The organism is Spirillospora sp. NPDC048824 (assembly GCF_043198455.1).
Lineage (GTDB): Bacteria > Actinomycetota > Actinomycetes > Streptosporangiales > Streptosporangiaceae > Spirillospora.
The window spans coordinates 227,583-338,813 of sequence record NZ_JBICUS010000008.1 but is presented as its reverse complement, the minus strand read 5'-3'; the positions used below and the strand labels follow the sequence as shown (position 1 = coordinate 338,813).

The 111,231-nt window shown below is 71.3% G+C and carries 112 protein-coding genes, 1 tRNA gene and 1 pseudogene (2 of these 114 running past the window's edge); 65 read left to right on the top strand and 49 right to left on the bottom strand.

The window, feature by feature from the left end:
- Nucleotides 1–1,166, top strand: partial view of an RNA polymerase sigma factor gene (locus tag ACGFIS_RS18895; RefSeq protein WP_392899418.1) — the 3' portion only. Its footprint begins 514 nt before the window's first position; only the last 1,166 of its 1,680 coding nucleotides appear in the window; its start codon lies beyond the left edge, outside the window; it ends in the stop codon at nt 1,164–1,166.
- 92 nt (nt 1,167–1,258) lie between these two features.
- Here the strand turns inward: ACGFIS_RS18895 and ACGFIS_RS18890 are convergent, their stop codons facing one another.
- The 4 genes from ACGFIS_RS18890 to ACGFIS_RS18875 form a co-directional block, all read right to left on the bottom strand.
- A complete protein-coding gene (locus tag ACGFIS_RS18890; RefSeq protein ID WP_392899415.1) occupies nt 1,259–2,038 on the bottom strand; it encodes a YaaA family protein in 780 nt (259 codons plus the stop codon).
- Nucleotides 2,039–2,275: 237 nt separating this feature from the next.
- Entirely contained in the window at nt 2,276–2,506 is a 231-nt protein-coding gene (locus ACGFIS_RS18885; RefSeq protein ID WP_392899412.1) for a hypothetical protein, read from the bottom strand.
- A gap of 119 nt (nt 2,507–2,625) precedes the next feature.
- On the bottom strand, nt 2,626–3,699 hold the full coding sequence (locus tag ACGFIS_RS18880) for an ABC transporter permease (RefSeq protein WP_392971902.1): 1,074 nt from the start codon (nt 3,697–3,699) through the stop codon (nt 2,626–2,628).
- Nucleotides 3,696–4,598, bottom strand: coding sequence for an ABC transporter ATP-binding protein (locus ACGFIS_RS18875; protein WP_392899406.1), 903 nt, complete (start codon nt 4,596–4,598; stop codon nt 3,696–3,698). Before ACGFIS_RS18875 ends, ACGFIS_RS18880 begins: the two co-directional genes overlap by 4 nt.
- Nucleotides 4,599–4,826: 228 nt before the next feature.
- Between ACGFIS_RS18875 and ACGFIS_RS18870 the strand changes: the two genes are divergently transcribed.
- From ACGFIS_RS18870 to ACGFIS_RS18860, 3 genes are all read left to right on the top strand, one after another.
- A complete protein-coding gene (locus tag ACGFIS_RS18870; protein ID WP_392971900.1) occupies nt 4,827–6,917 on the top strand; it encodes a type IIA DNA topoisomerase subunit B in 2,091 nt (696 codons plus the stop codon).
- A gap of 263 nt (nt 6,918–7,180) precedes the next feature.
- A complete protein-coding gene (locus ACGFIS_RS18865) occupies nt 7,181–8,308 on the top strand; it encodes a sensor histidine kinase (protein ID WP_392971898.1) in 1,128 nt (375 codons plus the stop codon).
- A gap of 16 nt (nt 8,309–8,324) precedes the next feature.
- Nucleotides 8,325–8,984, top strand: a complete 660-nt coding sequence (locus ACGFIS_RS18860; protein WP_392899398.1) for a response regulator — start codon at nt 8,325–8,327, stop codon at nt 8,982–8,984.
- A gap of 70 nt (nt 8,985–9,054) precedes the next feature.
- Here ACGFIS_RS18860 and ACGFIS_RS18855 read toward each other — a convergent pair whose 3' ends face one another.
- Nucleotides 9,055–9,621, bottom strand: coding sequence for a thioredoxin family protein (locus ACGFIS_RS18855; RefSeq protein WP_392899395.1), 567 nt, complete (start codon nt 9,619–9,621; stop codon nt 9,055–9,057).
- 53 nt (nt 9,622–9,674) lie between these two features.
- Between ACGFIS_RS18855 and ACGFIS_RS18850 the strand changes: the two genes are divergently transcribed.
- From ACGFIS_RS18850 to ACGFIS_RS18840, 3 genes are all read left to right on the top strand, one after another.
- Nucleotides 9,675–10,037, top strand: a complete 363-nt coding sequence (locus tag ACGFIS_RS18850) for a nuclear transport factor 2 family protein (protein WP_392971896.1) — start codon at nt 9,675–9,677, stop codon at nt 10,035–10,037.
- A 94-nt stretch (nt 10,038–10,131) separates the two neighbouring features.
- Nucleotides 10,132–11,103: an alpha/beta fold hydrolase gene (locus ACGFIS_RS18845; protein ID WP_392899389.1), complete on the top strand. Its 972-nt coding sequence runs from the start codon at nt 10,132–10,134 to the stop codon at nt 11,101–11,103.
- Complete coding sequence (locus tag ACGFIS_RS18840) at nt 11,094–11,957, top strand: SDR family NAD(P)-dependent oxidoreductase (protein ID WP_392971894.1); 864 nt, start codon at nt 11,094–11,096, stop codon at nt 11,955–11,957. The genes ACGFIS_RS18845 and ACGFIS_RS18840 overlap by 10 nt, the downstream gene beginning before the upstream one ends.
- Before the next feature lie 54 nt (nt 11,958–12,011).
- Here the strand turns inward: ACGFIS_RS18840 and ACGFIS_RS18835 are convergent, their stop codons facing one another.
- Nucleotides 12,012–12,905 carry a hypothetical protein gene (locus ACGFIS_RS18835; protein ID WP_392899384.1) on the bottom strand — a complete coding sequence of 298 codons (894 nt, stop codon included), beginning with the start codon at nt 12,903–12,905 and terminating at the stop codon, nt 12,012–12,014.
- A 175-nt stretch (nt 12,906–13,080) separates the two neighbouring features.
- Between ACGFIS_RS18835 and ACGFIS_RS18830 the strand changes: the two genes are divergently transcribed.
- Both ACGFIS_RS18830 and ACGFIS_RS18825 read left to right on the top strand, forming a co-directional pair.
- On the top strand, nt 13,081–13,632 hold the full coding sequence (locus ACGFIS_RS18830; protein WP_392899382.1) for a TetR/AcrR family transcriptional regulator: 552 nt from the start codon (nt 13,081–13,083) through the stop codon (nt 13,630–13,632).
- 67 nt (nt 13,633–13,699) lie between these two features.
- Nucleotides 13,700–14,164 (top strand): DUF6463 family protein, encoded by a 465-nt coding sequence (locus tag ACGFIS_RS18825; RefSeq protein ID WP_392971892.1) that lies wholly within the window; start codon nt 13,700–13,702, stop codon nt 14,162–14,164.
- Nucleotides 14,165–14,227: 63 nt separating this feature from the next.
- Here the strand turns inward: ACGFIS_RS18825 and ACGFIS_RS18820 are convergent, their stop codons facing one another.
- Nucleotides 14,228–14,794 (bottom strand): G5 domain-containing protein, encoded by a 567-nt coding sequence (locus ACGFIS_RS18820; RefSeq protein WP_392899376.1) that lies wholly within the window; start codon nt 14,792–14,794, stop codon nt 14,228–14,230.
- 143 nt (nt 14,795–14,937) lie between these two features.
- Entirely contained in the window at nt 14,938–17,424 is a 2,487-nt protein-coding gene (locus ACGFIS_RS18815; protein ID WP_392971891.1) for a DNA topoisomerase (ATP-hydrolyzing) subunit A, read from the bottom strand.
- 138 nt (nt 17,425–17,562) lie between these two features.
- Here ACGFIS_RS18815 and ACGFIS_RS18810 point away from each other — a divergent pair, with 138 nt between their 5' ends.
- The 5 genes from ACGFIS_RS18810 to ACGFIS_RS18790 all read left to right on the top strand — a co-directional run bounded on the left by ACGFIS_RS18810 (nt 17,563) and on the right by ACGFIS_RS18790 (nt 22,565).
- Complete coding sequence (locus tag ACGFIS_RS18810; RefSeq protein ID WP_392899370.1) at nt 17,563–18,726, top strand: lactate 2-monooxygenase; 1,164 nt, start codon at nt 17,563–17,565, stop codon at nt 18,724–18,726.
- A 35-nt stretch (nt 18,727–18,761) separates the two neighbouring features.
- The gene (locus tag ACGFIS_RS18805; protein ID WP_392899368.1) at nt 18,762–20,030 is read left to right on the top strand and encodes an alpha-amylase family glycosyl hydrolase; all 1,269 of its coding nucleotides are present in this window, start codon (nt 18,762–18,764) and stop codon (nt 20,028–20,030) included.
- A gap of 91 nt (nt 20,031–20,121) precedes the next feature.
- Nucleotides 20,122–20,781, top strand: coding sequence for an ATP-binding cassette domain-containing protein (locus ACGFIS_RS18800; protein ID WP_392899365.1), 660 nt, complete (start codon nt 20,122–20,124; stop codon nt 20,779–20,781).
- 39 nt (nt 20,782–20,820) lie between these two features.
- Complete coding sequence (locus ACGFIS_RS18795; RefSeq protein WP_392899363.1) at nt 20,821–21,963, top strand: sensor histidine kinase; 1,143 nt, start codon at nt 20,821–20,823, stop codon at nt 21,961–21,963.
- Nucleotides 21,960–22,565 carry a response regulator gene (locus tag ACGFIS_RS18790; RefSeq protein ID WP_392899359.1) on the top strand — a complete coding sequence of 202 codons (606 nt, stop codon included), beginning with the start codon at nt 21,960–21,962 and terminating at the stop codon, nt 22,563–22,565. The genes ACGFIS_RS18795 and ACGFIS_RS18790 overlap by 4 nt, the downstream gene beginning before the upstream one ends.
- Here ACGFIS_RS18790 and ACGFIS_RS18785 read toward each other — a convergent pair.
- The 4 genes and pseudogenes from ACGFIS_RS18785 to ACGFIS_RS18770 all read right to left on the bottom strand — a co-directional run bounded on the left by ACGFIS_RS18785 (nt 22,562) and on the right by ACGFIS_RS18770 (nt 24,888).
- Entirely contained in the window at nt 22,562–23,251 is a 690-nt protein-coding gene (locus tag ACGFIS_RS18785) for a class I SAM-dependent methyltransferase (protein ID WP_392899356.1), read from the bottom strand. The genes ACGFIS_RS18790 and ACGFIS_RS18785 overlap by 4 nt on opposite strands.
- A 145-nt stretch (nt 23,252–23,396) precedes the next feature.
- Nucleotides 23,397–23,609 (bottom strand): annotated as a pseudogene (locus ACGFIS_RS18780) (SDR family NAD(P)-dependent oxidoreductase); the annotation flags it as partial.
- Between the two features lie 85 nt (nt 23,610–23,694).
- Nucleotides 23,695–24,276, bottom strand: coding sequence for a TetR/AcrR family transcriptional regulator (locus ACGFIS_RS18775; protein ID WP_392899354.1), 582 nt, complete (start codon nt 24,274–24,276; stop codon nt 23,695–23,697).
- A gap of 33 nt (nt 24,277–24,309) precedes the next feature.
- Nucleotides 24,310–24,888, bottom strand: a complete 579-nt coding sequence (locus ACGFIS_RS18770) for a hypothetical protein (protein ID WP_392899351.1) — start codon at nt 24,886–24,888, stop codon at nt 24,310–24,312.
- 327 nt (nt 24,889–25,215) lie between these two features.
- Between ACGFIS_RS18770 and ACGFIS_RS18765 the strand changes: the two genes are divergently transcribed.
- The 8 genes from ACGFIS_RS18765 to ACGFIS_RS18730 all read left to right on the top strand — a co-directional run bounded on the left by ACGFIS_RS18765 (nt 25,216) and on the right by ACGFIS_RS18730 (nt 32,757).
- Nucleotides 25,216–26,145, top strand: coding sequence for an STM4015 family protein (locus ACGFIS_RS18765; protein ID WP_392899348.1), 930 nt, complete (start codon nt 25,216–25,218; stop codon nt 26,143–26,145).
- A gap of 72 nt (nt 26,146–26,217) precedes the next feature.
- Nucleotides 26,218–27,153 (top strand): STM4015 family protein, encoded by a 936-nt coding sequence (locus tag ACGFIS_RS18760; protein ID WP_392899345.1) that lies wholly within the window; start codon nt 26,218–26,220, stop codon nt 27,151–27,153.
- A 72-nt stretch (nt 27,154–27,225) separates the two neighbouring features.
- A complete protein-coding gene (locus ACGFIS_RS18755) occupies nt 27,226–28,155 on the top strand; it encodes an STM4015 family protein (protein WP_392899343.1) in 930 nt (309 codons plus the stop codon).
- 78 nt (nt 28,156–28,233) lie between these two features.
- On the top strand, nt 28,234–29,313 hold the full coding sequence (locus ACGFIS_RS18750) for an STM4014 family protein (protein ID WP_392899341.1): 1,080 nt from the start codon (nt 28,234–28,236) through the stop codon (nt 29,311–29,313).
- Nucleotides 29,310–30,101, top strand: coding sequence for an STM4013/SEN3800 family hydrolase (locus ACGFIS_RS18745; protein ID WP_392899605.1), 792 nt, complete (start codon nt 29,310–29,312; stop codon nt 30,099–30,101). The genes ACGFIS_RS18750 and ACGFIS_RS18745 overlap by 4 nt, the downstream gene beginning before the upstream one ends.
- Complete coding sequence (locus tag ACGFIS_RS18740) at nt 30,098–31,381, top strand: STM4012 family radical SAM protein (RefSeq protein WP_392899339.1); 1,284 nt, start codon at nt 30,098–30,100, stop codon at nt 31,379–31,381. The genes ACGFIS_RS18745 and ACGFIS_RS18740 overlap by 4 nt, the downstream gene beginning before the upstream one ends.
- On the top strand, nt 31,381–32,235 hold the full coding sequence (locus tag ACGFIS_RS18735; protein WP_392899337.1) for an STM4011 family radical SAM protein: 855 nt from the start codon (nt 31,381–31,383) through the stop codon (nt 32,233–32,235). Before ACGFIS_RS18740 ends, ACGFIS_RS18735 begins: the two co-directional genes overlap by 1 nt.
- Nucleotides 32,236–32,370: 135 nt before the next feature.
- Nucleotides 32,371–32,757, top strand: coding sequence for an ATP-binding protein (locus ACGFIS_RS18730; RefSeq protein WP_392899334.1), 387 nt, complete (start codon nt 32,371–32,373; stop codon nt 32,755–32,757).
- A gap of 91 nt (nt 32,758–32,848) precedes the next feature.
- Here the strand turns inward: ACGFIS_RS18730 and ACGFIS_RS18725 are convergent, their stop codons facing one another.
- The 3 genes from ACGFIS_RS18725 to ACGFIS_RS18715 all read right to left on the bottom strand — a co-directional run bounded on the left by ACGFIS_RS18725 (nt 32,849) and on the right by ACGFIS_RS18715 (nt 35,668).
- The gene (locus ACGFIS_RS18725) at nt 32,849–33,916 is read right to left on the bottom strand and encodes a DUF6745 domain-containing protein (RefSeq protein ID WP_392899332.1); all 1,068 of its coding nucleotides are present in this window, start codon (nt 33,914–33,916) and stop codon (nt 32,849–32,851) included.
- Between the two features lie 11 nt (nt 33,917–33,927).
- Nucleotides 33,928–34,254 (bottom strand): hypothetical protein, encoded by a 327-nt coding sequence (locus ACGFIS_RS18720; RefSeq protein WP_392899329.1) that lies wholly within the window; start codon nt 34,252–34,254, stop codon nt 33,928–33,930.
- An 82-nt stretch (nt 34,255–34,336) separates the two neighbouring features.
- Entirely contained in the window at nt 34,337–35,668 is a 1,332-nt protein-coding gene (locus ACGFIS_RS18715; RefSeq protein WP_392899602.1) for a threonine/serine exporter ThrE family protein, read from the bottom strand.
- A 238-nt stretch (nt 35,669–35,906) separates the two neighbouring features.
- Between ACGFIS_RS18715 and ACGFIS_RS18710 the strand changes: the two genes are divergently transcribed.
- Nucleotides 35,907–38,000: a RecQ family ATP-dependent DNA helicase gene (locus tag ACGFIS_RS18710; RefSeq protein WP_392899327.1), complete on the top strand. Its 2,094-nt coding sequence runs from the start codon at nt 35,907–35,909 to the stop codon at nt 37,998–38,000.
- Between the two features lie 389 nt (nt 38,001–38,389).
- Nucleotides 38,390–39,415, top strand: a complete 1,026-nt coding sequence (locus ACGFIS_RS18705) for a LysR family transcriptional regulator (RefSeq protein ID WP_392899324.1) — start codon at nt 38,390–38,392, stop codon at nt 39,413–39,415.
- Nucleotides 39,416–39,553: 138 nt separating this feature from the next.
- Here the strand turns inward: ACGFIS_RS18705 and ACGFIS_RS18700 are convergent, their stop codons facing one another.
- Nucleotides 39,554–40,477 (bottom strand): carbohydrate kinase family protein, encoded by a 924-nt coding sequence (locus ACGFIS_RS18700; protein WP_392899321.1) that lies wholly within the window; start codon nt 40,475–40,477, stop codon nt 39,554–39,556.
- A 168-nt stretch (nt 40,478–40,645) separates the two neighbouring features.
- Between ACGFIS_RS18700 and ACGFIS_RS18695 the strand changes: the two genes are divergently transcribed.
- Nucleotides 40,646–43,147 (top strand): GNAT family N-acetyltransferase, encoded by a 2,502-nt coding sequence (locus tag ACGFIS_RS18695; RefSeq protein WP_392899319.1) that lies wholly within the window; start codon nt 40,646–40,648, stop codon nt 43,145–43,147.
- A gap of 6 nt (nt 43,148–43,153) precedes the next feature.
- Here the strand turns inward: ACGFIS_RS18695 and ACGFIS_RS18690 are convergent, their stop codons facing one another.
- Nucleotides 43,154–43,483 carry a hypothetical protein gene (locus ACGFIS_RS18690; RefSeq protein WP_392899317.1) on the bottom strand — a complete coding sequence of 110 codons (330 nt, stop codon included), beginning with the start codon at nt 43,481–43,483 and terminating at the stop codon, nt 43,154–43,156.
- Nucleotides 43,484–43,627: 144 nt separating this feature from the next.
- On the opposite strand from ACGFIS_RS18690, the gene ACGFIS_RS18685 reads away from it, so the two are divergent.
- The 3 genes from ACGFIS_RS18685 (at nt 43,628) to ACGFIS_RS18675 (ending at nt 46,275) form a co-directional block, all read left to right on the top strand.
- Nucleotides 43,628–44,221 carry a DUF5998 family protein gene (locus ACGFIS_RS18685; RefSeq protein ID WP_392899314.1) on the top strand — a complete coding sequence of 198 codons (594 nt, stop codon included), beginning with the start codon at nt 43,628–43,630 and terminating at the stop codon, nt 44,219–44,221.
- 19 nt (nt 44,222–44,240) lie between these two features.
- Nucleotides 44,241–45,353, top strand: coding sequence for an alkaline phosphatase family protein (locus ACGFIS_RS18680; RefSeq protein WP_392899599.1), 1,113 nt, complete (start codon nt 44,241–44,243; stop codon nt 45,351–45,353).
- Nucleotides 45,354–45,444: 91 nt separating this feature from the next.
- Nucleotides 45,445–46,275 (top strand): sulfurtransferase, encoded by an 831-nt coding sequence (locus tag ACGFIS_RS18675; protein ID WP_392899311.1) that lies wholly within the window; start codon nt 45,445–45,447, stop codon nt 46,273–46,275.
- Between the two features lie 60 nt (nt 46,276–46,335).
- Here the strand turns inward: ACGFIS_RS18675 and ACGFIS_RS18670 are convergent, their stop codons facing one another.
- The 4 genes from ACGFIS_RS18670 to ACGFIS_RS18655 form a co-directional block, all read right to left on the bottom strand.
- Nucleotides 46,336–48,855, bottom strand: a complete 2,520-nt coding sequence (locus tag ACGFIS_RS18670) for a CHAT domain-containing protein (protein ID WP_392899309.1) — start codon at nt 48,853–48,855, stop codon at nt 46,336–46,338.
- Nucleotides 48,852–49,301, bottom strand: a complete 450-nt coding sequence (locus tag ACGFIS_RS18665; RefSeq protein WP_392899307.1) for a hypothetical protein — start codon at nt 49,299–49,301, stop codon at nt 48,852–48,854. The genes ACGFIS_RS18670 and ACGFIS_RS18665 overlap by 4 nt, the downstream gene beginning before the upstream one ends.
- Entirely contained in the window at nt 49,298–49,840 is a 543-nt protein-coding gene (locus ACGFIS_RS18660; protein ID WP_392971888.1) for an RNA polymerase sigma factor, read from the bottom strand. Before ACGFIS_RS18660 ends, ACGFIS_RS18665 begins: the two co-directional genes overlap by 4 nt.
- Nucleotides 49,841–49,910: 70 nt before the next feature.
- The gene (locus ACGFIS_RS18655; RefSeq protein ID WP_392971886.1) at nt 49,911–51,128 is read right to left on the bottom strand and encodes a S8 family serine peptidase; all 1,218 of its coding nucleotides are present in this window, start codon (nt 51,126–51,128) and stop codon (nt 49,911–49,913) included.
- A gap of 319 nt (nt 51,129–51,447) precedes the next feature.
- Here ACGFIS_RS18655 and ACGFIS_RS18650 point away from each other — a divergent pair, with 319 nt between their 5' ends.
- Nucleotides 51,448–51,942 carry a DUF3145 domain-containing protein gene (locus ACGFIS_RS18650; protein ID WP_392899301.1) on the top strand — a complete coding sequence of 165 codons (495 nt, stop codon included), beginning with the start codon at nt 51,448–51,450 and terminating at the stop codon, nt 51,940–51,942.
- A 288-nt stretch (nt 51,943–52,230) separates the two neighbouring features.
- On the opposite strand, the gene ACGFIS_RS18645 is transcribed toward ACGFIS_RS18650, so the two are convergent.
- The 8 genes from ACGFIS_RS18645 to ACGFIS_RS18610 all read right to left on the bottom strand — a co-directional run bounded on the left by ACGFIS_RS18645 (nt 52,231) and on the right by ACGFIS_RS18610 (nt 59,593).
- A complete protein-coding gene (locus ACGFIS_RS18645; protein ID WP_392899299.1) occupies nt 52,231–53,538 on the bottom strand; it encodes a beta-ketoacyl-[acyl-carrier-protein] synthase family protein in 1,308 nt (435 codons plus the stop codon).
- 89 nt (nt 53,539–53,627) lie between these two features.
- Nucleotides 53,628–53,891 (bottom strand): acyl carrier protein, encoded by a 264-nt coding sequence (locus ACGFIS_RS18640; protein ID WP_392899296.1) that lies wholly within the window; start codon nt 53,889–53,891, stop codon nt 53,628–53,630.
- Nucleotides 53,892–53,947: 56 nt separating this feature from the next.
- Nucleotides 53,948–54,913, bottom strand: a complete 966-nt coding sequence (locus ACGFIS_RS18635) for a beta-ketoacyl-ACP synthase III (protein ID WP_392899294.1) — start codon at nt 54,911–54,913, stop codon at nt 53,948–53,950.
- Nucleotides 54,910–55,839: an ACP S-malonyltransferase gene (locus ACGFIS_RS18630; RefSeq protein ID WP_392899292.1), complete on the bottom strand. Its 930-nt coding sequence runs from the start codon at nt 55,837–55,839 to the stop codon at nt 54,910–54,912. Before ACGFIS_RS18630 ends, ACGFIS_RS18635 begins: the two co-directional genes overlap by 4 nt.
- A 122-nt stretch (nt 55,840–55,961) precedes the next feature.
- On the bottom strand, nt 55,962–57,143 hold the full coding sequence (locus ACGFIS_RS18625) for a PucR family transcriptional regulator (protein ID WP_392899290.1): 1,182 nt from the start codon (nt 57,141–57,143) through the stop codon (nt 55,962–55,964).
- A gap of 55 nt (nt 57,144–57,198) precedes the next feature.
- The gene (locus ACGFIS_RS18620; protein ID WP_392899287.1) at nt 57,199–58,206 is read right to left on the bottom strand and encodes an alpha/beta hydrolase; all 1,008 of its coding nucleotides are present in this window, start codon (nt 58,204–58,206) and stop codon (nt 57,199–57,201) included.
- Between the two features lie 66 nt (nt 58,207–58,272).
- Nucleotides 58,273–58,830: an acyltransferase family protein gene (locus ACGFIS_RS18615; protein WP_392971884.1), complete on the bottom strand. Its 558-nt coding sequence runs from the start codon at nt 58,828–58,830 to the stop codon at nt 58,273–58,275.
- A gap of 169 nt (nt 58,831–58,999) precedes the next feature.
- Entirely contained in the window at nt 59,000–59,593 is a 594-nt protein-coding gene (locus ACGFIS_RS18610) for a LuxR C-terminal-related transcriptional regulator (RefSeq protein ID WP_392899283.1), read from the bottom strand.
- Nucleotides 59,594–59,721: 128 nt separating this feature from the next.
- On the opposite strand from ACGFIS_RS18610, the gene ACGFIS_RS18605 reads away from it, so the two are divergent.
- The 6 genes from ACGFIS_RS18605 (at nt 59,722) to ACGFIS_RS18580 (ending at nt 65,620) form a co-directional block, all read left to right on the top strand.
- A complete protein-coding gene (locus tag ACGFIS_RS18605; protein WP_392899280.1) occupies nt 59,722–60,750 on the top strand; it encodes a PHP domain-containing protein in 1,029 nt (342 codons plus the stop codon).
- A 285-nt stretch (nt 60,751–61,035) separates the two neighbouring features.
- Complete coding sequence (locus tag ACGFIS_RS18600) at nt 61,036–61,809, top strand: ABC transporter ATP-binding protein (protein WP_392899277.1); 774 nt, start codon at nt 61,036–61,038, stop codon at nt 61,807–61,809.
- Entirely contained in the window at nt 61,796–62,488 is a 693-nt protein-coding gene (locus ACGFIS_RS18595) for an ABC transporter ATP-binding protein (RefSeq protein ID WP_392899274.1), read from the top strand. The genes ACGFIS_RS18600 and ACGFIS_RS18595 overlap by 14 nt, the downstream gene beginning before the upstream one ends.
- Nucleotides 62,489–62,498: 10 nt before the next feature.
- Nucleotides 62,499–63,737, top strand: coding sequence for an ABC transporter substrate-binding protein (locus ACGFIS_RS18590; RefSeq protein ID WP_392899271.1), 1,239 nt, complete (start codon nt 62,499–62,501; stop codon nt 63,735–63,737).
- A gap of 13 nt (nt 63,738–63,750) precedes the next feature.
- The gene (locus ACGFIS_RS18585) at nt 63,751–64,614 is read left to right on the top strand and encodes a branched-chain amino acid ABC transporter permease (protein ID WP_392899268.1); all 864 of its coding nucleotides are present in this window, start codon (nt 63,751–63,753) and stop codon (nt 64,612–64,614) included.
- A 16-nt stretch (nt 64,615–64,630) separates the two neighbouring features.
- Nucleotides 64,631–65,620: a branched-chain amino acid ABC transporter permease gene (locus tag ACGFIS_RS18580; protein WP_392971882.1), complete on the top strand. Its 990-nt coding sequence runs from the start codon at nt 64,631–64,633 to the stop codon at nt 65,618–65,620.
- Nucleotides 65,621–65,681: 61 nt separating this feature from the next.
- Here ACGFIS_RS18580 and ACGFIS_RS18575 read toward each other — a convergent pair whose 3' ends face one another.
- Both ACGFIS_RS18575 and ACGFIS_RS18570 read right to left on the bottom strand, forming a co-directional pair.
- Complete coding sequence (locus tag ACGFIS_RS18575) at nt 65,682–67,565, bottom strand: helix-turn-helix domain-containing protein (protein WP_392899263.1); 1,884 nt, start codon at nt 67,563–67,565, stop codon at nt 65,682–65,684.
- An 11-nt stretch (nt 67,566–67,576) separates the two neighbouring features.
- A complete protein-coding gene (locus ACGFIS_RS18570) occupies nt 67,577–68,365 on the bottom strand; it encodes a 3-hydroxybutyrate dehydrogenase (RefSeq protein ID WP_392899261.1) in 789 nt (262 codons plus the stop codon).
- Between the two features lie 174 nt (nt 68,366–68,539).
- On the opposite strand from ACGFIS_RS18570, the gene ACGFIS_RS18565 reads away from it, so the two are divergent.
- The 3 genes from ACGFIS_RS18565 to ACGFIS_RS18555 all read left to right on the top strand — a co-directional run bounded on the left by ACGFIS_RS18565 (nt 68,540) and on the right by ACGFIS_RS18555 (nt 71,379).
- Nucleotides 68,540–69,490, top strand: coding sequence for an alpha/beta fold hydrolase (locus ACGFIS_RS18565; RefSeq protein WP_392899257.1), 951 nt, complete (start codon nt 68,540–68,542; stop codon nt 69,488–69,490).
- A 36-nt stretch (nt 69,491–69,526) separates the two neighbouring features.
- A complete protein-coding gene (locus tag ACGFIS_RS18560) occupies nt 69,527–70,234 on the top strand; it encodes a helix-turn-helix transcriptional regulator (RefSeq protein WP_392899255.1) in 708 nt (235 codons plus the stop codon).
- A 164-nt stretch (nt 70,235–70,398) separates the two neighbouring features.
- Complete coding sequence (locus ACGFIS_RS18555; RefSeq protein WP_392971880.1) at nt 70,399–71,379, top strand: aldo/keto reductase; 981 nt, start codon at nt 70,399–70,401, stop codon at nt 71,377–71,379.
- A 306-nt stretch (nt 71,380–71,685) separates the two neighbouring features.
- On the opposite strand, the gene ACGFIS_RS18550 is transcribed toward ACGFIS_RS18555, so the two are convergent.
- The 4 genes from ACGFIS_RS18550 to ACGFIS_RS18535 all read right to left on the bottom strand — a co-directional run bounded on the left by ACGFIS_RS18550 (nt 71,686) and on the right by ACGFIS_RS18535 (nt 74,140).
- Nucleotides 71,686–72,576 (bottom strand): hypothetical protein, encoded by an 891-nt coding sequence (locus ACGFIS_RS18550; RefSeq protein WP_392899249.1) that lies wholly within the window; start codon nt 72,574–72,576, stop codon nt 71,686–71,688.
- Nucleotides 72,577–72,909: 333 nt separating this feature from the next.
- Entirely contained in the window at nt 72,910–73,095 is a 186-nt protein-coding gene (locus ACGFIS_RS18545; RefSeq protein ID WP_392899246.1) for a DUF397 domain-containing protein, read from the bottom strand.
- Nucleotides 73,092–73,289, bottom strand: coding sequence for a DUF397 domain-containing protein (locus ACGFIS_RS18540; protein ID WP_392899244.1), 198 nt, complete (start codon nt 73,287–73,289; stop codon nt 73,092–73,094). The genes ACGFIS_RS18545 and ACGFIS_RS18540 overlap by 4 nt, the downstream gene beginning before the upstream one ends.
- Nucleotides 73,286–74,140: a helix-turn-helix domain-containing protein gene (locus tag ACGFIS_RS18535; protein ID WP_392899243.1), complete on the bottom strand. Its 855-nt coding sequence runs from the start codon at nt 74,138–74,140 to the stop codon at nt 73,286–73,288. The genes ACGFIS_RS18540 and ACGFIS_RS18535 overlap by 4 nt, the downstream gene beginning before the upstream one ends.
- Nucleotides 74,141–74,336: 196 nt before the next feature.
- Between ACGFIS_RS18535 and ACGFIS_RS18530 the strand changes: the two genes are divergently transcribed.
- A complete protein-coding gene (locus ACGFIS_RS18530; protein ID WP_392971878.1) occupies nt 74,337–74,831 on the top strand; it encodes an ATP-binding protein in 495 nt (164 codons plus the stop codon).
- Nucleotides 74,828–75,202, top strand: coding sequence for a VOC family protein (locus ACGFIS_RS18525; RefSeq protein WP_392899238.1), 375 nt, complete (start codon nt 74,828–74,830; stop codon nt 75,200–75,202). Before ACGFIS_RS18530 ends, ACGFIS_RS18525 begins: the two co-directional genes overlap by 4 nt.
- A gap of 91 nt (nt 75,203–75,293) precedes the next feature.
- Here ACGFIS_RS18525 and aceE read toward each other — a convergent pair whose 3' ends face one another.
- The gene (aceE, locus tag ACGFIS_RS18520) at nt 75,294–78,083 is read right to left on the bottom strand and encodes a pyruvate dehydrogenase (acetyl-transferring), homodimeric type (protein ID WP_392899235.1); all 2,790 of its coding nucleotides are present in this window, start codon (nt 78,081–78,083) and stop codon (nt 75,294–75,296) included.
- Nucleotides 78,084–78,299: 216 nt separating this feature from the next.
- Between aceE and ACGFIS_RS18515 the strand changes: the two genes are divergently transcribed.
- From ACGFIS_RS18515 to ACGFIS_RS18490, 6 genes are all read left to right on the top strand, one after another.
- Nucleotides 78,300–78,497: a DUF1918 domain-containing protein gene (locus tag ACGFIS_RS18515; RefSeq protein WP_392971876.1), complete on the top strand. Its 198-nt coding sequence runs from the start codon at nt 78,300–78,302 to the stop codon at nt 78,495–78,497.
- A 60-nt stretch (nt 78,498–78,557) separates the two neighbouring features.
- The gene (locus ACGFIS_RS18510; protein WP_392899229.1) at nt 78,558–78,965 is read left to right on the top strand and encodes a YjbQ family protein; all 408 of its coding nucleotides are present in this window, start codon (nt 78,558–78,560) and stop codon (nt 78,963–78,965) included.
- A 228-nt stretch (nt 78,966–79,193) separates the two neighbouring features.
- A complete protein-coding gene (locus ACGFIS_RS18505; RefSeq protein ID WP_131954932.1) occupies nt 79,194–79,622 on the top strand; it encodes a DUF3052 domain-containing protein in 429 nt (142 codons plus the stop codon).
- A gap of 112 nt (nt 79,623–79,734) precedes the next feature.
- Nucleotides 79,735–80,193 (top strand): peroxiredoxin, encoded by a 459-nt coding sequence (locus ACGFIS_RS18500; protein WP_392899226.1) that lies wholly within the window; start codon nt 79,735–79,737, stop codon nt 80,191–80,193.
- A gap of 61 nt (nt 80,194–80,254) precedes the next feature.
- Nucleotides 80,255–80,596: a hypothetical protein gene (locus ACGFIS_RS18495; RefSeq protein WP_392971874.1), complete on the top strand. Its 342-nt coding sequence runs from the start codon at nt 80,255–80,257 to the stop codon at nt 80,594–80,596.
- A 139-nt stretch (nt 80,597–80,735) separates the two neighbouring features.
- Entirely contained in the window at nt 80,736–81,794 is a 1,059-nt protein-coding gene (locus tag ACGFIS_RS18490; protein WP_392971872.1) for an ion channel, read from the top strand.
- A gap of 119 nt (nt 81,795–81,913) precedes the next feature.
- Here the strand turns inward: ACGFIS_RS18490 and ACGFIS_RS18485 are convergent, their stop codons facing one another.
- The gene (locus ACGFIS_RS18485) at nt 81,914–82,930 is read right to left on the bottom strand and encodes a phosphoribulokinase (protein ID WP_392971870.1); all 1,017 of its coding nucleotides are present in this window, start codon (nt 82,928–82,930) and stop codon (nt 81,914–81,916) included.
- 162 nt (nt 82,931–83,092) lie between these two features.
- On the opposite strand from ACGFIS_RS18485, the gene ACGFIS_RS18480 reads away from it, so the two are divergent.
- On the top strand, nt 83,093–83,749 hold the full coding sequence (locus tag ACGFIS_RS18480; protein WP_358458230.1) for a response regulator transcription factor: 657 nt from the start codon (nt 83,093–83,095) through the stop codon (nt 83,747–83,749).
- Nucleotides 83,746–84,909 (top strand): GAF domain-containing sensor histidine kinase, encoded by a 1,164-nt coding sequence (locus ACGFIS_RS18475; RefSeq protein ID WP_392899215.1) that lies wholly within the window; start codon nt 83,746–83,748, stop codon nt 84,907–84,909. The genes ACGFIS_RS18480 and ACGFIS_RS18475 overlap by 4 nt, the downstream gene beginning before the upstream one ends.
- On the opposite strand, the gene ACGFIS_RS18470 is transcribed toward ACGFIS_RS18475, so the two are convergent.
- Nucleotides 84,896–86,092, bottom strand: coding sequence for a saccharopine dehydrogenase family protein (locus tag ACGFIS_RS18470; RefSeq protein ID WP_392971868.1), 1,197 nt, complete (start codon nt 86,090–86,092; stop codon nt 84,896–84,898). The two genes, ACGFIS_RS18475 and ACGFIS_RS18470, sit on opposite strands and share 14 nt — an antisense overlap.
- A 157-nt stretch (nt 86,093–86,249) precedes the next feature.
- Here ACGFIS_RS18470 and ACGFIS_RS18465 point away from each other — a divergent pair, with 157 nt between their 5' ends.
- Nucleotides 86,250–86,426: a hypothetical protein gene (locus ACGFIS_RS18465; RefSeq protein WP_392899210.1), complete on the top strand. Its 177-nt coding sequence runs from the start codon at nt 86,250–86,252 to the stop codon at nt 86,424–86,426.
- Here the strand turns inward: ACGFIS_RS18465 and ACGFIS_RS18460 are convergent.
- The gene (locus tag ACGFIS_RS18460) at nt 86,383–87,309 is read right to left on the bottom strand and encodes a LysR family transcriptional regulator (RefSeq protein WP_392899207.1); all 927 of its coding nucleotides are present in this window, start codon (nt 87,307–87,309) and stop codon (nt 86,383–86,385) included. The two genes, ACGFIS_RS18465 and ACGFIS_RS18460, sit on opposite strands and share 44 nt — an antisense overlap.
- A gap of 209 nt (nt 87,310–87,518) precedes the next feature.
- Between ACGFIS_RS18460 and ACGFIS_RS18455 the strand changes: the two genes are divergently transcribed.
- The 7 genes from ACGFIS_RS18455 to ACGFIS_RS18425 all read left to right on the top strand — a co-directional run bounded on the left by ACGFIS_RS18455 (nt 87,519) and on the right by ACGFIS_RS18425 (nt 92,597).
- Nucleotides 87,519–88,961, top strand: coding sequence for a form I ribulose bisphosphate carboxylase large subunit (locus ACGFIS_RS18455; protein ID WP_392971866.1), 1,443 nt, complete (start codon nt 87,519–87,521; stop codon nt 88,959–88,961).
- Nucleotides 88,962–88,992: 31 nt separating this feature from the next.
- Nucleotides 88,993–89,421 (top strand): ribulose bisphosphate carboxylase small subunit, encoded by a 429-nt coding sequence (locus tag ACGFIS_RS18450; protein ID WP_392899202.1) that lies wholly within the window; start codon nt 88,993–88,995, stop codon nt 89,419–89,421.
- Nucleotides 89,418–90,368 (top strand): CbbX protein, encoded by a 951-nt coding sequence (cbbX, locus tag ACGFIS_RS18445; RefSeq protein ID WP_392899199.1) that lies wholly within the window; start codon nt 89,418–89,420, stop codon nt 90,366–90,368. Before ACGFIS_RS18450 ends, cbbX begins: the two co-directional genes overlap by 4 nt.
- A gap of 80 nt (nt 90,369–90,448) precedes the next feature.
- Complete coding sequence (locus tag ACGFIS_RS18440; RefSeq protein ID WP_392899197.1) at nt 90,449–91,357, top strand: PAC2 family protein; 909 nt, start codon at nt 90,449–90,451, stop codon at nt 91,355–91,357.
- A gap of 51 nt (nt 91,358–91,408) precedes the next feature.
- Entirely contained in the window at nt 91,409–91,828 is a 420-nt protein-coding gene (locus ACGFIS_RS18435) for a CBS domain-containing protein (RefSeq protein WP_392899194.1), read from the top strand.
- Nucleotides 91,825–92,460, top strand: a complete 636-nt coding sequence (locus ACGFIS_RS18430) for a dienelactone hydrolase family protein (protein WP_392899191.1) — start codon at nt 91,825–91,827, stop codon at nt 92,458–92,460. Before ACGFIS_RS18435 ends, ACGFIS_RS18430 begins: the two co-directional genes overlap by 4 nt.
- Complete coding sequence (locus ACGFIS_RS18425; protein WP_392899188.1) at nt 92,457–92,597, top strand: hypothetical protein; 141 nt, start codon at nt 92,457–92,459, stop codon at nt 92,595–92,597. The genes ACGFIS_RS18430 and ACGFIS_RS18425 overlap by 4 nt, the downstream gene beginning before the upstream one ends.
- Nucleotides 92,598–92,607: 10 nt before the next feature.
- On the opposite strand, the gene ACGFIS_RS18420 is transcribed toward ACGFIS_RS18425, so the two are convergent.
- From ACGFIS_RS18420 to ACGFIS_RS18410, 3 genes are all read right to left on the bottom strand, one after another.
- A complete protein-coding gene (locus ACGFIS_RS18420) occupies nt 92,608–92,763 on the bottom strand; it encodes a hypothetical protein (RefSeq protein WP_392899185.1) in 156 nt (51 codons plus the stop codon).
- A 198-nt stretch (nt 92,764–92,961) separates the two neighbouring features.
- Nucleotides 92,962–93,675, bottom strand: coding sequence for a GAF and ANTAR domain-containing protein (locus ACGFIS_RS18415; protein ID WP_392971864.1), 714 nt, complete (start codon nt 93,673–93,675; stop codon nt 92,962–92,964).
- Nucleotides 93,676–93,733: 58 nt separating this feature from the next.
- Nucleotides 93,734–94,207 (bottom strand): ANTAR domain-containing protein, encoded by a 474-nt coding sequence (locus ACGFIS_RS18410; protein WP_392971862.1) that lies wholly within the window; start codon nt 94,205–94,207, stop codon nt 93,734–93,736.
- Between the two features lie 19 nt (nt 94,208–94,226).
- Between ACGFIS_RS18410 and ACGFIS_RS18405 the strand changes: the two genes are divergently transcribed.
- The 3 genes from ACGFIS_RS18405 to ACGFIS_RS18395 all read left to right on the top strand — a co-directional run bounded on the left by ACGFIS_RS18405 (nt 94,227) and on the right by ACGFIS_RS18395 (nt 95,701).
- Entirely contained in the window at nt 94,227–94,580 is a 354-nt protein-coding gene (locus tag ACGFIS_RS18405) for a hypothetical protein (protein ID WP_392971860.1), read from the top strand.
- Nucleotides 94,571–94,645, top strand: a tRNA-Val gene (locus tag ACGFIS_RS18400). The genes ACGFIS_RS18405 and ACGFIS_RS18400 overlap by 10 nt, the downstream gene beginning before the upstream one ends.
- Before the next feature lie 237 nt (nt 94,646–94,882).
- Nucleotides 94,883–95,701: a DUF1963 domain-containing protein gene (locus tag ACGFIS_RS18395; RefSeq protein WP_392899178.1), complete on the top strand. Its 819-nt coding sequence runs from the start codon at nt 94,883–94,885 to the stop codon at nt 95,699–95,701.
- Between the two features lie 631 nt (nt 95,702–96,332).
- Here the strand turns inward: ACGFIS_RS18395 and ACGFIS_RS18390 are convergent.
- The gene (locus tag ACGFIS_RS18390) at nt 96,333–97,013 is read right to left on the bottom strand and encodes a DUF899 domain-containing protein (protein WP_392899175.1); all 681 of its coding nucleotides are present in this window, start codon (nt 97,011–97,013) and stop codon (nt 96,333–96,335) included.
- 168 nt (nt 97,014–97,181) lie between these two features.
- On the opposite strand from ACGFIS_RS18390, the gene ACGFIS_RS18385 reads away from it, so the two are divergent.
- On the top strand, nt 97,182–98,993 hold the full coding sequence (locus ACGFIS_RS18385; protein WP_392971858.1) for a hypothetical protein: 1,812 nt from the start codon (nt 97,182–97,184) through the stop codon (nt 98,991–98,993).
- Between the two features lie 37 nt (nt 98,994–99,030).
- On the opposite strand, the gene ACGFIS_RS18380 is transcribed toward ACGFIS_RS18385, so the two are convergent.
- The 5 genes from ACGFIS_RS18380 to ACGFIS_RS18360 all read right to left on the bottom strand — a co-directional run bounded on the left by ACGFIS_RS18380 (nt 99,031) and on the right by ACGFIS_RS18360 (nt 104,903).
- A complete protein-coding gene (locus ACGFIS_RS18380; RefSeq protein WP_392899170.1) occupies nt 99,031–99,318 on the bottom strand; it encodes a hypothetical protein in 288 nt (95 codons plus the stop codon).
- Between the two features lie 75 nt (nt 99,319–99,393).
- The gene (locus ACGFIS_RS18375) at nt 99,394–100,380 is read right to left on the bottom strand and encodes an ABC transporter ATP-binding protein (RefSeq protein ID WP_392899167.1); all 987 of its coding nucleotides are present in this window, start codon (nt 100,378–100,380) and stop codon (nt 99,394–99,396) included.
- Complete coding sequence (locus tag ACGFIS_RS18370; RefSeq protein WP_392971856.1) at nt 100,370–102,313, bottom strand: dipeptide/oligopeptide/nickel ABC transporter permease/ATP-binding protein; 1,944 nt, start codon at nt 102,311–102,313, stop codon at nt 100,370–100,372. The genes ACGFIS_RS18375 and ACGFIS_RS18370 overlap by 11 nt, the downstream gene beginning before the upstream one ends.
- Nucleotides 102,303–103,250: an ABC transporter permease gene (locus ACGFIS_RS18365; RefSeq protein ID WP_392899162.1), complete on the bottom strand. Its 948-nt coding sequence runs from the start codon at nt 103,248–103,250 to the stop codon at nt 102,303–102,305. The genes ACGFIS_RS18370 and ACGFIS_RS18365 overlap by 11 nt, the downstream gene beginning before the upstream one ends.
- A 6-nt stretch (nt 103,251–103,256) precedes the next feature.
- Nucleotides 103,257–104,903: an ABC transporter substrate-binding protein gene (locus tag ACGFIS_RS18360; protein ID WP_392971854.1), complete on the bottom strand. Its 1,647-nt coding sequence runs from the start codon at nt 104,901–104,903 to the stop codon at nt 103,257–103,259.
- Between the two features lie 166 nt (nt 104,904–105,069).
- Here ACGFIS_RS18360 and ACGFIS_RS18355 point away from each other — a divergent pair, with 166 nt between their 5' ends.
- The 3 genes from ACGFIS_RS18355 to ACGFIS_RS18345 all read left to right on the top strand — a co-directional run bounded on the left by ACGFIS_RS18355 (nt 105,070) and on the right by ACGFIS_RS18345 (nt 107,668).
- The gene (locus ACGFIS_RS18355) at nt 105,070–105,717 is read left to right on the top strand and encodes a TetR/AcrR family transcriptional regulator (protein ID WP_392899156.1); all 648 of its coding nucleotides are present in this window, start codon (nt 105,070–105,072) and stop codon (nt 105,715–105,717) included.
- 139 nt (nt 105,718–105,856) lie between these two features.
- Entirely contained in the window at nt 105,857–106,870 is a 1,014-nt protein-coding gene (gene glnII, locus ACGFIS_RS18350) for a glutamine synthetase (RefSeq protein ID WP_392899154.1), read from the top strand.
- A 168-nt stretch (nt 106,871–107,038) separates the two neighbouring features.
- Entirely contained in the window at nt 107,039–107,668 is a 630-nt protein-coding gene (locus tag ACGFIS_RS18345; RefSeq protein ID WP_392899151.1) for a hypothetical protein, read from the top strand.
- Here the strand turns inward: ACGFIS_RS18345 and ACGFIS_RS18340 are convergent.
- Nucleotides 107,649–108,497 (bottom strand): hypothetical protein, encoded by an 849-nt coding sequence (locus tag ACGFIS_RS18340; RefSeq protein ID WP_392899149.1) that lies wholly within the window; start codon nt 108,495–108,497, stop codon nt 107,649–107,651. The two genes, ACGFIS_RS18345 and ACGFIS_RS18340, sit on opposite strands and share 20 nt — an antisense overlap.
- A 450-nt stretch (nt 108,498–108,947) precedes the next feature.
- On the opposite strand from ACGFIS_RS18340, the gene ACGFIS_RS18335 reads away from it, so the two are divergent.
- Entirely contained in the window at nt 108,948–109,958 is a 1,011-nt protein-coding gene (locus ACGFIS_RS18335) for an alpha/beta hydrolase (RefSeq protein ID WP_392899146.1), read from the top strand.
- A 198-nt stretch (nt 109,959–110,156) separates the two neighbouring features.
- Nucleotides 110,157–111,231, top strand: the 5' end (the start) of a protein-coding gene (locus ACGFIS_RS18330) for an SDR family NAD(P)-dependent oxidoreductase (RefSeq protein WP_392971852.1). It continues 3,497 nt past the right edge of the window; only the first 1,075 of its 4,572 coding nucleotides appear in the window; it begins with the start codon at nt 110,157–110,159; the stop codon falls past the right edge of the window.

Genomic DNA, 111,231 nt, shown 5'->3' with positions numbered 1-111,231 from the left:
ACGACGAAGTGGACGTCGACCTCGAGGACCTGGCCGTCCTGGACGTCGAGCTTGAGGACGACACGGCCGTGGTGGCCGAGGTGGCGCCCGAGAGCGAGGACGACGAGACCCCGGCCGCACCCGCGCCCGCGCCCAAGGCGGTTCCCGCCGGCAAGCAGGCCGCGGAGGGCGCCGCGCCCGCCGCCGAGGAGGAGGGCTTCACCCTCGGCGACGACGACGAGGACGCGCCAGCGCAGCAGATCGCGGCTGCCGGAGCCACCGCCGACCCGGTCAAGGACTACCTCAAGCAGATCGGCAAGGTCCCCCTGCTCAACGCCGAGCAGGAGGTGGAGCTCGCCAAGCGCATCGAGGCGGGGCTCTTCGCCGAGGAGCGCCTCGCCGCCGACGGGCCCGCGATGTCCGAAGAGGACAACGAGGACTTCGAGTGGATCGCCGAGGACGGCCGCCGCGCGAAGAACCACCTACTGGAGGCGAACCTGCGGCTGGTCGTGTCGCTGGCCAAGCGCTACACCGGACGCGGGATGCTGTTCCTGGACCTGATCCAGGAGGGCAACCTCGGCCTGATCCGCGCTGTCGAGAAGTTCGACTACACCAAGGGCTACAAGTTCTCCACGTACGCCACCTGGTGGATCCGGCAGGCGATCACCCGCGCGATGGCCGACCAGGCCCGCACCATCCGTATCCCGGTGCACATGGTCGAGGTCATCAACAAGCTGGCGCGCGTGCAGCGGCAGATGCTCCAGGATCTGGGCCGCGAGCCCACTCCGGAGGAGCTTGCCAAGGAACTCGACATGACCCCGGAGAAGGTCGTCGAGGTCCAGAAGTACGGCCGTGAGCCGATCTCGCTGCACACCCCGCTCGGTGAGGACGGCGACAGCGAGTTCGGTGACCTCATCGAAGACTCCGAGGCCATCGTCCCGGCCGACGCGGTCAGCTTCACGCTTCTGCAGGAGCAGCTCCACTCCGTCCTGGACACGCTCAGCGAGCGCGAGGCGGGCGTGGTGTCGATGCGGTTCGGCCTCACCGACGGCCAGCCGAAGACCCTGGACGAGATCGGCAAGGTTTACGGGGTGACCCGTGAGCGCATCCGGCAGATCGAGTCCAAGACCATGTCGAAGCTGCGCCACCCGTCGCGGTCCCAGGTCCTGCGCGACTACCTCGACTGACCCGATAACCCGAACCATGAAGCAGGGCCCCGTCTCACCGGCGGGGCCCTGCTTCATGTGTCGGCCGTGCCGCCGTCCGGCCGTGCCGTCGTTCAGTCGCGGAGGATGACGTCGAGGTTCGGGCCGTTCAGTTCGGCGGTGTACCCGAGGTCGGCGACGGCCTTCAGGAGCTCGTCCGGGGTGCGCGGCGCGGCGTCCGCCCTGAGAAGGTCGTGCGCGATCCGCCCGCGGGTCGCCTTGGCCATGTGACTCACCACGGTCCGGTGTGTTTCACCCCTATGGCTGCGCCCCGCCGCCCCGGCGGTGGCGCCGCCGACGAGCCGTTCGCGGAACACCCGCACGGCCACGGCGGGCTGGGGCGCCTTCCAGACGGACGCGTACGGTCCGGACCGCATGTCGACGATCAGGTCGTCGTCCAGCCGGAGGGCGTCGCGCATCGCCGGCCGCCACAATGTCCCCAGACGGCCTCCAGGCGGTAGCGACACCGCCATGGCCAGCCGATAGGGCGGGACGCGGTCGGTGAGCCTCAGCGCGCCCCACAGGCCCGAGAAGACGATGATCTGCTCGGCCGCGGCCGCCGCGTCCAGGTTCGGGAGGTCCAGGTTGTCGTAGAGGACGCCGGTGTAGAGCCGCGCGACCGGCAGCGTGGGGGCGTCCCGCAACGCCCTGTTACGGGCCAGCGCCTCCTCGGCCTGCCCTGGCGGCAGCCCGAGGACGCTTGACGCGTCGCTCCGGCGGCACACCCGGCCCAGTCCCGCCAGAATGCGCTCGCGTACCGGATTGAGCCCCGGGAAGCTCAGGGAGGACAGGTCGAGGGGAGGCCCGTCCCCGTCGGCGGCCTTCTTCTCCGACGGCGGCAGCAGGATGTGCACGTTCCCCCTCGATGGCGCGGCCGATCCGGAAGCGGTGGCTCGGTGAAGAAAGTCACCGGCAGGTGAGCGCGGATCCGGAATGGTGATCCGCGTCACCTATGTGAACACTATAAGTGATCAGTCGATTACAGTATGAAGTTGTGTCCCCTTGGTTCTTTGAGAGCCGAAGGAGCGGAATGTGAACGGCGGCCACCGTCTCCGGTGACCGCCGTTCCAGGGCTCCTGCTATATGGAGGTTTACCGCTCCTCGGTTGGAGCGATCGCCGGGGTTTCAGTGAGCCGGTCGGTCTCGTCCTGAATGTCCGCCCCGTTAGAGCGGAGCGCCTCTGAGTACTTGCGCCCGTGGTGGGCGCAGAACAGAAGGTCGCCGCCGCCTACAAGGACAGCACGGACGTAGGCCTGGGCGCCGCAGCGGTCGCATCGGTCGGCGACGGTCAGCGGCTTGGTTGGGGCAAGGGCTCCAGTCACGGCACCTTCCTCATGCTCGGGGTCGGTACTTAGGACAACATCTAACCCGACGCTGGCGTTCCCAACCTGGTTCTTCGTACGCCGAGAGCGGAATGGCGCGATTGGTGACCCAGGTCACGTTAGCTGGACTCCCAGCGGAACAGGCGCAAGGCGATCAACGCGCCGCCCGCGGCGACGCCCACCAGGATGCCGATTTCGGCCAATGCGGAGGTCGGCCCGAGGCCGCGGCTCATCACGTCGAGCATGCCCTCGTTCAGGTATCGCAGCGGGAAGATGTACGACAGTGTCTGCATCCAGCCCGGTGTCTGTTCCAGCGGGAAGAACGAGCCGCCAAGGAACGCCATGGGCAGGACGATGAGCTGCGTCACCGCGTTGGCCGTCTCCTGGGACTTGGCCCACGCACCCACGATCATCCCGATCGACAGGAAGGCGAGGACGCCCGCGACCAGCAGCGGGATGGCCATCCACCAGGCGCCCTCGAGTTGAAGGCCGAATATCGGCAGCAGCGCGACCAGCACGAACAGCGCGAACTGCACGAGGGCGACGGCGACGCTGACCGCGACCCGCGCGGCGAACACGGTGGGGATCGGGGCAGGGGAGAGCTGGAGGCGGCGCAGGATGCCCTTGGTCCGCCATGTCACGAGCGTCTGGGAGGCCCCGAAGACTGCCGCCGAAGCCAGTGCCCAGCCCAGCAGGGCGGGCGTGAAGAACTGGATGGCCTTGAGCGAGTCGTCCTCCACCTGCTCGGTGGCGAGCGTGTAGGCGGGCGGCCTGCCGGTGGCCGCCTGGTTCGCCGACTGGATGATCGAGTCCATCAGCGCCCGCACCGTCCCCGACTTGACCTGGTCGGCCGCGGAGTAGTGGACGACCAGCTCACCGCCGCGCTGCTCCACGGCGCCGTGCACGTCGCCCTTCTCCACCTTGCGCAGGGCGCCGGCCCGGTCGGACGCCTCGGTGACCTTCATGACCTTGCCGAGTTCGTCACCGCCCTGCGCGACGGCCTGGTCCAGCACCGGCACCTTGCCGAGCGTCAGGACCTCGACCTTGGACGTCGTCTGATCGCTGAAGATCCCGCCGAAGATGACCAGGAACATCAGGGGGAACAGGACGGTGAAGAACAACGCGGTCCGGTCCCGCTGGAAGCCCAGGTACATGGCCCGGGACAGGCTCTTGAAACTCTGGTACGTGCTCACGCCCTGTACTCCCGTCCGGTGACGTCCAGGAAGACGTCCTCAAGGGTGGCGCCGCGGATCTGGACGCCGTCCAGCGCGTCCTTGGCCGCCATCGCCGCGACCACTGCCGACGGGTCGCGGGTGGAGATGGTCAGCGAGACGCCGTCGTCGGCGGCTTCGTCCGCACTCGGCAGCAGCCGCGCGTCCTCGACCGCGAGGATGCCGCTGGCCACGCTGATCCTCGCCGGGGCGTCCAGACCGCGCACCAGGGTGGCGGGCGGGCCCAGCCGGAGGATCTCGCCCGCGTCCATGATGGCGACGCGGTCGCAGAGGATTTCCGCCTCGTCCATGTAGTGCGTGGTCAGGACGATCGTGCGTCCTTCCGTGCTGATCTCGCGCAGGACGTCCCAGAGGTTGCGGCGCGCCTGCGGGTCCAGCGCGGCGGTCGGCTCGTCCAGGAACAGGAGCTCGGGACCGTGCACGAGCGCGCACGCGATGGACAGGCGCTGCGCCTGCCCGCCCGAGAGCTTCTCGACCCGGGTGTCGGCCTTGTCGTCCAGCCCGACCAGCTCCATCATCGCGTCGGCCTTCTTGGCGGGGACGCCGTAGAGCGAGCCGAACGTCCGCAGCTGCTCGCGGGTGGTCAGCCGCTCGAAGAACGACGACGCCTGCAACTGGACGCCGATCCGGGGCAGCAGGCGGGGGTTGCGAGGCCACGGCGCCATCCCGAGCACCGACACGTTCCCCTCGTCGGCCTCCCGCAGCCCCTCGATGATCTCCAGCGTCGTCGTCTTCCCGGCTCCGTTCGGGCCGAGGATCCCGAAGAACTCGCCCTGGTCGACCCCGAACGTCACCCCGTCCACGGCCTGGACGTCCCCGTAGCGTTTGCGTAGGCCCGTGACCTCGATCGTTTGCGGCATGCCGAGGACGATAGGCGGGGTGCGGAGCCCGGCACACCCACCCGAAGGTGGACGTTCAGGTCCAGAAGTCGGGGGCAGGGCGGCTCGGGGCCGGGGTAACCTGGCGAACCGTCCGGGTCCGCCGCGCAGACGTGCCGCAACGTCGGCGGCGGCGAGCCTGCCGGTGGACTGTCGGCGGCCGGGGGTACCCTGCTGCCGACCGTCCTACCCCCGAGGAGCACACGCACGTTGACCGCCGCGACCGCCGAAGCGACCACCGAAGACCAGCACGGCTACTCCGCCCGGCACCTTTCGGTGCTGGAGGGCCTGGAGGCCGTGCGCAAGCGACCCGGGATGTACGTCGGGTCGACCGACAGCCGTGGCCTCGCACACTGCCTGTGGGAGATCGTCGACAACTGCGTCGACGAGGCCCTCGCCGGCTACTGCACCCACATCAGCGTGCTGCTGCACGCCGACGGGTCCTTCGAGGTGGCCGACAACGGCCGCGGCATCCCGGTCGACCTGGAGCCCAAGACGGGCCTCGCCGGCGTCGAGCTGGTCATGACCCGGCTGCACGCGGGCGGCAAGTTCGGCGGGGTGTCCTACACGGCGTCCGGAGGCCTGCACGGTGTCGGCGCGTCCGTCGTCAACGCGCTGTCGGCCCGCCTGGACGTGGAGGTCGACCGCGACGGGCACACCCACGCGATCAGCTTCCGGCGCGGCCTGCCCGGCGAGTTCGCCGACGACGGCCGCCCGAACGCCCGGTTCAAGAAGAGGTCCGGCGTCCGGCAGGTCCGCAAGGTCGCCAAGAAGGTCACCGGCACCCGGGTCCGCTTCTGGCCCGACCTGCAGATCTTTTTGAAGGACGCCACGGTCGAGCAGTCCCTGGTCCTCGACCGGATGCGCCAGACCGCGTTCCTCATCCCCGGCCTCACCATCGACGTCCGCGACGAGCGCGGCGAGGAGATCGTCGACGAGACGTTCCGGTTCGACGGCGGCATCGGCGAGTTCTGCACCTACCTGGCCAAGGACGCCCCGCTCGTCGACGTGCTGCGGCTGCGCGGGCGCGGCCACTTCACCGAGACCGTCCCCGTCCTGGACGACCAGGGCCACCTGACGCCCACCGACGTGGAACGCGACCTCGAGGTCGACATCGCGCTGCGCTGGGGCAGCGGCTACGACACCATCACCAAGTCGTTCGTCAACGTGATCGCCACGCCGAAGGGCGGCACGCACGTGCGGGGGTTCGACCGCGCCGTGCTGAAGGTCGTCAACGAGCAGCTCCGCGCCACCAGGCTGCTGAAGAACGGCGACGAGGACATCCTCAAGGAGGACGTGCTGGAGGGCCTCACCGCGGTGGTGACGGTCCGGCTGCCCGAGCCCCAGTTCGAGGGCCAGACCAAGGAGGTCCTCGGCACCTCCGCGGCCACCCGCATCGTCTCCCAGGTCGTCATGCGCGAGCTGCGGGAGATCTTCGAGAATCCGCCGCGCGGCCAGAAGCAGCCGCTGAGGGCCGTCCTGGAGAAGGTCGTCGGCGCGGCCAAGACCCGCATCGCCGCCCGCACCCAGCGCGACAACCAGCGCCGCAAGAACGCCCTGGAGAACTCCGCCCTCCCGGCCAAGCTCGTCGACTGCCGCAACGCCGACGACCGCAGCGAGCTGTTCATCGTCGAGGGCGATTCGGCGCTCGGCACCGCCAAGCTGGCCCGCGACTCGGAGTTCCAGGCGCTGCTGCCGATCCGCGGCAAGATCCTGAACGTGCAGAAGGCGTCCGTCGCCGACATGCTGAAGAACGCCGAGTGCGCCGCGATCATCCAGGTGATCGGCGCCGGCTCGGGCCGCACCTTCGACATCGACGCGTCCCGCTACGGGCGCATCATCCTGATGGCGGACGCGGACGTCGACGGCTCCCACATCCGCACCCTGCTGCTGACCCTGCTGTACCGGTACATGCGTCCGATGCTGGAGGAGGGACGGGTCTACACGGCCGTCCCGCCGCTGCACCGCATCGAGCTGATCAAGCCGAAGAAGGGCCAGGACAAGTACGTCTACTGCTACAGCGACGGCGAGCTCACCCGCAAGCTGGTGGAGTTCGAGCGCAAGGGCCAGCGCTGGAAGGAGCCCGTCCAGCGCTACAAGGGCCTCGGTGAGATGGACGCCGATCAGCTCGCGGAGACCACCATGGACCCGCGCTACCGCATGCTGCGCCGCATCCGCATCGAGGACGCCGACGAGGCCGCCAAGGTCTTCGATCTGCTGATGGGCAGCGACGTGGCCCCGCGCCGCGCCTTCATCACGGCCGGCGCCTCCGAGTTGGACGCCGAACGCATCGACGTGTGACCCCCGGGTGGACGCGGCGCGTCCACCCGGGGGTGGAGAACGGATGTCCAGCCTGACGCCGATGGGCGCGAGGCCACCGGCGTCGTAGCGTTGGTGACCATGGACATGCCGGACATCCCGCCACCCGCCGCCGTCATGGTGGGCGCCACGTGTGCGGCGGCCGCTCGCCGGTCCCTTTGCGGTGCGGCGCCGGTCGCCGGGAGCTTGGTCGCCGGGTCGCGGGCGAGGAGCCCGCACGGTCCCGCAGCGGTTGGCGTCCTACCGTGAAGTGCGGGGCGCCGCTCGCGGAGCGGCTCGTCCGCGCCCTCGTCGTCGGTCTCCTGGTGGCGTGGGCGCTCACGGCCTACGTCCGGGACATGTCGGACGCCGGGCCGGCGCCGCACGGGGCCGGCCTGGGCATCCTTCTGCTCAACCTGGTCATGTTCGGGACGCTGGGGAGCGGCCTGTGGGTCGGGCGGCACCGGGAGTCCCCGTGGTGGCGGCTGGGGATCGTCCTGCTGCTGGGGTCGATGATGGCGGCGGTGACGCTGTACGCGGTCACGCCGCACGCCGACCGGGGGTTCATCTTCTGCCTGGCCGCCCTCTGGGCGCTCATGGTTCGGCTTCCCCTGCCCTGGGGGATTTCGCTGAGCACGCTCGTCATCGCCGCGGTCGGTGGGCTGGGGGAGGCCCTGCGGGACGGCGCCGATCTCGGGCTGATGTCCGCGTTCGCGGGTCTCACCCTGGGCGGTATCGCCAGCCGGCAGAACCAGGTCGCGCAGGAGGCGACCCGCCGCGCGGAGGCCGCCAACGCGGTCCTCGCCGAACGGTCGCACATCGCCCGGGAGATCCACGACATCCTGGCCCATTCGCTGTCGGCGCAGATCGTCCATCTGGAGGGTGCGAGGCTGCTGCTGTCCCGGGACGGCGACCGTGTGCAGGCCCTGGACCGAGTGGAGCGCGCGCGGAGCCTCGCCCGCTCGGGCTTGGAAGAGACCAGGCGGGCGCTGGCCACGCTGCGCGGCGAGACCCCAGAGCCCAAGGAGGTCATCGCTGACCTTGCCGAGGAGTTCTACGCGAGTACCGGCCGCCCCTGCGATGTTCGCGTGACGGGTGTACCGCGCGAACTGTCACCTCAGGCTGGGCTCGCCGTCGTCCGCACGGCGCAGGAGGCGCTGACGAACGTCCGCAAACACGCTCCAGGCGCGCGCGCAAGAGTGACCTTGCGCTACCTCCGCGACGAGGTCGAACTCGAGGTGACCGACAGCGGCGGCACGGAGCCCCTCGTGCTACCGGACGGCGGCGGGTACGGCCTGGTGGGGATGCGGGAGCGCGCCGAGCTGATCGATGGGATCCTCATGACGGGGCCGGAAGGCGGGGGATTCCGTGTGTCCCTCACAGTGCCGCTGTGACGGAAGACGGGACGCGGTGAGCGAGAAGACGAGAATCCTGGTCGTCGACGACCAGACCGTGGTGCGCGAGGGGCTGGTGCTCCTGCTCGAACTGCTGCCCGGCCTCGACGTCGCCGGGTCGTGCGGCGACGGCGAACAGGCCGTGGAGATGGTCGCGGAACTGAGCCCGGACGTGGTCCTGATGGACCTGCGTATGCCGCGCGTGGACGGCGTGGAGGCGACACGCCGGATCAAACAGGCCCACCCGGAGGTCGAGATCGTCGTCCTCACCACCTACGCCGACGACGAGTCGATCTTCGCCGCGCTGCGCGCCGGTGCGCGCGGCTACCTCACCAAGGACGCCGGCGCCTACGAGATCGCCCGCGCCGTCGACGCCGTCCGCGGGGGAGCGGCCCAGCTCGACCCGGCCGTCCAGCGCCGCCTGGTCGAGGCGGTCGCGACGGACGAGCGTCCCCGCCGTCCCGCGCCCGGCGCCCTGCCCGACGGCCTCACCCGCCGCGAGGCCGAGGTGCTCGCCCTGATCGCGCAGGGACGCTCCAACACCGAGATCGCCGGTGACCTGTTCATCTCGGAGGCGACGGTCAAGACGCACATCAACAACCTGTTCGCGAAGGCGAACCTCCGTGACCGCGCCCAGGCCGTCACCTATGCCTTCAGACACGGCCTGGCCGGCTGACCGCCGGGCGGAACGACTCCGGCGTAACTCAGCCGGTGTTGTTCAAGCGGTGTGATTACGGGCCACGTAATTACACCGGCTCGTTTCCGGGCTTCCATTTGATGCCGCAGCCGAGACTCGGTGTGTGCGGCTCGGGGACGTCCTCGCCCGCGAGCACCAGATCCAGCGCCGCCCTCAACGAGCTTCCATCGGACGGCACGTCGTTCCTGGGGCGAGCCCCGTCGAACTCGCCCCGGTACGCGAGCTTGCGCTGCCCGTCGTACAGGAAGAAGTCCGGGGTGCAGGCGGCCTTGAACGCGCGTGCCGTCTCCTGGGACTCGTCCACCAGATACGGAAACCCGAACCCGGCGCGCTCGGCCTGCTCACGCAGATGGTCGGCCCCGTCGTCCGGATAGTTCGAGGTGTCGTTGCCGCACACGGCGACGGTGGCGAGCCCCCTGTCCGCGTACTCCGAGGTGAGGGCGCCGATGGCGTCCTCGATGCGCCGGACGTACGGGCAGTGGTTGGACAGGAATACCACCAGCAGCGCGGACGCCCCGGCGAAGTCCCCGTCCGACACGTTCTCCCCGTCGATGGACGGAAGCCGGAACGCGGGAACCGGTGAACCGAGCGGAACCATGAACGATGCGATCGCCATGGGTCCATCATCACGCATCACCAGACCAAGCGATCGCTTGCTAGTCTTCGGCCATGCCGACCCAGGATCATATGAAGCAGGCTCTTCAAACCTACGTCGACGCCTTCAACGCCGGCGACGCGCAGGCCATCGTGGCCCTCTACGCCGCCGACGCCGTCGTCGAAGACCCGGTCGGCAACCCGCCGATCACCGGCCATGCCGCGATCGGGGAGTTCTACACGAACGCCATCGCCGGTGGAGCGAAGCTCTCCCTGGACGCACCCATCCGCGGCTCCCACGGCGACCGGGCCGCCATGGCCTTCACCGTCGACATCCCCGGCATGAAGATCCGCGCCATCGACGTGATGACCTTCGACTCCGATGGCAAGATCACCCGCATGGACGCCCACTGGGGCCCGGACGACATAGAGACGTGAACTCCCGCTGAGCGAGACGGCGTGCTGTCGGCCGCCGTGCGAGGCCCTGCAAAGTCGTGATGACGGCCGACTCCCGAACCGAAGGGACCGCAGCGTGGCCAACTGGAGTCATCGGTACGCGAGGATCAACGGTCTCGACGCTCACTATGTGGAGGAGGGGCAGGGGCCACTCGTCGTCCTCCTCCATGGATTCCCGCACACCTGGTTCAGCTGGCGCCACCAGATCGGCCCGATCGCCGGCGCCGGCTTCCGTGTGGTCGCCCCCGACATGCGCGGCATGGGCCAGACCACCGGCCCGAGCGATCACCGCGAGTACGACGTGGACCGGATCGTGGCCGATCTCATCGGTCTGCTGGACCACCTCGGGGAGGAAAAGGCGATCTTCAGCGGCCTGGACTTCGGTCTCTTCTCGGCCTACGACCTCGCCCATCACCAGCCGGATCGCGTCGCGGCGATCATCGCCCTGGAGAACCCGTTCTTCACGCCGAGCAGGGAATCCCCACTGACACTGGCCGCCAGGCAGGCCGCGAAGCACTTCAACCACATCCACTACTTCAACGAGCCCGGCGTCGCCGACCGCGACCTCGCCGCGGCACCCCGCGAGTTTCTGCGCAAGCTGTTCTACGCGCTCTCCAGCGACTACCACTATCTCGACGTCTGGAAGCGGCCCCCGGGCACCTCCTATATCGATGCCCTGCCAGAGACGCCTCCTCTCCCGTGGACGTGGCTGACCGAAGCGGAACTGGAGCTCTATGTGGCCGACTACAGCCGCAGCGGTTTCACCGGCGGCCTGAACTGGTACCGGGCCATGGATCTCTCCTGGGAGTACCGCAAGTCGTACGGAGACGAGAAGAACCCCGTGCCGTACTTCTTCATCGGAAGCGAGCAGGACACCGACCTGGAGGGCTGGCACGGTGCCGATCCGCTGACCAAACTGGCGAGGCACCACGCCGACGTACGTGAAGTGCGGATGATCAAAAACGCCGGTCACATGATGCAGATGGAAAAGCCCGGCGAAACCACCAGGACGATGCTGGAATTCCTCCAGGAGACCAAATGGGCCTGACCGAAGACCGGGTGGCGGTGGTCACCGGCGCCAGCCGCGGCGCGGGAAAGGGGATCGCGTTGGCCCTGGGCGAGGCCGGCACCACGGTGTACGTCACCGGCCGCACGCGCTCGTCCGGCGAGCACGACCTCCCCGGCACGGTTTTCGACACGGCCGAAGAGATCAACAAGCGCGGCGGAACCGGAATCCCGGTGATATGCGACCACTCCCGGGACGACCAGGTGGAAGCGCTGTTTCAGCAGGTCGGACGCGAGCACGGCGCCCTGGACATCCTCGTGAACAACGCATTCACGATTCACCCTGACCTCTCCCGGAAGGGCCCTTTCTGGGAGAAGTCTCTCGCACTCCAGGACATGTTCGACGTAGGAATGCGCTCGGCCTACGTGGCCGGCTACTACGCGGCGCCCCTGCTCATCAAGAACAATGCGGGCCTGGTCGTCAACACCTCGTCCTTCGGTGGCCGCTGCTACATGCACGGCCCCGCCTACGGCGCCGGCAAGGCCGCCGTGGACAAGATGGCCCACGACATGGCCGTGGATTTCAAGCCCTACAACGTGGCGGTCCTCTCGCTGTGGATGGGCCTTCTGAAGACCGAACGGACCAAGGCCCTGTTCGAAGGCGCCCCCGACCGCTACAAGTCCTTCGCCGCCAACGCGGAGTCCCCGGAGTTCACCGGCCGCCTGATCGACGCCCTCGCCCGCGACCCGAAACTGATGGAACGAAGCGGCCAGGTTCTCATCGGAGCGGAACTCGGCGAGGAACTGAACGTCCTGGACATCGACGGCACCCGCCCCCAATCCCACCGCGGGGCACTGGGCGCCCCACCCACCTTCAACGAGGCCATCGTTCAATAACCGTTGTAACGCATACGGCTGTTACCGGCGCGGGGTCTCAGGGGCGGGCGGGCCTTAGGCGCTGGTCTGTTCAAGGGAAGCCGGCGGTCCGTCCAAGACGTGGACGTCGTTCTTCCTGCGGATTTCGGCGATGACATCGGACGTGCTGTCGCCGTGCACCACGAGGTGATCGGCGGGGAGTGCCGGATGACGCACCAGATGGATGGCAGTGCTCTCGTCTCTGCTCGTCGTGATCTGCTCGTACCAGTCGGACCGGGTGTCTCCCGCGACCGCGAAGAACCATTTGAACCGCTGCATCACGCTGTGAAAGAGGGCGTCGCCGTCGCCGCTCACCCGCAGCCAGGTCGTCGCTCGGGGAATCGCACGGCCCGGCACTCCGGGGCGCGCCGTGACCCAGCCCTCTTCGCCGTCCACCTCCTCGGCGGGACGCAGGACCGCCGGGATCTCCTGCTCTTTCTCCGCCATCAGGATCGGGGGCTCCCGCAACTCGTTCCAGACCCGGATGGCATACGACGCCCAGTCGGCAATGGCCTCGTCCTCATGCTCGGCGGCGCCGTTGATCAAGTCGACCGTCTCGCTGTCGAGCGAACCTCCGCCGCCGGCCATGGCGAGAGCGAGGAGGACTCCGGGGTTCGACTCCAAACCGTTGCTTTCAAGTTGGGCACGGAGCATCTGCTCGCTCCACCCCCCCAGGTGGTCACCGACGACCTGCCGGATCTTGACCGCCTCGTCGACCGACCCGATGTGCATCACCACGGCCTTGACGGGAGCGTCGAGCGCCTCCGCCTCGATCAGCAGGTTGCCGGACTCGTCCTTGTACGCGGTGGCCAGCAACTCGACCCCGAAGCCTCCGCTGCCGTGGTAGGTGAACCTGTGGCCCGTCTCCTCGGCGAGCAGGTCCAGCAGATCGTCCTCGACCTCCGCGTCCGGCCGAACCACCAGCGCCATACGAACCACCCGGGCCCCCAATCATGATCAACTAGCGTACGGACACTTTAGAGCAGGCTTCGTGCAGCGTGTGCGAAACGTGCCGTTACGCCGTGAGGCCATCCCGGGCCATGGACGGTTACCACGCCCTCCTCTGCTAGGCTCCATACCAAACCTTTTGGTATGGAGGTGGGGCATGAGCGACACGGCCGCCGGAGCGTGGCTGGAGGAGGGCTTGGCACTGCTGGCCGAGCAGGGCGCGCCGGCGGTGACGCTGGACCGGATGTGCGAGCGGATGGGGATGTCCAAGGGCGCCTTCTACCATCACTTCGGATCGATGCCGAAGTTCCGGACGCGGCTGCTGGCCCACTACGAGGAGCGGCACACCACGGCGATCATCGACGTGGTGGAAAGCGGCGAGGACCAGTCGGCACGGGGGAAACTCGACCGCCTCGCGGCGGAGGCCACCGGCGACGACGATCCGCAGCTGGAGATCGCGATCCGGGCCTGGGCGAAGCAGGACCCGGAGGCGGCGGTCATGCAGGAGCGGGTGGACGCCACCCGCATCCGATATCTGCGGGACCTGTGCGGCGAGGCCGGTTACGCGGCACCGGACCGGATGGCCACGCTGCTCTACCTGGTGGTGATCGGAGGCGCGCACCTGATGCCACCGGTGCCCGGCGAGGAGATGCGCGACATCTACGAGCTGCTGTTCCGGCCATTGGACGAAGGAAGGCCCGCATCGTGAAAACCAATGAAATCGCTCACCCCGTGGGCGTACAGGCCCTTACGCGGGCCGGAGAAGGGGGAACGTCATGACGGCCTCTGCGCCCCGGGATGTCACCGGCGTGGGCCGGTGGGTCCCGCGTCTCATACTCATCGTCGCCGTCCTGCACCTGATATTCGGCGTGGTCGTCGATGGTTCGCTCTGGCGCGGCATGGTGTCGGACGGTGTATGGAACTCGGCCACCGGCGACAAACCACGCATGTCCGCCGAATGGTTCATGGTCAGTGGTATCGCCTTCTTCGGTCTGGGGCTGCTGACAAGGAAGGCCGTGCTCGTCACGGGACGAATTCCGGTGGAGACCGGCTGGATCCTGCTGGCGCTCGGAATACCGATCACCGTGCTGGAACCCGTCGGAGGCGCCCCCGCCCTGATCGGCATCGGCGTCCTGGCCCTCATCGCGTCGCGCCACGACATTGACGCGCCACCCGCCGGCCACGCTTCCGCCCGGTCGGAGGCTGCGGCCACGTCGTCGAGCGCCGCCGCCTCGGACTAGATGTCGCAGGTCGGTGCCGGGCGCCGTCGCGGCGCGTCCCCGTGGTGCCGGCCCTGGGGCCGCTCAGGTGTCGCAGGCGGTGCCGTCACCGTCTCTGTCCAGGTCGTAGATGTCCGAGCCGACCACGCGCACGGGTCCCCGGACATAGCCCGGGCCGTCGCCGCTTCCGCCCGCACAGTCGACGTCGCTGGTGATGGGCACGCAGGCGCCGCTGTAGTTCGGGTCGCACCGCCTGGCCTGTTCGGTGCCGATCGCGATGATCCGGGTGACCGGCTTCTTCGTGACCGCCTCGCGCAGCAGCCTCTTGTCCGTCTCCTCGCCATCGGTGGAGGTCACCTCGTAGGTGAGGGTCCTGACGCCTGGGACGCCGCGCCTCTTCACCTTGGTCCTGCCCTTGGCGAGGGTCGGGTCGTTCACCCTTCTCGTCTTGTACGGGATCTTGCGGGTCTCCGTGACGGTGCGCGTGGCGACCGACGGGGTGGGTTCGGCCGTGGCGCTCGCGGTGGAAGGCGCCGCGCTCGCCACCGCGTTCGTCGGGGACGCCGCGGTGGGCGACCCGGTCTCCGCATTGCAGGCGCCGAGTGCGAGCAATGTGCTTATCGCCGCAATGGCCGATATGAGGTGCCGCATGGTTTCCCCCTATGTAGGAAAAAATCATCTGGCGGTCATCCGGCCGGGACAATCGTGGGAAATACGGTACAAGGCGATTTGGCCGACGTCGGTCGGAAGTGGTGAGCGGGTCCCGGGACGCGGGTGCGGCCCGGGACCTTTGATCATTCCTCGGTGGTGTTCTCCTCCGGAGGAGGCTCGCCCAAGGGGCCGCTGATGGAGACGATGGGCTTGTCGAGTTTCTCGCCGGAGCCGTCTCGGCGGCCCATGGCGACGTTGAGCATGGCCGGTTTTCCGTTGGCGGCCGAGGCGCGCAGGGGTGTCGGGGCCGCCCAGGCTTGGAGGAGGACGTCCTCGCCCTTGAGGAATCGGTGGGCGCGGACGCCGCCCGTTGCGCGGCCCTTGGACGGGAAGTCGGCGAAGTCGGCGAGTTTGATCGCGCCGGTCTGGGTGCCGGGCAGGGCCGAGGACGAGCCCGACACCGTGATCACGCGGGCCTCGCGGGCCGGGTCGATGGCGCCGAACCACAGGGCGCGGGCGTCGGGGGCGAGTTTGATGCCCGCCATCCCGCCGGCGGCGCGGCCCTGGGGGCGGACGATGGAGGCGGCGAAGTGCAGGAGTTGCGCGTCGGTGGTGATGAAGACGACGTGCTGGTCTTCGGAGAGCAGCTGGACGGCCCCGATGACGCGGTCGTCGTCCTTGAGGGTGATGACCTCGAACTCGTCGCGGTTGGCCGGGAAGTCGGGGACCACCCGTTTGACCACGCCGTGGGCCGTGCCCAGGGCGAGCCCGCCGCCCTCTTCGGAGACGGCGGCTATGGCCACGACTGTTTCGTCCGGTTCGAGGTCGACGTACTCGGTGACCGGGGCGCCGCCCGCCAGGGACGGGGGCGTGGACGTGGGGGGCAGCGTCGGCAGGTCGATGACCTCGATGCGGATCATCCGGCCCAGTGACGTCACCGCCCCGACCTGGCCCCGGGCCGAGGCGGGGACGACCGAGGTCAGCACGTCGTGATTCGCGCGGGGGCCGCTGTCGGGCAGCGGAGACGCGTCGTGGGTGCGGGCCATGAGGCCGGTCGACGAGAGCAGCACCGTGCAGGGGTCGTCGGCCACTTCGAGGGGGACGGCCGCGGCGGCGGTGTGGCCGGAGGATTCCAGGAGGATCGTCCGGCGCGGCGTGGAGAACTCCTTGGCGACCTCGCCGAGTTCCTTGGAGACGACGCCGCGGAGCTTCTTCTCCGACTCGAGGATCGCGGTCAGCCTGGCGATCTCCTTGGCGAGCTGCTCCTTCTCCTTCTCCAGCTCCAGCCGGTCGTAGCGGGTGAGGCGGCGGAGCGGGGTGTCCAGGATGTACTGCGCCTGGATCTCGGAGAGCTCGAAGATCTGCATGAGGCGCTGCTTGGCCTGGGCGGCGTCGTCGCTCTGCCGGATGACCTGGATGACCTCGTCGATGTTGAGCAGGGCGACGAGGAGGCCGTCCACGAGGTGCAGGCGGTCCTCGCGCTTCTTGCGGCGGTGCATCGAGCGGCGGCGGACGACGTCGATGCGGTGGTCGACGTAGACCTGCAGCATGTCGCGGAGGCCGAGGGTGCGGGGCTGGCCGTCGACGAGGGCGACGTTGTTGATGCCGAACGTCTCCTCCATCGGGGTGAGCCGGTAGAGGTCGGCCAGGACGGCTTCGGGGTGGAAGCCGTTCTTGATCTCGATGACCAGGCGGAGGCCGACGTTGCGGTCGGTGAGGTCCTTCAGGTCGGAGATTCCCTGGATCTTCTTGGCGTTGACCAGTTCCTTGATCTTGGCTTTGACGCGCTCCGGGCCGACGGCGTAGGGGAGTTCGCTGACGACGATGCCCTTGCGGCGGGGCGTGACGTTCTCGATGGACGTGGTGGCGCGGGTGCGGAACGTGCCCCGGCCCCGCTCGTAGGCGTCGCGGATGCCGTCCAGGCCGACGATCTTGCCGCCGGTGGGCAGGTCGGGCCCGGGGACGAAGCGCATCAGGTCGTCGAGGGACGCGTCGGGGTTGTCGATCAGGTGCCGGGCCGCGGCGATGACCTCGCCGAGGTTGTGCGGCGCCATGTTCGTCGCCATCCCGACCGCGATCCCGGACGCGCCGTTGACCAGCAGGTTCGGGAACGCGGCGGGCAGGACCTCCGGCTCGGTCTCCTGCCCGTCGTAGTTGGGGCGGAAGTCGACCGTGTCCTCGTCGATGGAGGCGACCATGAGCATCGCCGCGCGGGACAGCCGGGCCTCGGTGTACCGCATGGCGGCGGGCAGGTCGTCGCCGCCGAGCGAGCCGAAGTTGCCGTGCCCGTCGACGAGCGGCATCCGCATCGCCCACGACTGCGCCATCCGCACCATCGCGTCGTAGATGGCGCTGTCGCCGTGCGGGTGCAGCTTGCCCATGACCTCGCCGACGACGCGGGCGCATTTGACGTGCCCGCGGTCGGGGCGGAGCCCCATCTCGTTCATCGAGTACAGGATCCGGCGCTGGACGGGCTTCATCCCGTCGCGCGCGTCGGGAAGCGCCCGCTGGTAGATGACCGAGTAGGCGTACTCAAGGAAGCTGCCGCGCATCTCCTCGGAGACATCGACGTCGACGATGTTCTCTTCGAAGTCCGGCGGTGGAGGGGCTGGGGATCCGCGTCGTGCCATGCCCCACATTGTGGCCGGTCCCAAGGACAGCTTGTGCCCGCCCCACCGGGTACGGCGTCCGACTTGGCGGATCGATGTCTTTCCGTCACCTCCGCGGACCTGGCAGAGTGGCTTCCATCCCGCAGGCGGAGGTTTCCTTTGAGCGCGCTGGCCGATCATCAGAACTCGATCTATCTGCAGGGGCTCGGCGACGTTCTGCCCGCGCTGCCCACGGACCTGACGAAGCTGGAGGGTCTCGCCGAGCGGTCGCTGTCGGCGCAGGCGTTCGGGTATGTGGCGGGGTCGGCGGGCAGCGAGTCGACCGCGCGGGCGAACCGGGCGGCGTTCGAGCGGTGGCGGATCGTGCCGAGGATGCTCAGGGACGTGGCCGACCGCGACCTGTCGGTGGACGTTCTGGGCACCGCGATGCCGTCCCCGGTCCTGCTCGCGCCCATCGGCGTCCAGTCGATCTTCCATCCGGACGGTGAGCTGGCCGTCGCGCGGGCGGCGGCTGCCGAGGGCCTGCCGATGGTGCTGAGTACGGCGTCGTCGTACACCATCGAGGACGTGGCGGAGGCGAACGGCGACGGGCCCCGCTGGTATCAGCTGTACTGGCCGAAGGACCGGGAACTGGCCGTCAGTTTCCTGGAGCGGGCCAAGGCGGTGGGTTACACGGCCCTCGTCGTCACCCTGGACACGTTCACGCTGGCGTGGCGTCCACGTGACCTCGACCAGGCGTACCTGCCGTTCCTGCGCGGTATCGGGGTCGCGAACTATTTCAGTGACCCGGTCTTCCAGAAGGCGGTCGGCGGGCCCGTCACCGACGCCAACCGTGACATGGCGATCCTCCACTGGGTCGCGAACTTCGGTAACCCCCGCCTCACCTGGGACGACCTGATCTTCCTGCGGGACCACTGGGACGGGCCCATCGCGCTCAAGGGCATCCAGCACCCCGACGACGCCCGCCAGGCCGTGGACGCGGGCATGGACGGCGTCATCGTCTCCAACCATGGCGGGCGCCAGGTGGACGGGGCCATCGCCTCGCTGGACGCGCTGCCCGGTGTGGTCGACGCCGTCCGCGACCAGGCGGCCGTGCTCTTCGACAGCGGGATCCGCACGGGAGCGGACGTCGCCAAGGCTCTCGCGCTCGGCGCCAAGGCGGTGCTGGTCGCGCGCCCGTACGCGTACGGGCTGGCGCTGGGCGGCCAGGCGGGCGTCCAGCACGTCCTTCGCTGCCTCCAGGCCGAACTGGAACTGACCATGGCCCTCGCGGGCGTCACCCGGCCGGGCGAGCTGAATCCGGAGACGCTCGTGCGCGCGTGACCGTAGCCGCGCGCATTCCGGGTAGGGGAAGGCGCATGCGCTGGCCCGATCACGCCATCTGGTGGCATGCCTATCCCCTCGGATTCGTCGGGGCGGTACCGGACGGGACGTTCCCGAAGCCTCGGCTGGGGCGGCTCAACGGCTGGCTCGACCATGTCGTCGGGCTCGGCTGCAACGGGCTCGCGCTCGGTCCGGTGTTCGCGTCCGAGACCCATGGCTACGACACCGTCGACCACTACCGCGTCGATCCCAGGCTCGGCGGCGAGGACGACCTGCAACGGCTCATCGACGAGGCGTCGCAGAAGGGGGTCCGTGTCCTGCTCGATGGCGTCTTCAACCATGTCGGACGGAGCTTCGCGCCGTTCGCCGATGTCGAAGCCAAGGGCGATGAGTCCCCGTACAGGAAGTGGTTCCACCCTGAACTGCACACGTTCGAGGGGCACGACCGTCTCGTCACGCTGAACCATGCCGAACCGGAGGTCGCCGACTACGTCACCGACGTCATGACCCACTGGCTGGAGCGGGGGATAGACGGCTGGCGTCTCGACGCCGCCTACGCCGTCCCGCCGGAGTTCTGGCGGACGGTCATCGACCGCGTCCGCGCGCGCTTCCCCGAGGCCTGGTTCGTCGGCGAGGTCATCCACGGCGACTACGCGGCCCTGGTGGAACAGAGCGGATTCGACTCGGTCACCCAGTACGAGCTCTGGAAGGCGATCTGGAGCGCCCTGAACGATCACAACTTCTTCGAACTGGCCCACGCCCTCGGCCGGCACGACGAGATGCTCGACACGTTCACGCCGCAGACGTTCCTGGGCAACCACGACGTGACACGGATAGCGACCCGCCTGGACGACGAGCGGCAGACCGCCCATGCGCTCGTCGTCCTGCTGACGATCGGCGGCGTCCCGTCCATCTACGCCGGGGACGAGTTCGGCTTCCACGGCGTCAAGGAAGAACGGGAGGGAGGCGACGACGCCATACGGCCCGCCTTCCCGGAAAGCCCCGACGAGACGCCCGGCCATGGCGAGGGTCACCACAGGCTCCATCAAGAGCTGATCGGCCTTAGACGACGCCATCCATGGCTTGTCCACGCCCACACCACCGTGGACACCTTGACCAATACGGCACTCTCCTACACAGTGGGCCACGGCACAGAGCGGCTCGCGGTCGTCCTGAACCTGGACGACGAGCCCGCCAAGGTGGATCTGCCCGACGCCGACTGGACGTGCGTGGCAGGTGAGGCGGCCTTCTCAGAGAAGGGCGTCACCGTCCCCCCGGCCGGATGGGCCATCGCCGAACCATGACATCTGTCATGGGTCACCCCTGCGATCCTCACGGTCGTTTCCTGATGCCTGTGACTGCACGTCCGCGCCGGGCGCGGCGAGCATGGACATCATGAAGGCACCTGTGATCGAGGTACGCGACCTGGACCTGAACGAGGCCGTGCGGAACGTCTCGTTCACCGTTGCCGAAGGGGAGGTCTACGCGCTGCTCGGGCGCTACGGGTCGGGCAAGACGACACTGCTGGAGATCCTCGCCGGCCTGCGGCGTCCGACCGGCGGGTCGGTCCGCCTCCGCGGCGCCGACCCCTACACCGACCGCGGCACCGCGCGGGCGGGGGCCGTCTGGCGCGACGGCGGCCTGTTCCCCGGCCTGACCGTCGCCGAGATCGTCGACACGTGGCGGCGCTGGACGCTCGACCCGCTCACCCGCGCCGAGGCCCTGCGCCTCGCCCGTCTCACCGACGTCGCCGACGTCCCGTTCGAGCGGCTGACGGCGGGACGGCGGCGCATGCTCGACCTGGCGCTGGCCCTCGTCGGACGGTCGGACGTGCTCTTCCTCGACGAGCCCACCGCCGGGCTCGGCGAGGCCGACGCCCGCGAGACGTGGTCCGTCCTGCTGATGCTGGCCGCCCACGGGGTCAGCGTGGTGCTCACGACCCGCGACCCGGGCGAGGCGTGCCGGGCCGACCGCGTCGGGGTCCTGGACGACGGCCGCCTCCAGATTCAAGACGACGGCACGGGCCGCGCCGCCGCCCGCCTCCGCGCCGCCTGACCGCCGCGCGCCCCCTTGACGGCCGCATACGCTGGGCGCGTGCAGCCCAGCATCCCGCGTCCCACCGTCATCGCCGCGATCCTCGTGGGAATGACGATGATGACGCTGTCGGGGCTCCTGCTGCCCGCACTCTGGTACGAGGTGTTCAACCGGCAGGACGCCGGGCGGCTGATCCTCGCCGCCACCGGTGTCGCCGCCGCGTTCGCCCTGTACGCCCGGCTCCTGTGGCAGAACCTGATGCGCCGCACCGCGCCCGGCCACCGGTTCGGGCTCGCGGCGATCACGCTGATCTGCTGGGCGATGCCGCCGCTGTTCGGCATCGGCCAGGGCTGGGGCAACGCGCTCCTGGTCCCGGCCGGGCTGATCGCCGTGGTCCTGCCCGTGCGCGAGGCGATCACGGCGACGGCGGCGGCGACCGTCCTGACCCCCGTCTACGGCGTGGTTCTCGGGCTGCCCGCGCTGACCGTCCTGTACGAGGTGGCGGCCATACCGCTCGCCGCGTTCTCCGGATACGTCACGGTTTGGCTGTTTCACATCGTCCAGGAACTCCGGGAGGCACGCGCCGAGCTGGCCCGGTCCGCGGTGGGGGAGGAGCGGCTCCGGTTCGCCCGCGACCTGCACGACGTCCTCGGCCACAGCCTCCAGGCGGTCGCGCTGCGCGCCGAGGTCGCCGAACGCTTCCTGGAACGCGACGACGGGCGGGTCCGCAAGGAGCTGACCGAGATCCAGACGATGGCGCGGGACGCGGTCCGGGACGTGCGCGAGGTCGTCCGGGGGTACCGTGCCACGTCCCTGCGCACCGAACTGGACGGAATGTCGGCCGTGCTGCGCGCCGCTGGGCTCCGCTGCGAGCGCCCCGAGGTGTCGCCGGAGCTGCCCGCCCACGTCCACGAGCCGCTCGGCTGGGTCGCCCGGGAGGCCGCCACCAACGTGCTGCGGCACTCCAGCGCCACCTGGTGCGAGATCACCGTCCGGGCGGACGCCGGCCACGTCCACGTGGAGATCGTCAACGACGGCGCCGCCCGCCGCGCCGCCGGGGACGCCGGCAGCGGCCTCGCGGGCCTCGCCGAGCGGATCGCCGCGGCGGGCGGCGAGTTCGCGGCGGGCCCGGTCGGAGACGGGACGTTCCGGGTGGCGGCCGCCGTCCCGGCGGAACCCGCCCCGGCGGAGGGAGAGGCATGATCCGCGTGCTGCTGGCCGACGACCACCTGCTGATCAGGGAGGCGCTCGTCCTGCTGCTGGAGACCGAGGACGGCATCGAGGTCGCCGCCGACGTCGGCCGCGGCGACGAGGCCGTCGACCGCGCGCTCGCCCTCAAGCCGGACGTGGCCGTCCTCGACATCGACATGCCCGGGCTGGACGGTCTCGCCGCCGCCGAACGGCTCTCCCGCGACCTGCCCGGCTGCCGCCTGGTGATCGTGACCGCGCACGGCCGTCCCGGCAACCTGCGCCGCGCGATGGCCGCCGGCGTCCGCGGCTTCCTCGGCAAGGACGCGCCCGGCGCGCAGCTCGCCCAGGTCATCCGGCAGGTCGCCGCCGGGGCCCGGTACATCGACCCGCAGCTCGCCGCCGACGCCCTCGCCGCCGAGGACTGCCCCCTCACCCCGCGCGAACTCGACACGCTGCGCGCCGCCGCCGACGGCGCCCCGGTCTCCCGCATCGCCCGCGGCCTGGGCCTGTCGGAGGGGACCGTACGCAACTACCTGTCGTCCGCCGTCACCAAACTCGGCGCCGACAACCGCCACGCCGCCGCACAGGCCGCCCGCGACCGCGGCTGGCTCTAGCGGCGGGCGAGGACCAGGCTGCCGCGCTTCGTGACGGGCAGAGGCGTGCGGAGTCTGCCGGCGGCCTCGGCGGCCTCGGTGCGGGGCATGCGGCGGGCGATCAGGTAGTCGCGGACGGCGCCGCGGTCGGGAAGTGTGATCAGCGGCGCGTCCCAGCGCTCCACCTCGACCTCGCCGAAGACCTCGCAGACGCGGGCGGGGGCCTCCTCGGCGTCGAACGGGGTGGATTCGGGCCGCCAGACGGGCGCCAGTTCCGGGCTGTCGTCCCGGCAGATCGCCGAGGCGAGCAGCAGGCCGCCGGGGACCAGTACGCGGCGGGCCTCGCGGAGCGCGAGCCGGGGATCGTCCAGGTGGTAGAGCATGTTCACGGACACGGCGGCGTCGAACGTCCCGTCCCGGAACGGCAGCCGCGTCGCGTCGGCCCGCACCCGCGGCCCCGGATGGGCGTGCAGAAGCGTGGCGGACGCGTCCAGGCCCACCAGCCGGAACGGCGGCGGGTGGGGGAGGGCGTCGCTGAGGGCGCCCTCCCCGCAGCCGATGTCCAGGACGCGGGACGCCCCGTCGCCCAGCAGCTTCGAGGCGACGTGGTCGTGCAGGCTCCGCGCCCCGATCAGATACCGCCGGGTGACCCGGCCGGCGAGGCGGAAGCGCTCCGGGTCGGAGTCGTAGTCGGGCGTGAGGGCCATGGACTGAGTGTGCCCGGGGGACCGGCCCGGAAAGCGTCGTCAGGCGGTGGCGGCGCCGTCGATGACGAGGTCGTGGCGCGACCATGCCGAGGACACCGGCGTTGTTGACCGCGATGTCCAGGCCGCCGTGGCGCGCCACCATGGTCTCGACCATCTGGGCCGCGGACGAGGCGTCGGTCACGTCGGCGACGACCTGGTCGGCTCTGCCGGAGCCGATCTCCTTGACGGCGTCGGCCAGCGCGGTCACGTCGCGTCCGGCGAGGACGACCGTGGCGCCTTCGCGTGCGAAGGCGTGCGCGGTGGCGCGGCCGATGCCGCCCGCGCCGCCGGTGATGAGGGCGACCCTGCCGTCGAACATCATGAGTGTCTCCCTTGTATTTGGATCGATCGTTCTTGAATTGGGGCCGTAAAGAGCCCCGCCCGGCGGGCGGGGCGAGGAACGGTCAGTCGAAGAGGGTCAGGGCCTGGCGCGTGGCGTCCCCGAGCCGGCCGTCGTCGGCGGGTCCGCGGCCCAGGACCCGCATGCCCTGGAAGAGGACGAGCAGGAGACGCGCCAGTCCCCGCGGGTCCCTGTCCCGGGGCAGCTCGCCCTGGGCTTGGGCGCGGGTCAGCGCCGAGGTGAGGGACGCCTCCAGAAAGCCCCAGCTCGCCTCCACCAGGCGGGCCGCCTCGGTGTCCCCGGGGGCGAGTTCGACCGCGGTGTTGACCACCATGCAGCCGCGCCGCGGCCGGTCGTGCGCCGCCTCCGCCGCATAGCGCTCGATCAGCGCCCGCACCGCCGGCAGGACGGGACCGGGCTGCGACAGCGCCTCGGCGATCTTCGGGTCGGTGGTCCGGAGATAGCGGTCGAGGGCCTTGATGTACAGCTCGTGCTTGCCGCCGAACGTCGCGTAGATGCTGGCGCGGGCGACGCCGAGATGCGCCACGAGGTCGGCCATGGAGGTCGCCTCGTACCCCCGCTCCCAGAACAGCTCGAGCGCACGCTGCAGGGCGGCGTCCGGGTCGAACTCCTTCGTCCGTGCCATGGACAGGACGTTAGACCGTTCCAGAACGAACGGTCAAATATCGGCGCGCTGGGCCCGTGCCGGGACGGCCGGGCGGTCGAGGTCCAGGGCGTCCAGCACCGAACCGTCCGCGGCGAGGGCCTCGATGACCGGTCCCCGCCGGGCGCCCCACACCACGGCGACATGCCCGTGCGCGGGGACGTCCAGGATCCGCTTGCCGACCCGCACCCGGGTGACCTCCGCCGACGCCCGGAGCCGGGCCTCGTTCACCCACTTGGCGCCCCAGGGCAGCAGCCGGTTGGAGTTGCGGACCGTCCGTCCCGAGCCGTACTTCAGCAGGTGGCGGCCCATCTCTCCGGACGAGCGCCGGGCGAGGGGCTCGTCGGGGGCCGAGCCGCCGGCGCCGCCCAGCTCACGCCACTCGCCGTCGCGGCGATGGAACGTCCAGCCTTCGATGAACGCGGCGGCGGTGTCGTCCCACTGGTGCAGGAACGTGACGACGGCGACGTCGCCGTCCATGTCGAGCCCCAGCGGAAGGAAGTCCCGTCCCGCCTCGAAGGCGGCGGGAGCGGGGACGGGCATGCCGTCCTGGAGGAGCCGCAGGCACTCCTCGTGCACCTCGTGGTCGTTCATGTTCGGGGACCTCTGATCATGCAGGCAGGGCAAGGGGCCCCCGCGAGAGGGCCCCGAGTTCGATTCACTCTAGAGGTCCGGCTCGTCTGGTTTCACCCATCTGAGGCAGTCCCGTCGATGCTTTGCCACGTGTCCGTCACCTGGCCGTTATACGCGTCCGCGGCCAGGTCAGCGCATGGCGGCGCGGGTGTGCGCGACATCACCTTCGGTGACCGGCGGCCGTGGCGGGCCGGGGCCCGGCGGCGTCCCGCGCCGATCGCGAAACGCCCGCGTTCTGTCCTCCGCACCTGATAGGAATCTTCCCCAACAGACCCACGAAGGGGACCTATGGGCGTTTATGAGCATCTTGACGAGTACTTCGGCCTGCCGGTGTTCCGGTTCAACGAGGAGACGGAACCGGACGACGAACTCCCGCCCGCCGCCGGGTCGGCCTGGTACGTCGCGACGTCCTTCGACGAGGAGCCGTTCGGCGACGTGTTCGCGCGGTTCGTCGAGGCGGTGGACACCGCCGAGATCACGGCGCTGATCATCGGCTACTGGGGCGCCTCCTACGACACGGAAGCCGCCGACCCGGTGAAGCTGCTGTCGGAGGCCGCCGCGTCCTTCCCGAAGCTGCGGGCGCTGTTCCTCGGCGACATCACCGGCGAGGAGTCGGAGATCTCCTGGATCGAGCACTCCGACATCTCGCCGCTGTTCGCCGCCTTCCCCGGCCTGGAGCGCTTCGAGATCCGCGGTGCGGGGGGCCTCGTCCTCGCACCGATCAAGAGCGAGACCCTCACGGTGCTGCGGTTCGAGTCGGGCGGGCTGCCGGCGGGCGTCGTCCAGGCCGTGGGCGCGAGCGAGCTGCCGAATCTGAGGCATCTCGACCTGTGGCTCGGGGTGGAGAACTACGGCGGTGACGCGACGGTCGCCGACCTGGGGCCGATCTTGTCCGGAGAGCGGCTGCCCGTACTGCGTCATCTCGGCCTGGAGGACTCCGAGACCCAGGACGAGATCGCGGCGGCGGTGGCGGGCGCGCCGGTCGTGGCGCGGCTGGAGTCGCTGAGCCTGGCCATGGGCACCCTCACCGACCGCGGTGCGGAGGCGCTGCTGTCAGGCCAGCCGCTCACCCACCTGCGCAAGCTCGACCTGCACCACCACTACCTCTCCGACGCGATGATGGAGCGGGTGAGGACGACGCTCTCCGGCGTCGAGGTCGACCTGAACGAACAGGAAGAGCCGGACGGCGACTGGTTCTACGCGTCGGTGACGGAATGACGAGGGGAGTGCGGACGCCGGCCCTCCCGCCCCTGACGGGGCATGGCACGACCGAGTCCGCGACGAGGACCCATGGACATCTATCAGCATCTTGAGGAGTCCGCCGGCCGGCATCTTGAGGGGTACGCCGGGTTGCCGGTGTTCCGGTTCAACGATGGGACGGGGCCGGACGACGAACTCCCGCCCGCCGCCGGGACCGCCTGGTACGTCGGGGCGCCCGACGGCCGGGATTCGTTCGGCGACGTCTTCGCGCGGTTCCTGGAGGCGGTCGACACCACCGAGATCACAGCGTTGATCATCGGCTACTGGGACGACGCCGACCCGGTCGAGGCGCTGACGGAGGCCGCCGCGTCCTTCCCGAAGCTGCGGGCGCTGTTCCTCGGAGACATCGTCTACGAGGAACTGATGATCTCCGTGATCGACCATTCGGATATCTCGCCGCTGTTCACCGCGTTCCCCGGCCTGGAGCGGTTCGAGGTCCGCGGTGCGGCGGATCTGGAGCTGGCCCCGATCAGGAGCGAGCGCCTGAAGGTGCTGCGGTTCGAGTCGGGCGGGCTGCCCGCCCGGATCGTCCAGGCCGTGGCGGCGAGCGAGCTGCCGAACCTGACGCACCTCGACCTGTGGCTCGGGAGCGAATGGTACGGCGGCGACGCGACCGTGGCCGACCTCGCTCCGCTGCTCGGTGGCGAGCGGCTGCCCGCGCTGCGTCATCTCGGCCTGGAGGACTCCGAGACCCAGGACGAGATCGCGGCGGCGGTCGCGGGCGCGCCGGTCGTGGCGCGGCTGGAGTCGCTGAGCCTGGCCATGGGCACCCTCACCGACCGCGGTGCGGAGGCGCTGCTGTCCGGTCAGCCGCTCACCCACCTGCGCAAGCTCGACCTGCACCACCATTTCCTGTCCGACGCGATGGTCGAGCGGGTCAAGGCGGCTCATCCCGGCGTCGAGGTCGACCTGAGCGAACAGGACGAACCCAACCCCGAGTGGCTCTTCGCGGCGGTGACGGAGTGAGGCCGGGAACCCGGGCGGTCCGCCGTGCGTCTCTGGCAGGACATCTCGCCGACGATCTTGTGAAAGGGACCCATGGGCGTCCGACAGCATCTTGAGGAATATGCCGGCCTGCCGGTGTTCAGGTTCAACCACGAGACGGGGCCGGACGACGAGCTCCCGCCCGCGGCCGAGGTCGCCTGGCACGTCGGGACCGAATTCGACGAGGAGCCGTTCAGCGACGTCTTCGCGCGGTTCGTCCGGGCGGTCGACACCACCGGGATCACGGCGCTGATCATCGGCCACTGGGGCGGTGAGTACGACACGCACACCTCCGACCCGGTCGCGCTGCTGGTGGAGGCCGCCGGGTCCCTCCCGAGCGTGCGGTCGCTGTTCGTCGGCGACGTCACCTGGGAGGAGGCGGAGATCTCCTGGATCGAGCACTCCGACATCTCGCCCCTGCTGGCCGCGTTTCCCGACCTGGAGCGCCTGGGGGTACGCGGAGCACAGGGTCTCGCGCTCGATCCGATCAAAAGCGAGACCCTGAAGGTACTGCGGGTCGAGTCGGGCGGGCTGCCCGCGCGGGTCGTCCAGGCCGTGGGGGCGAGCGAGCTGCCGAACCTTGAGCGACTGGATCTGTGGCTCGGTGTGGAGGACTACGGCGGCGATACGACGGTGGCCGACCTCGGGCCGATCCTGTCCGGGGAGCGGCTGCCCGCGCTGCGTCACCTGGGCCTGGAGGACTCCGAGATTCAGGACGAGGTCGCCGCGGCGGTGGCGGGCGCGCCGGTCGTGGCGCGGCTGGAGTCGCTGAGCCTGGCCATGGGCACCCTCACCGACCAGGGTGCGGAGGCGCTGCTGTCCGGTCAGCCGCTCACGCACCTGCGCAATCTGGACCTGCATCACCACTTCCTGTCCGGCGCGATGATGGAGCGTGTGAGAGCGGCACTTCCCGGCGTCGAAATCGACCTGGGCGAGCAGGGAGAGCCGGGAGGCGACGAGTTCCGCCCCGCGGTGACGGAATGACACACGAGGCGGAGCGTTCTGCCGTCCGTCCCGAACGCCGCCACAGGGCCGGGCGCGCGGCATGAACGCAGGGCCGCAATGACGTTCGTCGTGGTGGGGACACCCGGTGACCGGCGTCCCGAGCTGTTCGCGGCGGCGTGCCGGTCGTGCGGGCTGCCCGAGCCGCGTCTGGTGCCCTGGACGGACGTACTGCGCGGCGCCGAGATCGTCCTTGAGCCGGGGGAACTTCTCCGGATCGACTCGCCGGGCGAGGACCGTGAGGCGGACGCGCTGCTGCGCGGCCCCGGCCACCCCGCCCGCGTGGGCGGCGGCGCACGCTGGCACCGGACGTTCACGGCGGCGCTGCGACGTCTGGCGGCCGCGGCCTCGGCCTCCGGGGCGCGGCTCCTCGGCGACACCGAGGAGATCGGGATCATGTTCGACAAGCGGCTCTCGCATGCGCGGATGCTGGCGGCGGGCGTCCCCGTCCCGCCCGCTCTGCCGGATGTCGATGGCTATACGGTGCTTCGTGCGCGGATGGACGAGGCGAGGGAGCGGCGGGTGTTCGTCAAACCGGCGCACGGCTCGTCCGGGGCCGGGGTCGTCGCGCTGCAGACCGCCCCCGGCCGGGTGCGGGCCGTCACGTCGGCGGCGAGGACGCCGGACGGCCTGCTCAACTCGCTGCGCGTCCGCGCGTACGAGACCGAGGACGAGGTCGCGGCGCTCATCGACGCGCTCGCGCCCGGCGGCCTGCACGTGGAGCGGTGGCTGCCGAAGGCCATGGCCGGAGGGCGGGCGTTCGACCTGCGCGTCGTCGTCATCGGCGGTGAACCCACGCACGCGGTCGTCCGGACGAGCCGCCATCCCATGACCAACCTGCATCTGGGCGGTGTCAGGGGAGACCTGGGCACGGTGCAGCGGGCGCTTGGCGAGGACGGCTGGAAACGGGCGCTGGACGTGTGCGCGCGGGCCGCCGCCTGTTTCCCGGGCAGCCTGATGGTCGGCGTCGACCTGCTCATCGGCATGGGGCTGAAGCGGTTCGCGGTCGCCGAGGTGAACGCGTTCGGTGATCTGCTGCCGCGTGTCACCGGCCTGCCCGGCGGCTCCGCCGAAGGCGCCGACACCTATACCGCCCAGGTCAGGGCCGTCCTAGCGGGGAGCGGTGCGTGCGCGACATGAACGCGGTCGTCGGCAGCCACGACCTGCTGCTGGTGACGCTCGACACGCTCCGCTACGACGTGGCCGCTGAACTGGCCGCGGCTGGGGAGACGCCCACCCTCGCCGGGCTGCTTCCAGATGGCCGGTGGGAGCGCCGCCACACGCCGGGGAGCTTCACCTACGCCGCGCACGCCGCGATGCTGGCGGGCTTCCTGCCGACGCCCGCGTCGCCTGGGCCGCATCCACGGCTCTTCGCCGGCGCGTTCCCGGGCAGCGAGACGACCACCCGCGGGACGTGGACGTTCGACGCCCCCGACCTTCCCTCGGGGCTCGCCGCCGACGGGTACCACACGGTCTGCGTGGGCGGTGTCGGGTTCTTCAACAAGCTGACGCCCCTCGGATCCGCGCTCCCGTCGCTGTTCGCCGAGAGTCACTGGGAGCGCGAGTTCGGAGTGACCGACGCGGAGTCGCTGCCCAACCAGATCGACCGCGTCGCCGAGATCGTGGCACGCCTGCCCGCCGACCGGCGCCTGTTCCTGCTGGTGAACGTCGCGTCCTTGCACCAGCCCAACTGGTTCTACCTGGACGGCGCGACGCCCTCGGACGGAGACACGCGCGCCAGCCATGCCGCAGCGCTCCGGCATGTCGACGCACACATCGGCCGGCTGTTCGACCTGATGCGCCGTCCCTGCTTCGTCATCGTCTGCTCCGACCACGGGACGGCGTACGGAGAGGAGGGCCACACCGGGCACCGCATCGGCCACGAAGTCGTGTGGACCGTTCCGTATGGGGAGTTCGTTCTGTCATGACGCCCTACCAGGGGTACGTGTACGCCTATCCGCACAAGACCGCCTACCGGCCGCTGGACCCGCCACCGCTCCTGCGCGACGTATGGGCGGGGGAGGCGATCGACACGCTCTTCCTCTACCTCCACGTGCCGTTCTGTGAGATGCGGTGCGGCTTCTGCAATCTGTTCACCCGCACTGGCGCCCCCGAAGAGTTGACCGGCGCCTACCTGGACGCACTCGACCGGCAGGCCACCGCCGTCCTGGACGCGCTCGGCAGTGATGCCTCGTTCGCCACGTCGGCGTTCGGCGGCGGCACACCGACCTACCTCACCGCGCCTGAACTGGAACGGCTCTGCGCCATCGCGGGACGGTTCCCAGGATTCGGCGCGACTCCCCTGGGCGTGGAGACCTCCCCGGCGACGGCCACCACCGACCGCCTCACCGTCCTCGCCGAACACGGAACGACCCGGATCTCCATCGGCGTGCAGAGTTTCCTGGACGACGAGGCACGCGCGGCCGTCCGCCCCCAGAAACGCGCCGAAGTCGAGGCGGCGCTGGACCGTATCCGTGCGGTGGGCTTCCCGACCCTCAACATCGACCTCATCTACGGCATTGACGGCCAGACACCCGTGACATGGGTGCACTCCCTGAACGCCGCGCTTGCCTGGAACCCCGAGGAGATCTACCTCTACCCCCTCTACGTCCGTCCGCTGACCGGCCTCGGACGCCGTGCGCAAGACTGGGACGACCAGCGCCTCACCCTCTACCGGATCGGCCGGGACCATCTCCTGTCCCAAGGCTATGAGCAGGTGTCGATGCGGATGTTCCGCCTTCCCGGCGACACGGCCAACGGCACCGAGTACTGCTGCCAGACCGACGGCATGGTGGGCCTGGGCTGCGGTGCCCGCTCCTACACGTCCCGCCTCCATTACTCGTTCGAGTACGCGGTCGGGGCGAGCCAGGTGCGATCCATCATCGACGACTATGTGCGCGAGGACGACTTCACGACAGCGCGTGTGGGCCTCGAACTGGACGACGATGAACGCCGCCGACGGCACCTCGTCCAATCGCTCCTGCAGGCGTCCGGCCTCGACCGGACCGACTACCGCGCGCGCTTCGGCACCGATCCGCTGGACGACTTCCCCGCCGACCTCAAGTCGTTCGACGACCGCGGATGGCTGGACACGTCCGGCGGCGCCCTGCGGCTGACTCCGGAAGGGCTCGCCTACTCCGACGCCATCGGCCCCGCCCTGTTCTCACCTCGCGTCCAGGCGCGGATGGCCTCCTACGAGGCGCGGTGATGGAGCACCTAACGATCCTCTACCGGGGGCCGCTCGCCAGTTGCGACTACGACTGCCCGTACTGCCCGTTCGCCAAGCGCCGCGACACACCGGAACAACTCCGCGCCGACCGGGCCGCGCTGGAACGCTTCACGGAATGGGTCTCCCGCCAGGACCATCGTGTCTCCGTCCTGTTCACGCCGTGGGGCGAGGGGCTCGTCCGGTCCTGGTACCGGCGCGCCCTCACCGACCTGAGCCACCTCCCGCACGTCGACCGCGTCGCGATCCAGACCAACCTGAGCCACCGCGTGTCGTGGACGTCCGGCGCCGACCTGTCCCGCCTGGCGCTGTGGGCGACCTACCACCCCGGCCAGGTGCCCTACGAGCGCTTCCTCGGCAAATGCCGCGACCTGGCGGCGCGCGGGGTGCGGTTCAGCGTCGGGATCGTCGGGCAGCCCGAACACCTCGACGCCGCCCGGCGCCTCCGCGCCGACCTGCCCGCCGGGACGTACCTGTGGGTCAACGCCGCCGAGGGACGCGTCTACGACGACGCCGAGGCCGCCTCCTGGACCGGCATCGACCCCCTGTTCCCGGTCAGCCGGCACCCGCATCCCAGCCGCGGCCTCGCGTGCCGCACGGGCGAGACCGTCGTGTCCGTCGACGGTGACGGCACGGTGCGCCGCTGCCATTTCGTCCCGGCGGTGCTGGGCAACCTCTACGACGGCTCGTTCAGGGACGCCCTCGCGCCGCGCCCGTGCCCCCTCGGCACGTGCGACTGCCACATCGGCTATGTCCACCTTGAGCCACTCGGCCTCTACGGCACGTTCGCGGGAGGCGTCCTCGAACGCATTCCGGCCCTGCTCGGCCGTGAGTGATCCGGCGGCGGCGATCGGGGAAGGAAACCGGCGGTGACCCCGACGCGAACCGGAAACGGCATTGAGTCCAGATTCCGTGCACGACCGTCTCAGAGAGCGCATGCTTGCGTTAGCCGGTGAATTTTAGGCGGTTTCGTGGACCATCGACAGCGACCCCACTTCGTCCTCGCGCTCGAACCGGTCGACGCGGCCGTGCGCGCGGCGCGCGACTCCGTGCGCGCGGCCCTGGAGGGGTGGGACCGCCAGGACGTCAACGGCGACCTGGAACTCATCACCAGCGAACTCGTCACCAACGCGATCCGCCACGCGAACACCGTCACGCTCGTCATCTACCTGCCCGACGACAAGACCGCCATGGTCGAGGTGTGGGACGACAACCCGGACGGGCCGACGGTGCCCATCGTGGACTTCCAGGCCGAAGGCGGCCGTGGCCTCATGCTCGTCGGCGCGCTGTCACGGTCCTGGGGGTGGCGCTCCACCTCCGACGGAAAGGTCACCTGGGCGCAGACGGCGGCCCCCTGAAGGCGAGAGGGGGGCGGGCGTCCCTTGGCGACTGGGGAAGTGCGACCAGGGGACACCCGCCGGGCCGGGACGAACCCGGCCGTCCGCAGGCTCAGGTCTGCTTCTCGGGGTGGTAGTCGGCCTCGTCCACACCGAACGTCCAGGCGACGCCCGCGCGCGCTGTGCGGGTGGTCGGCGGGACGCGCAGATAGTAGGTGCGGTGCGTGCCGTCCGGTTCGGGTGTCGAGTTGACCACCTCCACCATGACGAACGGTTCGTCGCCGGGCAGGTCGATCGACCACAGGACACCGGTCTCGTCCTGATGCAGGGGACGCGCGCCGGTCTCGGCCAGATAGCGGTCGTAACCGAAGATCTCCAGCATCACCCGGCGCAGCTCGGCGTTGTCTTCCGAGGTGATGCGGGCGGGCGTCAGGTCGGTCAGCGATTCGATGAAATCGGGCGGGATCGGCATGCCGCGCCAGGCGTGCAGTGCGAACCCGTCCGGGTAGGCGAGGGCCGGGCCGTCGCCCCGGTGCAGCCGCCCCGGCTCGTCACGATGCAGGTCGCAGGGGCGTTCCGTCAGGATCACCAGCCGCTCGTACGGCCACCACCAGCCGGCGGAACGGGCGACCTCCGCGAGGCCGGCGAGCGGGCCGTCGAGCCGCCCGAGCGTCTCGAACAGCGCCAGCCACGGCGCGTCATGCTGGCCGAGGACCGCGTCGAGCGTCGCGCCCCGCAGCACGGACGAGGCCGCCTCCGCCCGCGGTGACGCCTCGGGCCCGTCCAGTGCCAGGTCACCGATGGCGCCGCGCACGCGCGCGACGAGTGCCTGCACCTGGTTCCACAGCAGGCCGCCCGTTTCGGCCCACACCCGCGGCCACTGCTCCGGCCCCTGTTCGGAGCAGGCCGCGGTGCGTTCCGCCTCCCATGGACGCGTCCGCACCTCTTTCAGGACGCTCGCGCCCGCGTCGCCGCGCCTGTTCAGGACGGCCGCCGTGACGGCTCCGCGCGCGGGGGAGGGCATCCACAGGTACCGCTCGGGGGCGTCCAGCCCGGCGGCCGCGTAGGCGGCGGCGACGCCCGCCTCCGCCCGGTCGCGGTCGGCGGGCCCGGTGCCGAACGCCACCGACTGCCAGTCGGCGACCACGAAGTGCGATTCGCGCATTGTCCCGGTGAGCATCGCGACCTCCCTCAGTCGGCCACGACGCGGACGGCGCCGGGCACGTACTCGCGCTGGCGGACCACCCGGTACCAGCCCTTGGGCAGTGAGATCGCCGCGTGCTCCTCATGGACCAGCCGCCCGCCGGCCGGCAGGTGAAGGTGATCGGGAGTGAGCGGATCGGGGACGCGCAGCAGTGACCCGGGCGCGGCCAGCGCGTGCGCGTGCCCCGTGGCCTCGCCGAGGGCGAGGACCATGCGCCCCCGGCCGTCCCGCGGGGCGGGCGGCAGGTTCCGCACGGACTGCGGAACCGCCTCCTCCGGCACGGGCAGGATCAGGATGTCTCCCTGTCGGTACATACGGCGAACGTAACGTCCGCCACCGACAAAACGAGCACCGACAAAACGAGCACCGAGCACCGGCCCACGGCGATGGTGCGCGCTAGAAGCCGCGGGTGCGGCGGGCCGCGGGGCGGGCCCAGCGTCCGGACGCGCTCAACCCGACATGCTGGAACGCCCGGATGAATTCACCGCCGAGGTTGACGCCGGCGCCCAGGGCGAGGGCCACCGACACGGCGCCGATGAGGCTGAGCACCCCTGTCTCCGGTGACCCGGTGTTGAGTTCCACCATGCCCCGGTAGAGCGCCGTGCCCGGCAGAAGGGGGCCGATGGCCGGGACCACGTAGGGCATGACGGGATTACCGTGCCGGCGGGCGAGCCAGTTGGCCGCCACACCGACGACGGTGGCCGATACGGCCGCCGCCAGGACGGGCGGAAAACCCCATCCCCGCGTCAGGACGTAGAGCACCCAGATCAGCGCGCCGCCCAGGGCCGCGGCGAGCAGTACGTCCCGCGGAACGGCGAGGGACACCGCGAACGTGAGCGAGATCGCGGCGGCGGCGACGACCGCGACCGGCTCCAGCGTCGCCGGGGCGGTGGGCAGGTGGCTGACGTCGATCGGCGCGCCCAGGCTGACCGCGACGTAGACGACCGCGCCGAGCCCCGCGACGAGCGCCGCGACGATGAAGAAGACCTCCAGGACCCGGGCCCCGGCGCTGACCAGGTCGCCGGTGATGCCGTCCTGGATGCTGGCGACCAGGGGGCGTCCCGGCAGCAGGGCCAGGATCGCGCCCGTGACGATCGCGGCGGCCTGGCCGGGCTCGCCCACCGTCACCACGAGTATCGCGGCGGCCCCGGCGCCGATCGCGGCGGCGACCGCCAGCTGGAAGAACTCCGCGATTCCGCGGCGCGCCAGGACGGCGCCGGTCCGCTCGCCGAGGAGGGTGGCGGCGAACGCGGTGGTCGCCACGAGCGGTCCACCGCCGGCCAGCACACTGCCGGAGGCGCTGATGAGCCCCAGTGACGCGACCAGGAGCCAGGCGGGGTACGGGGCGCGGCCCCGCTTTATCTCCGCGAGCCTCATGTGGGCCTCGTCCAGCTCCAGCATGCCGATGGACGCGTCCTGGACGAGCTGGTGCAGCGCGGTGAGCCGCCAGTAGGCGGGGGTACGGCGCCGGATGGCCCGCGTCCCCGTCATGGGCGGTGCGCCCTTCCCCGGATGGGCCGACACCAGAATGCTGGTAAGCGTGACCTGGACCTCGCAGCGGGGGAGCTCGTAGGCGACGGCCAGCCCGAGCATCGCCTCGTTCACCCGCTCGGTCGTCTCGCCGCTGGCCAGCAGAAGCTCACCGACGCGCAGGACGAGGTCGATCGCCCGCGGGTCGACGGCCTCGCTGGGCTCCTCCTCGGGCGGTTCCGGCGGAACCCCGTCCATCAGGACCTGCCACGTCCGCCTCAGGCGGTGCGCCGCGTTCGACTCCCGCAGCCGTTCGGCCGCAACCGGCCCCAGCACGCGCTCCGCCGCGCCCATCCCCCGCTCGTGCCCCCTCGCAGTCGAACCGATCTTGGTAGGCAGGCTACCCGCGCCCCCCATGTCCCCAACCGCCGCGGCCCGCCATCCACAGAACACGATTCTGGTGCGTTGCCTTCCGAACCGCTGGTACCAAGGACGCATGAGCACTTCAGACGGACTGCGGGACGAGGCCGAGCGCTGCCTGCGCTCCCTCGCGGGCGACCACGCACGGCTCCGCGACGACCAGTGGACGGCGATCCGCGCCCTCGTCGTCGAGCGGCGCCGCGCCCTGGTCGTCCAGCGCACGGGCTGGGGCAAGTCCGCCGTCTACTTCGTGGCCACCCGGCTGCTCCGCGAGCGCGGCGCGGGCCCCACCGTGATCGTCTCGCCGCTGCTGGCGCTGATGCGCAACCAGATCGAGGCCGCCGGCCGCGCGGGCATCAACGCCCGCACGATCAACTCGTCCAACACCGGCGACTGGGAGCGGATCTTCGACGAGGTCGAGGAGGGCGCGGTCGACGTCCTCCTGGTCAGCCCGGAGCGGCTCAACAACCCCGACTTCCGCGACCTCGTCCTGCCCAAGCTCGCCGCCGGGGCCGGGCTCGTCGTCGTCGACGAGGCGCACTGCATCTCCGACTGGGGCCACGACTTCCGCCCCGACTACCGGCGGCTGCGCACCCTGCTCGCCGAACTGCCGCCCGGCATCCCGGTGCTCGCCACCACCGCGACCGCCAACGCCCGCGTCACCCAGGACGTCGCCGAGCAGCTCGCCGGCGACGATGCCCTCGTCCTGCGCGGCGCCCTCGAACGCGAGTCGCTGCACCTGGCCGTCGTCGCGCTCCCCACCGCCGAGCAGCGCATCGCCTGGCTGGCCGAGCACCTCACCGACCTCCCCGGCTCGGGGATCATCTACACGCTCACCGTCGCCGCCGCCCATGAGATCACCGGCCACCTGCGCGACCGCGGCCACGAGGTCGCCGCCTATTCGGGCCAGACCGAGCAGGCCGAGCGCCTCCAGGCCGAGCAGGACCTGCAGGACAACAAGCTCAAGGCCCTCGTCGCCACCAGCGCCCTCGGCATGGGCTTCGACAAACCCGACCTCGGTTTCATCGTCCACGTGGGGGCGCCGCAGTCCCCGGTGGCCTACTACCAGCAGATCGGCCGCGCGGGCCGCGGAGTCGACCGCGCCGAGGTGATCCTCCTGCCCGGCCGGGAGGACCGCGACATCTGGGCCTACTTCGCCGGCCTCGCGTTCCCACCGGAGCCCGTCGTCCGCGACACCCTCGACGTCCTGGAGACCGCCGGCCGCCCCCTGTCCACCGGCGCCCTGGAACCACTGGTCGACCTCAACCGAGCCCGCCTCGAAATGATGCTCAAGGTCCTCGACGTGGACGGCGCCGCCCGCCGCGTCAAGGGAGGCTGGACGGCCACCGGCCTGCCCTGGGCCTACGACCGCGAACGCTACGAACGCGTCACCGCGGAACGCCGCCGCGAACAACAGGCGATGCTCGACTACATCGCGACCCCGGCCTGCCGGGAGGAGTATCTGCGCCGCCAGCTGGACGACCCCGCCGCCGCCCCCTGCGGCCGCTGCGACAACTGCACGGGCCGTCACTGGCCGGCCGACGTCGGCCAGGAGAGCACGACCCGGGCCCGCGAGCGCCTCCACCGCCCAGGCGTCGACATAGCGCCCCGCCGCATGTGGCCCACCGGCGTCAAGGACGACCTGGGCGTCTCCGGCCGCATCAAGCCCGGCCTCCAGGCCGAGACGGGCCGCGCCCTGGGCCGTCTCACCGACATCGGCTGGGGCAACCGCCTGCGCGAGCTGTTCTCCGCCGACGACTCCGACGTTCCCGCCGACCTGGTCGACGCCGTCGTCAAGGTCCTCGCCGCCTGGGACTGGCCCGCCCGCCCCACCGGCGTCGTCACGATCGGCTCCCGCTCCCGCCCGCGCCTGGTCGGCACCTTCGGCCACCGCATAGCCGAGATCGGCCGCCTGTCCTACCTGGGCGAACTCGCCCCCGTCGGCGAGCCGGTCCCGCGCCGCCACAACAGCGCCCAGCGACTCCGCTCCGTCTGGCACACCCTGGCCGTCCCCGCAGGCCTGGCGGAGGCCCTCCCCGAGAACCCGGGCCCCATCCTCCTGGTCGACGACCGGGTCGAGACCGGCTGGACGATGACCGTGGCCACCCGCCTGCTGAAGGAGTCCGGCGCCGGCCGCATCCTCCCCCTGACCCTCGCCACCCCCAACTAGGTCGACCGGTGACGACCGTCCGGCGCCCGCGCGCCCCCGTGGGCGCGGGCGGGACGATCGGGCCGGCCCGTGCGCGCGGCCCCGCGCACGGGCCGGCGTCCGGCCCCGGCGCCGCGGCGGAGAAGTGCCGCGGCGAACGGGAGTCGGGTCGCCGGGCGGCGGCCCCGGCGGCCGGCACCGCCGGGGCACGCCCGGGAGCGCCGCCGTCCTTGCTGGACGGAGTGACGGCGGCGGGGGAGTGGCTCGCACGAGGAAGTGTTCTAGAGGTTAGAAAACTCTGTCCAGTTGTTTGGAAGTACATCTTGAGATAAGTTCAGCGGGAAATGTCATCATTTACCGCTCAACTAACCAATCGGCCATTTGATGGACAGGTAGTAATGTCGCTCCCCGTGTCGCCGACCTTTGACGCGCTCCTGGAATGCCCGTCCGGGCTGTTGGACATGACGTTCGACCAACTGCGGACGCTTCTGGTGGTGCACGAGACGGGGTCCGCGCTGCGGGCCGCCCGCGTCCTGGGTCGTGAGCAGTCCAGCGTCCAGAAGCAGCTCGACACACTGAACCGCAACAGCCAGACACTCTGCGGCGAGGTCCTGACGGTCCGCCAGGGCCGCGGCAAGGACTTCCTGTTCACCCCGACCGGCGAGACCACGGTCGAACTGGCGTGCGAGACGTTCGGGAAATGGCTGGAGTCCATTCATTGGAGCCGGCGCCGCCTCGGCAGGATGCTCACCGTCGGCACCACCGAGTTCACCCTTCCGATCGTCTCCCGGGCCTGGAACCGCGTATCGGAGGAGTTCCGGCAGCGCGAGGTGGAGTTCAAGGTCGCCCACGTCCGCACCAAGGACCTGTGGTCGCGCCTGGAGACCCGCCAGGTGGACCTCATCTGCGGCAGCATCGTCAGCACCCCGGAGGGCGACCTGCGTTTCAAGGAGTACGAGGTCATCGAGTACGCCCGGGGCCAGGCCCTGCTGCTCACCAACCTGCCGGTGTCCGAGCTGCCGGACACGCCGGTGGAGACGAGCCGCCTCGCCGGCATCCCGCTGGTGGTCCCGCCCGCCGGCCTCGTCGCCGATCTGCTCGCCACCTGGTACGGGGCGAACTTCCGCGACCGCCTCACCGTGGTCGCCGACATCGACGACGTGCACTACGGCCTCTCCCTGCTGCGCTCCGGCTTCGTCCGCGGCTGCATGATCGTCACCGGTTCGATCGGGCGCGGCATGGCGGCCCAGGACGAACCGGACACCGTCCCGCTTCGCGCCATCGGCCTCCACGACGACCTGGAGCCGAAGGCGGAGCTCATGACCGGCGCCTTCGTCCGCCGCGCGGACTTGGAACGCTACGACGCCGGCCACCCCCTCAACCGCCTGTGGGCGGCCGTGCGGGAGGACGTCCGGACCTATACCCCGGTCGCCTGACCCTGGCCGGGCAGCAACGCGGTTCGCCGTGGCGGTCGCCGATGAAGCGGGAAGCCGCGGAAATGCCGTCCCGGACGGGCCGACGCAGGACGAGTCGGCGCAGGACGGGGCCCCGGCCTCTTCAGGCCGGGGAGCGGGTCAATTGATCTGGTTGTCGACGACATCGAGGGTCGGACGGGCGCCCAGGTTCTTCATGGCCTGCGCGCCGAGGCGGCAGCCGGCGGTGAGGGCGTCGGCGGGCTGCTTCCCGTCCAGCCACGGGGGCAGGAAGCCCGCGACGAACGCGTCGCCGGCGCCGGTGCCGTCGGCGATCTTCTCGACGGGTTCGGCGGCCACGGTGATGGGTTCGGGGCGGCCGTTGGTGTACCAGAGGGCGCCGTCGGCGCCGGTCTTGATGACGACCTGCGGGTACCAGGCGGTGAGGACCTTGGCGGCCTGCTCGGGCGTGTCGCGGCCGGTGAGGATCTCGGCCTCTTTGGCGTTGACGACGAGGAGGCGGGCGCCCTGCGTCCATTCGAGGAAGGGCTCGGCGCCCATCCGCTTGAGGGGGGAGGACGAGCCGCCGTCCACCGAGACCGACATCTGCGCCTTGCGGGCGAGCTCCAGAGCGTGGATGGCGGCCTTCCGGGAGCCCTCGTTGATCAGGGCGTAGCCGGACAGGTGCAGGTGGGTGCCCTGGGAGAACAGGTCCCTGCAGCGCTCGATGTCCTCGGGGAGGAGCGCCGCGTTGGCGCCCGGGTCGGACAGCATCGTCCGGTCGCCTTTGTGGGTGACCATCACCACACAGGTGCCGGTGGGACGGTCGCCGTCCATCACGAGGCGGGCGTCGACGCCGTACCCCATGAGTTCCATGTCTCGGTTCCGGCCCGCGATATCGGAGCCGCGGCGGCCGACGAAGGCGACGTCGATCCCCTCCACGGCGAGCCAGGCGGCCACGTTGGCGCCGGAGCCGCCTCCGTGGATCGACACGGCGGCCGGCGTGTCGCTCCCCTTGGCCAAGGGGTAGGCGGCACGCGCCACGGTGTCTGTCATTAGATCGCCGACCACGACCACGCGCGTCATGGAGTCATCACCTCGATCAACACGGCCCGCGCGAGCGGCAATTCAGGGCGTGTGGACGACCGTAACAGCTCTTGAGCCCCGAATAGGTCTCGAACGCGCAGCGAAAGTGGGGAAGCAGAATTTTTCCTGGCGCGGGCGCCCGCGGGTCCGTGCCTTACCCTCGGGTACGTGACCGAGCGTTACCCGGATCAGTGGGAGGCCGACGTCGTCCTCAGCGACGGCGGGACGGCCCATCTGCGTCCTATACGGCCCGGTGACGGCGGGTTGCTGCGCGAGTTCCATGCGCGGCTGTCCCCGGAGTCGATCTACTACCGGTTCTTCTCGCCGCGCCCGCACCTGTCGGACCGTGATGTCGCGCACTTCACGACCGTCGATCACGACCGGCGGGTCGCGCTGATCGCCACGATCGGGGAGGTGATGGTGGCGGTCGTCCGCTACGACCTGCTGAGCGACCGGCAGGAGACGGCGGAGGTCGCGTTCCTCGTGGAGGACGCGCATCAGGGGCGCGGTCTCGGGCCGGTGCTGCTGGAGCACATCGCGGCGGCGGCGCGGGAGCGGGGCGTGCGCCGGTTCGTGGCGAGCGTCCTGCCCGACAACCGGCGGATGACCCGGGTGTTCCGCGAGGCGGGGTACCGGGCGGAGCAGCGGTTCGAGGAGGGCGTGATCGAGCTCGTCCTGGACCTGGAGCCGACCGACACGTCGATGGAGGTCATGACGGCCCGCGAGCACCGGGCGGAGTCGCGGTCGATCCAGCGGCTGCTGTTCCCGCGTTCGGTGGCGGTGATCGGGGCGAGCCGGGCCGAGCACAGCGTCGGGCAGACCGTGCTGCGCAACCTGCTGGCCGGGGACTTCAGCGGGCCGGTCTACCCGGTGCATCCGACGGCGGTGGCCGTGGCGGGGGTGCGGGCGTACGCGTCCGTCCTGGAGATTCCCGACGATGTCGATCTCGCGGTCGTCGCGGTGCGGGCGGACGCCGTCCACGAGGTCGTGGAGCAGTGCGCGAGCAAGGGCGTCCGGGGTCTGATCGTCGTGTCGTCGGGTTTCGGTGAGATCGGCGATGAAGGACGTGCCCGGCAGGAGGAACTGGTGCGGCTCGCGCGCGCCTACGGGATGCGCGTCGTCGGGCCCAACTGCCTCGGCATAGCCAACACGGACACGGACGTCCGGCTGAACGCGACGCTGGCGCCGACGATGCCGGGACGGGGGCCGGTGGGCTTCTTCTCCCAGTCCGGTGCGCTCGGCATCGCGATCCTGCAGCGGACGGCCGAGCGCGGCCTCGGCCTGTCCACGTTCGTCTCCGCCGGGAACCGGGCGGACGTGTCGGGCAACGACCTCCTGCAGTACTGGGAGGAGGACCCGGCGACCAAGGCCGTCCTGCTGTACCTGGAGTCACTGGGCAACCCCCGCAAGTTCGCGCGGCTCGCGCGCAGGCTCGGCCGCCGCAAGCCGATCGTGGCCGTCAAGAGCGGCCGCAGCACGCAGGGCGTCCCGATCGGGCATGCGGCACGCGCGCTGACCCTGCCCGACCACGCGGTCAGTGCGCTGTTCGAGCAGGCCGGCGTGATCCGGGTGGAGGACCTGTCGGAGCTGTTCGACGTGGCGCAGGTACTGGCCTACCAGCCGCTCCCGGCCGGCGACCGCGTCGCGATCATCGACAACTCCAACTCGCTGGGGCTGCTGGCGCAGGACGAGGCGGTGGCGCTCGGCCTGGACGTCAGGCCCCGCATCGACCTCGGGCCGCGCGCGGACGCCGACGACTACGAGGCGGCGCTCGCCTCGGCGCTGGCGGACGACACCGTCGACGCGGTGGTGGCGCTGTTCACGCCCCCGACGATCGGGGGCTACGACGTGCGCGTCCCCGAGAAGATCCTCCGGCTGGCCGCCGGGAGCGCGAAGCCGATCGTGGCGACCTATCTGGGCACCGAGGGCATGCCCGCCGACCTGCGCGTCACCGGGCCGGACGGGATGGCCGCGGAGGGCTCGGTGCCGTCCTACACCTCACCGGAGGACGCCGTCAGGGCGCTGGCGTACGTCATCCGGTACGCGCAGTGGCGGCAGCGCCCCGCCGGGCACACCGCGGAGCTGGACGGTGTGGACCGCGACCGCGCGCGGGAACTGGTCGCGGAGTGGCTCAACGCCGGCGACGACGCCGGCGACGACGGCGAGGAGGGCGCAGGCGGCCCCGGTGGCTCCGGCGGCCCGGTGGAGGCCACGCCGAAACAGGCGGCTGAGCTGCTGTCCTGCTACGGCATCGAGATCGCCGGGGGCGGGGACGCCGACGGGGTGCCGACCTGCATCGTGATCAGGGAGGACCATTCGTTCGGCGCGCTGGTGTCGTTCGGCATCGCCGACGAGACCGCCGCCCTGCTGGACGACCGCGCCTACCGGCTGTCGCCCCTCGCGGACGTGGAAGCGGCGGAGATGATCCGCGCCATCCGGACGGCTCCGCTGCTGCTCGGCCACCGCGGCGCGGAGCGGGTGAACCTGAAGGCCCTGGAGGGACTGCTGCTGCGCGCGTCCCGCCTCGGCTACGACCTTCCCGAGGTGGCGCGCCTGGAACTCGACCCGGTCGTCGCGGACGCCTCCGGTGTCACGGTGCGCCGGGTGGCACTGACCTTGGAGCGTCCGCTGGGGCCGCGTCCCGAACTGGGGCCGCGCCGGCTGTCCTGACGTCCGTCAGGTAGGCGGGCCCGGCGGGTTCGGCGGGCCGGGCCCCGGCGTCGGCGGGATGGGATCGGGCTCCGGGCCCGGCGGGACCGGGTCGGGGTCGGGTGCGGGAGGGCTCGGCTCGGGCGCGGGGCCCGGCGGTGTGGGCTCCGGCGGCGGGCCCGGCGGGACGGGTTCGGGCGACGGCCCCGGCGGGACGGGCCCCGGCGGCTGCGGCGCGGGTTTCGGGGACGGTCCGGGCGGCGGCTCGGTGGGCGGCACCAGCGGTTCGGGGGCGGGCGCCGGATCCGGGGTGGGCGGCGGGACCGGCTGCGGAGTCGGAAGCGGCTTCTCGTCCATGCTCGTCCCGTACCCGCATGCCGGTCCCGTACCCCGCGGCCGGTTCCGTGCCCGGCGGCCGGTTCCGTGGCCGCGGCCGGCTGAATGACCGTGCGCCGGGACCGTCATGTGCACGTCCGGCCCTGAACAGGGCAGGATGGGGCCATGAGGGAAACCCGAGCGACGGTGAGCGGTCTGCGCACGGCGATCGACCGCAGCGGTTACTACCCGGCCCTGGTCGCGGACGCGGTCGAGTCGGCCGTTGGAAACGAGCCCGTCGTCGCCTATGTGGTCCACCATGAGGCGACGTTCGACCCGGCGATGGAGGTGCGGCGCCATGTGACCGTGCTCGTCCTGTCGGCGAGCCGGCTGCTGGTGTGCCACACCGACGAGCACCCGCCGGGTGAGGGCATGGCCCGTCCGCACGCGTCCACGACCACCGAGGCAGTCAAGCTGGAACGCGTCCAGTCGGTCGCGGTGACACGCGTCGTCCCGGACCCGGCGTCGTACGTGCCGGGCGTGCCGCCGACGGAGGTCGTGCTCACCATCGGCTGGGGCGCCATCGCCCACATCGATCTCGAACCCGCGACGTGCGGCGACGAGAACTGCGAGGCCGACCACGGCTACACGGGCAGCGTCACGTCCGACGACCTCTCGCTGCGGGTCAGCGAGGCCGCCGACGGCGCCGACGCCGTCGGCCATGTGCTGGCGTTCGCCGAGGAGCTGTCGGCGGCGGTGTCCGAGACGCCGGCCCGGTGACCGGGTGACGGCTCCGAGCATGGAGCCGCCCGTTCCCCGGTACGGGGCGGGCGCGCTCGCCGATCTCCCGTTGTCGGTGCTGGCATCGCTCGGTGTCCCGGACGCGGCGAACGTCCTGGATCTGCCCGCGCTGCCGCGCGCGTGCGTCCTGCTGGTCGACGGCCTCGGCTGGGAGCAGCTCAAGGCCCATCCGGACGAGGCCCCGTTCCTGAACGCGATGGAAGGCGGCCCGATCACGGCCGGGTTCCCGGCGACGACGGTCACCAGCCTGGCTTCCCTGGGGACGGGCGCCCCGCCGGGCGCGCACGGGCTGCTCGGTCTGCAGATGGCGGTCCCGGCCACCGGCAGGCTGCTCAACTGCCTGCTGTGGAAGGACGACGACGCCGATCCGGAGACGTTCCAGCCCGTCCCGACCGTGTACGAGCGGGCGGCGGCGGACGGCGTCGAGACCGGGTACGTCTCGCTGCGGCAGTACCGCGGGTCCGGTCTGAGCCGTGCCACCACCCGAGGCGCCCGTTATCTGAGCGCCGAGAGCCTCGGCCAGCTCGTCGGGCGGATCGAGCTGGCGCTGCGCCGCGGCGACCGCTCGTATGTCACCGCCTACCACGCCGACCTGGACGCGACAGGCCACCGTTTCGGTGTCGCCTCCCACGACTGGCGGCATCAACTCCGGTTCGTGGACGTCCTCGTCCAGCAGATCGCGGCCGTCCTGCCTCCCGGGTCGGCGCTTTACGTGACGGCCGACCACGGCATGGTCGACCCCACCGAACGCGTCGACGTCGATACCGTTCCCGAGTTGCACGAGGGCGTGGCCCTTCTGGGCGGGGACGCACGCGCCCGGTACGTCTACAGCGAGCCGGGCGCCCACGGGGACGTGCTCGCCGCATGGACGGCCCTGCTCGGCGACCGGGCATGGGTGCTCCCGCGCGAGGCGGCCGTGGAGGGCGGCTGGTTCGGCCCGCTCGGCCCGGGGATGCTGGAACGCATCGGCGACGTGGTCGCGGTCCCGCACGCCGATCTGGCGATCGTGGCGTCCGAGCGGGAACCGTGGCTGAACCGGATGGTCGGCATGCACGGCTCGCTCGTCCCCGCGGAGCAGCTCGTGCCGCTGCTGAGCACGACCCGGTCCTGACATCCTGCGATATGGCACGAGCCAGGGGAGATGTGAGATGAACCCGGATTCGCCCCTCCCTAATCCGGGTGCCGACGGTCAAACTGGCGATGTGCACCCTCTCATCGAAGTGCCCGCGTTGGACCGGCTGCTCCGGCGGCAGACGCCCGTGGTCCTGCTGGACGTCCGATGGCATCTGGCGGGGCCCCCGGGGATCGAGTCCTATCGCAAGGGGCACCTGCCCGGCGCCGTCTTCGTCGACCTCGACCGCGACGTGGCCGGGCCGCCGGGGCCCGGTGGCCGCCATCCCCTCCCCGAACCCGTCGCCTTCGAGTCGGCCATGCGCCGCGCCGGCGTCTCGGAGGACAGCCGCGTCGTGGTCTATGACGACGCTGACTCCATGGCCGCCGCGCGGGTGTGGTGGTCCCTGCGGTACTTCGGCCATGAGCGGGTCCGGGTCCTGGACGGCGGTTACCACGCCTGGACGGAGGCGGGCCGGCCGGTGAGCACGGTCGAACCCGACGTGAAGCCGGGCGACTTCATCGCCGACCCGGGCCGGCTGCCCGTCCTGGACGCCGAGGGCGCCGCCGAACTGGCCACGGCCGGGGTTCTCCTCGACGCCCGCGCCGCCGAGCGGTACCGCGGCGAACAGGAGCCGGTCGACCCCGTCGCCGGGCACATCCCGGGCGCCCGCAACGCCCCCACGTCCGGAAACGTCGGCGTGGACGGCCGGTTCCTGCCGCCCGACCTGCTGCGCGAGCGCTTCGCCGAGCTCGGCGCCACGGACGCCCTCGACGTCGGCGCGTACTGCGGCTCCGGGGTGACGGCCGCGCATGAGATCCTCGCGCTCAACCTCGCCGGCATCCCCGCCGCCCTCTACGTGGGCTCCTGGTCCGACTGGGTGACGGATCCGTCCAACCCGGTCGCCACCGGCGACGGCTGACCGGGTCGCCACCGGCGACGGCTGCTCGGGCGGCCGCCGCCGGTGGCGGCCTCGCGGTCGTCAGCCGGCGCCCAGGCACAGGAACCCGGCCACTCCCGGGGGGCGCGGGATCGCCGCGAGGGCGTGCGCCGGGGCGTGGCCGGCGGCCACGGCGGTGTGGAAGGCGGACATGAACTCCGGGGTCGCCGCGTCGCGGACCGGTGCGACGCTGGCGATGACCGTGGCGGTGCCCAGGGCGAGGAGGGCGCCCGCCATGCCGAGCACGGCGTCGCCTTCGCCGGCGCGGCCGATGTCGCACGCCGACAGGACGAGCATGCCCGGCGGGGCGGTCAGCTCGTCCAGGTCGTGGACGATCAGCGGCCCGTCGGCGAGACGCAGCCGTGAGAACAGGGGGTTGCCCTCACGGAACTCACCGTGGGCGGCTAAGTGGGCGATGAGGGCGCCGTCGAGGGCGTCCCGGACCGGTTCCGCGCGGGCGTCCGAGCCGTCCAGGACGATCGCTCGCGGGTGGATGCGTCGCAGGGCGGCGACCTCATGTTCGGCGTGGTGGAGGTCGGGGCCTGCGGCGAGGACGACGTGCCCGTCCCCGCGGCCGGGTTCGCAGGCGCGGAGCCAGGCGCCGGCGGACGGGACGACCGTGAAGGGGCGTCCGGCCAGCGACGGGAGCACGGCCCAGGGGAGGCTGTGCAGCGCGCCGGTCGGGGCGATGACGAGTTCCCGGTCGCCGATGTCGTGTCCCGGCGGGCCGAGCAGTTGCCGGTCGAGCCGCGCGGCGGCGCTGGTGAGGGCGGAGAGCTCCTCCGGGGAGTCGCCGGCGGCGAGGCGGCGGACGGCGAAGCGGATCAGGCCGGTCTCCCGGACGGCGTCGGCGCACGTCCCGAGGTGATGGCGGCTGACCTGGCCGCCGGCGACGGTCACCGCGTGCAGTTCGGAACCGATCGAGATCATCTCGACGAGGGCGCGGTCGCCGAGCGCGGCGGCGATCTCGCCGATGCCGGGGGAGTGCGGCGGGGACGCACCCGACGGGCGGCGCCGCGTCCGTGCGCGCACCACCGCCTCCAGGTCCGCCACGTCGTCCGGCGGGACCGGCGGGACGTCTCCCCGGGCCATGCCCGCGGTGTGCTCGACGCTGAGGGCGCGCAGCGCGGTCAGCGCCGCGGCCCGCTCGGGGTCCCGGGGAGGGCGGACCCGGGCCGGGCGCGCGATCGCCCGCCGCCGTTCCTCGACGGCGAGCAGTTCCGGCGCCGAGCACGCCAGGCCGAGGCCGAGTTCGGACAGTTCGGTGGCGAATCCCATCGCGCGGGCCCGCAGGTCCAGCGCACCGAGCGCCTCCGCGTGGTCTTCGGTCACCTGGAGCCCGGCCCTGACCGCCTCTACCGCGCCCCCATGGTCGGCGCGTGCGGCGCGTTCGAGGGCGACGGCGTGCCAGGCGGCGATCTGGGCGGACGCGGAGCCGCGCGATCGCCCGACCGGTGACAGCAGGTGCCCGGCGGGTCTGCCCAGCGCCAGCGCCACGCGCGCGGCGACGATACGGGCCTCGTCGGCGGCATCGGACCATCCGCCGCCTTCCAGCCGCGCGGCCGTGGCCTCCGCCGAACGGAGCAGGACGGCCGAGCGTTCACCGGACGCCCACCGTGCCCTGAGCAACACGTGCTCGGCCAGCAGCATCCACCCCGTCCGTTCCTGTTCGGCGAACATGGCGCGCGCTCGTTCGGCCGCGTCCGTGCACCGCTCGGGACTCCCGTCGGCCAGTTCGGCGTGGGCGAGAAGGAGGAACCCGTCCGCGATGTCGCACCCGTAGCCGTTCACCGTGGCGGCGTCCAGGGCCGCCACGAGGACGGGACGCGCCTCGCCTGGCAGTCCCGCCATGATGAGGGTCTCCGCCTGATCGAACCGGCATTGCGCCAAGCGTTCACCGGTCAAGTGGGGTTCGGCCTCGGCGAAGAGCCCGAGCGCGCGCGGGACGTCCCCACGCCGCGACACCACGAAAGCGAGATTGCCCTTGGACATCGCCGCCTGGTGACGCAGCCCGGCGGCCTCACCGACGGCGACCGCCTCCGCCAGAGCCGTCTCCGCGCCGTCGAAATCGCCACGGAACGCCAGTGCGAGCCCAAGGTTGGTGAGCAGGCCGTTGAGCACGGCCGGATCGTGTCCCTCCCTTAGGCGGGGCAGGGCTCGGGTGGCGACTTCGCGTGCCTCGTCCAGCCGCCCTGCCCTCGCCAGAGCGCACGCCTTGTTGGCGGCCAGACGGTCTGCGTCCGGGCCCTGCAGGACGATCTCCGCCCCATGCGCGTGAACGAGGGCTTCAGAGACGTCACCGCGTGCCGTGAGCAGGCCGACGAGATTCATCCGCACCTGCGCCGCCGAGTACGCGTCGTCGGCGCCGCCGGCCGCCTCCAGGGCACGGTGAAGGAAGGCGAGGCCCTCGTCCAGCCGCCCCAGCTCCTTGGCGGCCAGGCCGGCGATGCGCAGCGCGAGCACCCCGCCGCCCCGGTCGAGCAGGGCCATCGCCCGCGCGAAGGCGGTCTCCGGGTCCATCGCCGCCAGCAGGAGGAGTTCGCGCTCACCCGCCCCCGTCACAGGCGGATCCAGCTCGTGACGATCGTCGTGCCGTCGTCCAGCCGGAACACGAGGCTCACCAGGCCCGCCGGCACGCGCGGCACGCAGAACAGCCCGGCGGACTCGGCGCGCGTGCTGATCCCGTCCGGCGGCAGGTCCCGGTGCCGCACCTGGACGAGGCCGGACGACGACGGAACGAGCCGCCCGTTGATCTCGCGGTCCCGGCCGTTCTCCGACACCTCGATCTCCACCGTCGACCCGGGGCACGTGAAGGTCAGCACCCTGCCCGTCCCGCCGCGGACCCCGGCCGCGGTCCGCGCGGCCCGGTCCTGCGCCGGCTCCGCCAGCGTCGCGGACGGCGTCCGCCACGCGATCGACGCGCGCGCCGCGGCCAGGACGCTCTCCGGCACGGGATCCATGACCTCGAACGCGTGGCGGACGCCCGCCATCAGCTCATCGTCGTTCACCGGACGAGCCTCCGCAGCGCGTTCAGGCACCGCGCCCTGGTCGGGGCGACGCTGCCGACGGGAATCCCGAGCGCGGCGGCCAGCTCGGCGTGGCTCGACGCGAGCGCGAACAGCCGCAGCAGCGTCCGGCAGCGCCGCGGAAGCGACTCCAGGGCCGCACCGACCCGGCCCAGGCGCTCGCGGCCCAGCACGATCCGGTCGGGGCCCGGCTCCGGCGCCGGCGGCTCCGGTGCCCGCGGCGCAGGCACGACCGGCAGGTCGCGTCCCCGCCGGCGCACCAGGCGCAGGCTCTCGTTCCGCGCGGTCGTCGCCAGCCAGCAACCCGTCGCGGACGGATCGCGCAGCCCGTCGATCCGCTCCACCAGCCGCAGCCACGTCGTCTGCACCACGTCACCGGAATCGGCGTCGTTCAGCCCGTGCGAGCGCGCGATCGACCACAGCAGCCCGCTGTGCCGCTCGACCAGGCGGGCCCACGCGGCACCGTCGCCGTCGCGTGCCCGGACCACCAGCTCATCCGTGCCATCGTCCCAATGGGCCACCGAAGTCTCCTCCCGAGGCCCCCCGCGAAGGTTAACCCTATGGCATGTACAGGTGACTCTGTGTTGGAAATTAACGCTTTGCGGTCGCGTCGTTCCCGGAGTCGACGACGACGCCGAGGCCCGGGAGGGCGGGGTGCGCCACCGGGTCGAGGACGCGGTCCGCCGCGTCGACCGCGTCGAGGCCCTCCGCCGCCGCGAGCCCCGCGATCCGGCCCGCCACCACCGGCGCCGCGAACGACGTCCCGCTCCACGTCGCGAAGCCGTCGAAGCGGTCGGGGTCGACGCCGTCCACGGGCGGACGCGTCCCGTCGAACCGCACGAACGCGCTGGCCACGTCCACGCCCTCCGCGCAGGCGTCCACCCACCAGCCGTGGTTGGAGAACCAGGCCCGGTCACCGCCGTCCAGCGCCGCGACACCGATCACCGGCTTCATCGCGGCGGGCCAGAACGGACGGTCCCCGGCCGCGTTCCCCGCGCACGCCACGACGACCGTCCGGCGGCCGAGCGCGGCGATCGCGCGCGCCAGCACCGGCGAGGGCCGGTCGTCGAAGGTATGGCACCCGAGCGAGATGTTCACGACGTCGGCCCGCCCCCACTCCGCCAGCCACTCCAGCGCCCGGATCACGTCCAGTTCGTCGCCGACCCCGTCGCCGCCGATGACGCGCCGGGCCCGCAGCCGGGCGGTGGGCGCGTGCCTCAGCACCACGCCCGCGACGAACGTGCCGTGCCCGGCCTGCGCGTCCAGGTCGAAGTCCAGGTCGGCGTCCAGGACCTCCCGGACCTCGTCGCGCTGCTCCCGGTACCACTCGGCGTCCTCGTACCACGGATGCGGCGACAGGCCGGTGTCCAGGATCGCGACGGTCACGTTCCGGCGCGCCGTGGCGGCCTCCGGCGCGGGCACCGGCGAGGCGGGGCGCGGCAGGTCCGCGGGCCCGCTCCACCACATCGGCTGCCCGTGGACGAGATGGTTCGGCGACACGCTCAGCCGGCGCCGCCGCCCGCCAGCCGCCGGCCCGTCCGAGCCGAGCGCGTCCGCGCTCAACCGGGCGGAGAGTTCGCACACGTCGACCTTCGCCGCCGGGCGCAGCCGCAGCCGCGTGACGGCGCGCTCGTCGTGACGCGAGTCGCACCAGCGCCGCACCAGGGTCTCGGCGGCGCCGGCGTCACGTCCGGCGACCAGGATCTCGTTCCGGCGGATCAGCGCCGGACGTCCCGGTACCGGCTCCACCACCACCGCGTCGGGATGCCGCGCCAGCACCCGCTCCAGCCGCGCCTGCTGATCGAACATCGGCCCTCGCTCTCGCCCTCGGTGTGTGCACCCATAGTGCCGGAACACAAACGTTGGGTGATGGAGGGTGGACGGGGATCGGCGGCCGGACGCGGCCTCACCGCGTTGTGCGCTTCTGCCTCGCGGGGGCCTGCCACCGGTTAACCTTGTCGGTCAGCGCCCGTGAATGTTGCGCATCCTGCGGTCAAGCGTTCAACAAACGCCGAACTCACGGTGGTGCGACACGTGCCGATGATGCACAATGAGGGACGCGGACGCCGACTTGGGACGTACGAGGCCGTAGGGGAAGACGAGCCTCGGTACAGATCCAGGAGGTCCGGTGACCGCACGTGGCGTCTTCTACGTCCACTCCGCGCCGCCTGCGCTGAGCCCTCACATCGAGTGGGCCGCCGCAGGTGTTCTCGGTGTGCCCGTTTCCCTTGAATGGGCGGATCAGGCGGCCGCGCCGGGAACGCTGCGCGCCGAGCTGCATTGGGAGGGCAGCCCCGGCACCGCCGCGGGCATCACCTCGGCGCTGCGAAATTGGAAGCTGGTGCGCTTCGAGGCCACCGAGGACCCCACCCCCGGCAGCGACGGCGTCCGCTTCAGCTTCACCCCGTCCCTGGGGGTGTTCACCGGCACCATCGGGGCCAGCGGCGACATCATGATCCCCGAGGACCGGCTCCGCTCCGTCATGGCCAACGCCGCCGTCGGCAAGATCACACTGGAGAACGAGCTGGAGCGTCTGCTCGGCACGCCGTGGGACAACGAACTGGAGCCCTTCCGCCGGGCCGGGGACGGCGCACCCGTCCGCTGGCTTCACGCGGCGGTTTAGTTCGCAGTGCCCTTGGCGTCAAGCGCTGCAGCGCTTGACGCCAAGGGCGCCGCGGCCCTACGTCGGCGGGCAATGCGGTGCGATCGCCGTCTCTCCCATGCGCCTCAGCCCACACCGCAACCCCGCGACAACCTGAGCAGTCGCGAACGCGTCCGAAGGCAGGTTTCGAGCGAAGCGAGAAACCTGATCGCGCAGCGAGCCTCTAGGCGAGCCGGAGCGATGCAGCGATCGCACCGCGGTTCCCGCCGAAGGAAGGCGCTCTAGCGCCTGACGCCAAGGGAACTGCAATCAGACACAGCGTTCGAAGGCGACGGAGACGTTGTGGCCGCCGAAACCGAACGAGTTGTTGAGCGCCGCGGCGGGGCCGCCCGGGATCTTGCGGGGCTCGTCGCGCACGATGTCCAGGTCGACGCCGTCGTCGACGTCCTCCAGGTTGGCGACGAACGGGATGAGCCCCTCCTTCAGCGCGAGGACCGTGAACAGCGACTCCAGCGCGCCGGCGCCGCCGAGCAGATGCCCGGTCATCGACTTGGTGGCGGTGACGGCGACCTGGGAGGCGGCCTCCTCGCCGAGCCCCGCCTTGATGGAGGCGAGCTCCGCGACGTCGCCGGCGGGGGTCGAGGTGGCGTGCGCGTTGATGTGCACGATGTCGGCGGCGTCCAGGCCGGCGTCCTTGAGGGCGCGCTGCATCGCCTTGGCCTGCCCGGAACCGCTCGGGTCGGGCAGCACGATGTCGTAGGCGTCGCCGGAGTAGCCGCAGCCGGCCGCGAAGCCGTTGATCTGCGCGCCGCGGGCGCGGGCGTGCTCCTCCGACTCCAGGATCAGCACGGCGGCGCCCTCGCCGAGCACGAACCCGTCGCGGTTCTTGTCGTAGGGACGGGACGCGCGCTCAGGCTCTTCGTTGCGGGTGGACATCGCCCGCATCGCGCCGAACGAGGCCATCTGCAGCGGGTGGATGCAGGACTCGGTGCCGCCGCAGATCACCACGTCGGCGCGGCCCGCGCGGATCATGTCGATCGCGTAGCCGACCGCCTCGCCGCTGGACGCGCAGGCGCTGACCAGGGCGTGCGAGCCGGCCATCGCGCCGAACTCGATGCCGACGTGCCCGGACGCGCCGTTCGGCATCAGCATCGGGACGGTGAAGGGCGAGACCCGCGACCAGCCCTTCTCCCGGTAGACGTCGTAGCTGTTGAGCGCGGTGTGCAGGCCACCGATGCCGCTGGAGAACACGACGCCGAGACGCTCACCGTCCACGGCGAAGCCGCCTTCGACGCCGGACTGCTCCTCCGGCTTCTTGGTCTTGCGGGAGGTGGGCGGGGCGAATCCCGCGTCGGTCCACGCCTCGCGGGCGGCGATCAGCGCGATCGACTGGTTGCGGTCGAGCCGGCGCAGCGCCTGCTTGGGCATGACCTCGGACGGGTCGACCTTCAGCGTCGCGGCGAACCGGACGGGCAGGTCCTCGACGCCCTCCCAGTCCAGTGTGCGGACCCCGGACTCGCCGGCGAGCAGGGCGGACCAGGTCGACGGCACGTCTCCGCCGAGTGGGGTCGTTGCACCGAGACCCGTCACGACGACTCTGGTCTGGCTCTTGCTCATAGCAGGTGCTCCTTGCGGACGGTGGGGAGAGGGCCGGGCGCGCCGCCGTACCGGTCCGGACCGGTACGGCGGCGCGCCGTCCCCGCGTTCTAGCTCTTGGACGCGGTCTGGAGGTTCTGAACGAAGTTGATGACGTCCTTGACCGTCTTCAGGTTGCGCAGCTCGTCGTCGGGGATCTCGACGCCGAACTGGTCCTGCGCGGCCACGGCGATCTCCACCATCGACAGCGAGTCGATGTCGAGGTCGTCGATGAAGTTCTTGTCCGGGGTCACCTCGGACTTGTCGATGCCGACGATGTCGTCGATGATCTCGGCGAGGCCGTCCAGGATCTGCTGTTCGGTGGCGACTGCCATGGTTCCGCGTTCTCCTTCGGTGGGTTGGTCCAGAGCCTGCGAGCAGGCGTGACGGCCTACGGGATCTGGATGACTTGGGCAGCGTAGGACAGTCCGGCACCGAACCCGACCAGCAGGGCGGGGGCTCCGGACGGCACGTCGCCGCGTTCGATCATGCGGGAGAGGGCCAGCGGGATGGAGGCCCCCGAGGTGTTGCCGGACTGGACGATGTCGTCGGCCACGACGGCGTTGGTGGCCTTCACCTTGCGGGCGATCGCCTCGATGATCCGCAGGTTGGCCTGGTGCGGGACGACGGCGGCGAGGTCCGCCGGCTTGATCCCGGCGCGTTCGCAGGCCTCGGCCGCGACCGGGGCGATGGCGGTGGTCGCCCAGCGGAACACCGCCTGCCCCTCCTGCCGGATGAACGAGCGCCGGTCCTCGATGATGATCTTGTCGTACTTGTCGCCGGCGCTGCCCCACACGACCGGGCCGATGCCGGGGGAGTCACTGCCGGACACGACCGCCGCGCCCGCCCCGTCCGCGAAGATGATGCAGGTGGAGCGGTCGGTCCAGTCGATCCACTGGGACATCTTCTCCGAGCCGATGACGAGCACGTTGCGCGCGCTGCCCGCCTGGACCGCGGCGCTCGCGGTGGCGAGGGCGTAGCAGAAGCCGGCGCAGGCGGCGTTGATGTCGAACGCGCCGGGCGCGTCGATGCCGAGGCGGTGTGCGACCTGCGGGGCGTGGCCGGGCATCGGCGACTCCGCCGAGCATGTGGCCAGGATCACGAGGTCGATGTCGGACGGGGCCAGGCCGCTGCCCGCCAGGGCCTTGCCGCCCGCGTGCACGCCCAGCTCGACGATGCCCTCGTCGTCGCCGGCGATGCGGCGTTCGGCGATGCCGACGCGGCTGCGGATCCACTCGTCGTCGGTGTCGACGGTCTGCGCGATCTCGTCATTGGTGACGATCCGGGCGGGCCGGTAGTCGCCGAAGGCCAGGATGCGGGCGCCGGGCGTCGCCGCGGGGATGCTCAGTGCGCTCATGCCGCGTCCGCCTTGATCAGCTCGCGGGCCTTGTCCAGGTCCTCGGGGGTCTTGAGGGCGACCCGCTCGACTCCGCTCAGTTCGCGGCGGGCGAGCCCGGTCAGCGTCCCGGCGGGCGGCAGTTCGATGATCGCGGTGACGCCGATCTCCCGCATGGTGTCCATGCAGGCGTCCCAGCGGACGGGGGCGCTGACCTGCTCGACGAGCCGCTCCACGAAGCCGGCCCCGGACTCGACGACGGCGCCGTCGCGGTTCTGCAGCAGCCGCGTCCGCGGGTCGGCGACGGGTGCGCCGGGCGCGAGGCGGCGGAGCGTGTCGACGGCGGGCGCCATGTGCTCGGTGTGGAACGCCCCGGCGACCGACAGCGCGCGCAGCCGCGCCTTGGCGGGCGGCTCGTTCGCGAACTCGGCGAGCTTCTCCATCGTCCCGGCGGCGACGATCTGCCCGGCGCCGTTGACGTTGGCGGGGGTGAGGCCGTGCTTGTCGATGGAGGCGAGGACCTCGTCGGTGTCGCCGCCGAGCACGGCGGTCATCCCCGTCTCGGTGACGGCGGCGGCCTCGGCCATCGCCCGTCCCCGCTCCCGGACGAGGACCAGCGCGGCCTCGGGGCTCAGCACCCCGGCGATCGCGGCGGCGGCCAGTTCCCCGACGCTGTGCCCGGCGACGGCGTCCGGCCCCCGGTCTTCGCGGGCGCCGTCCTCGTAGAGGACCTCGTAGGCGGCGAGCGCGGCGGCGACCAGCAGCGGCTGCGCCACGGCGGTGTCACGGATCTCCTCGGCGTCGGCCTCCGTTCCGTACCGGACCAGGTCGAGCCCGGTGACGGCCGACCACCAGGCGAGACGGTCGGCGACTCCGGGTATCTCTAGCCATGGCTGCAGAAAGCCGGGGGTTTGGGCGCCCTGGCCGGGCGATGCGAGGAGAATCACAGCCTCCAGCCTGCCGCCAACGCCCCTCCGACCACGATGCGGATCACCACGAACTTTGGTCGAGGCCCTTTGTACGACACCTACAAGCTGGGGTCTTTTTGGGGCGAACCCCGCAGCCGGGTTCAGCCGTGGGCGGAGCGGGCTTGGAAGCGGCCCAGGACCAGGGCCATGCGGAGGGTGAAGGCGTTGCGGCCGTCGGTGGGGGCCAGGCCGGTCAGTTCGCTGACGCGGCGGAGGCGGTAGCGGACCGTGTTGGGGTGGACGAACAGCAGGCGCGCGGTGGCCTCGAGCGACGAGCCCTGTTCGAGGTAGGTGGTGAGGGTGTCGAGGAGCGGGGCGCCCGCGGCGAGCATCGGGTTATAGACGTTGTCCACCAGGTGGCGGCGCGCATCGTCGTCGCCGTCCAGGGCGCGTTCGGGCAGCAGTTCCGTCGCCGGGACGGGACGGGGCGCGTCCGGCCAGCCGGCGGCGGCGCGGAGCCCGGCCACGGCGGCCTGCGCGGAGCGGGTGGAGTCGTAGAGGTCGGCGACCTGCGGGCCGACGACGACCGGGCCCGGACCGCACTTGGCGGCGATGGGACGCGCCGCCTCCAAGGGGTCGGTGTCGCCGCCGACGATGACGATGACCCGGCGCCCTTGGACGCCGGCCAGCACGTCGGCGCGCGCGCGGCGTGCCGCCAGCTGCATCTGGTCGATGGTGACCTCGGGCTCCTCGTCCTCCGGCGTGAACCCGGCGATGACGGTGACGGGCTTGGACGTCCAGCCGAGGGCCGCGGCCCAGGAGTGCATGCCGTCGTCGACCTCGCCGCGCAGCACCGCGTTGACGACCAGGGCCTCCAGCCGCGCGTCCCAGGCGGCGCGCGTCTCGGCGGCGCGCGCGTACACCTGGGCGGCGCCGAAGGCCACGTCGCGTGTGTAGCGCAGGATGGCCTCGCGCAGCTGGGCCTCCCCGCCGGGGGCGGCCAGCTCGCCGAGCCGGGTCTCCACCACGTCGATGATGACGCGGATCATGTCGATCGTGTGATGGAGCTTGATGGCGCGGAGCAGCTCGCGCGGCGCGGTGCCGAACACCTCGCCCGCGATGGCCGGACGGGTCTGCTCGTTGTTCTTGAACCACTCGACGAACGCCGCGATGCCCGCCTGGGCGACGAGGCCGATCCAGGAGCGCTGGTCGGCGGGCATGCGCCGGAACCAGGGAAGATGCTCCTCCATGCTGCTCAAGGCCGCGGTGCCGAACGTCCCCATCGCCTTCTCCAGGCGCTGGGTGGTCTGCTCCCGGATCTCGGCCTCGCTCGCGGTGTCCACAACCCCAGAGTGCCACCACCCCGGAGGTGACCCGTCCCAAAGTAAGTAACCGGTGTCATCCCGGAGTGACATCGGAGGCCTCCCCGAGCGCGATGCCGGTGAGATTCCGCAGCGACGTCGTACCCGGTTCGAGGTAGTCGCTGTGGCCGCCGGTTCCGGCGTCGAAGACCCGGGCGCCGAACGAGGACGAGACCGGGTCGGGGCCGAGGCCGAGGCCGAGGATGCGGACGTGCGGGACGTCCTCCATCCAGTCGGACGCCCCCCGCCCGGCCCAGATCCGCGCGGCGCCGCTCAGTCTCGCGGCCGACCACGCCGTCGTGCCGGGGCTGCCGTAGAGGGCGATGTCGGTGACCTGCCGCCAGGCGGGTCCGCCTGGACCGTCCAGTGCCGCGCGGCCGCAGACCACCGAGCCGTAGCTGTGGCAGAGCAGGCCGACGCCGGCGGACGGGTTGACCTTGTGCACGCCCTTCAGGAAGCGCCGCAGCCGCTCGGCTCCTTCGTCGGCGCGGTCGCCGGTGATGACGTCGCTGCTGAACGTTTCCGGGGCCGCGTATCCGAGCCACGCCACGACCGCCAGCTCCGGACGCGGTGACTCGGCGAGGGCCTGCGCGTAGACGGCGCGTGCCCCTCCGCCGGGGGTCGACCACGGTTTGTCGCCGCGCTCGTCGAACGCCGTCAGTGTGGTGTCGGCGCCGGGGACGAGGACCGCGACCCGCCGTGCCCTGGTGAGGTCGCCGATGACCTCGACGGCCCGTCCGCCGCCGCGCGGGTCGAAGCGCAGGAAGCGGCGTCCCGGCCGGAGGAACGCGCCGAGGGCCCGCATGCGGTCGGCGTCGCCTATCTCCTGTGCCGTTTCGAGTGCCTTCTCGATGGACCGGCGTTCGGCGGTGTACCGGACGTCCAGCGTCGAGGGCGCCATCTCGGGGAGGTCGGCGGGCGGGGCGTAGGGGTCGGCGTGACCGGTCCCGGCCGTCGTCAGCATGACGCCCGAGATGGACGCGGCGCAGGCCAGGGCCCTTCGGAGCCGTCGGGCGCGCGGCGAGATCGTCTTGCGTGGCGGCATCCTCGTCTTTCTACCATCCAAGATCGCCTGGCGGACGGAGGCGGGTACCCGGCTGCGGGGGACTCTTCATGAGATGTACGGGCCCGGGATCATGTTCGTCGTGTGGTCCGCGTCACGCGCGGGGCGGCGCGGGCGTTCGAAGTCGCGGACCAGGGCCCATAGCGCGGCGAGCGCGACGGCGCAGACCGCCAGCCAGGGCAGCCGTTCCGCGATCCACGCGGGCCGGTCGGGTGCGGTGTGCAGCCCCGGCAGGCCGCCGAACGCGAGCAGCGATCCCGCGGTGACGGCCGGCAGCGCCGTCTGGTGCCACAGGAAGATCGTCATGGCGGAACGGTTGGCGGCGCGGACCACCGAGCGGATCCGGGCGCGTCGCGTCCAGGCGGCCAGCGGTCCGTGCAGCAGCAGGGCCAGGCCGGTCTGGGCGAGGCCGAAGGCGACCGCCGCCAGCGTGGGAGGGCTGAGGTTGGACACCGCCGCGCCCGGCACGCCGACCATGCTCGCCGGATATCCCGCGAAGAGGATCAGCAGGGCGGTCGCCGCGCCGCCCCCGCCCAGCAGGGCGAACCCGGCCCGGCGGGAGCCGAGTGCCCCGTCCGCCCAGCCGGCGCCGAGGTAGAACGGCACGAGCCCAGCCGGTGAGGACGGTGGCTCAGCCCGTCCACCCGGGCGTGTCGAGGGCGAAGCGGCCGAGGTCGATCGCGGCGGTCGCGGCGACGAGCAGGGCGGCGCCCCACAGGCCGAGCCGTTTCCAGACGGCCGCGACCGCCGGGGCCGCCGCCGTCAGACCCGGGTATCAGTCGCCGGGACGGACCAGCCCCACCTCGTAGGCGTAGACGATCGCCTGCGGGCGGTCGCGCAGCCCGAGCTTCATCAGGATCCGCCCGAAATGCGTCTTGACGGTCTGTTCGGCGACGACGAGTTCCCCGGCGATCTCGCCGTTGGACAACCCGCGCGCGACCAGCGTCAGCACCTCGGTCTCCCGCTCGGTCAGCTCGTCCAGCCGCTTGCGGGACGGCGCCCTCCGCCCGCCCAGCCGGGAGAACTCCGCGATGAGCCGCCGGGTGATCGACGGTGACAGCAGCGCGTCGCCCGCCGCCACGACCCGCACCGCGTCCGCCAGCTCCGTCGCGGACGCGTCCTTCAGCAGGAACCCGCTGGCCCCAGCCCGCAGCGCCTCGTAGACGTAGTCGTCCAGGTCGAACGTGGTGAGCATGAGGATCCTCGGTGCGTCGCCATCGGCGGCGGCGCCGGCGCCCGTGAGGAGCCGGCGGGTCGCCTCCAGCCCGTCCATGACCGGCATCCGGACGTCCATCAGGACCACCTCGGGACGAAGTTCGGCGACGCGGCGCAGGCCCCGCCCTCGGTGTACTCGATGCCCGGCGGCCATGGGCGCAGGAGGTTCGGCTCGTCCTCGGACTTGCCCCCGGCCATGACGACCAGGCTAGAGACCGGACGACCACCCCGGATGACACCGTGGTGGGACACGTCCTGTCATACCTGGGTACCGTGCGATGCGTGGAGCCCGTCGAAGCGCTGCGCCGTATCGCGTTCCTGCTGGAGCGCGCCCATGAGCCGACCTACCGCGTGCGGGCGTTCCGCACCGCCGCCGACCTCGCCGGGAAGACGCCCCCGGACGAACTCGCCGCCCGTGCCCGCGAGGGCACGCTGACCGCGCTGCCCGGCATCGGCAAGGTCACCGCTCTGGTGATCGAGGAGGCGATGCGCGGTGAGACGCCCGTCTACCTGCGCCGGCTGGAGGCCACCGACGGCGAGCCGCTGGACGAGGCCGCCGCCGCCCTCCGCGCCGCGCTGAAAGGCGATCTGCACACCCACAGCGACTGGTCGGACGGCGGATCCCCGATCCGGGAGATGGCCGAAACGGCCCGCGCCCTGGGCCACGAGTACCTCGCCCTCACCGACCATTCGCCACGGCTCAAGGTCGCCGGCGGCCTGTCCGCCGACCGCCTCCGCCGCCAGCTCGACGTCGTGGCCGAACTCAACGAGGACCTGGCGCCGTTTCGCATTCTCACCGGCATCGAGGTCGACATCCTGGAGGACGGAACCCTCGACCAGGACCCGGCGCTCCTCGACCGGCTGGACGTCGTCGTCGCCAGCGTCCATTCGAAACTCCGCATGGACCGCGTCGCCATGACGAAACGCATGGTCGCCGCGATCGCGAACCCGCGTGTGAACGTCCTCGGCCACTGCACCGGACGCATCGTCAAGGCCGGCGGCAAACGCGGCGGGCTGCGCCCCGAATCGGAGTTCGACGCCGCCCTCGTCTTCGACGCCTGCGCCGCCTACGACGTCGCCGTGGAGATCAACTCCCGGCCGGAACGCCTCGACCCGCCCAAGCGCCTCCTGCGCCTCGCCGTCGAGGCGGGCTGCCGCTTCTCCATCGACTCCGACGCCCACGCCCCCGGTCAGCTCGACTGGCAGCCCTTCGGCTGCGAACGCGCCGCCCGCTGCGCCGTCCCCGCGTCCCAGATCGTCAACACCCTTCCGGCCGGCGACCTGCTCGCCTGGACGAGCACCAAGCTCTGAGCCCTCGGCGGGTCTGGCGATGGCCCGGCCGGGCCGTGTTCCGGTTCGGGAGCGAAAGCCGCAGGGCCGCCGCGTTGAGCTGCCGCCACGTGGTGAGACCACATATCGGCGATGCCCGCCATGTGCCGATGGTTGCGACCTGCGAGTGATGTGGGTCACACCCGTGTTCAAGGGTCCCAATATGGGTTCCGCTCACATGGTCCGGCGTTCGGGCGCCACCTAGCGTTCCCGGTCACGGCGGCCCGAGTGTGGCTCGGGCCACCTGGACGAGCGCTAGGAGGGCGAATGGGCGACCCCGTCCCGAAGGGCCCGGTTCTGCAGGCGCGCGGGCTGATCCGGGAGTTCCGCGGCTTCCGGGCCGTCGACGGCGTGGACCTCGACATCGCCGAGGGTGCGGTCCACGCGCTGGTGGGCCCCAACGGTGCCGGCAAGACGACGCTGTTCAACCTGCTGACCGGGTTCCTGAAGCCGACGGCGGGCAGTGTCCGGCTCGGCGATCACGAGCTGGCCGGGCGGAGACCGGAACGGATCGCGCGGCTCGGGCTCGCCCGGTCGTTCCAGATCACGAGCCTGTTCGCCGAGCTGACCCCCAGGCAGCACGTGGAGCTGGCCTTGGCGGGACGCACCGGGCTCGGCTGGCGGTTCTGGCGGTCGGACGGCGCGCTCGCACGCTTCTCCGGGCGCGCGGCCGAACTGCTCGAACAGGTCGGCCTGGGCGAGCACGGCGAGACTCCCGCGGGCTCCCTGGCGTACGGGCGCAAACGGGCACTCGAACTGGCCCTGGCCCTTGCGCTCGACCCGAAGGTGCTGCTGCTCGACGAGCCGACCGCCGGCATGGGCGTGGAGGACGTCGACCGCACCGTCGCGCTCATCCAGCGCGTGAGGGAGGGCCGCACGGTGGTGCTGGTCGAGCACAACATGAGCGTCGTCTCCAGCCTCGCCGACCAGGTCACGGTGCTTCAGCACGGACAGGTCCTCGTCGAGGGCCCTTACGCCGAGATCCGTCACGACCCCCGCGTGGTCACCGCCTACCTCGGAGACTCCAATGCTGAGCGTTGACGGACTGTCCGCCTGGTACGGCGAGGCGCAGGCACTGCGCGATGTGTCGCTGGACGTGGGCGAGGGCGAGATCGTCACTCTCGTCGGGCGCAACGGCGCCGGCAAGACCACCCTCTTGCGCAGCCTGATGGGGCTCCACCAGGAAGTGACCGGGACGGTGCGGTTCCTGGACGAGGACATCTCCGCGCTGAGCCCGCACAAGCGCAGCCGCCGCGGCCTCGGCTACGTCCCGGACGACCGCGGCGTCTTCGCCACCCTCTCGGTGGAGGAGAACCTCACGCTGCCCCCGGTCACGGGCAAGGATCCGTGGCCGCTGGAGCGGGTGTACGAGACGTTCCCGAAGCTGCGTGAGCGGCGCCGGTTCCCCGGGACGAAGCTGTCGGGCGGCGAGCAGCAGATGCTCGCGCTGGCCAGGGTGCTGCGGACGGGTGCCCGGCTGCTGCTGTGCGACGAGCCCACCGAGGGCCTGTCGCCGCTGATCGTCGCCCAGATCGGCGAGATCCTCCGCGAGGTCAAGGCCGCGGGGGTGACCGTCCTGCTCATCGAGCAGAACGTCCACTTCGCCGCCACCGTCGCCGACCGCCACCACCTGCTCGCCGAGGGCCGGATCGTCGAGTCCATGGACAACGACGAGGTCCTCGCCCGCGAGAACGAACTCCTGCAGTACCTCGGAATCTAGGAGAGCCCTGATGAGACTTCTCGGACGTTCGGCCGCGCTCGCGACCGCCGGAATGATGCTGGCCGCATGCGGGGGCGGCCCCGGCGGGGGCGGCGGCAAGATCAGCGACGACAAGGTCGTCCTCGCGGTGCTGACCGACCAGTCGGGCGTGTACGCCGACCTGTCGGGCAAGAACGCCGTCGAGGCGGTGAAGATGGCCGTGGCCGACTTCAAGGCCAAGTACGGCGACAAGGCGGTGACCGGCAAGATCGAGGTCATCTCCGCCGACCACCAGAACAAGCCGGAGATCGCCAACTCCAAGGCGCAGGAGCTCTACGACCGGCGGCAGGCCGACCTGATCGTGGACGTGCCGACGTCGTCGGCCGCGCTCGCCGTCGCCAACGTCGCCAAGACGAAGAAGAAGGTGTTCATCGACGTCGGCGCCGCCACGACGGAGCTGGAAGGCAAGCAGTGCAACAAGTACACCTTCCACTACGGCTACAACAGCTACATGCTGGCCCACGGCACCGGCACCGGAGTGACCCAGGACGGCGCCGAGAACTGGTACATCGTCTACCCGGACTACGCGTTCGGGCAGGACATGGAGAAGACGTTCGGCGAGGCCGTCAAGGCGGCCGGCGGCACGGTGGTGAAGAGCGACCCGACTCCCTTCCCCAACGACAACTTCTCCACGTTCCTGCTGAAGGCCCCGAACCTCGACCCCAAGCCGGACGTGCTCGGCGCCATGCAGGCGGGCGGTGACCTGGTCAACCTGGTGAAGCAGTACAACGAGTACAAGCTGCGCGACAAGGGCGTGGGCCTCGCGGTGGGGCTGATGTTCCTCACCGACATCCACTCCCTCACCCCGGACGCCCTGGCCGGGACGCGGTTCACCGACTTCTGGTACTGGAACGCCGACGAGGGCAACCGCGCCTGGGCCGACAAGTTCAAGGCCAAGACGGGGACGCGGCCGACGTCCGTCCACGCGGCGGACTACTCGGCGGCGCTGCAGTACCTGGAGGCCGTGCAGCGCGGCGGCACCGACAAGTCCGACGGGGTGGTCAAGCAGCTCGAAGGGCACAAGGTCGACGACATCTTCACCTCCACCGGCACCATCCGGGCCGCCGACCACCTGCTCACCCACGACGCCTACGTCGCGGAGGTGAAGCCGGCCGGGGAGGTCAAGGAGCCGTGGGACTACGAGAAGATCGTCAAGACGATCCCGGCGGCCGAGGCGTTCCAGCAGCCCGACCCGGCCTGCAAGCTCTGAGGCGGGCCGCGACGTGCTTCAGCAGGCGTTCAACGGCCTGGTGGGCGGGGCGTTCTACGCCCTGCTCGCCCTCGGCCTGTCCGTCATCTTCGGGATGCTGCACGTGGTCAACTTCGCCCACGGCGCGTTCTACATGCTCGGGGCGTTCGGCTCCTACGTGCTGCTCGACTCGTTCGGGGTGAGCTTCTGGCTGGCGCTGCCGCTCGTCCCCGTCGTGCTCGGCGTGGTGGGCGTGGTGCTGGAACGGCTGTTCATCCACCGCCTGGCGCCCCTCGATCCCCTCTACAACTTCCTGTTCACCTTCGGCCTCGCCCTGATCCTGCAGGACCTCGTCAAACGGCAGTACGGCGTGCAGTCGCAGCCGTACCCGCGCCCGTCCGCGCTGCGCGGCTCCCTCGACCTGGGACTGTTCACCTACCCGGCCTACCAGGTGTTCGTGCTCGCGCTGTCCCTGCTGGTGTGCGGGACGGTGTGGGTGGTCCTCACCCGGACCCGCGTCGGGATGATCGTCCGGGCGGCGACCGAGCGGCCCGAACTGACCCGCGCGCTCGGCATCGACGTCGCCCGCTGGGTGACGCCCGTCTTCGGGTTCGGTGTCGCGCTGGCCGGCTTCGCCGGGGTCCTGGCCGCGCCGATGCGGGCGGTCAACCCGCTGATGGGCAGCGACCTGATCATCACGGTGTTCGCCGTGGTGGTGATCGGCGGCCTCGGCTCGGTGTTCGGGTCGGTCGCCGCGGGCTTCGCCGTCGGGCTCGTGTCGGCGCTCGGCAACTACTACGTCCCGTCGCTCTCGCAGACGCTGGTGTTCATCCTGATGGCCGCCGTGCTGCTGTGGCGCCCCGCCGGCCTGTTCGGCCGCGAAGAGGCGACGATTTGACCGCCGAGGAGACGAAGTGATCCTGTCGAAACTCGCGGGACGTCCGGTCCTGCTGGCCATCGGGCTGCTGGTGGCGCTCGGCCTGCCGTGGTTCGTCTACCCGCCGGTCGCCATGGACATCGCCTGCTGGGCGCTGTTCGCCGCCGCCGTCGACCTGCTGCTCGGCTTCACCGGGCTGCTGTCGTTCGGGCACGCCGCGTTCTGGGGCGGTTCCGGGTACGCCACGGGACTGATCGCGCTGCACTCCGGCCTGCCGTTCCCCGTCGCCGTCCTGGGCGGGGCGGTCTTCGCGGCCGTCCTCGCCGTTCCGATCGGCTTCCTGTCCGTCCGGCTTCGCGGCATCTATTTCGCGATGGTCACCCTGGCCTTCGCCCAGATGGTCTACTTCGTCGCCAACCAGTGGCGGGACGCGACCGGTGGAGAGAACGGACTGCAAGGCATCCCCAAGGAACTGTTCGGGCTGGACCTGTCCGACCCGTTCTTCTTCTACTACGCGGGCCTCCCCTTCATCCTGGCCGGACTGTTCGCCGCGTGGCGCATCGTCCGTTCCCCGTTCGGACGAGTGCTGATGTCCATCCGCGACAACCCCGCCAGGGCGCGGGCACTCGGATACAGCATCGACCGGTACAAGCTGCTCGCGTTCGTCCTGTCCGCGGGTTTGTCGGGCCTCGCCGGCGGCGTGTTCACCATCAGCCACGGCTTCGCGTCCCTGCAGGGCGTCTACTGGACGACCTCCGGGCAGGCCGTGATGATGGTCGTCCTCGGCGGCATCGGCACCCTGTGGGGCGGCGCCATCGGCGCGGCCCTGATCGTGGAACTGCACGACTACCTGGCCACGGCCGGGTTCGAGGAGACCGGGATCATCACCGGCGCCATCTTCATCCTGGTCGTCCTGCTGTTCCGCCGCGGTGTCTGGGGCACCGCCCGCGACCTGATCGCCGCCCGGACGTCCCAGGACCCCGCCACCGAGAAGACCGCGACCCCAAAGGTCGACGCCCCCGTCTGAGCACGTTCACCCGCGCCGTGTCGCCCTTATGCCGATGCTCATAAGGGCGACATGCCGCGGGTCAGCGGGAGAGGCGGTGGAGGCGGAGGGCCAGCTGGAGTTCCAGGGCGCGTTCGGGGGTCTGCCAGTCTTCGCCCAGGAGGTGGGCGATGCGGTCCAGGCGCTGGCTGACGGTGTTGACGTGGATGTGCAGGAGCCCGGCCGTCCTCGACAGGCTGCCACCGGTCCCGAAGTAGGCCTCCAGCGTCCGGACGAGCGCCGTGCCGCGCCGCTCGTCGTAAGCGAGGACCGAGCCGAGGGCACTGGAGAGGAAGCCCGGCACGTCCCGGTCGTCGCCGATCAGGAGGCCGACGAAGCCGAGTTCGGTCGCGTCGGCTCCGTCTCCGAGTCGTCCGAGGGACCGCAGGGCGTCCGCGCAGCGCTGCGCCTCCCGGTGGGCGGACGCGACATCGGCCGGACCGCGCACCGGGCCGGCGGCGCCGATCGTGGCGGGGCCGCCGAGGGAGGCGCCCAGCTCCTTGGCGACCCAGCGGGCCGTCTCTCCCGGGCGGTCGCCGGGCAGCAGCAGGACGATCTCCTCGGCGCGGGACGCGGCGAGACCGTGCTCCACGGCCGCGTAGGACGACGCCCAGAACGCGGCCCGCTGCCGGTACTCCTGCGACCCGTACTTCGCGCACAGCACCACGTGCGGGGCGCTCAGGTCGACGTTCACGCGCCGCGCGCGGGACATGAGCGCCTCGGCCCCGGTCTGGCGGCCCGAGAGCAGGTCGTCCAGGAGTTCGCCGCGGACCCGGCCCTCCGCCTCGGTCACGCTGCGCTGGAACAGCAGCAGCAGCGCGGTGACGAGCGCGGCCGGTTCCAGGATCCGCTGATCGGCGTCCGACAACTCGTCCGCGGTGCGCAGCACCAGCGTCCCCAGCATCTCGTCGCCCGTGGACACCGACGCGATCCACAGATCGCCACGTCTGACGGTGCGGCCTTGCGCGCGCGCAGAGTGCGCCGACGCCGAGACCCCGACGAGTTCGTCGGCGCTGAGGGGAGCCGACACGGCGCCCGTCGTCGCGAGCTGGCGGCCGTCCGCGTCCAGGACGTGCAGGGTGCCGCCCAGCAACTCGGTCACGACGGCGCCGACGTCCTCCACGCCGCCGCCGCGAACGACGACGGCGGTCATGCGGTCGTGCGCGCGCGCCGCCCTCTCTACGGCCGCACTGCGCGCCTTGACCTCCTCGTTGGCCGCGCTCAGCTCCTCCAACGCGGTGCGGGTCTCCTGCAGAAGGCGGGCGTTGTCGATCGCCACCGCGGCGTGCGCGGCCAGCGACCCGAGCAGCGCCACCTCCTCCGGGTCGAACGGACGCTCGCTGCGGTGCGCGGCGGTCAGAACGCCGATGACGCGGCTGCCCAGCCGCATGGGCACGCCCAGGATCGCGACGATGCCCTCCTCGGCGACCGCGTCGTCGATGAATCCGCGGTGCTGGAACTGCTCGTCCCCGAGATAGTGCGCGCTGGTGTAGGGCATCGCGGTCTGCGCGACCAGGCCGACGAGCCCGGTGCCCATCGGCAGCCGCAGCCTCCGGAACGCCGCCGACACCGAGCCGTCCGTGACCCGCATGTAGGTCTCGCCGCGCTCGTCGTCGTTCAGCGTCAGGTAGGCGATGTCGGCGTTCAGGAGCCGCCGGGCGCGGCGGGTGATCGCCTCCAGCACGGCGTCGAGGTCGCGGAGCCCCGCCAGGTCCCCGGCGGTGTCGAACAGCGCCTCCAGCTCCGCCTCCCGCCGGACGTGCCGCCGCATCACCGCCCGGACCCGCAGCGCCGCCAGCTTGGCCGACTCCAGCTCCGCCAGGACGGCGGGCGGCGCGCCCTCCGCCCGCGCCTGGACGAGGGGACCCTCGAACTCGACGGGTGAGGCCTCACGGGCCAGCAGTTCGAGGAAGACGCCGCAGGTCATACGGGCCATTGTCAATGCGCCGTCCAGCCGCCGTCGAGGCCGAGGGACACGCCCGTCATCATCGACGCGGGCGGCGAGCACAGATATGCGACGAGTTCCGCTACTTCGTCCGGCTCGATCAGCCGTTTCACCGCCGCATGCTCAAGCATGACGCGCTCGATGACCTCGTCCGGCGGCATGCCGTGCGCGTGCGCCTGGTCGGCGATCTGCCGCTCCACCAGTGGGGTCCGGACATACGCGGGGTTGACGCAGTTGGACGTCACGCCGTGCGGGGCGCCTTCCAGCGCGATCACCTTGGACAGCCCCTCCAGACCGTGTTTGGCGGTCACATAAGCGGCCTTGAAAGGCGACGCACGCAGCCCATGGACGGACGAGATGTTGACGACGCGTCCCCAGCCCCGCTCGTACATGCCGGGCAGCGCGTCCCGGGCGAGACGGAACGGAGCCTCCACCATCAGCCGCATGATCCGCGCGAACGTCTCGGGCGGGAAGTCGTGGACCGGGGCCACATGCTGGATGCCCGCGTTGTTGACCAGGATGTCGACGCCGGTCGCCAGCCCGCCGAGCGCCTCCGTGTCGGCCAGGTCGGCGAGCAGCGGGATCCCGCCGATCTCGGCCGCCGTGCGCTCCGCCGCCTCCCCGTCGATATCGGCCACCACCACGTTGGCACCCGCCGCCGCCAGCCGCCGCGCGCACGCGCGGCCGATGCCGCCCGCGCCGCCGGTGACCAGGGCGCGCCGGCCCGACAGATCCAGCGTCCCCGGAGTGCCCGCGGCCGGCCGCGGCGTCACGCTCGTCATGCGCAGAACCTATGGAGCGCGGCCCCGGGGTCCCATGTGGCGCGGCCACACAATCCGATGGCCGCCGGTATGGCCAAGGGGTATTCACCCCGGGTTCCTCATCCCACGTCCCGGGCGAAATCCGGTGCGGCTACGGTTGGCACGCACGGTCCGCCCATGCCGCGAGGGGTATCGATGACCGAGATCACGCACCGCTTCGTCACGTCGAAGAGCGGGCTGCGCATGCACGTCGCCGAGGCGGGCGAGGGTCCCCTCGTGCTGCTCCTGCACGGCTTCCCGGAGTGCTGGTACTCCTGGCGTCACCAGCTCATCGCGCTCGCCGAGGCCGGCTACCACGCCGTCGCCCCTGACCAGCGCGGCTACGCCCGGACGGGCGGCCCCGCGGAACCCGGCGAGTACACGCTCCTGCACCTGACCGGAGACGCGATCGGGCTCATCGACGCCCTCGGCGCCGACCGCGCCGTCGTCGCCGGCCACGACTGGGGTGCGCCCGTCGCCTGGGCCACCGCGCAGATGCGCCCGGACAAGGTGCGCGGGGTGATCGGGATGTCGGTCCCGCACCGCCCGCGCAGCAGCAGGCCGCCCGTCGAGTCCATGCGCCGCCTGTTCGGCGACGGCTTCTACATGGTCCGCTTCCAGGAGCCGGACGTCCCGGAGGCGGCGTTCGACCGCGACCGGGCGGCAACCTTCCGCCGGATGCTGTACGGGATGTCCGGCGATGGGCCGTGCCCGCCGCTGGTCGCGCCCGACGGCGGCGGGATCCTCGACGTCCTCCCGGACCCGGAGAAGCTTCCCGGGTGGCTCACCGCCGCCGACATCGACGCCTACGTCGAGGAGTACGCCGGCAGCGGCTTCACCGGCCCGGTCAACTGGTACCGCAACCTCGACCGCAACTGGGAGCTCACCGCCGCCTGGCACCGCGCCCCCGTCGGCCCGCCCGCGCTGTTCATCGCCGGAGACCGCGACATCGTCTCGGTCGGCGCCCGCCAGGTGATCGACTCCATGACCGACTTCGTGCCGAACCTCCGCGATACCGTCTGGCTGGAGGGCTGCGGCCACTGGCTGCAGCAGGAACGCCCCACCGAGGTCAACGACGCCATGATCACCTTCCTCCGCGCCCTCTGACCCGGAAATGTCGGACCCGGCGCGTACGCTCGGCGCGTGAACCGCACGGACCGTCTTTACGCCCTGGTGGAGGAGTTGCGCGCCTGCGCGCCTCGCCGCCTCGCCGCGCGGGAGCTGGCCGCGCGGTACGAGGTGAGCGTCCGCACGATCGAGCGCGACATCGGCGCGCTCCAGCAGGCCGGCGTGCCGATCTTCGCGGACGTCGGCCGAGGCGGCGGCTACACCCTCGACAAGAGCCGCACGCTGCCGCCGCTGAACTTCACCCCCGCCGAGGCCGTCGCCGTCGCGATCACCCTGTCCCGCGCGGGCGGCTCACCGTACTCCCGCTCCGCCCGCACCGCCCTGCACAAGATCGTCGCCGCGATGTCGGCGGACGACGGCGCCTCGGCCCGCGCACTGGCCGCCCGCATCCGCATCCTCGGCCCCGCCGGGGACGACGACCAGGCGTCCGTGCCGGCCGTGCTGGAGGAGGCCGTCCTGGCCCGCCGGGTGGTCCGCCTCACCTACGTCGACGGGGCGGGCACCGAGACCGAACGCGACGTCGAGCCCGTCACGTTCACCGCGTCCGGCAAGGGCTGGTATCTGAACGCCTGGTGCCGCCTGCGCGGCGGCCGCCGCGTGTTCCGCACCGACCGCGTCCGCCGCGCCGCCCTCCTGGAGGAGACCGCCCCGGACCGCTCCACCGAGTCCATGCACGGCGACATCCCACCCGACTACGTCGTCCGCCCCCTGGAGTTCGTCTGAGCACACCCGCCGGAGACGCGGCGCTCCCGCAGGACGGAGGAGGCGTGCGACCCCGCGATCACGGGCGGCCAGGCGCAGCGGCGAACGCGGACGCCGGGCGCACCGCCCGGCCGCTTTGCTGCGAGAGTGGACGTGAATGCGTTGCTTGCGAGAAAGGATTGGTCGTGCAGAAGCGCACTCTGGGCCGCCAGGGCCTGGTGGCCTCGGCGATCGGCTACGGCACGATGGGCCTGACGATCGCCTACGGTCCTGCTGACGAGCAGGAGGGCATCGCCGCCATCAGGCGCGCGTACGAGCTGGGCGTCACCTTCTTCGACACCGCCGAGCTCTACGGCCTGGGCACCGGCTCCAACGAGATCCTCGTCGGCAGGGCGGTCAAGGACTTCCGCGACGAGGTCGTCCTGGCGACCAAGTTCGGGTTCGACCTGTCGTCCGGGAGGATCTCCGGCCTCGACAGCCGCCCGGACAACATCCGCAAGGTCGCCGACAACAGCCTCCGCTACCTGGACGTCGACCACATCGACGTGCTCTACCAGCACCGCGTCGACCCGGACGTCCCGATCGACGACGTCGCCGGCACGGTCAAGGAGCTGATCGAGGCGGGCAAGGTGAAGTACTTCGGGCTGAGCGAGGCGGGCCCGCAGACCATCCGCCGCGCGCACGCCGTCCAGCCCGTGTCCGTCCTCCAGACCGAGTACTCGCTGTTCGAGCGGGACGTGGAGCAGCTGTTCTCGGTGCTGCGCGAGCTGGGCATCGGGTTCGTGTCGTACTCCCCGCTGGGACGCGGCTTCATCACCGGCACCGCCAAGCCCGCCGGGTCCTACGACCCGACCGACATGCGCAACCACGATCCCCGCTGGCAGCCGGGCAACTTCGAGAAGAACCTGGCGGCCGTCGAGCGGCTCGCCGAGCTGGCCGCCGCGAAGGACGCGACGGTCTCCCAGCTCGCACTGGCCTGGGTGCTGGCCCAGGGCGAGGACATCGTCCCGATCCCCGGCACCCGCAGCCCCGAGCGGGTCGAGGAGAACACGGCCGCCGCCGAGCTGACCCTGTCCGAGGCCGACCTGGACGCCATCGCCGCCATCCTGCCGACCGGCGGCTACGGCGCCCGCTACGCCGAGGGCTCCCTGCCCACCTGGCTCTAGCGGCCGGTGAACACCACCACCGCCAGCCCGGCGATCACCGCCGCCAAGACGAACCATCTCACCGGCGGAGGCAGCCGATGCAACCCGAACAGGCTAGGCAGCACGTTCTCGGCAGGATCCTGGCTGGGCGGCGAGGTGGTGACGGGAGGGCGCGGCGCTCTAGGACGCGCGTGTACGCCGCCGCGGCGGTCGAGCGCCGCAGCACCCGCACGCCCGCAGCTCACCCCGAAGTTTCTCCTCAGATTCGAGCCAGAAGGTCGGGACGCCGTCAACCTCCGTTTCCCGCAGTTCCACTGCCGGCCCTCCTCAAAGCGGAATCTTCAGATGCCGGCAGGCCGCGATGAAATCGGCCACTTCATCGCCGGTTACGTAGCCCCATGGAATGATGGGGATCCGTGGGCCGCCCGCTGTCAGGTGGAAGCGTGCACGCTCGCGATCACCGGCCTGGTAGTAGGCGAAGCCGAAGACGTGATGGGCGTCGACGTCGTAGGGATGCGGCCGTGCGGACGCGAGCCATTTCTCCGCTGCGGCGCGAATCTCCACCTGTACGTCCGGTTTCATGAGGTGACTGTTGAAATCGTCGTCCAGCCCGTCATCGATGTTCCTGGAAGCGACCTCGATGTGGGCCATGGCGATCATCGCGGTGACGGGATCGCCCGGAGGGGCGGCCGCCGCGGCCTGCCGCGCGCACTCCAGCATCGCCTCGTGCGAGCCGCCCCACTTCTTCGCCACGCTCTGGATCCGCTGGTAGGTGCCGTGATACGAGGTCGGCCACCGTCCGCCGAGGTTGCGCCAGATCGCGTCCGCGTCGCTTCGTGGAAGCTCAAGGCCTCTGGCGAACCTCAGCAGGCAGACCCACGGAACGGGATCGGGCGGGAGCAACTGCGCAGCCGTCGACAACGGATGGTGGGCGGTTCGCAGGGTGGCGTGAAAGTCGGCGAACTGCTGTTGCGACACATAGCGGGCCAGCGCCATCGAGCGGATGCCCCACGCCTCCAGGACGATCGTGTGCCCCAGCCACAAAGCCAGGTCCGGATTCCGCGGGTCCGCGCTCGCCAGGGCGCGGATGCCGGTGCTGCGGCCCTCGGCAGCCTGGGCGAGACCCATCACGCACAGTGTCCGCCGCTCCGGGTCATTCCGCGTCTGCGCCAGCAGCCGCGCCCCGGTGGAGAAGTCCCCGCGGCTGACGGCGTCCACGGCCGCGTCGAGAGCGTCGTCTCGCCACGCCCGTCCGGCAGTGACCGTGCCCGATCCTGCCCGCCCCGTCTTGTCCTCTTTTCTCCGCCAAAAACCCATAGCGGAGAAGCCTACTGATCACTCCGTTCGCTCGTCCTGAAACGGAGACAATGAAGCCCGCCCTACCTCGGCCTACCGATGCCCTACACATCGGGCGGGTCTGAGTCAGCCGGAAGTGGCCACCGGACGGGTCACGAAACTCCGAGGTGATTCCGTTAGAACGTTCCTCGGACGCCCAGGCAGGTCCGGACCCGTCTTACCCAGGGATCAGCTCACCTGTGTCCCGGCCCACGATCACGGCTGTGAAGCCAGGTGTGCCAAGAGGCGGGTGAAGTCTTGGCGGGTGAGGGAGAGGTGGCCACTTTCCGGTGCTTCGCTGTCGCGGACAGCGATGTGGTGGTTGAGGTCGGCGATCTCGACGCAGTTGCCTTCCTGACCGCCGCTGTGGCTGCTCTTACGCCAGTGGGGCGTGGTGGTCATGGCTGCATTGCCAGGTGCTTGAGGAGGGCGGCGAAGTGTTGGCGGGTGAGGACGAGGTGTCCGTTGGTGGGGTTCTTGCTGTCGCGGATGCCGATGTCGTCGTTGAGGTCAGCGATTTCGACGCACTCGCCTTCGTTGCCGCCGCTGTAGGTGCTCTTGCGCCAGAGTTCCGGGGACGGTTCGGGAGGGTTCATGATCTCGACGCTATCTCGTCTATGAGTTCTATCGAAGCGGTTCTGCACAGTGTTGCAGAGAGCAGCAGGCCGAAAATCTCTTCGTGAGAAGCAACTTCGTCCTCATCCTCTACAAAGATGCTCTTGTTGTAGAAGTCGCCAACGGTCACGGTGAGTCGGCCGGGCGGACGCAAAGAGATGAGATGACACGGGGTGATGAGCGAGAGATATTCGCTGGCCGTGCTGGGAAGGATGCGCAGATCCACGTGTCCCAGCCGGGCGACCTCTGTCAGCTGCCGTAGCTGTGCACGCAGGATCGCAGGATCGCCGCCAACCTGATTGCCGAGAACCGTTTCCGCGATGATCGGCACGTAGCGGGGCGGATTAGGGCGGCTCAGCACCTGCTGGCGAGACATCCGGAATTCGACCAGCGTTCTGGCAGTGAGGGAGTTCCTGGCAGGGCCTACGGCCATGAGTTTCCCGGCGTAGGCAGGGATCTGGAGCAGTCCCGGGATGATATTGGGCTGGAAGGTGCGGATCTCGGCTGCGTCCTCTTCCAGGCTGGCCAAGTCCAGGGCGGCAGCGGAGATCCGGTACTCGTACGTACGTTTCCATGAACCGGGTTTGTGTGTGGCGAGGTGGAGGAGGGAGTCGCGGAGGGGGCCGTCCTCGACGTCGTAGAAGTCGAGGAGGTCGGCGAGTTCTTCGGGGGCGATGGTCTGGAGGCCGTTCTCGACCATGCTCAGCCAGCCCTGGGAGCGGCCGAAGCGGCGGGCGACGGTGGCGACGGTCAGGTTGTGCTGGTCGCGGGCTTTGCGGAGCGCCGAGCCGATCCGGCGCTGGCGAACGGTGGGGGCGTTCCCGGAAGGCATCTCTCCAGCGTGTCACCGAATGTGGTCGTGCGTATACGGAACGGCGGCGCATTGAACGTTCAATCCGGAAACGTTCAGGGCGGGGGACACGAGCGCATCGGGCGGCGAATGTGGCGGGCGACTCCGAAATGAAGGGAGGCGCACGAATGGGAGCGCCCGAGACGGGGAGGTCGCCGGTCGTCCGGCGCGGTGTGTCGTGGGTGGCGTGGTGGTGAGCGGCGGGCTGGTCGTGCTCGGCTCGCTCACGCTTCCGGGTGTCCGGAGGTCCGTGGGGTACGCACGGCGGTTCCTGCGGGACCTGGTGCCGGCGGCACATCCCCGCCTGGACGACCTGGTGACGGTCGGGAGCGAGACCGTTACCAACGCCATCGTTCACACGGACTCGGGTGACGGTGGCCGGGTGACGATCAGCCTGCTGGCGGGTGGTGACCTCTACCGCCTGGAGGTCGCCGACGACGGAGCGGGCGGCAGGCGCCCGCATCCCAGGGCGGAGACCGGGGCCGAGAGCGGGCGCGGGCTGTGGCTCGTGGAAGCGCTGTCGGACGGCTGGGGATTCCGGGCGGACGGGGCGCGCACCGTCGTGTGGGCGGAGTTCCGAGCGGCTGGGAACTCGCCCGGAAACACCGACAGGGGGTTGTCGGAATGCTCCCGGACGCTGGTGCCCGCAGCGTTCGAAGGAGGAGATCGATGAGCGTTCCCGCGTTCAACACCGTTGCGTGGTTCCAGGTCGGCACCGACGCGCCGGAGGAGGCCCGCCGCTTCTACGGCGACCTGTTCGGCTGGAAGATCGAGGTCAACCCCGACGGCGACGGCTACGACCTGGTCAGCTACCCGGGCGCCGACATCCCGACGGGCGGCATCTCGCACGAGGCCGACGCGTCCGGCAGGCACGCGATGTTCCTGGTCATGGTCGAGGACGTCGACGCCATCTGCACGGAGACCGAAAAGCACGGCGGCAAGGTGGCCCTTCCCGCGGTGACCGCGAACACCGGCCTCAAGTTCGCCTACCTTCAGGACCCGTCCGGCAACACCTTCGGCGTGTTCACGCCCGCGGCCGGCTGACCCGCGAACACCGAAGGGCCCCGAGGCGAACCTCGGGGCCCTTCCGGTCATCGTGGCCTACACCTCCGCGATCACCGCGTCCGGTGGAAGATCACGCGTCTCCGCCGGTGTTGCTCTCGGAGCTGCCGACGCCGTTGGCGAACACCTCGCTCACGTCCGCGTCGAGCCGGTAGCGCTGGATCGCCTGCTGGAGCGTCTCCGGCTTGATCTCGCCGTGCCGGGCGAGCCGGGTCAGCACCGCGAGGACGACCGACGCGGCGTCCACGTGGAAGAACCGGCGGGCGGCGGCGCGGGTGTCGGAGAAACCGAAGCCGTCGGTGCCGAGCGAGGTGAAGTCCGTGTGCACCCACGGGGCGATCTGGTCGGGTACGGCCCGGGTGAAGTCCGTCACCGCGACGATCGGCCCGGCGACGTTGTCGAGCATCCGGGTGACGTACGGGACGCGCTGCTCGGCGTCGGGGTTCAGCAGGTTCTGCTCGTCGCACGCGCGGGCCTCGCGGGCCAGCTCGTTCCACGAGGTCGCCGACCACACGTCGGCGGCGACGCCCCAGTCCTCGGCGAGGAGCCGCTGGGCTTCCAGGGCCCACCGCCCGCCGACGCCGGACGCCAGGATCTGCGCCCGCGGTGCCGCGCCGTTCCCGGACGTGACGGCCGGGGCGGCCTTGAACCGGTACAGGCCCTTGAGGAGGCCGTCGACGTCGACGTCGTCGGGCTCGACGGGCTGCTGGTACGGCTCGTTGTAGACGGTCAGGTAGTAGAAGATGTTCTCGCCGTCCGGGTGTTCCTCGGACGTCCCGTACATGCGCCGCAGCGCGTCCTGGACGATGTGGGCCAGCTCGAACGCCCACGTCGGGTCGTAGTGGACGCACGCGGGGTTCGACGCCGCGAGTAGCGGGGAGTGGCCGTCGGCGTGCTGGAGGCCCTCACCGGTGAGGGTGGTGCGGCCGGCGGTGGCGCCGAGGAGGAACCCGCGGCCCATCTGGTCGCCGAGCGCCCACATCTGGTCGCCGGTCCGCTGGAACCCGAACATCGAGTAGAAGATGTACACCGGGATCATGTGCTCGCCGTGCGTGGCGTACGTGGTGCCCGCGGCGATCGCGGACGCCATCGACCCGGCCTCGCTGATGCCCTCGTGCAGCATCTGGCCGCTTTCGGACTCCTTGTACGACAGCAGGAGCTTGCGGTCCACCGCGTCGTAGGTCTGCCCATGCGGGGAGTAGATCTTGGACGTGGGGAACAGCGAGTCCATGCCGAACGTGCGGTACTCGTCCGGGGCGATCGGCACGAAGCGGGCGCCGATGTTCTCGTCCTTGATCAGGTCCTTGAGCAGCCGGACGAACGCCATCGTCGTCGCGACGTTCTGCTTGCCGGAGCCCTTCTTCAGCTCGCTGTAGACGGGGTCGCCGGGCAGCTTGAGGGCCTTGGCCCGCACCACGCGTTTCGGCACGAACCCGCCGAGGGCGGCCCGGCGCTCGCGCATGTACTGGATCTCGTCGGAGTCTTCGCCCGGGTGGTAGTAGGGCGGCAGCGGCGCTTCCAGCGCCGAGTCCGGGATGTCCAGGTAGAGGCGGTCCCGGAACTCCTTCAGCTCGGCCTTGGTGAGCTTCTTCATCTGGTGGGTGGCGTTGCGGGCCTCGAAGTCGGAGCCGAGCGTCCAGCCCTTGATCGTGTGCGCGAGGATCACGGTCGGCTGGCCGACGTGCTCGCGGGCCGCCTTGAACGCCGCGTACACCTTGCGGTAGTCGTGCCCGCCGCGCGACAGCTTGCGCAGCTCGTCGTCCGACAGGTGCTGGACGATCCGGCGCAGCCGCGGGTCGGCGCCGAAGAACTTCTCCCGGATGTACTCGCCGGATTCGACGGTGAACGTCTGGAACTGCCCGTCGGGCGTGGTGTTCATCTGGTTGACGAGGACGCCGTCGACGTCCTGCGCGAGCAGCGGGTCCCAGTCGCGGCCCCAGATGACCTTGATGACGTTCCAGCCGGCGCCGCGGAAGAACGACTCCAGCTCCTGAATGATCTTGCCGTTGCCGCGGACCGGGCCGTCCAGTTGCTGGAGGTTGCAGTTGACGACGAAGGTCAGGTTGTCGAGCTCCTCGCGGGCGGCCAGGCCGATCGCGCCGAGCGACTCGGGCTCGGCCATCTCGCCGTCGCCGAGGAACGCCCACACGTGCGAGCGGGACGTGTCCTTGATCTTCCGGTTGTACAGGTAGCGGTTGAACCGGGCCTGGTACACCGAATTGATCCCGGTCAGGCCCATCGACACCGTGGGGAACTCCCAGAAGTCCGGCATGAGCCGCGGGTGCGGGTAGGACGAGAGGCCGCCGCCCGGGTGCGAGTGCTCCTGGCGGAACCCGTCGAGCTTGTCCTCGGGCAGCCGCCCCTCCAGGTAGGCGCGGGCGTAGATGCCCGGCGACGCGTGACCCTGGATGAAGACCTGGTCGCCCGACTCGCCGTGGTCCTTGCCGCGGAAGAAGTGGTTGAACCCGACCTCGTACAGCGAGGCGGCGGAGGCGTAGGTGGCGATGTGGCCGCCGACGCCGATCTCGGGCCGGTTCGCGCGCGAGACCATGATCGCGGCGTTCCAGCGGATGTAGGCGCGGATGCGCCGTTCCACATGCTCGTCGCCGGGGAACCAGGGCTCGGACTCCGGCGGGATCGTGTTGATGAAGTCGGTGCTGCGCAGGCTGGGCACGCCGACCTGCAGCTCCCGCGCCCTTTCCAGGAGCCGGAGCATCACGTACCGTGCCCTGCCGCGGCCCGCGGTCTTGATGACCGTGTCCAGTGACTCCAGCCACTCCCGGGTCTCGTCCGGGTTGATGTCGGGCAGCTGGCTCGGCAGGCCGTCGCTGATGATCGAAAAGCGTTGACGTCCGGAAGCCACGGGGTCCCCTCTGTCCTTACGTCTTTGCGGGTGAGACCGGTGGCCGCCCGCGGGTGGCCACCGGTCCCCGGCAGACTGTTCGTCGCTCGTCTCGAGATCCATCGTCGCCGTTTATGACGGCTAACGCATCTCTACCAACCGGTAACCATTCTCCCCGGTCAACCGGGGTACGCACCCTGGGAGAGCCGATATTTTCCCGACGAGAGCGGAGGAGCCATGAACGGGCGGATCGGAGACCGGCTGCTTGTCCACGGCAACATCGTGGGGCAGCCGGACCGGCAGGGCGAGATCATCGAGGTACGGGGCGAGGACGGCGGCCCGCCGTTCCTGGTCCGGTTCGACGACGGCCACGAGACCCTGGTCTACCCGGGGCCGGACGCGGTCATCGAGTCCAGGGAGCACCTTCCGCGGTAGCCCGCGGATCCGTGCGGCCCCGGAGGCGTCCGGGGCCGCGGAGCGGGTAGACCCGGGATCATGGAGAGCACCGTGGTCCGGGTGGCGACCGGTGCGCGCGAGACCGTGCACGACATCACCGCCGAATGCGAGCGGTTCGCCGCGTCGGCCGGAGGGGACGGGCTGCTTCACGTCTTCGTCCCGCACGCCACCGCCGGCGTGGCGGTCATCGAGCTGGGGGCCGGGAGCGACGACGACCTCCTGGCCGCCCTCGGCGACCTGCTGCCCGCGGACGACCGCTGGCGGCACGCGCACGGGTCGCCGGGCCACGGGCGCTCGCACGTCCTGCCCGCGCTGGTCCCGCCGTTCGCGACCCTTCCGGTCGTCGGCGGGCGGCTCGCGCTCGGGACGTGGCAGTCGGTGGCCCTGGTCGACCTCAATATGGACAACCCGGACCGCCAGATCCGGTTGTCCTTCCTCAAGGGATGACCATCGAGGGATGACGGTGACTGTCACGTTCCGTGGAGGCCTTGTTACGCCGATCTGCGTAATCGGGCCAATGAGGCCACCAAAAGCCGGGAAGACACTTGCGCTAGGGGCCCTCACTTGTGTGGACTGTCCCGCAAACACCGCACAGGTGCGGGCGGGCCACCCGTCCAGGGGGCCGGAAGACATGAGCACGGCACCGTGCGGACTGACGACAATGGGAGGACTTTCGTGAGCGCGACCGCGGGTCAGGCGCAGTCTGAGCGCAGCCTGGCCGAACGGCTCGGCCTGAAGGCGGGCCAGGTGGTGCAGGAGATCGGCTACGACGACGACGTTGACGAGGAGCTCCGCGAATCCGTCGAGGCCGTCACGGGGAACGAGCTGGTCGACGAGGACTACGAGGACGTGGTCGACGTCGTGCTGCTGTGGTGGCGCGAGGAGGACGGCGACCTGTTCGAGGGCCTCACCGACGCGATGATCCCGCTCACCGGCGGCGGCAACATCTGGCTGCTGACGCCGAAGGCGGGCAGGGACGGGCACGTGGAGCCGAGCGACATCGGCGAGGCCGCACAGACGGCCGGACTGTCGCAGACCAGCAGCGTCAGCGCCGCCAAGGAATGGTCGGGAACGCGGCTGGTCGCGCCCAAGGTCCGCAAGTAGCCCCGGGCACCTGGTTCGCCGGCCGTGCGGGGTGACAGACTGGTCCCGTCCCCCACGCCCGTGGGGGACGGGGCATGACCCCGCCGCGGGCGGGAGAGATGCGGGAGTGGTTTTGGCGGTTGAGGTAGGCGACGGCGCACCGGACTTCGAGCTGAAGGACCAGCACGGCACACCGGTGAAGCTGTCGGACTTCCGTGGTGAGAAGAACGTCGTCCTGGTGTTCTATCCGCTGGCGTTCAGCGGCGTCTGCACCGGCGAGCTGTGCCAGATCCGGGACGAGCTGCCCACGCTGGGCGGCGACGACGTGCAGGTGCTCGCGGTCTCGGTCGACTCGATGTTCGCGCTGCGCGCCTGGGCCGACCAGGAGAAGTACACGTTCCCGCTGCTTTCGGATTTCTGGCCGCACGGCGGGACGGCACAGCGTTACGGCGTGTTCGACGAGGGTAAGGGGCTCGCCGTGCGCGGGACCTTCGTCATCGACACCGAGGGTGTGGTCCGCTGGAAGGTCGTCAACGCGATCCCGGACGCACGCGACATCGACGAGTACCGCAAGGCGCTCGCCGAGCTCTGAGCGAAATCGGACCGGCTCCGGCCATGTGGCCGGAACCGGTCCCCGCACCTCTGGAGGTGTGATGCCCTGCTTCCGATGCGGGGCGCGGCAGACCGACCCCGTCCGGGGCGCGAGCCCGTGGAAGCGCGGGGTCCGGGCGGACCGCCAGGTGCTGATCTGCCCCGGCTGCCAGACCGCCCGCGACTGGGCGGGCGAACTCGACCGCTGCTCGGCCTGCGGGTCGGCCGTGCTGGTGTGCCGCCTCGGCGAGGTGGAGTGCCGCGACTGCGGCCACACCCGCGACGCCGCCCCCGCCGACCTGGTGCATTCCGGTGCGCCGCCGGGCGGCTCCGGCGACGGCGACCTGTCCGCGGAGGTGGCCGCGGCGCTCACCCGTGTGCTGAAGAAGGGCCCGGCCGTCTGAGGCCCCGGCTGTCCGGGGCTCGGCCGTCCGGGGGCCCGGCCGCGGCCTGCGGCGGCGACCGTCCGATCCCGTTCCGCTCTGCGCTGACCAGGGGCGCCGCTACTTGACGCGGGTTTTTTCCTGCTGCCAGTCTTCGCGGGTGCCATTTGTGCTGATGCGCCTGGTCGACCGGATCGCCGGGCGGTCGATGCGGATGCCCGCGCTCGTGCTCCTCGCCGCCTTCCTGGCCGGCTGGCTGCTGATCGCGGTGTTCGAGGAGCCCGGCGCCGACATCAAGAAGCCGCACGAGTACTTCTGGTATTTCATCGTCAGCGGCACCACCACCGGTTACGGCGATCTGGCCCCGGCGACGATCGGCGGGCGGATCGGCGGAGTGATCGCCATCGTGTCCGGGCTCACCGCGGGCCTCATGCTGTTCGCCGAGGTGACGCTGTGGCTGGCGAAGGGGAGGACCATGAAGGCCAACGGCCGGGCGCGGCTGAGCCACCGGCGCCACATCGTGATCGTCGGCTACGAACGGGACGGCCTGCGGGCCATCATCGGCGAGTTGCGCGCCGACCCGGATTTCGCCAGGACGCCGGTGGTCACGATCTTCTGGCCGGACGAGCTGACGGGTGAGAACCCCGACCCCGACGTCTACGACGTGGTCGCGTTCGACGACACCGCCTACGAACGCGCGTGCCTGGAGCATGCCCGCGCGGCCGTCGTCGTCGGGCGCACCGACGACGAGACCGTCCGGGTGATGCTCGGTCTGGCGGCCTATCTGCGGCGGCACGGCGAACCGCCCGTCCACCTGCTGGCCGGCCTGCACGACGGCCACCGCCGCGGGGAGATCATGGACGCGCTGACCCTGATCACCCCGGACATCGAGACGGTCGACATCGACGACCCGGCCGTGGTCGCGGTCTCGGTCCGCAACCCCGGTGTGGCCGCGATCTACCACAATCTGGCCAGCACGCTCGACACCGACGGCACCCTGTACCGGGTGGACGTGCCGGAAGAGGTCGGTGAGCGGTCCCGCATCGACGTCGCGATCTTCCTTCTGCGCCGGGGGAGCACCCTGCTGGCCGTCGGCGAGTCGCACCGCCCCAACGCGAACTTCCGCCTCACCTCCGCCCCGGACGAGAAGATCCGGGGCGGTCAGTCGCTCGCCGTGGTGGCGGCGAGCCGCCCGGAGATCCCGTGGCGGGACCTGTGAGCGAAGTCCGGGAGGGCGCCCCTCGCGCCCGCTGAGGGCGCCCTCCCGGCAGCCGCCGGCGCGCGGCCCGGGGCTACAGGTCCAAGAGCCCCGGGGCCTCCCCGCGCGCCCGCGGAGTTCTAGGCGGCCTGCCGGTGGTCGGCGTCCAGCAGGTGGTAGAGCAGGAGCAGCTGGGTGATCGCCAGGGGGTCGCTGGTGCCGGCGTCGCCGAGGCGGCCGAGGACGCCGGGGTCGGGGATGGCGGTGCCGGCGCGGGGGCCGAGGCGTTCCAGGATGGCCTTCTTGACGACCTGTGATTCCTCGGGGGAGACGTATCCGTGGACGTGCAGGGCGTCGACGGGGCGTCCGTCGGTGTCGCGGTGCAGGCGCAGGTGCATGGCCGTCTCCATGCCGCCGGAACCCGGGTTGCCGGAGGCCGTGGCGCCGGTGGCGGTGTCGCCGGGGCCGCTGTCGAGGACGTCCGCCAGATCGGGATGGTCGATCGTGGGGCGGAGCAGCAGTTCGGCGGACAGCGGGGTGCCGGGCGGGTCGAGCCGTCCCGCGACGGGCGCGAAGCGGACGACGATGTCGGCGTGCTTGCGCTGGGGGCGGATGTAGGCGGCGCTCTCGGGTTCGCGGCGGTCCAGCTCCGCCATGACCTGCTCGGGGGTGTAGCCGCGTTTGTCGCAGTCGCGGCTGACCTTCCAGGAGTGCCGCAGCGGCTCGGGCGGGTCGAGGTAGACGGTGATGTCGAAGCAGGCGCGCGCCATCCGGGTGTGGAGGGGGAGCAGGCCCTCGACGATCACGAAGTCGCGGGGTTCGACCAGCTCGGGGCGGACGAGTTCGCCGGTGGCGTGGTCGTAGACGGGCTTGAGGATCGGTTCGCCCATCGAAAGCAGCTGCAGGTGCTGCTCCATGATGTCGATGTGGTTGCAGTCGGGGTGCAGCGCCGTGAACGGCTTGCCGGCGCGTTCGGCGCGGTCGTAGCGGTGGTAGTCGTCCACGCAGACCGCCGTCATCCGATCGGCCCCCAGACACTGCACAAGCCCCCGGGTCAGAGTGGTCTTGCCCGCCGCGCTGTCCCCGGCGATGGCGAGCATGACGGGGCGGCGGCCGGACCCGCGCGCCCGGAGCATATGCACGATCCGATGGGGCACCTTCTGCTCCTCCATCCTGCGGAATTCAATTTTCGTCTAGGAGAGTACGGCGGTGCGGCGGGCGGTTCGTCCCCCAATCAGGGGAGAGCGGGGGTGAAACCGCGGAGGCCCCCTCCGGCCCTGGGCTACTGATGAGTAGCTTTCGGTTGTTATCGTGCCGGAATGGGTGTCCCCGTACGTGTCGTCCTCGTCGACGACCACGAAATGATCCTCGCCGGACTGCAGGCGATGCTGGCCGGGTTCTCCGGGCGCGTGCGCGTCGTGGGGCAGGCGGGGACGGGGGACGAGGCGGCCCGGCTGGTCACCACGCTGCGCCCGGACGTCGTCCTGCTGGACGTGCGGCTCGGCCCGGAGAGCGGCCTCGACCTGTGCCGCCTGCTGACCGGGCGGGTCCCGGAGGCGCGGGTGGTGTTCCTGTCGGTGTACGACGACGAGCAGTACGTCTTCGAGGCGCTGCGGGCCGGGGCGGGCGGGTACCTGCTCAAGCGGGTGGACGGCCCCGAACTCGTCCGCCGCCTTGAGGAGGTCGCGCAGGGCGAGACGGTCGTGGACCCGACGCTCGCCGGCCGGATGGCGGTCACCGCGGCCCGGCTGACCCGCGGCGAGTTCTGGCCGGGCGCCAACCGCGGGCTCACCCAGCGCGAGAGCGAGGTGCTGTCGCTGCTGGTGGGCGGCCTGTCCAACAAGGCGATCGCGGCGCGGCTCGTGCTCAGCGAGGAGACGGTCAAGAGCCACCTGCGCGCGCTCTACCGCAAGCTGGAGGTGACCGACCGGTCCGCCGCGATAGCGGTCGCGCTGCGCGAGGGGCTGTTCCGGTGACGGCCGCCGGGCCGCTGGAACTGCTCGCCGGACGCGGGAACGACCTGCTCGTCCGCATCGTGGCCGTCGCCTGCTCCGACCGGGAACTGCCGCGGATGGCCGAGGAGCTCGCCGGGCTCGTCGTCCGGTCGGCGCGGGCGCTGACGTTCTGCGACGTCTACGTCCTGGCCGAGGACGAGCGCGTCCTGGAATGGTCGGGCCCGCCCGTTCCGCTGGGGGCGGGCGACGTCGGCCGGGCGGCCGCGCACGGCCGGGTCCGGCCACATCCGGACGGACGGGGCGCCGCGATCCCCGTGCACAGCGAGGGAACCGTGGTCGCGGTCGTGGACGTCCGGTCCGCCGGCCCCGCCCCCGCCGAGGACCTGGCCCTCGTCACCGCGCTCGCCGGGCTGTTCGCGCCGGTGCTGTCCTCGTGCCGCCGGCTGCGCACCGCCCGCGAGCGCGAGCACGCCGCCGAGCGGTTCGCCGAACGGGCGGTGGAGGCGCAGGAGGCGGAGCGGTCGCGGCTCAGCCGAGAGATCCACGACGGCATCGCGCAGCGCCTCGCCAGCCTCGGCTTCCACCTGTCGGCGGCCGAGCGGGCGCTGCCCGAGCACCATCCCGAGGGGCTGGCGCAGATCATGATGGCGCGGCGGCTGTGCGAGCTCGCGGCGGCCGAGACGCGCGCCGCGATCGGCGGGCTGCGGCCGCCCGTCCTGGACGATCTCGGCCTGTCGGCGGCGCTGGCCACCCTCGCCCGTGAGGCCGGGGACGGTCCCGGCCCGTCCGGTCCGCTCGACGTGACGGTGACCGTCGAGGGCGAACTGGAGGACGCGCTTCCCGACCATGTGCAGACCGCCCTGTACCGGATCGCGCAGGAGGCGGTCGGCAACTGCCTGCGGCACGCGTCCGCGACATGCGTCGACCTGCTGCTGGAGCACTCCACCGACCGCGTCCGGCTGAAGGTCACCGACGACGGGGCCGGGTTCCCGGTCCGGGACGTGCTGGCGCCGGGGGGCCGCGGCCGCCGTCCCGACTCCTACGGGCTGCGCGGCATGCGGGAGCGCGCCGAACTGCTCGGCGGGCGGGTCTCCGTGACGAGCAGGCCGGGGGCCGGGACGACCGTGGAGGCCGTCATCCCCATCCCGGGCCGCCACCGGGGTGCGGTCAGTCCGTCCTGAGGACCCGGAAGACGATCCCCGCCCGGTTCAGCCGGTCGATCAGGGCGTCGCCCATCGCGGTCGCGGTCGTGACCTGCCCGGCGGTCTCCGGCAGGTCGTCGTGGGCCAGGCACAGCGCCGACTCGGCGAGCATCTTGGCGGTCTCGCCGTAGCCGGGGTCGCCGCCAGAGACCTCGGTGACGACGTGCCTGCCGCCGCCCTCTCCGGCGAACTTCATGCTGAACCAGTGCTTGGCGCGCTCCGCTTCGGACTGGCCTTCGCCCGGCGCGCGGAGCCGCAGCAGCAGGTTGCGGGTCGGCGGGAGCGCGGACAGGGCGAGCAGGGCGCCGGAGCCCGCGGCCATCCCGGCGGCGACGGCAAGCCGTTTGACGGCGACGTAGTGGCCGTAGGAGAAGTCGGGGCCGTAGCGGTCGAGCGCCGCCGCCGACCGGACGACGATCTGCGGGTCGATGGTGGGCAGCGGCAGCGTCCAGCCGCCCGCGACACGGGCCTTCGGCGCCGGACGCCGCGAAACGCGCACCCTGCGGCCGGCGGGCCGGTCCTCCACCCGGCGGCGCTCGCGTTCGGCGCGCATCATGCCGGCGGGGTCGCCGAAGATGCCGATGGCCGAGTGCAGCGTGCCGCCGGACGCGCCCCCGCGGACGCGCAGGAAACCCTCGACGTGGATCGGGACGCCCTCCGGAAGCTGCTTCACCGTGAAGTAGGCGCCGAGGTCGTGGGGGATCGAGTCGAACCCGCAGGCGTGGACGATCCGGGCGCCGCTGCGCACGGCCTCCTCGTGGTACTTCACGTACATCCGGTCGACGAAGGTCGGTTCGCCGGTGAGGTCGACGTAGTCCGTCCCGGCGCGCGCGCACGCCGCGACCAGCGGCTCGCCGTACTTGACGTAGGGACCGACCGTGGTGATGACGACCCGCGCCCTGTTCGCGATGTCCTCGATCGAGGCGGTGTCGGTGGTGTCCGCGTGCAGCAGCGGCAGATCGGCGCACGCCGGGTTCAGCTTCACCAGGCGGTCGCGGACGGCGGTCAGCTTGGCCCGGTTGCGTCCGGCGAGGGCCCAGCGCGTACCGGGCCCGGCGTGCTCGGCCAGATACTCGGCGGTCAGGGCGCCGGTGAAGCCGGTGGCGCCGAACAGGACGACGTCGTACTGGCGAGCCGGGTCGTGCCGGCGGTCGGCGGTCATCGCAGCCCCTTTCACGGTTCCGAATCTGATTCTGTCGCGTCCGCGGCCGATCATGCACGCGGGTACGGCGATGTGAGCGAGCACACTCGTCTAGGGTTGCCCGGGACGGGGGGTTTCGCAGTGACGAAGGGGACGCCGGCATGAGGGGGACGCGGTCGTGACCGGGCTCGCCGTGGCGATGGACGTCGTCGCCGCGGGCTTCTTCGCCTGCTTCGTGGTCCTGGTCACCCGCAGGACGACCGTCCCGGCCGACGAGGGCGGACGCACGGTCGCGATGATCATGATCGCCGTCAGCCTCGGCCTGCTGTCGGTGTCGCTGTGGAGCCTGCCCTGACGACCGCGGCGCTCCGGGCCGGGTCGCTCCAGCCGGGGGCGTCCAGCAGGTGCCGGACGAACAGCAGCGTCGTCGGGGTCGGCGCGGTCCCGGCGACCGCGTGCCACGGCCGGTCGAGCGGCATCCCCGGCGCGTCGACGACGACGAGGCGGCCCGCGTCCAGTTCGGCCCCGACGGCGTCCCGCGACACCAGCGCGACGCCGAGCCCCGCCGCCGCTCCGGCGATCACCGCGCCGTTCGAACCGAGGACGAGGCGGGGCGGCGACACCTCCCGCTCGGCCAGGTAGGCGTCGGCGCTGGCCCGCGTGCCCGAGCCGGGCTCGCGCATCACCCACGGCGTGCCGGCCAGCGCGAACCCGTCCGCCAAGCCCGGCGCGCCCACGACGACCAGCTCGTTCGGACGCCGCGCCAGCACGGTCACCGCGGCGTCGCCCGGCGGACGGCCGGCCAGCACGAGATCGGCCTCGTGCGCGGCGAGGCTGCTCCACACCTGGCGGCGCGGCCCCACCTCCAGCGCCAGCTCCACGTCGGGCCAGCGCGCCCGGAACGAGGCGAGCAGTTCCGGGAGGATCTGGTCGGCGGCCGTCGTCACCGCCGCCAGCCGCAGCGGGCCGCGCCCCGGGTCCGCCGCGCCGCGGGCGGCCGCCCGCCCCTCCTCCAGCAGGCCGAGCACCTGCCGCGCGTACCCGGCGTAGACGGCCCCGGCGGCGGTCAGCGCGAGCCCGCGCCCCTCCCGCCGGACGAGTGGCACGCCGAGATCGCGGGTCAGTGCCGCGACCGCCGCCGACACCGCCGACTCGGTCACGTACAGCCGCCGCGCCGCCGCCCGCACGGACCCGGTGTCGGCGAGGGCGACGAACGTCCGCAGCCGCGCCTCCGTCACGTCCCCGCCTCCCCGTTCAAGTGAATGGTTGATGGTCACCGTAGAACACTTGATGGACATTGCAACTGTCGGCGGGTGAAGCTCGTCCCGTTCACGGTTCCACGTGGCCGGGACGCGGCGCCTCACCCCGATCCCCTGGGACATGCCGTCCTTCACCGGGGTGAGCCGCCGCGTCCCGCATCCAGGCTTCAGGCTGAAGGAGAGCGGCGATGAGCTCGGGCAGATGGTCGGCGGGCGTGATCCCCTACGCGGAGATGGGCTACTGGCGTCCGGACTACCAGCCGAAGGACAGCGACATCCTCGCCGCCTTCCGCATCACGCCGCAGAACGGCGTGCCGCCGGAGGAGGCCGGCGCGGCCGTCGCGGGCGAGTCGTCCACCGCCACCTGGACGGTCGTGTGGACGGACCGGCTCACGTCCTACGAGAACTACCAGGCCAAGTGCTACAGGGTGGAGCCCGTCCCCGGCCAGGAAGGGCAGTTCATCGCCTACATCGCCTACGACCTCGACCTGTTCGAGGAGGGGTCGATCGCGAACCTGACGTCGTCCATCATCGGGAACGTCTTCGGGTTCAAGGCGCTCAAGGCGCTCCGCCTGGAGGACATGCGCATCCCCACCCACTATGTGAAGACGTTCCAGGGGCCGGCGCACGGCATCGTCATGGAACGCGAGTACCTCGGCAAGTTCGGCCGCCCGCTGCTGGGCGCGACCGTGAAACCGAAGCTCGGGCTGTCGGCGCGCAACTACGGCCGCGTCGTGTACGAGGCCTGCCGCGGCGGCCTGGACTTCACCAAGGACGACGAGAACATCAACTCCCAGCCGTTCATGCGCTGGCGCGACCGTTTCCTCTACTGCATGGAGGGCGTGAACAGGGCGCAGGCCGCCACGGGCGAGGTGAAGGGCCACTACCTCAACGTCACCGCCGGGACGATGGAGGACATGTACGAACGCGCCGAGTTCGCCAAGGAACTCGGCAGCGTCATCGTGATGATCGACCTCACCATCGGCTACACGGCGATCCAGTCGATGGCCAAGTGGGCGCGCGCCAACGGCGTCCTGCTGCACCTGCACCGCGCCGGGCACTCCACGTACACGCGGCAGAAGTCCCACGGCGTCAACTTCCGCGTCATCGCCAAATGGATGCGGCTCGCGGGCGTCGACCACATCCACGCGGGGACGGTCGTCGGCAAGCTGGAGGGCGACCCGAACAGCGTCCGCGGCTACTACGACACCCTGCGCCTCGACAAGATCGCCGCCGACCCGGTGAAGGGCCTGTACTTCGACCAGGACTGGGCGTCGATGCCGGGCACGATGCCCGTCGCGTCCGGCGGCATCCACGCCGGGCAGATGCACCAGCTCCTGCACTACCTCGGCGAGGACTCCATCCTGCAGTTCGGCGGCGGGACGATCGGCCACCCGATGGGCATCGCCGCCGGCGCCACCGCCAACCGCGTCGCGCTCGAGGCGATGATCAAGGCGCGCAACGAGGGCCGCGACTACCTCGCCGAAGGCCCCGACATCCTGCGCGCCGCCGCCAAGAAGAGCCGCGAACTGGACGTCGCCCTGTCCACCTGGGGCGACATCACCTTCACCTACGAGTCCACCGACACCCCCGACGTCGTCGAAACCGCAGTGTTCTCACCGACCCCCTGACGGGGGCCCACCTCCAACCTCGGAGCATCTGATGCGGATCACCCAAGGAACGTTCTCCTACCTCCCCGACCTCACCGACGAGGAGATCGCCAAGCAGGCCGCCTACGCCCTCGACCAGGGCTGGCCGTGCTCGGTCGAGTTCACCGACGACCCGCACCCGCGCAACTCCTACTGGGAGATGTGGGGCCTGCCGATGTTCGACCTCACCGACCCGGCCGGCGTCCTGTACGAGATCAACGAATGCCGCAAGGCGTACCCGGGCCACTACATCCGCCTCAACGCCTACGACGCGGCCTACGGACGCCAGACGACGGCGCTCCAGTTCATCGTCCAGCGCCCCGCGGAGGAGCCCGGCTTCCGGCTCGACCGCGAAGAGACGTCCGACCGGCGCGTCCGCTACACCCTCCACCCCTACGCCCTCGACCGCCCCGAGGGAGACCGCTACGGGGCGGGACGTTGAGCGAACGCCCCGGATTCGGGATGCGCCAGAACGGCTCCCCGGCGGCCCCTTCCCCCGTTCCCGCCGCCGGGGAGCCGCTCCCTCCCGGCGCCCGCGTCGACCTCGCCAAGGAGCGCGCCGACTCCCAGGCCGACGACGTCCTGGACGCCCTCGACCGCGAACTCGTCGGCCTCGCCCCCGTCAAGACCCGCATCAGGGAGATCGCCGCGCTCCTCCTCGTCGACCGCGTCCGCGCCCGCTTCGGCATCGACTCCGGGCGCCCCAGCCTCCACATGTGCTTCACCGGCAGCCCCGGGACGGGCAAGACGTCCGTCGCGCTGCGGCTCGCCGAACTCCTGCACCGCCTCGGCTACATCCGCCGCGGCCACCTCGTCTCCGTCACGCGCGACGACCTCGTCGGCCAGTACGTCGGCCACACCGCCCCCAAGACCAAGGAGGTCCTCAAAAGGGCCATGGGCGGCGTCCTGTTCATCGACGAGGCGTACTACCTGTACCGCGCCGAGAACGAACGCGACTACGGGCAGGAGGCCATCGAGATCCTCCTCCAGATCATGGAGAACCAGCGGGACGACCTCGTCGTCGTCCTCGCCGGCTACAAGGACCGCATGGACTCCTTCTTCGCGTCCAACCCCGGCATGAGCTCCCGCATCGCGCACCACATCGACTTCCCCGACTACGAGCCGGACGAACTGGAGGCCATCGGCCACCTGATGATGGAACGCGAGGGCTACGGCCTGGCCCCGGAGACCGAGCCGGTCTTCCGCGACTACCTATCCCGCCGCCGCGCCCAGCCCCGCTTCGCCAACGCGCGCTCCGTCCGCAACGCCATCGAACGCGCCCGCCTCCGCCACGCCAACCGCCTCCTCGCCGGGGGCGGCGACGTCGGCCGCGAAGATCTCACCACCCTCCACCCCGAAGACTTCCTGTCCAGCCGCGTCTTCAGGTGACCGGTGTCACGGCCGATCCGGGGATGGGCCTCCGCATGTCCTAATGTTGGGACGGACGACATGTAGAGGTGGGGGAGAAGTTGCTTAACCCTGAGGATCTGTACGAGCTCGACGCCGACCTGCCGGAAATGACGGGTCCGGTGCTGCTGCACAGCCTCGACGGCTTCGTGGACGCCGGATCCACCGGGCAGCTCGTCCGCGAGCACCTCCTGGAGGCACTGGAGCACCGCGTCATCGCCCGCTTCGACGTCGACTCGCTGATCGACTACCGGGCGCGCCGCCCGCCGATGACGTTCGACCGCGACCACTGGGCCTCCTACGAGACGCCCGAGCTGGTCGTGCGGCTGCTCCGCGACGACGCCGGCAGCCCGTTCCTGATGCTGTCCGGGCCCGAACCCGACCGGCTCTGGGAGGGCTTCACCGCCGCCGTCCTCGACCTCGTCAAGCGCCTCGGCGTCGGGCTCGTCGTCGGCTTCCACGGCATCCCGATGGGCGTCCCGCACACCCGTCCCGTCGGCATCACCTCGCACGCCACCCGGCCGGAGCTGATCACCCGCAACTCGTGGTTCGACAAGGTCCAGGTCCCCGGCAGCGCCTCCGGGCTCCTCGAACTGCGGCTCGGTGAGGCCGGTCACGACGCCGTCGGGTTCGCCGTGCACGTCCCGCACTACCTCGCCCAGTCCGCCTACCCGGCCGCCGCCGTCGCCGCGCTCGACGCGGTCGCCGACGCGACCGGGCTCGCGCTGCCCGTCGAACGGCTCCGCGAGGCGGCCGCCGCCACCGACGCCGACATCGCCGAGCAGGTCGACGGCAACGACGAGGTGGAGAAGGTCGTCCGGGCCCTGGAGCAGCAGTACGACGCGTTCGCCGGGGCCGCCGAACGCGACAGCCTCCTGGCCGAATCGGCGGACATGCCCACCGCCGACGAACTCGGCGCCCAGTTCGAACGCTTCCTCGCCGAGCAGGACGGGCCCGACTCGCCGTCGTAGACATATCCCGGCGGGCGCTGGGTAGGCGAGGCCCCGAGGGGAGGCTCGCTCATGGCCCAGAAGGTGAACGAAGTGATGACGCCGGTGCCCGTGGCGGTGTCCCCGGACACGTCCCTGGCCGACGTCGGGGACCTCATGCGGCAGCACGGCATCGGCGACGTCCTGGTCGTCCACGAGGGACGGCTCCGCGGCCTGGTCACCGACCGCGACATCGTCGTCCGCGCCGTCGCCGCCCAGAAGGACATGGCCGGCACGACCGTCGCCGACATCTGCAGCACCAACATGATCACCGTCACGCCGGGGGAGGACGCCGACGCCGCCGTCCGCCTGATGCGGCAGCACGCCGTCCGCCGCATCCCCGTCGTGGACGGCGACCGCCCGATCGGCATGGTGTCCATCGGCGACCTCGCCGTCCAGCGCGACGAGCGCTCGGCCCTCGCCGACATCAGCGCCGAACCGCCGAACACATGATCACACTGAAGCTGGAGGACGCCGAACTCCACGGCGACCTCGCGATACCGGACGGCGCCACCGGCGTCGTCCTGTTCGCCCACGGCAGCGGCAGCTCCCGGCACAGCCCCCGCAACCGCGCGGTGGCCGACGGCCTCAACGCCGCCGGGATGGGGACGCTCCTCATCGACCTGCTCACCGAACACGAGGAGCAGCTCGACCGCGTGACCGCCGCGCTCCGCTTCGACATCGAACTCCTGACGCTCCGCCTCATCGGCGCGATCGACCGGCTGACGGAGGGCCTCGAATCCGCCCCGCACACGGCGGGCCTCCCCATCGGCTTGTTCGGCGCCAGCACCGGCGCCGCCGCCGCCCTGGCAGCCGCCGCCGCCCGCCCCCGGATCGCCGCGGTCGTCTCCCGCGGAGGACGCCCCGACCTGGCGGGCCCGTCACTGCCCCGCGTCCGCGCCCCCGTCCTCCTGATCGTCGGCGGCCGCGACACGGAGGTCCTGCACCTCAACGAGCAGGCGCACAGAAGCCTCGACAACTCGGAAATTCACGTCATCTCAGGCGCCACCCACCTCTTCGAGGAGCCCGGAGCCCTCGAAGAGGTCACCACCCAGGCCGCCGACTGGTTCAACCACCACCTGTGACCCGCGACATCATCGTCGGCGCCGATCCCCCGCGCATCCCCCCTGGCCCGCGCTTCGTCTCAAGCTCCCCGGCGGCGTCCTGCTCCGCCACCGCCCACCTGGCCGCCGTCCTCACCAAGCCCACCCCCGCCTCCTGACTCCGTACCGTCAGCGGGGCGCGTGGTCCCGACCGTCCAGCTGGTCACGGCAGAGTTCGGCGCGTTCCCGGAAGCGCGCCGCAGCCGCCAGGTGGTAGGCGCACATCTGCGGGTCGGTGATGGCCATCTGCTCCAGCATGGCCGCGGCTCGCTCGTTGGACCGCATTTGAGAACGCAGCGTCAGAACGGCCAGTCCCTCGGACGTGTCTGGGACGGCGGCGGAAACGGATGGGCGGCCCGGCACGGTCATCATGACTCCTGGTGCGCGTCGAAGCGACGACGTGCCACCAGGGTCCAGAGCGGCGAACAAGGCCGAACAGGCCCGTCGCCATCAACATAGATCCGCGCAGCGGGCCGGGCAAGGTCAGGCGTCGGGCCGCGTCTCCGTGGAGAGCATGTCGGCGACCTCGGGAGCCTGGTCCACGACCGCACGGGCGACTTGAGACAGCAGCCGGTTGTGGTCGCGGGCGTACCGGCGCATCACGGTGAACGCGTCGCTGATGGAGATCCGCCCGCGCTCGGCCAGCACGCCCTTGGTCTGTTCGATGATGGTGCGGCTGTTGAGGGCACCCTGCAACTGCTCCAGGATCAGCTCGCTGCGGCCGAAGGCCCGCTCGTGCACGAGTCCGATAGTGGCCACGTCCGCAAGCACCTGCCCGACCCTCACCGCTTCCTCGTCCAGGGCCCCGGCGTGGTTGCGGAACAGGTTCATCGCGCCCAGCCGCTCCTCGCGCAAGCGCAGGGGCAGTGCCGTCACCGCGGTGAACCCGCAGTCACGGGCAACGGTGCTGAAGCGTGGCCAGCGCAGCGGCTCCAGGCCCAGATCACTGCATGTCACCTTGACACCGGTGCTGAAGCAGTCCAGGCAGGGGCCTTCCTCATCCTGCACCTGGAACAGCTCCAGCACCCTGGCCTGCTCGGTGGATGCGGCGGCCAAGCTCAGGGTGCCGCGCGGGTCGGCCAGCAGCACTGCGGCCGCGTCCACATCCAGCAGTTCCACGCACCGCTCGCACAACGTGTGCAGCAGTTCGATGACATCGAACCCGGCGACCAGCGTGTCGGCCAGTTCAACGAACATCTCACCTAGTCGTCGTTCCAACATTGGCCAACCACCTCCACGGTGAGGGCACTCGGGGTCACGATGAGTCCATGTCCGGAGAAAATCTCAATTCTTGCTCGACGACCTTGCGGGCCACCTCGCGCAGGCTTTCATCGCCGGCGTACGCATGGGCGCGCAACCGTGCGTACGCCTCGGCCGGGCCGATCTCCAGCTGCACCGAGACCATCCCCGCCGCCTGATGCACCTGGGGCCATCGATCCAGATACGAATCGTCCCAGTCCCCACCCGTCGCCAATCCGCTCATCAGCGTCACCAGCGCCGCGTCCGCGAACAGCAGCCCGTCGACGAGCGCAGCGCCTCCCAGCGGACGCCGCGTCCAGTAGATCTCCAGAGCGCCCACCGCGGCGACACCGACCAGCAACGGGAACGCGAACACCGTCACCGCCCCCAGCGCGGACGCCGCCGGCGCGAACAACGGCCACCGCCGCTGGACGTCCGCCGACTCCAGATCGCCCACCATCACGGGCCGGTCCCCGCTCACGGTCTCCATCCCGGGTCCCTCGCCCACGGTGACCTGCAACTCCGCCAGCGCCACGCCGATTGGCCCGACTGCGCACAACGGCTCGTACAAGCCGGCCTGGCCCGGCACCGCCGTGCACACCCCGGCCGCCCCGACCAGCCGAAGGCATGTCCGGCAGACATGCCCGATCAAGGGCGGTGACGACCCATCCATCTGGGCCAGATCCTCGATCGCCGCCCTGATCTCCGCCGCCCGCTCCCTGCCTGCCACTGCCCGCCTGCCCGGCCGGTTCCGCGTCGCCGCCTTGACCGTCCCGACCCTACTCCGCAACCGCCCGTACCGTTTCGCGATCGCCCCCGCCGACCAGGTACGCTTTCCCGGCAACGAGCACGCGGGCGCGTAGCTCAGGGGTAGAGCACTCGCCTTACAAGCGAGGAGTCGGCGGTTCGAAACCGTCCGCGCCCACCAACTTAGCTTCGCTTTCAGTAGCGAGAGCTGCGGTTCCACCTCACACTTGGCCGGTACGTCGTTCCGGCCGAGCGCATCTTGCCGTCGGGCCCCTGAGGGCCAGGGGCCCCAACGGGGATTCGAAGGTGTTCATCTTCGCGGTGCCACTTGTAGGGCCCACTCGGTGACCCTCCGCAAAGCTCTCCCCTGGGACTAATGGCGCGGCAGAGCGTCACCGGGGAGTGCTTGGATGCTCGTATGAACATCGGCATGGATGTGGCCGAGACCCTGACCGAAATCGAAGAGCACTGCGTCGAGACGCTGGGCGAGCGTGACGGGCCGCGGATGGCGGCGCTGGCGCGACGTGGCTACCGGATCGCTCCGGCCGACGAGGGCACCAGCCCCGCGGGGCGGTGCCGTTTGGGCGGCAGTGCGCTGCTGGAGCCGACTACCGAATGGCCACATGTCGATGGGATACCACTCAACTTCATGGCAGTCCTCGACGTCGACGTTCTGGCACCCTGGCTCGGCGAGGAGCGACCCACCGTCTCCGGGCTGCTCAATTTCTTCTACTTTCAGCCTGACCTGCCTTACAAGAAATACCGGGATATCGACCAGTTCACCGACTCGCGCTGTTGGCGGGTCATTGCCGCCGACCCGCAGTGTGCGGTGGAGAAGTCCGCTCCTCGGCCCGCGCAGGTCTTCGACCCTCGCTCGGCAGCCGCCGCACCGATCATCAGCCTGCCTGAACACGATGGACCCGTCGTGGTGAATCTCCTCGACTCCAGTGATGAGAACGGCATGCCGCGATGGCTCGCTGCGTTCGACCTCTATAACGAGTGGAGATCAGGCAGCGACCATCCGGCTTACAACTGGAGTCGCCACCACCGTGCCTTCGGCTGGCCATGGGCGCTTCAGGGCGGGTTCCTGCGGGACGACGAAGTCCTTCTCCTTCAACTTGACAGCGACACCCAATGGCAATTTGGTGACTTCGGCCTCCTGTACTTTGTCATCCCGGCCGACGCTCTTCAAGCGGGCGACTTCAGTCAAGTCCGCGTTGAGATGCAGTGCCATTGATTCGATGCAGGCGCTGGGCCGGTGCGGGATCCCCGATGAGCTGCTGACAACGGTAAGCAGTTCATCGCTCGGTTCGGCCCCAGCGATGAGACGTTGTCAGATCGGATCTACTGGGAGAACGGTGGATCTTCACCGTGACTGCTTGTCGAATCGGGCTGTTTGGATCAAGGGACGGCGGTGCTTGGGCCGCTGCGCGGCCCCGCGTCTGGCCGCCCGGAGCGTGCGGCGTGGGCGTCGGTCACCGGACGGCCGCGCCGGACCGCGAGGATCTACCTCTACGGGCCGGATGCCGAAGCCCTGTTCAGGATCATTGAGCCCGTGCTTCGAGCGGCCAGCTTGCCACCGACCGACGCCGAACTCCGCTTCGGATCCGTTGACGATGAAGACTGCCGCGTCGAAGTCGTTCAACTCGGAAAAGATGCCTCCGGCGGGGGCCTCTGACTCTGGGAAGCCCCGGATGCCTGTGACGGTCGTCGGTGGCTACGCCGCGCGTCCGTGCCATTAGCGTGCCATTAGGTCTGTGGACGGAGTGGGCGCGCCGCCCCGGATGCCTGTGACCGAGGCCCAGGTCAACGCCCCTCAGCGGATGATCACGGCTCAGGGGCTTGGTCCGCAGTTGCGGATCATGGCCTCAGGCGTGTGGGCCGTAGTGGGCGGCGGTGTCCTTGGAGTCGGGCCATCGGCTGTAGGCGGGGGACTGCGGCCAGCCCTTGGGCGAGTCCTGCCAGTCCTCCTGGCGTCCGTACGGCAGCAGGTCGATCAGCGCGAAGGTGTGGCTGAGCTGCTCGGTTCCCCGGCCGCTGGTGTGCCAGGTGCGGTAGACGGTTTCGCCGTCGCGCAGGAAGGTGTTGACCGCGAAGCCGCCGCCGGGGGGTGCGTCCACGTCGGTGCCGAACGGGCTGTTCGCGGTGGAGTACCAGGTCATCTGGTTTCCGACGCGGCGTTTGTACGCGAGTGCCTCGTTGATCGGGCCTTGGGTGACGATGACGAACCTGGCGTCGTAGGCCTCCAGGAACTCCAGCCGGGTGAACTGCGACGTGAACCAGGTGCAGCCCCCGCACTGCCATTCCTCGCCGGGGAACCACATGTGGTTGTAGACGATCAGCTGGGGCTTGCCGTCGAAGATGTCGGCCAGACGCACCGGTCCTTCCTCGCCCTCCAGGGTGTAGTCGGGCATCTCGACCATCGGCATCCGGCGGCGTTCGGCGGCGATCGCATCGAGTTCGCGGGTCGCGGCCTTCTCCCGGACGCGCAGCTCGTCGAGGTGGCGCCGCCAGGTCTCGGTGTCGACGACGGGTGGTAGGGCGGTCATGGGTTCCTCCGGAGTTCACGGATTGCGGTCTGAACGTATGGACCATGCCCGTTCGCCGAATTCATCGGTCGTGGACGGAGCCGCTGCACGGCCGGGTTCGGACGTTGGGTGCCTTCATGCCGTCCGGTGTTCATGGTGTGTTCGCCGGGTGGTGGTTGGGTGCCGCCCATGCGTGCTTGCCTGGCCGTCTCCGTGCGGCAGCCCAGAGAGCAGATCACACCCGCCGTGCTGACGGCGGCCCGGCGGGCCATCGTGGAGGCCGTGCCCGTGCCGGCGGACGCCTGGCGTACGGCCGAATGGATCTCGCCCGACGGCGGTACGGCGTTGCTGGCCTGGTCCAATGAGCCCTGCGAGGCGCCGTTTCCGGAGCCGATCCTGACCTCCGGTGACCGTGCCCTGAGCTACTGCGGCTACCTGGGCGGCAAGGGTGACGCCGACGTGCTGCTCGGCGCCGACGTCCTCGGGGACGAGGTGGACGACATCGGCGGCTGCTTCTCGGTGTTCCGCGCCGGGCCGGACGGTTTCGAGGCCGCCACGTCCATGACCCGGGCCTGCCCCGTCTATCACGCCGAGGCGGGCGGCCTGCGGTTCGCGGCGTCCCGTGCTCTGCTTGCGCACCTGGCGGCCAGGGCCGCGGCGACCGGGGTGAGCCGCCCGGCGCCCGTCTACGACCTGATGGCGCTGCAGTCGATGGTGCGGCACGGGTTCTTCGTCTCCGACGAGACGCCGTTCGAGGGTGTGCAGGCGGTCCCGAACGCGGCCGGCCTCGTCGCGCGGCGCGGCCGCGGCGTTGTCGTCGTCCCACGCCCGCTGCCCGAGCAGGGACCCGTGCCGCGCGGGCGCAAGGAGGCCCGCGAGCGGGTGGAGCCGCTGGCCGAGGCGCTGCTGGCGGCCGTGGAGCCGTTCAGGCAGCATGTGCGGCCGATGCGGCTGGCGTTGTCCGGTGGGCGCGACAGCCGTCTCATCGCCGCCGCCTGCCATGCGGCGGGGGTGCCGTTCTTCGGCGCCACCCACGGTCTCGCCGACAGCCCCGACGTGGTGCTCGCGCAGCGGGTGGCCGAGGTGCTGGGGGTGGAGTGCCAGGTCACGGTCGACAGGCAGAAGTCAGGTGCGGTCGTCGTCCGGCACCCGGTGCGGCGTGCCCACGCACTGGTCCGCATGTGCGAAGGCATGAACTCGGCCTATGAGGGCGTCAACCGGTGGGCGGACTACGATCCGGAGCCGCGCAGCTCCGGGTCCGGTGGGGAACGGCTGCGGGGCGGCTTCCTGACCGATCAGCGCGACCTGACCCGCGACGGCGTCCACGGTCGGCTCAAGACCATCTTCCTGGCTCAGCGCGAGTTCCTCAGGGAGGACGCCAACGCCTACGCCGAGCGCTACTACGACCAGTGGGCCGAACGCTACGAGCGCGACGGCGTCGACGTGCTCGACAAGCTGCACATGTTCTACAAGACCGGCCGCTGGCTGGCGGGCTCGCACACCGCGACGCTCATGAACTGGGCCTACTACCACCCGTTCCTCGACAACCGGGTGGTCCGCGAGGCGCTGGCGCTGCCCGTGCAGTGGCGGCTGAGCGAGGAGCCGGTCGCGCTGGTCATGGAGGCGTTCGCGCCGCGGTTGCGGGACGTGCCGTTCGATGGCAGGCGGTGGCGGTTCGAACGCACCCGTTCGCTGCGCCACTGGCGGGGCAGGCGGCGCCGCGCCTCGCCGCCGAGCACGGGCGCCGCCGGGTTCAACTGGCGCAAGTCTTACGGGCCGGAGCTGGCCGGGGTGTTCCGCGAGCACATCCTGGACGGGCCGTCCGAGCTGTTCTCCATCCTCGACCGCGGTGCGGTGGAGCGGCGGCTGGCGGAGGTGCCGCCGCGCCGCCCGGGGCAGAGCTGGAACCTGCTCACGCTGAGCGTCCTGCTGTCCGGCGCCTGGCGCGAGGCCGAGCCGGTCGACCTGCCGGACGTCGAGGTACCCCTTCCCGCGTCGTGACGAGGCGGCTTCGCCGAGGTCGCGGGCTGAATCGCCGCTATGCCGGCTGTTTGAGTTCCTGGAGGCGGCGTTCGAGGGCGGTGAGGCGGTCGTCGGTGGAACGGCGGTCGCCGGTGGAGCGGTGGTGCAGGATGTCGGCGAGCCGGTCCGCCTCGTCGGGGTCGAGGACGAAGCGTTCGGACGGCTCGTCGTCGGCGGCGGATCCGTAGACGTAGAAGTGGCGGCGTTCCGCGGCGTCCACGAGCACGGCGAAACGGTGGCCGCTTCGGGTGACGATGTGATGCAGGGTGCCGTTGCCGGGGACGGTCGACTGTGTGATCTGCAAGGCGACCCCCTTCCAGTGAACTTTCCTCCATTCTCGGCGGTGGACGCGCCGATCTGAATCGGTACCGGCACCCATCTACCGATTGTCCACCGTGTACCCGCCGGCGTCCTCGTGCGGGTGGTGGCAGGCGACCCAGTGGCCGGGGCCGAGCGGGCGCATGAGAGGTTCCTCGGACGCGCAGCGGGCGTCGGCGCGGGGGCAGCGGGTGCGGAAGCGGCAGCCGCTGGGGGGTGCCATGGGCGAGGGGGGTTCGCCGGTCTCCTCGTCCTGGGCGAGGCGGAACGGGCCGCGGGGGACGGACGCCAGGAGCGCGCGGGTGTACGGGTGGGCGGGACGTTCGACGAGGTCCGCGCCGGTCGCCAGTTCGCAGGTCTTGCCGAGGTACATGACCAGGACGCGGTCGCTGACGTTCTTGATCACCGCGAGGTCGTGCGCGATGAACACGAGGGTGAGCCCGTAACGCGCCTTGAGGTCTTCGAGCAGGTTGAGGATCTGCGCCTGCACCGAGACGTCGAGGGCGGAGACGGGCTCGTCGCAGATGATCACTTCGGGTTCGAGGGCCAGGGCGCGGGCGATGCTGATGCGCTGGCACTGGCCGCCGGAGAACTCGTGCGGACGCCGGCCCGCGGAGGTGGCGGGGTCGAGGCCCACCGCTTCGAGGGTCTCGTCGATCCGGGCCGCGGTGCCCCAGACCCGGGGGCCTTCGCCGACGATGTCGCGTACGCGGCGGCGGGGGTTGAGTGAGGAGATCGGGTCCTGGAAGATCATCTGCAGCCGCTGCCGGGTGCGGCGCAGGGCCTCGCCGCGCAGGGCGGTGAGTTCCAGCCCGGACAGGCGCACAGATCCGGCGGCGGGGCGGGGCAGCTGCATGATCGCTCGGGCGGCGGAGGACTTGCCGCAGCCCGATTCGCCGACGATGCCGAGCGTCTCGCCCCTGGCCACGTCGAAGCTCACGCCCGACACGGCGTGCACGGTGCGCCGCCCGGCCGGGTACGTGACCGTGAGGTCCTGGACGCGCAGGACCGCGTCGTCGCGCAGGTGCGCGGTTCCGCTACCCGCCATGCCGCACGCTCCCTTCCGCGGCGGCCGGCCGCGCGTCGATGTCGTCCGCCGGGTACCAGCAGGCGTGGGACCGGCCGTCCCCGCCCGGAAGCAGCGGCGGTTCGTCTGTTCTGCAGCGCTCCCGGGCGAACGGGCAGCGGGGGTGGAACCGGCAGCCGGCCGGCGGGGCGGCGAGGTCGGGCGGGCGCCCGTCGATGACCGTGAGCCGGGTGTGGCTCGGGGCGGTGAGGTCGGGGGCGGCGCGCAGGAGCGCCTCGGTGTAGCGCATGCGGGGGGCGGTGAACACGGCCTCGGCCGGGCCCTGCTCGACGATCCTGCCCGCGTACATGACGATTACGTCGTCGGCGTGTTCGGCGACCACGGTGAGGTCGTGGCTGACCAGCACCATCGCCATGTCGCGTTCGTCGCGCTGCCGGTGCAGCAGCCGCATGATCTGCTTCTGGACGGTGACGTCGAGCGCCGTGGTGGGCTCGTCGGCGAAGAGGACCTCGGGGTCGCACGACAGGGCCATCGCGATGGTGATCCGCTGGCGCATGCCGCCGGACAGCTGGTGCGGGTAGCCGCGCAGGACGCGGCGCGGCTCCGGGATGCCGACGGAGGCGAGCAGCTTCTCGGCGGTCTCGCGCGCCTGACTGCGGCTCATTCCCAGGTGGACGCGGAGCGGTTCGGTCACCTGGGTGCCGATGGTGCGGACGGGGTTGAGGGCGGTCATCGGGTCCTGGAAGACGGTGGCCATGCGGGTGCCGAGGACGCCGCGCATCCCGTCCGGTCCGGTGCCGGTGAGGTCCCGGTCGCCGAGGTACACGCGGCCGGAGCGGGCGGCGGCCTCGGGGAGCAGCCCGAGGATGGAGCGGATGAGCACCGACTTCCCGCTGCCGGACTCCCCGACGATGGCGAGTGTGCGCCCGCGTTCGAGGGTGAACGACACCCCGTCGACGGCCCGGACCGTCCCGCGGGGGGCGGGGAACGCGGTGTGCAGGCCGGCCACTTCGAGCAGCGGCGGCGGGCCGTCCGGCCGGGGGGCGGGCGGAGCGGACGGCGCGGCCGCCCGGCGACGGGCGCGTGCGGGTTCCAGGCCGCTCTCCCGGTAGCCGGTGAGTTCCTGGAGCCGGTCGCCGACGAGGTTGAACGCGAGGACGGTCAGGAACATCACGGCGGACGGCACGAGGACGATGTGCACGGCCGTGTCCAGCGTGCTGCGGCCCTCGTTGATCATGCCGCCCCAGGTGGGCGTCGGCGGGCGCACCGACAGGCCGAGGAACGCGAGGCTGCCCTCGGCGATCACGACGACGGCCATCACGGTGAACGCGTAGGAGAGGGCGGGCAGGACGACGTTCGGGGCGATCTCCCGCCACATCACGGTGGCGCCGCGGGCGCCCAGGGCCCGTGCGGCGGTGACGAACTCCCGCCGGGCGAAGGACAGCGTCACGCCGCGGATCAGCCGGACCCACGCGGGCACCCCGAGCAGCCCGAGGACGATCAGGACGTTGCGGACGCTGGGTCCGGCGAAGGCCACCACCGCCAGCGCGAGGACCAGCGCGGGGAAGGCGAGCAGGATGTCGTTGCCCGTCATGATGATCCGGTCGGCCAGGCCGCGGCGGTAGCCGGCGAGGAGGCCGAGCGGGCCGCCGATCAGCAGGCCGAGGACGACGGCGCCGACGCCGACGCCGAGCGACACCCGGGCGCCGTGGACGATGCGGCTGAGCATGTCGCGGCCGAGCCCGTCGGTGCCGAGCGGATGATCTGGACCGGGGGCCGCCCGGGGGTCGCCGGTGAGCGTGGCGTCGTGGTCGGGCAGGGGCAGCACGTCGGCGAGCAGGGCCGCGGCGACCACGAGGACGATCCACAGGGCGGCGAGCCGGAAGCCCCAGCCCAGCCGCCTGCGCCGCTTCGCCGCGGGGTCCGGCGCGGCCGCGACGGTTTCAGGACGCATGGCGGATCCTCGGGTCGAGAACCCCGTAGAGCAGGTCGATGCCGAAGTTGACCAGGACATAGCCGACCGCGACGACGAGCACCCCGCCCTGGACGACCAGGTAGTCGCGGGACAGGATCGAGTCGACGATGAGCCGTCCGACGCCGGGCAGCCCGAACAGCGTCTCGATGATGACCGCGCCTCCGATCAGTGCTCCCAGGTTGAGCCCGACCACCGTGACCAGTGATATCGCCGACGGCCGCAGGGCGTGCCTCCACAGGATGCGCCGGGGTGACAGGCCCCGGGCGCGGGCCAGCGTGATGTAGTCCTCCCGCAGGGTCGCGATCAGGTCGGAGCGCAGGAGCCGGGCGTAGACGGCGAGTTGCGCGGCGGCGAGCGTCACCGCCGGGAGCAGCATCGACCGCAAATTCCCGGCCGGGTCCGCGGTGAAGGGCGTGTATCCCGTGGCCGGGAGCAGCGGCCACCGCACCGCGAACACCATGATCAGGACGACGCCGGACACGAACACCGGGGTGGACAGCAGACCGAAGCTCACCGTGGTGAGCGTCCGGTCGAGGAGGCCGCCGGCGCGGCGGGCGGCGGCCGCCCCGGCGGGCACCGCGAGGCCCAGCGAGATCACCTGGGACAGCAGCAGCAGTTCCAGCGTGACCGGCAGCCGCTGGGCGAGGGACTCGGTCACAGGGGTGCTGGTGATGTAGGAGGTGCCGAGGTCACCGGTGACCACGCCGCCGAGCCAGGCGAGGTAGCGGCGCCAGAACGGCTCGTCCAGGCCGAGGTCGTGCCGTACCGCGGCCAGCGCCGCCTGGTCGCCGGAGTAGCCGAGGATCTGCGTGGCGGGGTCGCCGGGCAGCAGCGTGATCATCCAGAAGGCGAGCAGGGACACGACGAGCAGGACGAACAGCAGCTGCGCGCCCCGCCGCAGCAGGATCGCGGCCACCGGCGCTCACCTGCCCATCCAGATCTGGCCGAACGCGTGCGTCGGCGAGCCGATGAGCGGTTTGGCGGCCGACCCGTCCGGCAGCTTGTACTGCGCCAGGCCGTGCACGTTGGGCTTGGTGACCACCGCGCTGGTGGAGAGGTGGTCGACCCAGATGAACGGCAGTTCCGCCCGGAGGCGCTTCTGCACGGTCGCGTACGCCTTCTTGCGCGCCGCCTCGTCGGAGGCGGCGCGGCCGGCGTCCAGGGCGGCGCTCAGCTGCTCGTCCTTGATCCGGCTCATGTTGATGGAGATGGAGCCGACCGGCTGGGCGAACCTGGAGTGCAGGTAGGAGTACGAGCTGTCGGGGTCGGGCCGGTTGAACTGCTCCCAGACGATCGCGCCGTAGTTCCCCATGAGGGCGCGCTGGATGAGGTCGGCCTGGTCGGCCTGCCGGATGGTGACGTCGATGCCGGCCTTCTTCCACATGTCCTGGACGAGTTCGGCGTTCTGCATCGACGACTGGTCGGAAATGCTCAGCAGTTCGATCTGGACCGGCCCCTTCTCCCGTTCGTACTCGGAGATCAGCGCCTTGGCCTTGGCCGGGTCGAACGCGGGGTAGCCGCCGGGGACGTACCACGGGGAGTCCGGTGACCAGGGGCCGTCGGCGGGCTTGGTGAGGCCGGAGCGCAGCGTCTTGATGAACGCGTCGCGGTCGGTGGCGTGGGCCATCGCCTGCCGGACCCGCAGGTCCTTCGTCGGACCGGCGGCGGTGTTGAGCATGAAGGCCATCTCGGGGACCGACATGCCCGCGACCCGGTACAGCCTGTACGCGCCCTGCTCGGCGAGCTTGCCGAACTTGACGATGTCGTTGTCGCGCTGGGTGGCCATGGCGGCGAGGCCGCCCGACTCCAGGGTCTGCGCCCGGGTCTGGAAGTCCGGCAGGATCCGGAACTCGACACGGTCGAGGTAGGGCAGCCCTTCGCGCCAGTACGCCGGGTTCCTCTTCACGATGAAGCGGTTGTCGGGGGTGTGGCTCTGGAACATGAACGGCCCGGTGCCGACGGGCTCCCGGCTCGCCTTGTCGGGGTCGGTGAGCGCGATCTGCGGGACGATCATGCCGATCTGGCTGGCCAGCGTGTAGGGGAAGCTCACCCACGGGCTTTCGAGATCGATCTGGACGGTTCGGGCGTCGACGAGCTCGATGCCGCTGACCGGCGCGAGGACCGCCGCCGTCAGCGGTGAGGCCTTCTGCGCGTCCAGGTTGGCCTTGACGGTCTCGGCGTCGAGGGGCTGCTCGTTGGAGAACGTGATGCCCTCGCGCAGCCTGATCGTCCACCGGGCGGCGTTCTTGCTCGGCTCGAGGGACTCGGCCAGCAGAGGGCGCCACTGGCCGGCGGCGTCGACGGTGGTGAGCGTCTCGATGATCGTCCCGGCCATCGCGTAGGTCTGCGGGGCGAACGAGTCGGTGATCGGGTTGAAGCCGTTGGCGTCCGCGCCGAGGCCGTAGACCAGGTTGCCGCCTCGTACCGGTGTCCCCTCCGGGCCGGAGCCGGCGCCGGACGTTGCGCCGCCCGAGCACGCCGTCGTCACCGCGGCGCACGTGGCGAGTGCCAGTCCGGCCGCGGCCGCGCGCCGCCGGTGCCGCCGCCGCTGTGTCGTCACAAGTCCCACGACAACCCCTCTCCGTGACCGGGGTCACAGACTTTTCGCCGATAGTACTATCACCGAATGAGATTTCAATGGGTTGACAACGACTGATTCATGCCTGCTGTGCAGGGGACATGGTTGATTCCATGGCCGGTGTGGCTATCGTTGGATTAACCGTTCAGGGGGATCGATGCCCGATGTGACACTGAGCCGGCGCGAGGCCAAGGACCTGACCCGGCGCCGGCTGCTCGGGTCCGCGCTGCGCATCCTCGACATCGAGGGCGAGGCGGGTCTGTCGACGGGGAACGTCTGCCGCAGTGCGGGCATCGCCCAGTCCACGTTCTACGTGCACTTCCGCAACATGCAGGACCTGCTCGAAGCGCTCGGCGAGGAGGCCGCCCGGCAGGTCGGCCCCGTGATCCGGGAGGCCCGGCAGCGGTCCAGCGACGCGCCCCGCAGCGCCGAGCGGCTCCGGGCCGCGTTCCGCGTCCCGCTCGAGAAGATGTGCGCGCACCCGGAGTTCTTCCGGCTCAGCGTCCGCACCCGTTTCGACCGCGCCACCCCGTTGGGCGAGGCCGCCCGCCGCCGCGCCGCCGTGACCCGTGCGCACCTGGTCGAGGATCTCGTCGCCGCCGGTCTCCCGGCGGACACGCCGGAGCGCGCGCTGCGGCTGGAGATGGTCGCCGACGGCGTCACGTCCATGACCGAGGCGATGGCGATCGGCCACCTCGACGGCCGCTACCCCGACATCGAGGAGTGCGTGGACGTCCTCGTCGCGTTCTTCGCCGGCGTCCGCGCGCAGCTGCTCGGCGACCAGCCCGCGTCCGGCCAGGGCTGACCGGCGCCCCGGGCCGCACCGCAACGGCGGTTCACGCCGCCCGCGTGGGCGTTTACACGGCGTTCACAAACGGGCAACAGGTCCGAAATGCCTGATTGGCAGGTTGAACGTGCTGAGACACGCCTCGAAGGGACCCACCTTGAGCTACAAGGCCGAGTACATCTGGATCGACGGCACCGAGCCGACCGCGCGGCTGCGGTCGAAGACGAGGATCCTGGCCGACGGCGCCGAACTGCCGGACTGGGGCTTCGACGGGTCCAGCACCAACCAGGCGCCCGGTGACCGCTCCGACTGCGTTCTCAAGCCGGTGTTCTCGTGCCCCGACCCCATTCGCGGCGGGGACGACAAGCTGGTGCTCTGCGAGGTGTACCTCGTGGACGGCACGCCGCACGAGACCAACACCCGGGCCGCGCTGCGTCCGATCGCCGAGAAGTACGAGGCGCAGGACTCCTGGTACGGGATCGAGCAGGAGTACACGTTCTTCAAGGACGGGCGGCCGCTGGGCTTCCCCGAGCGCGGCTACCCGGCCCCGCAGGGCTTCTACTACTGCGGTGTCGGCGCCGACGAGGTGTTCGGACGCGACATCGTCGAGGCGCACATGGACGCGTGCCTGGCCGCCGGGCTGAAGCTCTCGGGCATCAACGCCGAGGTCATGCCGGGCCAGTGGGAGTTCCAGATCGGCCCGGCGGGGCCGCTGGAGGTCGGCGACCACATGTGGGTCGCGCGGTGGCTGCTCTACCGCATCGCCGAGGACCACGACGTCTCCGCCACCCTCGACCCGAAGCCCGTCGAGGGCGACTGGAACGGCGCGGGGGCGCACACGAACTTCTCGACCAAGGCGATGCGCGAGGGGTACGACGCGATCGTCACGGCGTGCGAGGCGCTCGCCGAGAAGGCGCAGGAGCACGTGGCGGGCTACGGCGCCGACATCGAGCGGCGGCTGACCGGCATGCACGAGACGGCGCCGTGGAGCGAGTTCAGCTACGGCGTGTCCGACCGCGGGGCGTCGGTGCGCATCCCGTGGCAGGTCGAGGTCGACAAGCAGGGCTACATCGAGGACCGCCGCCCCAACGCCAACATCGACCCGTATGTGGTGGCGCGCCTGATCACGGGCACCTGCTGCGCGGCGCTGGAGAAGGCCGGCCAGGTCTGACCGGACCGCCGGCGGCCCACACCGGGCCGCCGGCGGCCGTTTTCCGGCCGCCTCCGCTCCTGCGGCCATGCCGGGCAACCCCGCCAAACATCGGCAAAATGTGAGCTTGGGGGAGTTCCACCCTTCCGCGCCGGGTAGCACACCTACGTTCGCACCGGGGGAGGGAACATGCCCGATTCGTCATTCGGGCGGTACTCCGGCGGCCTGCCCGGCAGGCACGTCGGCCGCCCTGCGCCAAGGCCCTGGGAACGATCGTTCCGGTGTCCCTCCACGGCGCGGCGGCGCCCCGTGGAGGCCCCGCCGAAACGGTACGAGGACTTCGTCGCGCTGCACGACGAGATCTCCGCGAGATCCGGTCCACCGCTGCGTGCGCTGTGGTGGACGGGCGGGTTCGCCGCGCTGGCCGCCGGCGCCCTGGCGTTCGCCGCGGCCCTCGGACTGCGCACGATGGCCGGTGTGGACGTCCCCGTGTTCGCGGGCCGGCACACCCCCGCGGAACCCGCCGCGGCGAGTTACGCGCTGTGCGCGATGGCGGGAACGATCCAGGCGACCGCGCTGATGCATCTGCTGCTGGCGTCGTCGGCGCGGCCGGTCCGGGCGTTCGCCTGGATCGGCGGGATCGCGGTCGCGCTGCTGACGATCCTGCCGCTGACGCTGAACGGCCCGCTCGACGCGGCGCTCGCGACGTCCGGCGTCAACCTGCTCGGCGGAACGGCCGTGGTGGTGCTGCTGTCGGCCGTGGTCGCGGCGTCGCGGCCGTTCTCGTGGGACGCCCCGTTCAGACGCGGCCGACGGTGATCGACAGCGGGTCGGGCGTGCGCGTGGACACGACGCGGACGTGCCGGAACCGCCGCCACACCTGCACGTCCACGGGTTCCTCCGGGGCCAGCAGCCGCACCTCGCGGTGCATCCCGGAAAAGCCCAGGCACAGGGAGACGTCCCACGTCCCGCGGGGGAGCGGGTCGTCGATGAGCGCCCGCGTCACCGGGACCGCGGCGGTGTAGCCGAGCCGGCCGGGACGTTCCTCCAGCATCGCGATGACCTCGTAGGAGTGGTGGGACCTGCGCTCCTCCAGGATCAGCGTCCCCGAGAACGGCATGCCCGTCCGCGGGACGTCGAGGTGCCCGGTGACGATGATCTCCTCGCGCCGCTCGTTCCAGTCCAGCCCTTCGGGGAGGGTGGATCCGAGGACGTGGGGACGCCCGCCGACGTCGATCGCCAGGGTCCCCCCGGTGGCGAAGTAGGCGACGACCGTGATGGAGCCGGGCAGGAAACGCCGCTGCGGCGAGTCGTCGAGGCCGGGGTCGCGGTCGCGCCCGAGCGGGACGACGGTGGTCTCCATCGGTGCGCCGATCGAGAGGTGCACGTCCCAGAGCCCGCCGGGAAGGGGATGGCCGCCCTCGATCATCGCGACGTCCACGAGCGCCTCGAACGTGACGAGGCTCCCGTGCATCCCGGTGGATGCGGGCACGCGCAGCCTGCCGCCGCCGCGTTCGCACAGGAGGAGCTCGATCCGGGGGACGGCGCCGTTGGGTTTGACCCGGCCGGCCAGCCGCAGCGCAGACCCTGACCAGCAGACCTCCGTCAGGTAAGGAGCTGGCATCGCCGTCTCCGCCTCGTCCTCCATGCGTCCACCTCGATCCGTTCCCCTGATGCGGTGGTCGAACCGGGGCGGGGCAGGGCATCACCGTCTCGGGTCGTCGGCCGGTCCGCACCGGGAGGACGGCGACCGATCCGATCGGCCGGCGCCCGGCCTGCGCCGACGTGCCCGACGATCCAGAGTAGCCAGCGGGGACGGCGGCGGCGGAGCGGGCCTCGCCCGCAGAATTCGCGCGCTGTCAATCCGAATTAACGAAGGATTCACAGCCGACGATATCGACCGGGCCCTGACCAGTGTACTAATGGCTTGACGGGGCCGTGGAGGAGGCACGGCCGCCTTTGGTCAATGCGCGCCCGGCGTGTCCGTCGAACGTGGATGGATAATGACGAAATGATCCTTTCCCCGCGAAGCTTGCGAGCCGCCACGTCAAATCTCCTTCAGCTGGCGCTGTACGGGCATGTCGCCGATCTGTGTCCGATGCCGGCGGAGACGATCGGCGGCGGGCCGCGCCGGTCGGTGCACCGCTACCGGCCGCCGGAGGGGGTGGTGCCGGCCGGGCCGCCGGTGCTGCTGGTCCCGCCGCCGGCGGCGCCGGCGCGCTGCTACGACCTGCGCCGGGGGTGCAGCCTCGCCGAGCATGTCGTCCGGGCCGGGCGGCGCAGCTACCTGCTCGACGAGGCGCCGGCCGGGTGCGGCGGCCGTGACCTGGGGCTCGACGAGTGGGTCGGGGACGTGCTGCCGGACGCGATCCGGTCCGTCAGCCGGGACGCGGGCGGGCAGCCCGTCCAGCTCGTCGGCTGGTGTCTCGGCGGCATCCTCTCGCTGCTGGCCGCCGCCGACGGGCCCGGCCTGCCGATCGCGTCCGTCGCCGTGATCGCCGCGCCGGTCGACGCGGACGCGGTGCGGCGCGCGGCGCCGCTGCGGTCGCTGCTCGGCCTCGGCCGCGGCGCGGAGGCGGACCTGATGGGGCAGATGTTCGGGGGCCTTCCAGGGCCACTGGTGAAACGGGTCTGCCAGGTCACCGGAATAGACAAATGCATTCTTCGTCCCGGCAGGATGCTGACCAGCCTTCACAACGCCGATGTCCTGGCTCAGGCCGAGGCCGTCGATCATTTAACGGAGATGATGTCCGCCTATCCGGGACATGCCGCACGACGGATTTACCGGACCCTTTTGCAGGACAACGCGCTGATGCGCGGCACCGCCGTGATCGGCGGCCGCCGGGTGGATCTCGGCCGGGTCGCCGTGCCGGTACTGGCCATCGCGGGACGCGGCGACGCGCTCGCACCGGTCCGGGCCGTCCTGCCGCTCGTCCGGCTGCTGGGCGGGGCGCCGCAGGTGCGCTTCGAGGTCGCGTCCGGCGGCCACCTGGGCGTGCTGACCGGACGTTCGGCCAAGGCGACCACGTGGCGGCACCTGGACCGCTGGCTCGACGAGGGCATCGTCCGGCACGGCATCCGCCCGCACCGCTCCACCGTCCCCGTCTGACCCGCCTCCCCGGCCGGGCTCCGGAGGTCTCCGCCACGTCAAGGGACGGTCCGGACTTCTTTGCGGTGCCGCCATCGGCGCGCACTCGGGTGTGTCGTCCCGGTAACGGACGGGTCGCCGACCGTAGTGTGGCGCACCGTTGTTGCGAGCCGCGCCGGGCCGGGGAGCCGGGCCGGGCGGGACGTCGGGGGGCAGCGCATGGCGGCGGACACGGGCGAGTACGGGCGAGAGCCGGGGGACCCTCCCCGGGCCGGGATCATGGGGGCCACCCCGTCCGGCCGTCCCGCCGACATCGCGATCATCGGCATCGGCTGCGTCTTCCCGGGCGCCCGCGACGCCGACGGCTACTGGGCGAACATCGTCGCGGGCGCCGACTCCGTCACCGAGGTCACGCGCTGGGACCCCGGGATCCACTACGACCCGTCCACGGAAGGCAGGTCGCCGTCCAAATGGGGCGGGTTCATCCCTGACATCCCGTTCGACCCCCACGCGTACGGCATCCCGCCCCACGCGCTCGGCAGCATCGAACCGGTCCAGCTCCTCTCCCTGGAGGTCGCGTCGCGCGCGCTCCAGGACGCCGGATACGCCGACCGGCCGTTCGACCGCTCCAGCACGTCGGTGTTCTTCGGCGCCGGGGGCGGCGGAGACCTCGGTACGGCCTACGCGGTGCGCGCGACGCTCCCGTCCTACTTCGGCGAGGTGCCGGCCGTCCTGGACGAGCGGCTCCCGCGCCCCACCGAGGAATCCCTGCCCGGCGTCCTCTCCAACGTGATCGCCGGACGGATCGCCGGCGCCCTCGGCCTCCGCGGCGCCGGGTACACCGTGGACGCCGCGGGTGCCGCGTCCCTCGCCGCGCTCGACGCCGCCTGCAAGGACCTCGTCACCGGCGCCAGCGACATGGTGCTCTGCGGCGGCGCCGACCTCGGCAACGGCGTCCGGGACTACCTGCTGCTCGCCGCGGCCCGCGCGCTGTCGCCGTCCGGCCGCTGCGCCGCGTTCGACGCGTCCGCGGACGGCATCGCGCCCGGCGAAGGCGTCGCCTGCGTCGTCCTCAAACGCCTCGCCGACGCCGAACGCGACGGCGACCGGATCTACGCGGTCGTCAAGTCCGTCGCCGGAGCCGCCGACGGACGCGCCCCCGGCGACGCGGACCCCACCCCGCCGCACGGCGAAGGGCGGCGGCTCGCGCTGGACCGCGCCTGCGAACGCGCGGGCGTCCCACCCACCGGCATCGGCCTCATCGAGACGGACGGCACCGGCGTCCAAGCCGGTG

Excerpts from the sequence above, each read along its gene's own strand:
- ACGFIS_RS18375 (WP_392899167.1), bottom strand. The coding sequence starts at position 100,380 with ATGGCGGGTAGCGGAACCGCGCACCTGCGCGACGACGCGGTCCTGCGC.
- ACGFIS_RS18480 (WP_358458230.1), top strand. The coding sequence starts at position 83,093 with ATGGGTGTCCCCGTACGTGTCGTCCTCGTCGACGACCACGAAATGATC.
- ACGFIS_RS18700 (WP_392899321.1), bottom strand. The coding sequence starts at position 40,477 with ATGACGCGCGTGGTCGTGGTCGGCGATCTAATGACAGACACCGTGGCG.
- ACGFIS_RS18820 (WP_392899376.1), bottom strand. The coding sequence starts at position 14,794 with ATGCGGCACCTCATATCGGCCATTGCGGCGATAAGCACATTGCTCGCA.
- ACGFIS_RS18740 (WP_392899339.1), top strand. The coding sequence starts at position 30,098 with ATGACGCCCTACCAGGGGTACGTGTACGCCTATCCGCACAAGACCGCC.
- ACGFIS_RS18525 (WP_392899238.1), top strand. The coding sequence starts at position 74,828 with ATGAGCGTTCCCGCGTTCAACACCGTTGCGTGGTTCCAGGTCGGCACC.
- ACGFIS_RS18875 (WP_392899406.1), bottom strand. The coding sequence starts at position 4,598 with ATGCCGCAAACGATCGAGGTCACGGGCCTACGCAAACGCTACGGGGAC.
- ACGFIS_RS18355 (WP_392899156.1), top strand. The coding sequence starts at position 105,070 with ATGCCCGATGTGACACTGAGCCGGCGCGAGGCCAAGGACCTGACCCGG.
- ACGFIS_RS18595 (WP_392899274.1), top strand. The coding sequence starts at position 61,796 with ATGCTGAGCGTTGACGGACTGTCCGCCTGGTACGGCGAGGCGCAGGCA.
- ACGFIS_RS18715 (WP_392899602.1), bottom strand. The coding sequence starts at position 35,668 with ATGGACGGGGTTCCGCCGGAACCGCCCGAGGAGGAGCCCAGCGAGGCC.
- ACGFIS_RS18775 (WP_392899354.1), bottom strand. The coding sequence starts at position 24,276 with ATGGCACGGACGAAGGAGTTCGACCCGGACGCCGCCCTGCAGCGTGCG.
- ACGFIS_RS18785 (WP_392899356.1), bottom strand. The coding sequence starts at position 23,251 with ATGGCCCTCACGCCCGACTACGACTCCGACCCGGAGCGCTTCCGCCTC.
- ACGFIS_RS18710 (WP_392899327.1), top strand. The coding sequence starts at position 35,907 with ATGAGCACTTCAGACGGACTGCGGGACGAGGCCGAGCGCTGCCTGCGC.
- ACGFIS_RS18680 (WP_392899599.1), top strand. The coding sequence starts at position 44,241 with ATGGAGCCGCCCGTTCCCCGGTACGGGGCGGGCGCGCTCGCCGATCTC.
- ACGFIS_RS18790 (WP_392899359.1), top strand. The coding sequence starts at position 21,960 with ATGATCCGCGTGCTGCTGGCCGACGACCACCTGCTGATCAGGGAGGCG.
- ACGFIS_RS18655 (WP_392971886.1), bottom strand. The coding sequence starts at position 51,128 with ATGTTCGATCAGCAGGCGCGGCTGGAGCGGGTGCTGGCGCGGCATCCC.
- ACGFIS_RS18830 (WP_392899382.1), top strand. The coding sequence starts at position 13,081 with ATGAGCGACACGGCCGCCGGAGCGTGGCTGGAGGAGGGCTTGGCACTG.
- ACGFIS_RS18450 (WP_392899202.1), top strand. The coding sequence starts at position 88,993 with ATGCGGATCACCCAAGGAACGTTCTCCTACCTCCCCGACCTCACCGAC.
- ACGFIS_RS18690 (WP_392899317.1), bottom strand. The coding sequence starts at position 43,483 with ATGGACGAGAAGCCGCTTCCGACTCCGCAGCCGGTCCCGCCGCCCACC.
- ACGFIS_RS18540 (WP_392899244.1), bottom strand. The coding sequence starts at position 73,289 with ATGAACCCTCCCGAACCGTCCCCGGAACTCTGGCGCAAGAGCACCTAC.
- ACGFIS_RS18370 (WP_392971856.1), bottom strand. The coding sequence starts at position 102,313 with ATGCGTCCTGAAACCGTCGCGGCCGCGCCGGACCCCGCGGCGAAGCGG.
- ACGFIS_RS18335 (WP_392899146.1), top strand. The coding sequence starts at position 108,948 with ATGCCGGCGGAGACGATCGGCGGCGGGCCGCGCCGGTCGGTGCACCGC.
- ACGFIS_RS18495 (WP_392971874.1), top strand. The coding sequence starts at position 80,255 with ATGCCCTGCTTCCGATGCGGGGCGCGGCAGACCGACCCCGTCCGGGGC.
- ACGFIS_RS18340 (WP_392899149.1), bottom strand. The coding sequence starts at position 108,497 with ATGGAGGACGAGGCGGAGACGGCGATGCCAGCTCCTTACCTGACGGAG.
- ACGFIS_RS18855 (WP_392899395.1), bottom strand. The coding sequence starts at position 9,621 with ATGGCGATCGCATCGTTCATGGTTCCGCTCGGTTCACCGGTTCCCGCG.
- ACGFIS_RS18805 (WP_392899368.1), top strand. The coding sequence starts at position 18,762 with ATGCGCTGGCCCGATCACGCCATCTGGTGGCATGCCTATCCCCTCGGA.
- ACGFIS_RS18745 (WP_392899605.1), top strand. The coding sequence starts at position 29,310 with ATGAACGCGGTCGTCGGCAGCCACGACCTGCTGCTGGTGACGCTCGAC.
- ACGFIS_RS18765 (WP_392899348.1), top strand. The coding sequence starts at position 25,216 with ATGGGCGTTTATGAGCATCTTGACGAGTACTTCGGCCTGCCGGTGTTC.
- ACGFIS_RS18600 (WP_392899277.1), top strand. The coding sequence starts at position 61,036 with ATGGGCGACCCCGTCCCGAAGGGCCCGGTTCTGCAGGCGCGCGGGCTG.
- ACGFIS_RS18590 (WP_392899271.1), top strand. The coding sequence starts at position 62,499 with ATGAGACTTCTCGGACGTTCGGCCGCGCTCGCGACCGCCGGAATGATG.
- ACGFIS_RS18755 (WP_392899343.1), top strand. The coding sequence starts at position 27,226 with ATGGGCGTCCGACAGCATCTTGAGGAATATGCCGGCCTGCCGGTGTTC.
- ACGFIS_RS18840 (WP_392971894.1), top strand. The coding sequence starts at position 11,094 with ATGGGCCTGACCGAAGACCGGGTGGCGGTGGTCACCGGCGCCAGCCGC.
- ACGFIS_RS18410 (WP_392971862.1), bottom strand. The coding sequence starts at position 94,207 with ATGGAGACCGTGAGCGGGGACCGGCCCGTGATGGTGGGCGATCTGGAG.
- ACGFIS_RS18390 (WP_392899175.1), bottom strand. The coding sequence starts at position 97,013 with ATGACCGCCCTACCACCCGTCGTCGACACCGAGACCTGGCGGCGCCAC.
- ACGFIS_RS18640 (WP_392899296.1), bottom strand. The coding sequence starts at position 53,891 with ATGGCAGTCGCCACCGAACAGCAGATCCTGGACGGCCTCGCCGAGATC.
- ACGFIS_RS18385 (WP_392971858.1), top strand. The coding sequence starts at position 97,182 with ATGCGTGCTTGCCTGGCCGTCTCCGTGCGGCAGCCCAGAGAGCAGATC.
- ACGFIS_RS18420 (WP_392899185.1), bottom strand. The coding sequence starts at position 92,763 with ATGCGGTCCAACGAGCGAGCCGCGGCCATGCTGGAGCAGATGGCCATC.
- ACGFIS_RS18545 (WP_392899246.1), bottom strand. The coding sequence starts at position 73,095 with ATGACCACCACGCCCCACTGGCGTAAGAGCAGCCACAGCGGCGGTCAG.
- ACGFIS_RS18535 (WP_392899243.1), bottom strand. The coding sequence starts at position 74,140 with ATGCCTTCCGGGAACGCCCCCACCGTTCGCCAGCGCCGGATCGGCTCG.
- ACGFIS_RS18770 (WP_392899351.1), bottom strand. The coding sequence starts at position 24,888 with ATGAACGACCACGAGGTGCACGAGGAGTGCCTGCGGCTCCTCCAGGAC.
- ACGFIS_RS18395 (WP_392899178.1), top strand. The coding sequence starts at position 94,883 with ATGAACATCGGCATGGATGTGGCCGAGACCCTGACCGAAATCGAAGAG.
- ACGFIS_RS18735 (WP_392899337.1), top strand. The coding sequence starts at position 31,381 with ATGGAGCACCTAACGATCCTCTACCGGGGGCCGCTCGCCAGTTGCGAC.
- ACGFIS_RS18815 (WP_392971891.1), bottom strand. The coding sequence starts at position 17,424 with ATGGCACGACGCGGATCCCCAGCCCCTCCACCGCCGGACTTCGAAGAG.
- ACGFIS_RS18835 (WP_392899384.1), bottom strand. The coding sequence starts at position 12,905 with ATGGCGCTGGTGGTTCGGCCGGACGCGGAGGTCGAGGACGATCTGCTG.
- ACGFIS_RS18800 (WP_392899365.1), top strand. The coding sequence starts at position 20,122 with ATGAAGGCACCTGTGATCGAGGTACGCGACCTGGACCTGAACGAGGCC.
- ACGFIS_RS18620 (WP_392899287.1), bottom strand. The coding sequence starts at position 58,206 with ATGCCGCCACGCAAGACGATCTCGCCGCGCGCCCGACGGCTCCGAAGG.
- ACGFIS_RS18435 (WP_392899194.1), top strand. The coding sequence starts at position 91,409 with ATGGCCCAGAAGGTGAACGAAGTGATGACGCCGGTGCCCGTGGCGGTG.
- ACGFIS_RS18850 (WP_392971896.1), top strand. The coding sequence starts at position 9,675 with ATGCCGACCCAGGATCATATGAAGCAGGCTCTTCAAACCTACGTCGAC.
- ACGFIS_RS18750 (WP_392899341.1), top strand. The coding sequence starts at position 28,234 with ATGACGTTCGTCGTGGTGGGGACACCCGGTGACCGGCGTCCCGAGCTG.
- ACGFIS_RS18515 (WP_392971876.1), top strand. The coding sequence starts at position 78,300 with ATGAACGGGCGGATCGGAGACCGGCTGCTTGTCCACGGCAACATCGTG.
- ACGFIS_RS18760 (WP_392899345.1), top strand. The coding sequence starts at position 26,218 with ATGGACATCTATCAGCATCTTGAGGAGTCCGCCGGCCGGCATCTTGAG.
- ACGFIS_RS18575 (WP_392899263.1), bottom strand. The coding sequence starts at position 67,565 with ATGACCTGCGGCGTCTTCCTCGAACTGCTGGCCCGTGAGGCCTCACCC.
- ACGFIS_RS18725 (WP_392899332.1), bottom strand. The coding sequence starts at position 33,916 with ATGCTCACCGGGACAATGCGCGAATCGCACTTCGTGGTCGCCGACTGG.
- ACGFIS_RS18825 (WP_392971892.1), top strand. The coding sequence starts at position 13,700 with ATGACGGCCTCTGCGCCCCGGGATGTCACCGGCGTGGGCCGGTGGGTC.
- ACGFIS_RS18510 (WP_392899229.1), top strand. The coding sequence starts at position 78,558 with ATGGAGAGCACCGTGGTCCGGGTGGCGACCGGTGCGCGCGAGACCGTG.
- ACGFIS_RS18565 (WP_392899257.1), top strand. The coding sequence starts at position 68,540 with ATGACCGAGATCACGCACCGCTTCGTCACGTCGAAGAGCGGGCTGCGC.
- ACGFIS_RS18720 (WP_392899329.1), bottom strand. The coding sequence starts at position 34,254 with ATGTACCGACAGGGAGACATCCTGATCCTGCCCGTGCCGGAGGAGGCG.
- ACGFIS_RS18430 (WP_392899191.1), top strand. The coding sequence starts at position 91,825 with ATGATCACACTGAAGCTGGAGGACGCCGAACTCCACGGCGACCTCGCG.
- ACGFIS_RS18645 (WP_392899299.1), bottom strand. The coding sequence starts at position 53,538 with ATGAGCAAGAGCCAGACCAGAGTCGTCGTGACGGGTCTCGGTGCAACG.
- ACGFIS_RS18470 (WP_392971868.1), bottom strand. The coding sequence starts at position 86,092 with ATGACCGCCGACCGCCGGCACGACCCGGCTCGCCAGTACGACGTCGTC.
- ACGFIS_RS18685 (WP_392899314.1), top strand. The coding sequence starts at position 43,628 with ATGAGGGAAACCCGAGCGACGGTGAGCGGTCTGCGCACGGCGATCGAC.
- ACGFIS_RS18635 (WP_392899294.1), bottom strand. The coding sequence starts at position 54,913 with ATGAGCGCACTGAGCATCCCCGCGGCGACGCCCGGCGCCCGCATCCTG.
- ACGFIS_RS18610 (WP_392899283.1), bottom strand. The coding sequence starts at position 59,593 with ATGGCCGCCGGGCATCGAGTACACCGAGGGCGGGGCCTGCGCCGCGTC.
- ACGFIS_RS18415 (WP_392971864.1), bottom strand. The coding sequence starts at position 93,675 with ATGTTCGTTGAACTGGCCGACACGCTGGTCGCCGGGTTCGATGTCATC.
- ACGFIS_RS18345 (WP_392899151.1), top strand. The coding sequence starts at position 107,039 with ATGCCCGATTCGTCATTCGGGCGGTACTCCGGCGGCCTGCCCGGCAGG.
- ACGFIS_RS18455 (WP_392971866.1), top strand. The coding sequence starts at position 87,519 with ATGAGCTCGGGCAGATGGTCGGCGGGCGTGATCCCCTACGCGGAGATG.
- ACGFIS_RS18570 (WP_392899261.1), bottom strand. The coding sequence starts at position 68,365 with ATGACGAGCGTGACGCCGCGGCCGGCCGCGGGCACTCCGGGGACGCTG.